Genomic DNA, 115,343 nt, shown 5'->3' with positions numbered 1-115,343 from the left:
GGCAGAAACAATTCCTCCAGCATAGCCTGCGCCTTCTCCGCAAGGGAATAATCCGCGAACGGTTGTATGTTGCAATGTCTCTTTATCGCGTACGATGCGAACGGGAGAAGAAGTACGTGTCTCTATGCCGATCATCACCGCCTCATTAGTGAGGAAGCCATGACTGTAACGTCCGAATTGCTGGAAACCGAGAGATAATCTTTTGCTGATAAACTCCGGCATCCAGAAATGAAGCGGAGAAGAAATCAATCCCGGACTGTAGGAAGATTCGGGTAAGTCGTAACTCAATTTCTTGCGGGTGAAGTCCTGCATACGCTGTGCCGGTGCTGTCTGCCTTCTGCCTCCTTGCAACCAGCATTGGCGTTCCTGTTCTTCCTGAAAGTGAAGAACGGACAGCAGTTGTGAATTGATTTCAGAAAGTTGAGCACTATTTAGATTAGGATTAAGAGCCAGCAGCTGTTCATTTCGTCGCGCAACCGATTCTCCGTTGTCCACTTTTACTTCTTCATTAATCAAGTCCTCCGGTTGCACTTCCACCACCATGCCCGAATTGCTCCATCGCGAGCCACGATTAGAAGGAGACATTCCGTTCACTACCACTTGCTCCGGTCCGCTGGCGGCAGGAACAATGAAACCGCCGGGGCACATACAGAAGCTATATACTCCTCTGCCTTCAACCTGCGTGACGAAGCTGTATTCTGCGGCAGGCAGATACTTGCCTCGCCCTTCCTTACTATGATATTGTATCTGATCGATCAACATTGCCGGATGCTCCAAACGGACACCGACTGCAATGCCTTTCGCTTCAATCGCCACATTATTCGCAGCCAACCAACGATATACATCTCTCGCCGAATGTCCGGTTGCCAGTATCACAGGTCCGAGAAAAGTCTTTCCTGTGTTTGTTTCGATACCTTTTACTTCATCATTCTCGATAATCAGTGCCTCCATTCGTGTCTGGAAATGTACTTCTCCGCCACATTCGATGATGGTATTCCGCATATTTTCAATGACACGTGGCAACTTATCTGTCCCGATATGCGGATGCGCGTCTACTAATATTGCCGTAGAAGCCCCATGCTGGCAGAATACATTCAATATCTTGTCTACATTCCCTCTCTTCTTGCTCCGGGTATAGAGTTTCCCGTCCGAATAAGCTCCTGCACCTCCTTCGCCAAAACTGTAATTCGATTCCGGGTCAACCGTGTGTTCCCTGCTGATCTGTGCTAAATCTTTTTTCCGCTCACGCACGTCTTTTCCGCGCTCGATAACAACGGGACGTAATCCCAGTTCGATGAGACGCAGGGCAGCAAATAGTCCGCCGGGGCCTGCGCCTACGACAATCACTTGCGGCTTTCCCTCTACCTTATTATATATAGTATGCTCGTATTCGTCATCCTTAGGCATCTCACGGATGTACGCCCGTACCTTCAGATTGACGAAGATGGTCCGTTGCCGTGCATCGATGCTTCGTTTCAAGATTCGGGTAGCAGTGATGTCACGCAGGTTCAACCCTTTTTCTTTAGAAAGATATTCCTTTAGTTTTTGTTCGTTTGCTGCGATTTCGGGAAGTATGCGGAGTTGGTATTCTTGTATCATTTAGTTATTGTTGATATTATTTTCTACTATAAAATTGATAAAGCAGATCATTTATTCATCAGTGATATGTATCAGTGCTTATCCAAATAAAGCCCTGAATGCCTCTTCTACCTTTCTCACCGGAACTAACTCGATCTTCAGTTTCTTAGTGTCAATGCCTTGCAGATTGTATTTGGGCAACAAGAATCGTTTGAAACCTAATTTTTCGGCTTCACCGATACGTTGTTCTATTCGATTCACAGGACGTATCTCTCCCGACAATCCGATTTCTCCCGCCATACAAACTTCCGGCTCAATGGCTGCGTCCATATTGGAAGAAAGGATGGCACTGATAACCGGCAAGTCGATAGCCGGGTCATTTACTTTCAGTCCTCCGGCAATATTCAAAAACACATCTTTCTGTGCCAGCTTAAATCCGACACGCTTTTCGAGAACAGCCAGCAACATATTCATTCTTCTTAAATCAAAACCGGTTGCCGAACGTTGAGGATTTCCATAAACGGCAGAACTGACCAAAGCCTGTGTCTCGATCAAGAACGGGCGTATCCCTTCGATAGCGGAAGCAATAGCTACTCCACTCATTCCCTCATGGTCCTGACTAAGCAAAAGTTCGGAAGGATTATTCACCTGGCGCAACCCATCCTGACGCATTTCATAAATACCTAACTCTGCCGTACTGCCGAAACGATTCTTGATACTGCGCAGAATACGATACATATAATGCTGGTCGCCTTCAAATTGAAGAACAGTATCTACGATGTGTTCCAACACTTTAGGTCCTGCAATACTTCCTTCCTTATTAATATGACCGATCAGCAACACAGGAGTATGCGTTTCTTTCGCAAAACGAAGAATAGAGGCCGAACACTCTCTGACTTGCGCAATACTTCCGGGAGATGATTCGATACTCTCGGTCGAAATGGTCTGTATAGAGTCGATAATCACTAGATCGGGATTCGTATTCTTGATATGCACATAAATTTGTTCGAGCGAAGTTTCACAAACGATCAGGCAATCGCTGGAAGTATCGGAGAGACGATCAGCACGGAGTTTCAGCTGCCGTGCACTTTCTTCACCGGACACATAAAGGATTTTCTTTTCCGGCATGTGCAGTACGGTCTGCATGACGAGCGTGGATTTACCGATTCCCGGCTCACCGCCTATCAGGACGAGAGAACCTTGTACAAGTCCGCCACCCAATACGCGATTCAATTCATCATCGTGCATATTGATGCGTGGCTCATCGTCCGCTTCAATATCGCTAAGTGCCAGTGGCTTGGGTTTCTGTGTCTCAATGCCCGACACCGGGCGGCGGTTGGTAGGTTCTTTCCGTACGATTTCTTCAACATACGTATTCCATTCTCCACACGACGGACATTTACCCACCCATTTCGGTGAATCTTGTCCGCAATTACTGCATACATATACGGTTTTCTCTTTTGCCATTTTATCTCTTATTCTAACTAAATAAGTCTCGTCAACTTGCTTTTGGAGCAAAAGTAACTATAAATAGCCCAAAGCACAAAACAAATCTCATTGATTTTAATTCAATTATGTAAGGCGAATCACAATAATAACTATCTTTGTTGTGATAATACACAAAATTCCGTTCAATATGAATAGTTTGTATATAAAGAATTATAAGAACCTGGAGAGTTTACAAATCGATAAATTGGGACGTGTGAATTTGATAGCAGGTGAAAATAACGTAGGTAAATCTTCGCTATTAGAGGCTGTTTCCATACTTCAATCCGGTGGAAGTCTTGAATGGCTGATGCAATTATTGGAATTCCGTGGTGAGTCAACTGACCGATATGTAGAAAACCACCAACGAAAGGAGTTGGATAGTTTTTTGTCCTTTGTTCCTAATTACGATAATGAGCATAAATTTGAGCTTCCTATTATGCTATCAGATATGGAGCGTAAGGTGGAAATACGATTTGTGTATTTTACGGAGATGCAGATAACGGAAGGTGGCTTTGATAGAACTGTTCGTACTGTTGTCGAGAATTATGACCCAAGTAGTTATTATGAAAATATAGGACTTGGTTTGGAGATTACTCCTTCTCTCGGTCAAAAGATTCTTTATACGTTTAATGGTTCGGTTCCTCGTTCCCAAATGGATTTGTTGAATAAAGTTCAATATGTAAGAATGGGGGATATAAATACAATAAATAATCCTTCTTTGTTTGATAAACTAGCTCTAACTCCATTACAGAAAGAGGTTGTGAAGGCTCTGCAAATAATAGAGCAAAGAATAGTGGATTTGAACTTCTTGAAAGATGATAGACGTAAAAATAGGTTTTCGCGTGAGAGAAATGAGGATGAGCGTGTACCGTATGTTGTGTTTGAGGGAGAATCAAAGCCACGTAGATTAAGTTCTATGGGAGATGGAATAAACCGTATTTTGACTATTATTCTTGCAATGTTGAATACTAAGGAGGGTGTTTTGCTTATTGATGAGTTTGAAAATGGGTTACACTATTCAGTTCAGCAGAAATTATGGAAAGTCATTTTTAGTTTGTCAAGGATGCTCAATATACAGGTTTTCGTAACAACCCATAGCCGTGATGCAATTCGCGCTTTTGTAGCAGAAAATATAGAAAATGACGGGACATTTATTCGTTTAGAGCGGCGTAAAAATAAAGTTGTAGCCGTTACTTACGATAATAAGGAAGACTTGGAGTTGGTATTGGAGCAGGATATTGAAATTAGATAAAACGATAAAATGGCTGACAAGCGGAGAGAAGAAGATTATGCATTCAAATTATTAGTAGAGGGACCGGATGATTTGTTTGTGATAGCGCATTTAAGGGAATTGAATCAATTAGAGGATAATATTTTTATTAAACCATGCGGTTCAGTAGAAAAAGCAATCGAATTATTTCGTATTCTGATAGATAAACAAACTGCCAATAATCGAATATTAGGGCTTGTGATTGATGCGGATTTGAATATGGCCGGGCGTTGGCAACGAATCTCTCAGATATTAGTTGAAAGCGGAAAGTATACAGTACCTGATGTTCTTCCAAATGAAGGGCTGATTCTTTTCCCAAATGATTCTGACGATGTGAAGATTGGAGTTTGGGTGATGCCTGATAATCAATTGAACGGAATGTTGGAGGATTTCCTGGCTAAGTTGGCTGTCAATGACAAAGACTTGTTAGATGAAGTAGATGCCGCTTTGGAAGTAATAGAAGATAAAAAAGTGAATAAGTATAAAGCAATTCATAAATCCAAGGCTCGCATTCATACATTTCTGGCTTGGCAAGAGGAGCCCGGAGTTTCTATGGGAAGTGCAATTGCAAAAAGCTATTTGAGAGCAGACTCTGAACAGGCCATTTTATTTGTGAACTGGCTTAAGAATTTGTTTAGTTAAAACCCTATTTGTTCAACGCGCAAAACAAATTCAGATAAAATCTGTTCAATGCGTAAAACAAACAGGGAATTTACAGAGTTATCTCTCCTGCCATCGAACGGTTCATCCGGTCGCGCACCTCGTCCGCTGTATATCCATGTCCGAGTAAGAACATTAATTTAGTCACAGCCGACTCCGTCGTACTGTCATATCCGGAGACAACACCTGCCTGCAACAACTGGTATCCCGTTTCATAACGTTCCATCTCTACCATTCCTGCGCTGCATTGTGTCACGTTGACAATCACAATTCCACGTTCGCTGGCCTGACAAAGCCGACGTATGAACCATTCCTTCCGGGGAGCATTCCCCGAACCGTATGTTTCGAGCACGACAGCTTTCAATCCGTCAATCCCTAGAATGGTGGCAATCACATTTTCCTGGATGCCCGGGAAGAGTTTCAGCACCACTACATTGGTATCCAACAGATAATGAGGCTTCAATTCCCGCTTCTCACCATTTACGTGAATCTGCACATTATTATATTTGATATGGATTCCGGCTTCCGCCAATACCGGATAATTGAAAGAACGGAATGCGTTGAAGTTTTCCGCATTCATCTTGGTCGTACGGTTTCCCCGCATCAGATGGTTTTCAAAGAAGATGCATACTTCCGGCACCAGCGCTCTCCCTTCCTTATTTTGCGCGACGGCAATCTCGATGCTGGTCATCAGATTTTCTTTTCCGTCCGTGCGGAGTACACCTATGGGAAGTTGTGAACCTGTGAGGATAACAGGTTTATCGAGTCCTTCGAGCATAAAACTCAATGCCGAAGCAGTGTAAGCCATCGTATCCGTCCCGTGCAGAATGACGAAGCCGTGGTAACGGTCGTAATTTTCATGAATGATGCGTACCAGCTTCCGCCATATATCCGGTTCCATGTCCGATGAATCCATTGGAGGGTCAAACTGATAGGTATCAATCGGGAAGTTGAACTTTTGCAGTTCGGGGATATACTTTTGCAGTTGCTCGAAGTTAAAGTTCTCCAGAGCACCTGTCGCGGCATTCTCGATCATACCAATTGTTCCACCGGTGTATATTAGCAATACGGAAGTATTTAATGGATTCATAAGCTGATTTTGTGCGATTGTTTTCGCAAATATAATAATATATTTGATATATAAGTAGCAAAATGTCATAAAAGTAAAGGCGAATGACAGGACGAATAGAAGGCGGAAGATTCTTTTTATCAGAAAAAAACCGAAAAAAGTGATAGATTGAACGTTTTTATTATTACTTTTGCGACACTTATCAAAAACAAGAGTAGAAACAAGGACTATGATGAAGTACTATCCACATACAGTCACATCCATGTGTACCATGACCCTTAGGGGTTGATGGATAGTTTTTGTGTATCTACGTGATTCACGCTTGTATAAACAGGCAAAATTCAAATTCAATTTTATTCGTAAACAACCAATCGTTCTGTAAAAAGCAAACTGCAGGACATTGCATTTAAATAAGTATCTTCATGAAAGTAATGAAATTCGGCGGGACGTCCGTAGGTTCCGTGAACAGCATTTTAAGCGTAAAGAGAATTGTAGAGTCGGCAGGTGAGCCGGTAATTGTAGTTGTTTCCGCATTGGGAGGCATCACTGACAAATTGATAAATACATCAAAGATGGCGGCAGTAGGAGATTCAGCCTATGAGGGTGAGTTCCGCGAAATCGTTTACCGTCATGTAGAGATGATTAAGGAGGTGATTCCTGCCGGAGAAAAGCAAGTATCGTTGCAACGTCAGATTGGCGAACTGCTGAACGAATTGAAGGACATCTTCCAGGGAATTTATCTGATTAGAGACCTTTCCGCTAAGACTTCGGATACAATCGTCAGCTATGGTGAACGCCTTTCATCCATTATCGTTACCGAACTGATTGATGGAGCAGAATGGTTCGATTCGCGCACTTTTATCAAGACCGAAAGAAAACATAGTAAACATACGCTGGATACCGACCTGACTAATAAGTTGGTGAAAGAGGCTTTCAGGTCTATCCCTAAAGTGTCACTGGTGCCGGGATTCATCTCTTCAGATAAAACGACAGGAGATGTGACGAACCTCGGGCGTGGTGGCTCGGACTATACGGCTGCCATTATTGCTGCGGCTTTGGATGCGGCAAGTCTGGAAATCTGGACGGATGTAGACGGATTTATGACGGCTGACCCGCGTGTCATTTCAACTGCTTATACCATTACGGAATTGAGTTATGTAGAAGCGACCGAACTTTGTAATTTCGGTGCAAAGGTGGTTTATCCGCCGACTATCTATCCCGTATGTCACAAGAATATTCCTATTATAATAAAGAATACCTTCAATCCGGACGGAGTGGGAACGATTATCAAACAAGAAGTTTCCAACCCGCAGAGCAAGGCTATCAAAGGTATTTCCTCCATCAACGACACCAGCCTGATCACTGTTCAGGGACTCGGTATGGTGGGTGTGATCGGTGTAAACTACCGTATCTTTAAAGCATTGGCTAAGAACGGAATCAGCGTATTCCTCGTGTCGCAGGCTTCATCGGAGAACAGTACTTCTATCGGTGTGCGTAATGCCGATGCCGACCTGGCTTGTGAAGTGCTGAATGAGGAATTCGCGAAAGAAATAGAAATGGGAGAGATTTCTCCGATTCTCGCGGAAAGAAACCTGGCAACGGTTGCTATCGTAGGCGAGAATATGAAACATACCCCGGGTATCGCCGGTAAACTTTTCGGTACGCTGGGACGCAACGGTATCAACGTAATTGCCTGTGCGCAAGGAGCTTCGGAAACAAATATCTCTTTTGTGGTCGATTCCAAATCTCTGCGTAAATCCCTGAACGTCATTCACGACTCTTTCTTCCTCTCCGAATATCAGGTACTGAACCTCTTTATCTGCGGTGTCGGTACGGTAGGCGGCAGCCTCGTAGAACAGATTCGTTGCCAACAGCAGAAACTCATGATGGAAAACGGATTGAAACTCCATGTGGTAGGTATCATTGATGCTGCCAAGGCAATGTTCAGCCGTGAAGGTTTCGACCTTGCCAACTTCCGTAAAGAACTGCTGGAAAAGGGGAAAGACAGTAGTCTGCAAACCATCCGCGACGAGATTATCGGAATGAACATCTTTAATTCTGTATTTGTAGACTGTACGGCCAGCGCCGACATTGCGTCACTTTATAAAGATTTCCTGCAACACAATATCTCTGTGGTAGCAGCCAACAAGATTGCCGCTTCTTCCGCTTACGAGAACTATCGTGAACTGAAAACGATTGCCCGCCAACGTGGTGTGAAATATCTGTTCGAAACAAACGTAGGTGCAGGCCTTCCAATTATTAACACGATCAATGACCTGATTCATAGTGGCGACAAGATTCTGAAGATTGAAGCAGTGCTTTCAGGTACGTTGAACTACATCTTTAACAAAATCAGTGCCGATATTCCTTTCAGCCGTACCATCAAAATGGCACAGGAAGAACGTTACTCCGAACCGGACCCGCGTATCGACTTGAGCGGAAAAGACGTAATCCGTAAACTGGTGATTCTGGCACGTGAAGCCGGATACCGTCTGGAACAGGAAGATGTTGAAAAGAACCTCTTTGTTCCGAATGACTTCTTCGAAGGTTCTTTGGAAGATTTTTGGAAACGTGTTCCAAGTCTCGACGCAGACTTTGAAGCCCGCCGCCAGGTATTGGAGAAAGAAAATAAACACTGGCGTTTCGTAGCCAAACTGGAGAACGGAAAAGCTTCTGTCGGCTTACAGGAAGTAGGTGCCAACCACCCGTTCTACGGTCTGGAAGGTAGCAACAACATTATCCTGCTTACTACGGAACGCTATAAAGAATATCCGATGATGATTCAGGGATACGGTGCCGGTGCCGGAGTTACGGCTGCCGGAGTATTCGCTGATATCATGAGCATCGCGAACGTTTAATTTTCAATTTATGAAGCATATCATTATATTGGGAGACGGAATGGCCGACTGGCCAGTGAAGTCACTAGGGGACAAGACGCTCCTGCAATATGCGAAAACGCCATATATGGATAAATTAGCCCGAATGGGACGTAATGGTCGCTTGATTACCGTGGCGGAAGGTTTCCATCCGGGTAGTGAAGTAGCCAACATGTCTGTGTTGGGATATAATCTTCCGAAAGTGTACGAAGGTCGTGGACCGCTGGAAGCTGCCAGTATCGGCGTGGATCTGAAGCCGGGCGAGATGGCAATGCGTTGTAACTTGATTTGTGTGGAAGGAGAAATTCTGAAGAATCACTCCTCCGGACATATATCTACGGAAGAAGCGGACGTATTGATTCAATACCTGCAAGAAAAACTAGGCAATGAACGCGTACGGTTTCACACAGGAGTCCAATACCGTCATCTGTTGGTTATCAAGGGAGGAAATAAAGAATTGGACTGCACTCCTCCGCACGATGTTCCTTTGAAACCTTTCCGCCCGCTGATGGTGAAACCATTGGTGCCGGAAGCACAAGAAACGGCAGATCTGATTAATGACCTGATTCTAAAATCACAGGAACTGTTGAAGAATCATCCATTGAACCTGAAACGCATGGCTGAAGGTAAAGACCCCGCCAATAGTATTTGGCCTTGGAGCCCCGGTTATCGTCCGCAGATGTCTACTTTCTCCGAAACTTTCCCGCAAGTGGAAAAAGGTGCGGTGATTTCGGCAGTCGATCTGATAAATGGAATCGGTTATTATGCTGGGTTGCGTCGTATTGCGGTAGAAGGAGCAACCGGTCTGTATAATACAAATTATGAAAATAAAGTGGCGGCTGCATTGGAAGCCTTGAAAACCGATGACTTTGTCTATCTTCATATCGAAGCCAGTGATGAGGCCGGACACGAAGGAGACATCGACTTGAAACTTCTCACTATCGAGAATCTGGATAAACGTGCCGTAGGACCTATCTACGAAGCTGTGAAAGATTGGGATGAACCGGTAGCAATAGCCGTATTGCCTGACCATCCTACTCCCTGCGAACTTCGCACGCACACTTCCGAACCTATCCCGTTCCTTATCTGGTATCCGGGAATTGAGCCGGACGAGGTGCAAACTTACGACGAAGTATCTGCCTGCAATGGTAGTTATGGTGTGTTGAAAGAAGACGAGTTCATTAAAGAATTTATGAAATAATGTTCATCACAGATTACCCTGATTCGCGCAGATTTAAAGTGATAAGAGACTTTTGCATTATGTAATAATAGAGAAAATATCTGTGTCAATCTGTGTAATCTGTGGTGAGCACTAAAAATATCATCCCATGAAATATTATAGTACGAATAAACAAGCGCCGGTGGCTTCTTTACAGGAAGCAGTTGTAAAGGGTCTTGCAGCCGATAAAGGGTTGTTTATGCCTATGTCTATCAAGCCTCTTCCACAAGAGTTTTACGATACAATTGATACGTTGTCTTTTCAGGAAATAGCTTATCGTGTAGCCGATGCTTTCTTCGGTGAGGACATTCCTGCCGACACCTTGAAACAGATTGTATATGATACATTAAGTTTTGATGTACCTTTGGTGAAAGTAGCGGATAACATCTACTCGCTCGAACTTTTCCACGGACCGACACTGGCCTTCAAAGATGTAGGCGGTCGTTTCATGGCGCGTCTGCTGGGATACTTCATTAAGAAAGAAGGACAGAAGAATGTAAATGTACTGGTAGCTACTTCCGGTGATACGGGAAGTGCCGTGGCTAACGGTTTTCTGGGTGTAGACGGTATTCATGTATATGTGCTCTATCCGAAAGGAAAAGTCAGCGAAATACAGGAAAAACAATTCACTACACTGGGGCAGAACATCACTGCCCTCGAAGTGGACGGAACGTTTGATGATTGCCAGGCATTGGTAAAAGCTGCTTTTATGGATAAGGAGCTGAATGAACATCTATCATTGACTTCTGCCAATTCCATCAATGTAGCCCGTTTCCTGCCACAAGCATTTTATTATTTCTATGCTTACGCTCAACTGAAGCGTGCCGGAAAAGCAGATAACGCCGTCATCTGCGTACCTAGCGGAAACTTCGGAAATATCACCGCAGGATTGTTCGGAAAGAAAATGGGATTGCCTGTGAAGCGTTTCATTGCTGCCAACAACCGCAACGATATTTTCTATCAATACCTGCAAACAGGTAAATACAATCCCCGTCCGTCTATTGCAACAATCGCTAACGCTATGGACGTGGGAGATCCTAGCAACTTTGCCCGTGTACTTGATTTGTATAATGGTTCGCATGCTGCTATCTCTGCCGAAATTTCAGGAACAACTTATACCGACGAGCAGATCCGTGAAACGGTGAAAGAAACTTGGAAAGAACATCATTATCTCCTCGATCCTCACGGAGCTTGCGGATACCGTGCATTGGTAGAAGGCTTGAAAGAAGGCGAAACGGGTGTATTCCTTGAAACGGCTCATCCGGCTAAATTCCTTGAAACAGTGGAAAGCATTATCGGTGAATCAGTAGAGATACCTGCCAAATTGCAGGAATTTATGAAAGGCGAGAAGAAGAGCTTGCAAATGACGAAAGAGTTTGCTGATTTCAAGAGCTATCTCCTTTCATTGTAGTATCCACTTTTTATCACTTCAGAAGAGGTCTTGGATTGAATTTTCGGTTTTATCTATTGTTCTAAGCGTAGTGAGAAGTCTCTTTTCACAGTGTATAGCTACATTATACAAGGGAGAGGAGAATCCTCATTTCGTTTAAAATGATAGATACCTCATTTTATTCTCATTTGCCTTCTTTCTGCACCGTTTTGAATAAATATTAGATGCATCGGAATTTTATTTACTCTAGTAACAAAGAAAAAACGCTTAGTAATAGAGTTCTATCTGACACCCGGGTCTCAATGGTACTGACACCCGGGTGTTGGCATACCTGAGACCCGGGTGTCATAGATGCTGAGACCCGGGTCTCAGATAGATTGTTTATACAGTGGAGAAAAATCTAAACTATATTATTTAATTTCTTTCCGTGCGGATCAGTTTATTTCCGTACCGTTATGAATAAAGGTATTTTCGATTCAATTGTATAAGCATCACCCTATTCAGAGTGAGAGTATATTGATGTGTTAAATAGGATCGAGTTTTGAACTTTTATTTTCATATTATGTATTTCTTATAAATGTTGTTCTTGATAGGTGAGAAAACGGGAATTATTGGAAATGAGATATGGAGAATTGCTAAAAAGTGTGTATCTTTGCAAGCATTGTTGAAGGGAAGTGTCCCTGAACATTTTTTATAGTGATATTGTAAGAAGCGTTGTGCTTCATTCTTGTTAACGAAAACCTGAGAAATTTTCAAAATAACACAAGAATGGCATGAGCGGTTCTCGCGCTATAGGCGTGGGGCTGCTGTCCATTTTGTGTTATTGGGTTTTCTCAGGACCTTCGTTAACGGAATGGCACGCAGTTCCACGCTTCCGTTTTGTAAATTCTGCCTTAAGGGACTGCGGACAGAACAAACACATTTTTTATGAAAGCAAGGAGTTTATTATTTTTTTCCCTGTGCTGTTTTTGTTTTTTAGTGATGGCTCAATCGGGTGATAAATCTGAAAGAGTAAGATTGGGAGTAAAAGGAGGAATGCATTTGTCCAATATGCATTATTCTAATCTTGACCAGTACAGTCCGGACTGGATTTCTAATGGAGTTGGTGGGATATTTGCCGAGTTTGATTTGGGTAGAAACCGAAAATTTTCTGTCCGACCGGAAATTCTCTTCTTGTCACGTGGAACTAAAATAGGAGATAGCAATATCTCTTATGAACTAAAGACGAAATACACAGATTTCCGTCTGCCCCTCATCTTTAATTTTACTAATCCATCTAAAGTGGGTCCTTATGTCTATGTAGCCCCTGTGTTAGGGATTGGCAGAGGAGGCGAAGTTAATTATACCGAATTCCATGATGGTGAAGCTTATGAATGGGAACCTCTGGATATAAACGACGCGAACTTTTCTAAAGTAAATTTTAGCGTGGCTGCAGGATTGGGAATACGGATTCCTATTAAAGTTGCAGCAGGAAAAAAGATTCATTTGGCTTTGGAAGCAAATTATCAGTATGGTGTCACTGACACTTACGGAAGTAAAGAAAAAGATGGGGAAGCTATCGCAGTCAATCGGGCAATATATGATATTACCGGTACACGGAAACATCAGGACATAGAAATAACGGCAGCTGTGTCCGTTCCTTTGAGTATATTTAAAAAGACGCCTAAAAAGGAAAAGCCCGTTCCCGTTGTTGAGAAACCTATTGTGGTAGAAGAAGAGGAAGTACCTGTAATCATTGAGGAGAAAAAGCCGTGTTATACGTTGGAAGAGATTCTTGATTTAGTGATAGCCCAGAAACCTATCGGTGGAAAGACAATCTGCGCAGTAGATGTTATCAATTTTGAATTTGGCAAGAGTGCAATAAACAAAAATTCATATGCTTACCTTGATAAGATAGCCATGTTGATGCAAAGAACAAATCTTAGTGTTGAAATTAAAGGACATACGGATAATGTGGGTAAAGAAGATTTCAATATGGAACTTTCCAGGAAAAGAGCGAAAGCGGTATACGATTATTTAATAAAGAAAGGGGTTGGTTCTTCCAAACTTTCCTATACTTATTATGGGATGACTAAACCGATAGCTTCTAATGACACGGAAGAAGGGAGATTGATAAACCGCAGAGTTGAATTTGAAATCAAATAAATGGAGGACAGAATATGAAAGTAACATATGTAATCGCACGAATGAAAATGTTTTTGGCAATAATGCTTTGTCTGTTTGCAATATCAAGTTGTATTTCTGACGGAGATGAGACAGTTGTTTTGGAAACCGGAAATGTGCAAGCACGTAAAATGCTTTTGGGGGAATGGAAGTTGTCATCTAAAACAGTGGTCGATGAGGATGGAATAGAACAGTCCAAAGGGGATATTTCGGAAGAACCGGATCTTGAATTTACGGAGGATGGAAACTGCAAGTTGACATATCCTAATGGAAACAGTGTGAATCAGAAATGGGACTTATCTGGAGATTTTTATTCCATCTTTATATCCGATATCCGTTATGAAATCTACACGCTGGGAAAGAATATCCTTGTTTTGGTGATAAACTATGAAGACTATTATTTGAAGTTTGTCTATTACAAGCTTTCCTCTCCGGAGCAAAATGATGGAGAAGAAGGTGAAATAGGTGGAACCGATGATAATAATCCTTATAAGCCTTATTCCGCTAGATTTAAAGTGACGAAAATAGTTGTTGACGATAAAGATACATATACCTTCGAATATGATGGCAGAGGACGTATCATGAGGTATAAGACTCCAAGCAAAACTTACACATTCACCTATGATGATACGACAGTTTATTTGCGACTTAATGGAAAGATTGTCAATACTGGATTTATTGGAACGAATGGGTATCTGACAAAGATGTGGAACGGGACGGATGCAAATGATGGATTGAGTACGTTCACTTATAATTCCAATAAGAAACTTTCTAAATTAGTATATCAGCGTGGATCGACGAATCAGAGTTGGACGCCAACATATGTAAGTGGTCATATAACCTCCTTATATGGTGATAATTCTCATACATTTAGTTATTTTAGCGATGATGATAATATCAGTTCAGTAGACTTGGATGGTTTTATATCCGGCATGTATCAATGGGAATGGTTCATGCATGATTCGGAAGTTATTTGGGGATTGTTTGACTTTTATGCTACAAGGGCTTTTGAGTTCTTATCTACTGAAACAACTGCTCAATGGAATAACAAATATACTTATTATTGGGGTGAACGGGAGAATGAACCTAATTTAACAATAACCCAAGTGAGAAAGGGGCTTAATTCTAATTTTACTAAGACTTATAAAATTTACTGGGAAGTAAAATAGCTGGTCTTATTTATATTTTTGAACAAGAGGGTGAAGTCTTGAATTTCACTCTCTTGTTTTTTCATCTTGTCAAGTTATCTTTTAAACGTTTTATATGGCTTATATGGAAGTCAGGAATACTAAATACTCTCCCGTGCAATGGATAGTAAACTTATCAGAGGTTGCTTCGTTAAGTGTTCCTTGCCACCAGTTAGTGAAGTCACTAAGCGGGTAAACCAGTCCTTCACCCTGCAATCCTTTAGCGCCGAAATTGATGATAGATATTTGCTGGCCGGGATGAGAGGCGAAAGTCTGTGTGTCGCTTGCGGGAATGAATACTCCGTAATCGGTGATCGTCCGTACCTTCATGCCGTTTTTCATATAGTCCAGTAACAGACTGATATTTCCGAGAGTATGATCTTCCCGTTTTCCGGTGGCTCCTACAATGGCTATTCTCCGGTAGCCTTTTTCTTGCAGGAAGTGGACAGCCTTGGTCTGGTCATTCGTTTCCTGGTCGGCAATTTGGTGAATGATAGAGGAGAATCGTTGTTTATATTCCGAAGAAAGAGAATCTCCGTCACCGATAATCACATCCGGGGTATGTCCGCGGGAAATATACTCGTTGGCTGCTCCATCGCAACAAATCACGAATTGAGCCTCTTCCAGCATTTTCAGGGGAAGCGCATGCGTAGGATATTCGCCGTTGGCAAGTATGACGGCTTCGGGAGTATAGTGTTCGCTTATCATTGTATATTCATTAATTTTTTCCATTTAAAGTAGCCAAAGATAGCTATAATGGAGTAAAGTCCGTATAAAGCAGAAGTAAAATAAAGGTCTTTGTAGATATAAAGTCCGCAGCAGACAATATCCACAAGAATCCAGGCAAACCATTGCTCGATATATTTGCGTGCCAGCATCCACATGCCGACAATGCTCAATGCCGTAGTAAAACTATCCAGCCAGGGCACGTTGCTGTCCGTATATTCGATCAGTATCCATGCAATGCCGATAAATGTGGCAATAAATACCAGCAAAAGAGGTAAGTAACATTTCCACGGAGTATGTACGATAGGAAGATTTTTGGGTTCCCTCCCTCCCCACATCCAAAAGAACCAACCGTAGATGGCAGCTATCAGATAGTAGATATTGATACCGAAATCGGCATACAGTCCTGCTTTATAATATACGAAGATATAGATGGCAGGCATCACGATACCTGCTATCCAAAGATAGATACTTGCCCGGTACTCCAACCAAAGGTAGACTAGCCCGACAATCGTACCGAATATTTCCAGAAAATTCAATTCCATAATTCTGTAGTATTAAAAGCGGAAAGAAACATGTCCCATGACGTTTGTTCCTGCCTGCGCTGCATATCCGGCATAGTTTCCCCGATTCTCCACCGTATCGGTGTAGTCGCTCGAGGCCCAACCGTTGTTTTCATATTTTTCATTAAACAGATTATATACAGTAAACCCTACCGTGACTTCTTTCAATACCTTCTTGGGGCGGAAAGAGTACGCCAGATTGAGGTTACTGACAAAATATTTATCAAGAGTCAATTCTTCTACTTCTGCATTTGTCATATACTGTTTGCTTACGAATTGCGATTGCAGAGCTGCCTCGAATCCCTTATAAATGAATGAGAAACGGTTATTAAATAGGAAGTCGGGTGAGAAAGCGATGTGAGTGTCTTTATGCTTGATCTGAACAGTCGGGAGGGAAGTAGAACTACCATCTGCATTATAATGGTAACCCGGCAGGCTTTCTACAAAATCCTGAATGCGGTTTTTGCTCCATGTAGCGTTTATGTCCCATTGAAACCATTTACACGGTTTGATTCCCAGCATTAGCTCGACTCCCATACGATAACTGTCCGGTACGTTTTCGGTCAGTGCTTCACCGATGTCATTTAAAGCTCCGGTCAGAACCAGTTGGTCGGTATAATCCATGTAGTAGAAGTTTGCGCCTGCCGTCAACCATTGATTGGCGAAAGTATATCCCGCTTCATAGTCGAGCAGTTTTTCTGCTTTTGGATACGAATCCGGATCGCCATCCGTATAATTGTTCCTTGTCGGTTCTTTTTGAGCTACCGAGAAAGAGGCATAAACGCGATGGTTGGACGTGATATTCCAGTTTAATCCGACTTTCGGGTTAAAGAAATCGAACTTCTTGTCTACTGCCAGTGGACGCAGAGCATTCTTGCTCCAGTCATATTTATCATTGTTGCCGTCGATGGTATAGTCGATGTGTCGATACTGAAGATCGGCATACGCGCTTAGTCCTCTGGTAAGATCGTAGTTTGCTTTCAGATAAATATTGCCATCGGTCTTTTTGGATTTATTGCGGTAATATTCATGATCGGGAGATAGAGTGCCCACATAATTCTTCACCCAGGGAACCCTTCCGAAGTTATTGCCCCGGTATTGATTCAAACCACCTCCCAGAGACGCATTCAGCCTGTTGGCCGTATAATTGAGAGAAAAAACGCCACCGCCGAATTTGTTGTCCATCTTCTTCTGACGGACTAAATCACTTTTGGCTATTTCGGTCCCATCTATTGTGAATGGCTTCAGACCATATTCTATGAGGGATCTGCCGTCTTTGTACTCTTCGTAATAGCCATCGCCTTTGGTATAATGCAAGGCAACGTTCAAGTTCCAGGCTGTTGAGAAAGTATGATTGAAGAGAAGCTGATAATTCTTTTGCAGATAATTGTCCGTTTGGTCGTCATAAAAATGCTTGTTGCCGTTGGCGTCGGTGTACATCTCGCCGCAGGGGTTGTAGCGTCTGCCGAAATCCTCCATTTCCTTTTTGGTTGCGTATCCCCAGGCGTGATATGTCTTTTCTTTTCCGGCGAATGCAATCAGCTTCACAGATGTATTTTCTGCAAAATAACCTCCTTGCAGGTAGTAAGAATTCAAGTCTACCGAAGCACGGTCTATGTATCCGTCCGTACCGATATTGGAAAGACGGGCGTCAAACGTCCAATGATTATTGAGCAGACCGGTTCCCACTTTCACCGTTTCTTTGTGCGTGTTGAATGAACCGTATGAACCGTTGAATTCGGCATACGGCTTCATGGATGCACCTTCAGTTTGCATATTAACGCTGGCTCCGAAGGCGCCTGCCCCGTTGGTAGACGTACCTGCGCCGCGTTGCACTTGCATATCTTTTACGGAAGAAGAAAAGTCGGGCATATTTACCCAGAACAGATTATGGCTTTCGGCATCGTTCATCGGTATGCCGTTCACTGTGATGTTGATGCGTGTGCCGTCGGTTCCGCGCACGCGAAGGGTCGTGTAGCCGATACCTGCTCCAGCATCCGATGTGGTCAACGTAGAAGGAGTCATGCTTAACAGATAAGGGATATCCTGTCCGAAGTTAACCTTCTTCAATTCCGCTTTGCCTATATTGGTGAATGCCACGGGAGTTTTGGAGGTGGCACGCGTGGATACTACCTGCACTTCTTGCAGGTTTACTACTCTCATACTATCCTTTGCACTCGTCTGTGCATGAACAGTGATGCCTACGCCCGATAAGGCGACGGCCATCCATACAATTTTTTTCATTTTGCTTACTAATTAGTTCTCTACGCCGGCATTACCCGGATCAGATTCTATGGGTATGTTCTCAGCCCGTCATGTTAAGGCACCCCTACCAGTGAATCGGTTACAAAAATACGGCTTTTGCAGGAGGAAAGCAAAAAAAAACTTTTAGATTCACTAAAAACAATATAACTTTGTAAATTGTTGAAATAACAAAACTGCATTTATTCATTTAATATATAATTTAATTATGCTACTATTATTGCAAGCAACACAAGCTGCGGATTCTGTGCAAGTGGCCGCAGATAATTTGATGGAACAAGCGATTGCCAATGCCGACGGCTTGGATAAACTTTCGCTGATTACTCAACAACTGATAGATTTCGGTATTCGTGCCGGAGAACGTATATTGATTGCGGTTCTTGTCTTTGTCGTCGGACGTTTCCTCATCTCGATGCTCAACAAGTTTATCAGACGCCTGATGGATAAACGAAAAGTGGATGTAAGTATCAAAACTTTCGTTAAAAGTCTGGTCAATATTCTGTTGACGATTCTGTTAATCATTTCTGTCGTTGGCGCTCTGGGGGTTGAAACCACTTCGTTCGCAGCTTTATTGGCTTCTGCCGGTGTAGCTGTCGGTATGGCTTTATCCGGCAATCTGCAGAACTTTGCCGGCGGACTGGTTATTCTTTTATTCAAACCTTATAAAGTTGGCGACTGGATAGAAACACAGCAGGGATCATCCGGTACGGTAAAAGAAATTCAGATATTCCATACCATCCTTACTACCGCGGACAACAAACTGATCTATATTCCCAATGGTTCATTGAGTAGTGGAGTAGTGACCAATTACAGCCATCAGGAAACCCGCCGTGTGGAATGGATTGTTGGTATAGATTATGGAGAAGATTATGAGAAAGTGCAGAAAATCGTTTATGAAATTCTTGCTGCTGATAAACGCATCCTGAATGAACCGGCTCCCTTTGTGGCTCTTCATGCGTTGGACGCCAGCAGTGTGAATGTAGTGGCACGTGTATGGGTAAATAGCGGAGATTACTGGGGTGTTTATTTCGATATAAATAAAGCGATTTACGAAACCTTCAATGAAAAAGGTATCAACTTCCCTTTCCCACAACTTACAGTACATCAGGGAAATTAATTATTATACGCTGATTATTCAAAAAAAACGTGGGAGTTTCACATTAAGTGGAACTCCCTCGTTTTTGGAAAACTTGTCTGGTGTGATTGAATAAATTTCTTTCTTTTATTTAATGCCGAAATCTTCGGCTAGTTCATATCTATCTTCTTTAATTCCCAGTACATGATTGATCTTTCTCCTTTTCTCTAGATCTTTAAAGTAGTTTTCCACAACCTGATAGAGATCGAAATTTGTGGTTGAGCCTGCGGCTAAATCGAGTGATTCCACCATCTTTTCTACGGCTTGATGGATTTTCTCTGCGTCTATCAGATGCAGTTCGTTGCTGTGTATTAAATATTTTTCCATGACTGCAATGTTTTTAATGTTATGTAGGTATAACATCTCGCAGTCATGGAAAGTTCAATGATTGAATGTTAGATTTTGGCAAGTGCCTGATCCAAATCCGCAATCAGGTCATCAATATGTTCTGTTCCGATGGATAGGCGTACGGTGCCCGGATAAATTTCCTGTTCGGCTAGCTCCTGGGCATTGAGTTGTGAATGGGTGGTGCTCGCCGGGTGGATCACCAATGATTTCACGTCAGCCACATTGGCAAGCAGGGAGAAAATCTCCAGACTGTCGATGAAACGGTGTGCCTCTTCTTGTCCGCCTTTTACCTCGAAAGTGAAGATAGAACCGGCACCGTTCGGAAAATAACGTTGATACAGTGCATGGTCAGGATGGTTGGATAATGACGGGTGATTCACTTTCTTTACTTTCGGGTGATTGTTTAAGAAATTCACTACCTTCAATGCATTTTCCACATGACGCTCTACACGCAAGGAAAGAGTTTCCAGACCTTGCAGCAGGATAAAAGCGTTGAATGGGCTGATGGTAGCTCCTGTATCGCGCAGCAAAATGGCACGGATACGGATTGCATAGGCAGCCGGACCGGCTGCGTTGACAAAGCGTACGCCATGATAGCATGGATCGGGTTCGGTCAGCTGTGGGAATTTGCCGGAAGCTACCCAGTCGAATTTGCCTGAATCCACAATGACTCCTCCCAATGAAGAACCGTGTCCGCCAATGAACTTTGTTGCGGAATGTACTACGATATCTGCTCCGTGTTCGATAGGGCGGATTAAATACGGAGTTCCGAATGTGTTGTCAATAATCAAAGGTATTTTGTGGCGGTGGGCTATTTCTGCCACTGCTTCTATATCAATGATATTAGAATTCGGATTTCCCAAGGTTTCGATAAATACGGCTTTCGTATTTTCCTGAATAGCTTTTTCAAAGTTCGACAAATCGCTTGGATCAACGAATGTTGTTGTGATACCATAGCTGGGCAAGGTATGTGCCAGTAGGTTGTAACTTCCTCCGTAAATGGTTTTGGCTGCCACAATATGATCGCCTGCGCGAGTGATATTCTCGAAAGCATAAGTGATAGCGGCAGCTCCTGAAGCCACTGCCAGTCCTGCTACTCCTCCTTCAAGGGCGGCTACACGTTGTTCAAAAACTCCTTGCGTGGAGTTGGTCAGACGGCCATAGATGTTTCCCGGGTCCTGCAGACCAAAACGTGCGGCTGCATGGGCGGAGTTGTGAAATACATAAGAAGTGGTCTGGTAAATGGGTACTGCGCGGGCATCTGTTGCCGGGTCTGCTTGTTCTTGTCCCACATGAACCTGTAAAGTCTCGAAGTGTAATTTCTTTGTTGCCATAATCGTATATTTTTTAAGTTTATATTCTTCCTTTATTTTCTTGCAAAGTTATGAGGTGCAGATATATCGAACAAGATATAGATGAAATATAGAAAATAATGCTATTTTTGTGGCGTCATATAGAATAATGCAACTGCGTTATTCCTGAAAATCACCTTTTAGAAGAATATTTTTCTTATGGATACTTTTGATAAGCTGGATAAAGTAGATTTGCAAATACTCCGTACTTTGCAAGAGAATGCCCGATTGACAACGAAAGAGTTGGCTGCGCGGGTGAGTCTTTCTTCAACTCCTGTTTTTGAACGTCTTAAACGGTTGGAGAGTGGAGGTTATATAAAGAAGTATATTGCCGTATTGGATGCGGAGAAACTGAATCAAGGATTCGTCGTGTTCTGCAGTGTGAAGCTTAGACGCTTGAACAGGGATATAGCGGCAGAGTTTACACGGATCATACAGGACATTCCTGAAGTCACCGAATGTTATAACATATCAGGAAGTTATGATTATCTGTTGAAGATTCACGCTCCCAACATGAAATACTATCAGGAGTTTATTCTGAATGTGTTGGGGACGATTGATAGCTTGGGATCACTGGAAAGTACATTTGTGATGGCGGAAGTGAAGCATCAATATGGGATACATATTTAGTCCTTTGTGTGATAGTCTGAAATTTATCTTGTATATTTGCTATGTAATATAAATCCTGTTTCCCCTAACACACAATGAATTCGAACATATATCCTCGTTCCAATGATTTTCAGACTATTTACCTGAATACGGTGATTAAGAATCCTGCTATTATCGTAGGTGATTATACAATATACAATGACTTTGTAAATGATCCGGTTCTTTTTGAGAAGAACAATGTCTTATATCATTATCCGATTAATAAAGACCGCTTGATAATAGGAAAATTCTGCTCCATAGCCTGTGGAGCTAAGTTTCTTTTCAATAGTGCAAACCACACATTGAATTCTTTATCCAATTATACGTTTCCTATCTTTTTTGAGGAATGGAATTTAGATAAGGGAGACGTTACTTCTGCCTGGGATAATAAAGGGGATATAGTAATAGGTAATGATGTATGGATTGGATATGAAGCTGTTATCATGGCAGGAGTACACATCGGGAATGGAGCAGTCATTGCGTCGCGGGCAGTGGTTACTAAAGATGTTCCTCCTTATACAATAGTAGGCGGAACGCCAGCCAGGGAGATTCGGAAACGTTTTGATGAGCAAACGATTGTCCGATTGCAAGAATTGCAATGGTGGGATTGGAGTGTCGAAAAGATCTCCGAATGTATACCTGATATTACAGGTGGAAAGATAGAAGAACTGATGAAAAGATAAACAATGCATATATGAAATTTATAATAGAACCCGGAACTTCTGCTGATATAAATGAATTGGAAAAGCTGTATGATGAACTGAATGATTATCTGGCAGGTACGATTAGTTATCCCGGGTGGATAAAAGGTATCTATTCTATTTATTTTATCCAACGGTTTTAAATCGGGAGCCTGTTTTTCTTATAACTTTGCAGCTGATTTTAGAAAAAGAAGTTTGGAATGATAAATAAGTATGAAGCACGGCTAGGTACAGAGCGTATGTTGCCGCTCGTTTTTAAAATGGCGCTTCCCGCAGTAATAGCCCAATTCGTCAATTTGCTGTATAGCATGGTCGACCGTATCTATATCGGACATATTCCGGGTATTGGTACTGATGCGTTGGCTGGGGTAGGAGTGACGACCTCTCTTGTTATACTGATTTCTTCTTTCTCGGCGATTGTAGGAGGAGGGGGCGCGCCATTGGCAGCCATGGCATTGGGACAGGGCGATCGTCTGCGTGCCGGAAAAATTTTGGGGAATGGTTTTGTCTTATTAATACTATTCACCTTGTTCACTTCGTTCATCGCATATACCTTTATGGAACCGATTTTGCTTTTTACGGGTGCTTCGGAAAATACGTTGGAATATGCGGTTGATTACCTTTCCATCTATTTATTAGGAACCGTTTTCGTTGAAATATCTACAGGACTGAATAGCTTCATTAATGCACAGGGACGGCCGGCCATTGCAATGTATTCCGTCTTGATCGGTGCCTTATTGAATATTATTCTTGATCCTATTTTTATTTTTGGGTTTGATATGGGAGTGAAAGGAGCAGCTTTGGCTACTGTATTGTCTCAAGCATGTAGTGCGGCATGGGTATTGAGTTTTCTCTTTTCCCATCGTGCTTCCTTACCTTTGGAAAAGCGCAATATGCGGTTGAACCGGAAGATTGTATTTGCCATGTTAGCTTTGGGAGTATCTCCATTTATAATGGCAAGTACGGAGAGCCTGGTTGGTTTTGTATTGAATAGCAGTCTGAAAAATTTTGGAGATATTTATGTCAGCGCATTGACTATCTTGCAAAGTGCGATGCAGTTTGCAAGTGTTCCGTTAACCGGTTTTGCGCTGGGATTTGTTCCGATTATCAGTTATAATTATGGTCATGGTGATAAACAACGTGTGAAAGACTGTTTTCGTATTGTGATGATAACTATGTTTTCATTTAATCTGGTATTGATGCTGCTTATGATCTTGTTTCCTACGATTGTTGCATCTGCTTTTACAAGTGATGAAAGACTGATAGAAACAGTCCGCTGGACAATGCCTGTTTTCTTGGGCGGTATGACTATTTTCGGATTACAGCGAGCCTGCCAAAATATGTTTGTAGCCTTGGGACAAGCAAAAATATCTATTTTTATTGCTTTGTTGCGTAAAGTGATTCTACTGATTCCATTGGCATTGGTACTACCACATTATATGGGAGTAACTGGTGTATATGCAGCCGAAGCAATATCTGATGCCACTGCGGCAATTTGCTGTACTTTGTTGTTCTTTTGGCAGTTTCCCAAAATATTGGGAAGGATTCGGGAAAATTCTCTGCCTGTGAACTGAATTTCTTGTTATTAAACCATAAATAGAACTAATTATGTAACTGATTACATATTTTGCGGAAAATATTTGTGCATATTATGAAAAACTGATATGATTGCGTAATCAATTACGTATTTAGTAACGCAATTAGTGAAAACATGGACTTTTTTAATCAGACAGGCAAGTTAGCCATCGGTAGCAGATTACGTATGTTGACCGATAAAATAACAGTGGATGCAGCCGCAATCTATAAAATGTTTGGAGTAGATCTCAAACCTAAGTGGTTTCCTGTGTTTTTTGTATTATCGCGTGGGGAGGCAAAAAACATTACGTCTATCGCTAAAGAGATTGGTCATTCTCATCCTTCAGTGAGCAATATTATTAAAGAAATGGTAGTTAAAGGATTGGTGAAGGAGATAAAGGACAAATCTGACGGGAGAAGAAATATGGTCATGTTGTCTGCCAAAGGAAAAAGAATGTCCGACTCTTTTGCGGAGCAGTGCATAGATGTTACCGCAGCTATTGAGCAAATCACACAGCAAACCCGGAATGACCTTTGGAAAGCTATCGAAGAATGGGAGAATCTTTTGCAGGCTAAGTCCTTGTTGGAACGGGTGAAGGAAGCAAAAAAAGAACGCGAGAGTAAAGATATAAAAATAGTCCCTTATGAACCTTGTTATCAATCTGCTTTCCGGACTCTTAACGAAGAGTGGATAACTGCTTATTTTCGGATGGAAGAGGCCGATTACAAAGCATTGGACCATCCGCAAGAATATATTTTGGATAAGGGAGGAGCTATTCTAGTGGCTCTTTATAAAGATGAGCCTGTCGGTGTATGCGCTTTGTGTAAGATGGATCATCCTCTTTATGATTATGAGTTGGCCAAACTGGCTGTCAGCCCTAAGGTTCAGGGCAAAGGTATCGGAGTACTACTTTGCGAAGCCGTTGTCAATAAGGCGAAGGAGCTTGGTGGTAAAAGAATCTTTATAGAGAGCAATACACGTTTGAAACCTGCTATTCACATCTATCATAAATTGGGCTTCAAGGAACTTCCCGAATATCATACGACTTATGAGCGGGGAGATATACAGATGGAACTAATGATTGAGGAATGACAATGGAAAAGATAAATCATGAATTTATTAAGGGGCGTATTGCTCCTTGTGGGCTGCACTGTGGAAAGTGCTTTGCTTTTGCCGATGGAGATATTTCTTACTACAGTGGTCAACTCAAGAAGTCGTTAGGTAATTTTGATGTGTATGCGCAACGTTTCGTAGAGATGCTTGATGAGCCTGTCTTTGCAAAGTATGGGGATTTTAAAGAGTTTTTGGACCATTTATCCGTGGCAACTTGCCAAGGATGCAGGAAAGAAAAATGCAAGTTGTTCAAAACCTGTAATGTTCGTGCATGCAGCGAGGAGAAGCAAGTGGATTATTGCTTCCAGTGTAGTTGCTTCCCTTGTGAGAATACAGGGTTTGATGAGCATTTATACAAGAGATTTGTAGCTATCAACAGACGGATGCAAGAGATTGGAGTGGAAAAATATTATGAAGAGGTAAAGGATTTACCTCGCTATTAGTTTATGGTTTTCTCTTTGCTTCATTCCAGTTCCTGTGCATAAATGTTGATGGCGCGTAATGCCTTTAATATTTCAGTCGGGGTGATCCCCTGACATTCTATTCTCAATACTTTTTCCCAATCCTCCATATCTACATTCCATTTGTAGATTTGGGGACATAGGGTGAAAAGCGCTGCGATATATTTGATATCCCGTACATTTTTTACCGAGGTGCGAAAAATTAGTATTTGCTCTTCCATAGTTACTATCGATTACTTTTGTTTTCTGTGCAAAGGTAAGTTTAAACAGGGTTCTGTATAGGATTATTCGACGAACGCCCTGATTTCTCATGACGAAATAAGTAATATGGGAGATTAACTTTATATAGCTATCCTTTGAAAACTCCCTTATCTGTATCTGTCAATATATAAAAAAGTGTATCTGTTCTCTTCTTTCTCCAATAGATATTGATAAGGCTAGAAGTATTCTGTATACGGGTAGCTTCTCGAAAATATTCTGTCCCGGTTTCTGGATTGGATGGATTGTGTGGGATAAAGATACTATCCGCAAATCTTTTACAGGGTAACCTGAAGAATGGAATATTTAAACTGTCGAGAGGGCAATAAATGTGATCCGCATTAGGAGAAGGTTAGAAAAACCATAGTATTTGCAAGTGTGAATTTTCTGGATATAATTGCATTTGTTTATGCAATTTATTTTCCAGTTTGTCATTTTTCTTACACAATAATATCTTAGTGTAATCTTACATATATTTCTCTACATCAAAGTGGAGAGGCATCCCGCAACTTTGACAATACCTCTTGTTTATTTCTGATTCAATCATCGATTGGGTTTTCGTTTGATGGATAGAAGCCGTTCCATGTCATTAAATAAGCTAGTGTCTTTTAGTTCGAACATAAGCCACTTCCCATCATGAAAAGTGATCGTTTCATCATATATCTTAAGTGTTTCATTGGAAAAAGCCTCTCGCTGTAATTCAAATTTTGTACGTTCGTCTTTGCCTAAAATGACCAAAAAACCGATGGCCTGTTCTTTGGCGCATAGGGCGCAAAGTGTTTTTCCACCTCTGCGATATTTATATTCATACTTCCATGCTTTTCCGCCATGATTCCATAATTGTTCCATATTGTACTTCTGTTCAATAAGTTGGCAAAGCGAAGACCATACATTATATAGTTCTTTACCTATCAGGGCTTCCAGTGTTTTGGGAATGGGAATTTGCAAAGTTTCTTTCATGGTATTTTTGATTAGTTATGCAGGTCGGCGGCGTTACCGCCACTTTTCCCATTAAGAACTGTACGTGCGAGTTTCACCGCATACAGTTCCGATAATTCAAAATTTAGTTCTCATAAAACTAAATCGGCTCATCCGTCCTTTTTCAGGCAACGACTTCTTGTCGCACTTCATATCACAAAGATAGGATAATTTTCTAATAGAACGTTGTCCAATATGGCTATCTTTCTAATCTGTTTAACTAATAAAGGTTAACAGGACTAGGCAGACGGAACATATGTCCGTTCTTCTCATATATTATTTATTATAATGCAGTTATTTATGAAACACATTCTCTTATTATTTATGCTTCCGACAATTATCTTTTTGAATAGTTGTACTTCAGGGAAGCCAATGGAAGGTAACATTGTTAAATTTGTTACGATTAGTGGACAAGATCTGGTTCGGCCAGATGGAAGTAAATTGTTTATCAAAGGAACAAATCTGGGCAACTGGCTAAATCCTGAAGGTTATATGTTTCGCTTTAATAAAACGAATTCAGGACGATTTATTAATGAGATGTTTTGTCAAATGGTGGGGGCAGACTTTACAGCCGAATTTTGGAAGGCTTTTAAAGATAATTATATTACACGTGATGATATACGTTTCATTAAGGAAAGTGGCGCTAACACTATTCGCTTGCCTTTTCATTACAAGCTTTTTACGGATGAAGATTATATGGGACTGACAGTGGCACAGGATGGGTTCGCACGTGTAGATTCTGTTGTAAACTGGTGTCGTGAAGAAGGCTTATACTTGATTTTGGATATGCACGATGCACCGGGGGGACAAACTGGTGATAATATTGATGATAGTTATGGTTATCCATGGCTGTTTGAGAGTGAAGACAGCCAAAAGCTATATTGTGATATTTGGCGACGTATTGCCGACTATTATAAGAACGAACCTGTAATTTTGGGGTATGAACTTTTTAATGAACCAATCGCCCCGTATTTTCCTAACATGGAGGAAATGAATAGTAAACTTGAAGGTATTTACAAGATAGGAACGGCTGCAATACGTGAGGTTGACAAGAATCATATTATTTTATTGGGAGGTTCGCAATGGAATGGCAATTTCAGGCCATTCAAAGATTCTACGTTTGATGACAAAATTATGTATACATGCCATCGCTATGGTGGAGAACCGACAAAAGAGGCTATTCAGAAAATTATAAATTTTAGAGATAGTGTGAATTTACCTATGTATATGGGTGAAATAGGTCATAACACTGATGAGTGGCAGGCTGCTTTCTGTCAGGTAATGAGAGAAAATAACATCGGTTATACTTTTTGGCCTTATAAAAAGATGGATGGTTCATCATTTGTCGGAATTACTCCACCGGAAAATTGGGATAAGATTGTTACGTTCTCCGAAGCTCCTCGTAGTAGTTATAAAGAGATCCGTAATGCACGTCCTGAACAAGAAATGGTCCGTAAGGCAATGATGGATTTTATTGATGCATGTAAATTCAGGAATTGTATAGTTCAGGAAGGATATATCTGTTCATTAGGTATGAATAATTGAAAACTGCAAAAAACAGTAATGTTATGAAAATAAAGGAATTGATATTAGCTTGCTTTTTCCTTACAGTTTTATCTGTATCAGCGCAAGTTCCAGTTTATCTTGATGTGAATAAACCTATTGAAGAACGGGTACAAGATGCGTTGGCCCGCATGACGCTTGAGGAAAAAATTGCAATGATACATGCGCAATCAAAGTTCAGTTCTCCGGGAGTTGCTCGTCTTGGCATTCCTGAAGTCTGGACTACCGACGGTCCTCACGGCATTCGGCCTGAAGTTTTGTGGGACGAGTGGAACCAGGCAGGGTGGACGAACGATTCTTGTATTGCTTATCCGGCTCTGACTTGTCTTGCGGCAACATGGAATCCTGAAATGTCGTATCTCTATGGGAAAAGTATTGGGGAAGAAGCCCGTTACCGGAAAAAAGATATTTTGCTGGGACCTGGTGTAAATATCTATCGGACACCATTAAACGGTCGTAATTTTGAGTACATGGGTGAAGATCCCTACTTGTCTGCTACTATGGTAGTTCCTTATATTAAAGGAGTCCAATTGAACGGAGTTGCAGCTTGTGTGAAACATTATGCGCTGAATAATCAGGAATTCAACCGACATACGACGAATGTACAATTGAGTGACCGCGCTCTTTATGAAATATACTTACCCGCTTTTAAAGCTGCTGTACGGGAAGGCCGGGCTTGGGCAATCATGGGCTCCTATAATCTTTATCTAGGTGAACATGCTTGTCAGAATAAACGGCTACTGAAAGACATTTTGCGTGATGAATGGGGATTTGATGGAGTTGTTGTATCTGATTGGGGTGGTGTGCACAACACTCGTCAGGCTATAATGAATGGTTTGGATATGGAATTCGGTTCCTGGACGAACGGACTTTCTAATGGTGCAAGTAATGCCTATGATAATTATTATTTGGCTTTTCCTTATCTGCGGATGATAAAGAACGGTGAAGTAGGTACCAAGGAACTGGATGAAAAAGTTGGCAATATCCTACGTTTGATATTCCGTACGTCAATGGATCCTAATAAGCCGTTTGGTTCATTGGGTTCTCCGGAGCACAGACAGGCAGGGCGTAAAATAGGAGAAGAAGGTATTGTCTTGTTGCAGAACAAGAACAATATATTGCCCATTGATTTGACAAAAGCAAAAAAGATTGTTGTTGTCGGAGAAAATGCTATAAAGATGATGACCGTAGGTGGTGGCAGTTCTTCTTTGAAAGTGAAATATGAGATATCTCCTTTGGATGGCTTAAAAAAGCGTGTAGGTTCTCATGCTGAAATTGTGTATGCTCGTGGCTATGTAGGTGATTCAACAGGAGAGTATAATGGAGTGAAAACAGGTCAGGACCTGAAAGAAGAACGTGCAGAAGATGAATTGCTGGTTGAGGCTTTACAGGTGGCAAAAGATGCTGATTATGTGGTCTTTTTCGGTGGCTTGAATAAGAGTGCTCATCAGGATTGTGAGGATTCAGATCGTGCTTCCTTTGATTTACCATACGCACAAAATCGGGTTATCTGCGAGTTAGCAAAGGTAAATCGTAATCTGGTAGTGGTTAATATTTCGGGAAATGCTGTTGCTATGCCATGGGCGGATGAAGTTCCTGCTATTGTGCAAGGTTGGTTTTTGGGGTCGGAAGCCGGAACGGCGCTTGCGTCCATATTAATTGGTGATGTAAATCCTTCCGGTAAACTACCATTTACTTTCCCTGTAAAGTTGGATGATGTTGGTGCTCATAAATTGGGTGAATATCCCGGAAATAAAGAAGAGCTGGCAAAGTCGGTTCAGAAAGGTGACACAATAAATGAAGTATATCGTGAAGATATTTTTGTGGGTTATCGCTGGGCGGATAAAGAGAAAATCAAACCGTTATTCCCGTTTGGGCACGGATTGAGTTATACTAGTTTCGATTACTCGGTACCTTCGGTTGATAAGAAAGTGATAACAATGAATGATACAATAACTTTCACAGTCACAGTGAAAAATACAGGGAATTATGTCGGTCAGGAGGTTATTCAATTGTATATCAGTGATAAAAAATCCTCTTTGCTTCGTCCGGTGAAGGAACTGAAAGCCTTCAAGAAAATCAGGCTTGCTCCGGGAGAAGAGAAGGTAGTAGCATTTACTATCGGCAAGGAAGCATTGAGTTTCTTCGATGATACTAAACATGAATGGGTGGCGGAACCTGGTAAATTTGAAGCATTGTTTGGAAGTTCGTCAAGAGATATAAGGGGAACTGTTAGGTTTGAGTTGAAATAAACACTGTTATTGGTGGTTGGGGAAAATTGTAGGTGAAGGCGGTTATTATAAACCGCCTTTATTTTTTCTCTTCACTCCTTTATATACTGCTTTTCGTAGTGTTCCTTGTGCATCGTCTCCGTCATAATCCCAATACATTGCGCCCAGCATACCTTTTTCACGGATAAACAGGCATTTCCTGTCAATGGATTCGGTATCTTCGTATGTGCATACCATCTTCCCGTCCGTATTCACAAGATAAGGAACTTTGGCCTGTGCGTCCCATTTTCTAATGTACATACCGTTATCAATCAGTTTAACAATATCCTTATAATTGATAAAATTGGTAATACTTTCTTTGCCATGACCATAGAAAGGGATACCGAGCACCAGGTGATGAATAGGTATGCCTGCCCTTACGTGCGCCTCTACAGCTTCCTCGCAAGATATCCCATGCGTAAAAACGGAACGAAACAGTGACGCATGGTGGTAGGGCGGATTGGCAATGTCGTAGGTCATGATATTGACAAAGTCTATGTATGGTTTGATTGCGGTAAAGTCAATGTACTGTCCGCTTGCTACTGAGGCTAGTGTCAGTAGTTTCTTCTTTCCAATGGCTTTGCGTATTTCTTTCATCATCTGAGTGTAGTTTGAGGTGTCTTCAGGAGAAGCAGAGATACCGGCAGCTTTGCTGGTAGGGTATTCCCAGTCGATGTCGATACCATCCAGATTGTATTCGTGAATTATCCGTTTGCAGTCTGCCGCAAATTCAGCCCGATGTTTGGCTGATGCGGCCATTTCGCTGAAACGTCCGCTGCCCCATCCACCGATGGAAAGAAGTATCTTCAGGGTTGGTTTCTTTTTTTTCAATTTGACAATCGTTCGTAATCGTTCTTCGTTGGCAATACCTATCTCGTTGAAGTTTTCATTGATATGCCCGAAGGCGTAGTTGATGTGCGTGACTACTTCCGGGTCGGGAAGGATATGACTCCATGAGGTGACGTATGCGACAACTACCGGAGCATTCTTTTTTGCGGCATTTGTATGGAGTGGAAGACAGTAAAGGATTACAGTAGTAATCCATGTGATAAATACATAATAATTTTTTTTCATTCTATTATTCAGTTTAAGAGGGTTGTTTTATAATTCTGCTATCAAGGATAACCATTTGCCTGCTGATGTCACCCATACTTCTTTATATGTGGCATTATTCCATTGTGGCCAATAGGGTTTGTCTTCATTATATTTTGTTTGAATGCCTACCGGTAGTTCACCGGTCATTTCACCCGGTAAGGCGGCATATTGCTGTGCATATCGGTCTCCTTCTCCATACATCAAAGATTGTCCGAACGGATTTTTTCCGACAGTCCATCTTAGTTGGTCTTCGGCTATCTCTTTTAGTTCACGGTCGTTCAAAAAATTACCGCAGAGAGCAGCAGCTTTTCCTGTTGCGAGATGGATAGCTGTATTTCCCCGGAAAGAAAACCAAACGGGGAAGATACGCAGATAATGTTCTTTATCCAGACGGATACCATTTTCCAACTGTCGAGTGTAGTCGTTCACAGCCTGCTCGCCCGGAAATAAATGTTGGGCATAGAAACTGGTATTATCCTTTGCTTCACCGATATGATATATACCGCTGGGTATCATTCGATAGGGATGTGAGTAACGAGTGATGCTTTTCAGGTAGCCGGCATACAGTTCAATGGCTTTTTTCCATTTATTATAGTAGATATGCTCTGGTTGTGTCTCGCAAAGTGCGATAAGCGATTGCATATAGATTTGGTCACGTGATTGATGATTGAAATGAGTGATTATTTTTTGCTCATGGTTGCGGTAGAAGAAGCCGGAAAGATGGTCTTTGTCTTGTATGGGGATTGTGCGTTGGCTGGCGAGAACATATTCTGCAAATTCAACGGCATGGCGGGAATAGTATTTTTCTTCGGTCAGTCGGTAAAGTTGGCTGGCAGCCCATGATGCTGTTGCCATATATTGGCTTTCAGAGGTGTTGTAGCTGTGTTCCCAGAATATTTTGAAATGTCCGTATCCTATTTCTTTATGTGTTGTCAGGGCAAATTCGAAATCTTCCTTGGCCGTGCTGATTAATGACTCTTTTAAAGCTGGGTCATCATCAATAGAGAGAGCGGCGTAGGCTTCCATTCCTGAAAACAGGAAATTGTCAAACGGATTATTGTGTACGCGGGCAGGAGTGTCGTCTTCGTTGCCTGTCATATTATCAGTCCATATAGCCATACCGGCACTGCTTGCACGGTATCCATCTCCAAAGCGGCATTTTAAGATAAAGTCTAGTCCCCATTTGGCTTCTTCCAGTAGGCGTTGATAGAGTAGGGTGTTCTTTTCTTTTGTTTTATTGGCCATTTCGAAGAGGGCGAACATAACATCCCCTGTTTGCATGGTTTGTTGTGACATATCCCCGGCATCATGCCATCCACCGTTGTAAGCAAGAGTTCGTCCGTTGTGCTTGGCATAGATATCGGCATGGCAGTAATCGTGCTTGCCGGGGACAGGGTATCCGCAACGTTCGCAGAAGATAAAGTTCAGAGCCTTCCAGACCGAGTTCTCCCATATATTTTCTCCGATACGGAAAGAAGGAGTTGTGAATGAGTCGGTTTGGAGATAGTAATTACCAGATTGGTTGAAGTCGGAGAAATCGAGAATACCAAAAAGGCCGATGGCTGTTTGCTCGTTTCTGATGGTTCCTGTATAGACAGGTATTTTGTTTGTGGCATTCAGTAGCTGGAACTGCTTGTTGGGAGAATCGGTTTGAGGGGTCGTGACAGCCATTTTATTCCCTTTGACTGTGTAACCGCTGGTAGAGTAGACAATACGTTCCTTTTCCGGCAACCATCCGCTTACGATCTCTGGATTATCGATTTGTTGAAGTTCGATTCCGTCAATATAGAATTCTTGCGTTTCTCCGGTGGTTCGGTCACGACCAAAGGCTGTGGAGCCGAAAGTCAATCGAGTAATTCTATCACGGGGCAGTTCACTGATTTCGAGATAACATTTGTTCCATTGACGATTTATAAGATTAATTTCATGAGCACCTTCCCGCCCGTATTCGTCGGGTATTTTTAATATTCCGTCATTGAACAGATATAGATTCAGGTGTGTGTTACGACTTCCTTCACAGTCGGGATAGATATAGAAGAAGATACGATTGTATTTCTCCCAATTGGCACCTTTCACATCGAAAGTAGCTTGGGAGTATCCATAGACAGCATGGTCAGAATTCTTCCACCCCTGACGAGTCGTTGGAACGGTCAACTTCAGACTTCCGTTTCCGGTGATGCTTTTTTCTGTACTTCGTTCTATCTTTCCGATACCGTGGTGGATCCATCCTTTAAGACTTTCCATGGTACATAGAGGAGTAGAAACGAGTACCTTCTTTTTCAGACCTGCTTCTTCCAGTGAACGGGAGACAGCCAACGGAAGTGGGCGGTGTATTACTCCACTTTTTATAATTATCTCTTTCATTTGTTGGGGTGATTCCTGTGCGGACGTACCCATTGTCGCCATGCAAAAACATCCGATAGCGCATGTGAATAATACGTGTTTTCTCATTATATTCTTTCCTTTACAATAAAGGACGTTTAAGGAAGCCTGTTTCCTAGCAGGATAAGTTGTTTTTCTGGAAAAAAACGAGAAGAATAACTCTTTTTCCACTACTTCATTACTACTACTGCAAGTATGTTTGAATACGTCAATACTTTCTCATTGTTTCTTTATGTTGTTGATTTATAATGAAATAATATCCTTTTTTCTTGCTTTCTTGTCTTTGTTCTATACTTCTTTTGTGAGGTGTATTTTTTTGTTTTTTCCTCTGCTTTTTTGCTTGTAATCAGTATGTTTGCATCATTCACTAATCGCCGAAAAACAATTAATACTCAAAGATAAATAAAACTATGTCATCTCGTTTTTTTAGCTACATTTATAATTTGTATTATAAGAAAGCTTGTTGCTTTGTCAAGTACTATGTGCGTGATGAAGGAGTCTCGGAAGATATTGCTACTGAAGCCTTATTGAAAGTATGGAGGGAAATAAAAGTGGAAGACGTTGAGAGTACCCGTCGGTTGCTTATTACAATTTTGCGCAATAAATCTTATGATTATTTGCGGCATGAGCAAGTAAAACAGGCTGCTTTTAATGAAATTTGTAATAGTCAGCGGCAAGAACTACGTATAAGTATCTGCAGTTGGAAAGAGGCAAGTCATTGTGAACTGTTTTCGGAAGAAGTGTGTCATATCCTGACACAGACACTTGCCATGCTTCCTGAACGGACGCAGAAGGTGTTTCAGATGATTCGTATTCATGAGATGACGTATCATGAAGCTGCCTGTCGAATTGGAATTTCTGCCAAAGGAATTGATTATCATGTGAGTAAAGCGCAACGTGCACTACGTATTGCCTTGAAAGATTATTTATAAACTGAGGAATAGATCAAATTATATAGTTGCAACGAATCCATGTTATTGATGGTTTTCGTGCATTGATAATGCTTTCGGGCTTTCAGTCCTTTTTACAAATTTTCCTTCATATTTTGCTGAATGGGTGGTTGTCCGATTGAAGATATGTAACTGTATTAACTTTAAAACAATGTGATTATGAAAACAGAATTATGGGTTGAGATGAAAGAACGAATTATGGTGATAATATTCCTCTTGGGCGTGTTTTTTATCAATACGCTGCAGGCAATGGAAAAGACGGATGTGACTCCACTGTTTAAAGTGTTAGTGCTCACTGAACGTGGTGGGCAACACAGTGGTTTCACCGATGCAGCACTTGCTTGGTTGAAAGATTTTGCCAGAGAGAACCGGTTTGAAGTAACTGAAATAAATAATACTTCAAAGATCAATGAGGCATTTCTGGCAGAATTTAAAGTGTTTATCCAACTGGATTTTCCGCCTTACACTTGGAGTGATGAGTCGAAAAAAGCTTTCGAACGTTATATTGAAGAAGGACGTGGAGGATGGGTAGGCTTTCATCACGCTACGCTGTTGGGAAATTTTGATGGCTATCCGATGTGGGATTGGTTTTCCGACTTCATGGGGGGGATTCGGTTTAAAAACTATATCGCTCCTACAGTGTCCGGTAAAGTGGAACTGGAGCAGCATTCGCATCCGGTGATGAAAGGAGTGAGTAAATCGTTTACTTTACCGCATGACGAATGGTATACTTTCGATCGTAGTCCCCGTCGTAATGTACGTGTATTGGCACATGTTGACGAATCCAGTTATGAACCGGCATCAAACATAAAGATGGGGGACCATCCTGTAGTGTGGGTGAATGAGAGAATGAAAGCACGTAATGTTTATTTTCTTATGGGACATCATGCGGATTTGCTGAAAAACAAGGACTTTACGACCATGTTTGGTAATGCTGTTCTTTGGGCTGCCGGGCCTGCTAAATGGTTCCCTCGTTTCAAGGTGCTGGCATTTTACAATCCACACGTTGAAACGGCGCATCGGGAGTTTGCCCGTGATGCAATGGATTTTCTTCATAAGGCTACTTATGGCGAAGGGTTCATTTGTGATACGACCAGTAACTGGAACAAGGTGAATGATGCGACTCTTCGTAACTATCAACTAGTTATCTCCCTGAATGATTTGCCTGCGCATACACGGGAACAGCGCATGGCTTTCCAGCGATATATGGAAAATGGGGGCGGATGGATGGGATTCCATTCTGCTAATTTTAACATGGAGGGTTTTGATTGGCAATGGTTTGTCGATTTTATTGGTGGTAGTGTGTTTCATCGCAATAACTGGCCGCCGCAACCTGCTAAATTGGTGGTAGACGATCCGGCACATCCAGTAGTCAAAGGTATGCCTTCTTCATATATTTCTCCGGCAAATGAATGGTATCAATGGAAACCAAGTCCCCGTGAACGTAAGAATGTGAAAGTACTTCTGACACTTTCACCGGAAAATTATCCGATTGGATTGAAAGATATTATACCTGACGGAGACTTGCCTGTGGTCTGGACTAACACAGATTATCGTATGATTTATCTGAATATGGGACATGGCGACCGCATCTTCTGTGATCCGACACAGAATTATCTTTTCTTTAATGCATTGAGATGGATTATTTCAACCAATAAGAAAGGAAATCCATTCCAATAGCTGTTTCCCTATGGGACACTGTCATTTTCCGATGTGGGAACTGGCGTGTCTCCATAGGGAACTGGCAACTTACTTTACTTCTCTAATTGATTTTTCCTCAAGAGTGCTTCCAAATAGTAATAATCAGCATAGGAGATCGGTACGTCGATCTCATCTTTAGCAGGATAGTTACCTGTGGAATGGAGTAATAGGAATCCTTGGGTACTATCTTCTGCAGCGCGATAGTGTTGGTTGAGGCTGCTAATGATTTTGTCTGCTGTTGCTTTATACTGTCTGCCTTTTTCTCCTGATACATAGGTTGATAACTCATACAGGCCCGAAGCCATGACAGCAGCGGCAGAAGCATCTCTCGGAGAGTTGGGAATTGCAGGATCCTTCATATCCCAATATGGAATGAAATCTTTAGGTAAATCGGGCAGATGGAAGAAATAGTCTGCAATCTTTTCTGCTTGTGCCAGATATGCCGGATTATGGGTGAAACGATAACACATAGTATATCCGTAGAGTCCCCAGGCTTGTCCACGACTCCATACCGATTCATCAAAGAGTCCTTGATGCGTACACTTCATGCGAACAGTTCCGGTCTGTGGATCATAATCTACCACATGATAGGAAGAGGCATCGGGACGAAAGTGATTGGCTAGTGTGGTATTGGCATGATTGACAGCTATCTGATAGTATAAGGAATCCCCAGTCAGTTGGGTGGTGCGGAACAAGAGTTCCAGATTGAGCATATTGTCGATGATGACCGGATATTGCCACTTTTCGCGGTTGAAGTCCCATGAACGGATTGCTTTAACGGTCGGGTTGTAACGGGTACTTAATGTTTGGGCTGCTTGAATGATTACATTTCGGAATGTGGTGTCTCCGGTCAGTTCATAACCTTGCCCAAAAGAGCAATAGACCATAAATCCCAGGTCGTGCGTCCCACGATGGTTCTTAATTTCTTCCAAAGGCCAAGTGTGGGTGGCTGCCTGTTCTTTCCAATAATTATCCTTTGTGTAAGCATAGAGTTGCCATAATGAGCCGGGGAAGAAGCCGGAACACCAGTCCCATGGACGGACAATGCGTAAACTACCATCTTTCTCGATACTTCGCGGACTGATCCTTTTTTTATCTTTTGTATTTTTTCGGGTATCTGCCGTGCATTGGATGGCAAATTTCAACTGATGGGCGGCAAAGGTAAACATACGGTCTGTTTCATTCGGTAATTGATTGGCATCGTCCGGATGTAAAAACAGTAAACTGAAACGGTCTTTCTTATTTTGGTTCCAATAACGGAAGAATGCTTTCTTATATTCCGTGCGAGTAGGATCTAGTAAATAAAGTCGATAGAGATCTTTGCATAGCTCCTGCTGCTTACCCTGCCAATCGCTGATTTGCTTGTAAGGCCAGGCGGAAACATCCTTGCCTAAAAAGTTTTTCAGATAATCGGCTGCTTTATAAATGTTTCTGCCATCTTCTGAGCTGGCTTGATGGATGGGAATATTTAGTTTTTGTGATATGGTGGCGATATCAATGAGATGCTGTAAATTGTATTCGGAATAGCCGAATGCTAGAGTGCGCCACAGCTCTTCTTTCTGCTTCCCATCCGGAGCTATTTGTTTGTAGATACGCTTTTCGGGAACCTGTTCCAGAATGGATTTAGCCAATCGGGTATTGCCGGTGTATAGGGCAAAAGCGATGGCTTGCGCATCATAGGCAGTGCTGTGGTTGTTCTTTTGTTTAGATTCTTCTTTTCCTTGTTTGCTATTCTGAATCCACTCCAATAATTTGCTGAACCATGCTTTAAGGGCTTTCTGATCCTTTTTGCTGAAAGCAGCGGACTTTTCCAGTAACTGAACGCCTTCCAGCATTTCTACAAAAGAATAAGTATCTATTATACCGAAAGAACGACCTTCATCGTTTCCGTGACCGGGAGCTACCTGCGCATATTTGAGATGAGGATTCATCAAGGTTTCTTTATTGAGGAACCACACCTGCAATTGTTCTACAGCTTTTTGTGCATAACGTTCATCGTTACTGAAGTACCATGCCAGCGAGAGTGCGGTGACATTGTTCGCCATGTTACCCAGGCGATTGCGATCCAGCTTATTTAATTCTGGGTTGGAGATACCGTCACGGTTTATATACGGTTTACCGTCAGGTTTAGTAGGATCAGGCCAGAAGTAGCGGGCTTGGCTGTAGTAGTCGTGCTTATTACCACTGATAGCTGTCTTTTCTTTCATCATAACAGAGAGGTTGGGCTGTTTCAAAGCCTGTTCCGCTCGCTCTAGCAATGCATTATAGGCGGTTTGGTAAGCTGGTTGATCAATTTGTTGCTTTACTTTTTCCAAATTTGTCTTATCCCAAATGGACTGGGCATGAGCCGGCATTAAGATGAGGAGGTATACAAAAAGTATGCAGATGCGTTTGGTTCGTATAAAGTTCTTCATGTATATACAGTTTTTTACAAAAATAAATATTTATAATTTCCTTAGTTTTATTCCATTCAAAAAATTTTTTCCGTTGATTGTTTTCAGTTGGATATTGACCTTGTTTTCTTTGGCAGAAACAATAAAACGTTTTTTTATAGCACGGAAGGTGCCACTCTCTGATGATGGACAACAGGCTTCTTCTACTTGTTGCCCATTGATTAAGATATGGAATGCGTTGCCGAGGCTGATTGTTCCGCCTTGTCCGCTACCCAGTAAATAGGGGATTTTTTCGCTGGTCTGGAAGATGTCTGCAAACAAAAGTTCGAGTTCATATATTCCATTGGGTACATCGAACTGATAACCTTCCAGTCTGCTGCGGGCTGTCTGGTAAAGTGGATTGTCACCAGTCAGGGTAATTTCTGTTTGTGTGGATTCTTCGCGATTGTTCTCTCTTTTGGCAGTGTCATGTGTGGTGTATCCCCAACTGCCAGGAGTATAAGGCTGGTCGGGCACCCATGTCAACTGACTTTCGTCGCTTGTGTAGAAACAATTGCTTCCCACATTCACTGCAAGTTCTATTCCATTTATATTATCTTTTGTCAATTGGGCGGGAACGGGAGAAAAGTATACCTCAATGGCATCTTCTATATTTCTGCTTTTTGCCAGAAGTAGTTGTTTGCCTTCTCTGAATGGAACATTGAAACTGGCGGTGCAATTTTCGCATTGTTTCTTTCCCAGTGACTGTCCATTAAGGAAAAGTTCCACTTCTGGGAGATTAGTATATACCTTTACAGGCTGTGTCACTGTTGTTGCTCCTTTCTGGAGAATACCTGCACGATGAGTCCAGTCGCGCGATGCGATGTGCAGTACAGGAATATCTTTACGAAACATTGCTTTGTAATAGTAGAACACATCTTTTGGGGTACGGTTGGAATAGACTAACCCTTTGTTATTGATTCGGGGTGTCGCTTCATCCCGTAAGGCTGCCGAAAAATCAATAAAGTTCCAATGTGTTCCACCACAGATATAAGGAGTGTCAGTTATAACCGGAAGATAATGTTCCAGATATTTTTGCTGATATTCTATGCTGAAATCAAAACATTTTGGTTCAAAAGAATGTAGGCGACGATCTGAACCGGCACCATATTCGCTTACAATTATGGGGTGGGAAGGATATTGGCGATGTTGTTCTTCAAGAAAGAGGTCGAAGCTTTTTAGTTCGCCTCCATACCATCCTTGATACAGATTCCAACCTATTATATCAGTAATGTTTCCCAGTCCTACGGTATTGTAATGGTTACTTCCGTGAAATGCCATAGTGCTGTTGCGGTATGGATCTTCTTCTTTCAATACTTTTTCGAGCCGGTGTGCCAGTGCCAATGTACGTTCCAATACCGGCTTTTGTTCTTCTTGAGTTTTGTAACGGCGTTGGGTAACTAATAGGATTTCATTCATATATCCCCAAGTGATGATTGCCGGGTGATTGTAATGTTGACGAATCATCTCACGCAGGTTTTGCTCGCAGGTATTGGCATATTCTTCTGATTCGGGGACAATGTCAATAATTGGAATCTCTTCCCATGCCAGTATTCCCTGCTTGTCACATTGTTCGAGGATAGCCGGATCTTGCGGGTAGTGGGAAATACGGATAAAGTTGGCTCCCATTTCTTTCATCAGCAATATATCTCGCCGGTGCATTTCGTCGCTAAGTGCCACTCCGAAAGGCTTTTGATCCTGATGACGACAGATGCCGTTCAATTTGTAAGGTTTTCCATTAAGTGAGAATCCGTTTTCTCCGTCAAAATGATACCAGCGGAAACCGATATGGTGACTTACACAGTCGAGTTGTTGCCGGTTTTTCCGGTTTAATAAGGTTGTTTCTACTCGATAGAGGTGGGGAGTTTCCGGTGACCAAAGTTGTGGATTACTTACAGGTTGGGGAGATTCTTTAAATGTATAGTCCTCGCCGGGAGCTATTTTAACTGTCCGGTGCAGGCGTTGGATAACGCTGCCATCCGGGGCATAGAGTGTATTAATGATTTCTAGCTCCGCTTTGGTAGTAGCATCGTTACGAAGGGTACCTTTGATAAAGAGTGTGCCTTCTGATTCACTAACGTGCGGAGTACTGATGAAGATACCGTCCGAGCCATTATTGTTGAGACAGAAATGTTGTTTGGGTACGGTTATAAGCCATACATCTCGATAGATACCGCCAAAAAAAGTAAAGTCGCCCGAAATGGGTGGTACACTGTCCTGTGCGTTATCTACCCGTATAGTCAATAAATTAGGACTGGAAAAAGAACAGAAAGGGGTAATGTCTATGGTGAATGCGGTATAACCGCCTTTGTGTTGTCCTGCCAATTGCCCGTTAATGTATATATCGGCAACTTGGCTGACTGCTTCGAATCGTAGAAAAATCTGTTTGTCCTTCCATTGCTCGGAAAGTGTGAGTGTTTTTTGATACCAAGCCGTCCCCCGATAATATTTTTTATCAGTATAAGCATCTGTATTCCATGTGTGAGGAATACAAACGGGGGTGAAAGCCGAACTGTCCGGTTGTACCCCTTTGGCAAATAGCCAGCCTGAGTTGATTGTTCTCATTTCGCGTTGGGCTGTGGCGTATTGAAAACATAAACTTAGGCAAGTTAGAAAGAGCAGTCGTGAAAAAAGTATTTTTCTTTTCATGATATTGTAATTGAATAGATGAAGAGAAGGCAGAATCAGGTCTTTATCGGGACTCTTTGATTCTGCCTTTTTCCTCTAGTTAAAACAATCTATAACCTTTTTGAGAACCTATGAAGAATTGTTCAAGAAAAAATTACCATCCCGGATTTTGTACAATTAATCCCTCGCTTAGATTGACTGTATTTTGTGGAACTGGGTAGAGATACATCTTGTCATCCCATAATCTTTTTTCCAATTGTGTGCGGCGATAGAATGAACCTTGTTGTTCGATTGCAACAGTGGGGTCTCCATACTGATCCATACCATGGAATTGGGTCTGATCAGCATCTTGGCCTTTGCCACAGATCATCCAACGGCGGATATCAAAGTAACGTTGTCCTTCACAGAACAATTCGACAAAACGTTCGTTTTGGATTGCTTTCTGTTGTTTGGTATAATCTCCAATGATGTCTTTCTTGCCTGCATCCTTCAGTGCCTGATAGCCCGGAATACCGGCACGTTCGCGTACCTTATCGATATAACTGATGATTTTCGGGTCACGAGGATTTATTTCATTTAAAGCTTCTGCATAGTAGAGGTAGAAGTCTGCCAACCGGAAAAGGATGGAAGGACGACCAATATTACTATTATTGCTCCCTTGGAATGTGATTGATACATTTTTGAATTTGCTGATCATGTAGCCACATTTAGAGTTGTTTCCTGCCGGGCCTGCACCACCATCTTTGGAGAAATCTAATCTGTAATTAGGGTTGATCGCCATGTAATTAGCAAACCAACTTCTTCCTTGGTAAAGGACATCACGATAGAACCGTGGCTCACGGTCGGCATACATACTGAATACACGGTCGGTTTTGTTGTTGTTATCAGGATTTGCAACGTCGGCGAAACCTGTTTCGTCATAGTTGGCTCCGGGGTCATTGATGTTCAGTCCTTCTTTGGTGAAGAACATATCGACAGATTCCTGACTAGGTCCGATGTTACCATAAGAAGAAGCAATGTCGCGTGGGGTTGTACGTTTTTCCATCTTGGTGTTATTACTCCAGTCGTTATTGGAAGTACACCATAATATTTCTTCCGTATAGTTTTGGAATAACAGATATAGGGTTTGGTTCACGTCCAGATTGCCGGCGTTATCATACTTTTCGTACAGTCTGTGTCCGGCAGCTTCTGCTGCAGTAATCAAATTCTCCAGATACGTTGCTGCTTTTTTCCATTTATTTTTGTCTTCGGTCGGGAACAGTCTCTTTCCGTCTTTATCTGCTAAATCTTGTCCGAAACCACCGTTAAACAATTTGGAAGAAGCGTAAACCCATAATTTGGCACGCAGTGCCATTGCTGTGATTTTAGTCGGGCGGACAATGTCATTCAGGTTATAGCCGTTGGCTCTGCCGTCAGCATCCACTGAAGTGACTACGGACTCGGGAAGATTACTTTCGGGACTGATGAGGTCATTCAGAATCTTATCTATATGTTCTACCATTTCGTCTACAGATGGACGCATATAGTCATTCACAGTAGGATAAGAAGCATCATCAATCACGGTGACAATGGGTACAGGGCCATATAGCTCGAATAAACTGAAGTAGCTATATGCTAAGAAAAAACGAGCTTCGTCTTTCATCTGGGCCATTTCGGCTTCTGTTATGATTTCTGTACCGGAGCCAATGGCTTTTCCTCTTTCGAGGAAGATCATTGCTTGGCGGATATATTGGTAGAGGGTAGCCCAACGATGATAACCGGCATTGGCTGCTGTATATCCTGCTGTCATTACGTTTTTGGAACTGGCGCCCTCGGAAGTCACTTCACCGCAAAGATTGGCCCAAGGGTTTCGGAATGCGTTCATTTCCGATCCCATTTCTGAATATTCGCTGATGCAGTTGAATATGTTAGCATGCCATTGGCGGGTATATTTGGGGGTTTCGAATATTTCTTCGATACTTAAATCAGCCGATAGTTCACTGGATATATCCAGGTAATCAGAACAAGAATTGGTTCCGATACACAATCCTGCTGCCAAAACAGCCGTATATATAATGTTTTTTAGTTTCATGATTCTTTCCTTTTTTTAAAATGTAACTTCCAGTCCGATTGTCCAAGTGCTGGATAATGGATATTTAGCTCCAGAATTGGCTTTGCTCAATTCCGGATCCCAGTATTTAACTTTATCCCATGTTGCGAGGTTGGTTGCCTGTACATAAAGACGTAAGTTTTGCATTTGTAACTTTCTCAACTGTTTCTTATTGAACTGATAACCGAACTCTATATTTTTCAGACGAAGGAAACTTGCATCTCTATACCACCATGTACTAGGTTTAAGATTATAGTCGAATGCAGTAGTATGCATACGGGGATAAAGTACATTTTGATTATATGGGTTGGATGCAGTCCAACGATCCATAGCTTCAGTACGTGCCGATGAAGCATCTTTACCGCCATTGAAAGGCATGAAGTTACTTGCTTTAGCCATTAGATTGACTGATGTACCGGCACTACCTTGGAAGAAGATGCCACCAAAGAAACCTTTGTATTCGAAATCTACAGCGAAACCGTAGACGCACTTAGGGTTTTGAGAGTTCATTCCAGATAGGTAAGTTTGGTCATTTCCATCAATTACATTATCGTTGTTTAAGTCACGGTATTTAATGTCACCCGGAGATACCTTTGCTCCCGGATTAGGTAAATGTGATTTCAGTTCATAACTTTCGGCACCAGTGACCGGATCACGGGTGATGTTGAAATCATCCGGAGTGTAAAGACCGTCAGCTATATAAATGAACGGTGTTCCAATAGTATTTCCAGTCAGATCCTGATAGGGAAAAACATGTTTGATTTCATCACATTCTATAATCTTATTTTTCGTGTAGGTGAAATTGCCGCGGAAGGTCATATTCAACTTGCCGAAATGTTCTTTGTAAGTGATATTACCGTCAATACCTTTGTTTGTTACGATACTGAAGTTTTGAAGTGGCCCTTGGCGTAGCCCTGTCATTGATGGTATTGAATTACGAGTTTCCAGAATGTCGTGACGACGATTGGAGAAATAGTCAACAGACATATCGATACGTCCTTCGAAAAGCCCTAAGTCGAATCCGGCATTGATTTTATCTTCAATTTCCCAATGCAAAAGCGGAGCGGCCGGTCTTTGTTCGCTGGCACCTGCTATCCAGTGAGTGCCTGTAACATTGGTTAGTGCATTAATACCAAGGTTGTATCCGCTGGCATTGGCATTTACCGTAGGACGATATGGGAAGCGTGCGACACCATTACCTAAATCGTCATTACCGGTACGTCCGTAAGAAGCTCTCAGCTTCAACTTATTTACCACCTTTTCCAATGGTTGCATGAACTTTTCATGGCTAAGGAACCAGGCACCACCAATAGCCGGGAAGATACCCCAGCGTTCTCCTTTCGCAAAGTTTTCACTACCTGTCATACCAAAACTTCCTTCGAGCATATAACGGTTGTCAAATCCATAAGTGAAACGTCCTACAACGCTTTGTTTACGATAAGGCAGCAAGTTTAATCCGGATTGATTTTGTCTTTGTGTCTCTTTTTGATTATATAGAAGCATGCCGGTTACATCGTGCTTTTGAGCAAATGTGTTTTTGTAGTTCAAAGAAGCTTCGATATATATTTTCTTACTACCACCGGTAGAACCGTTGCTGGGATTGCTCAAGGCGCTTCCGCTTTCTTTCAATGTATAAATGAGGTTTCCTTCCGAATCCCGTCCGCCGCCATTACTTTTGTTGACGTAGTAAGTGGTTGGAGTCATAGTACGGTTTACATACTGTTCAGATTCAGCGTCAAAGCTTAATACACCTTTTACCGATAATCCCTTAGTGATAAATTCAAGTTGTTGTTCCAGACTGATCTTAGACTGTATGGTGGCTTTCCATGATTTGCTGTAACCACTATAATAAAGATAGTTGAATGGATTACGACGATATCCGCCATTATCTGCCTGATAATGTTCTGCCGGTGTTCCATCCGAGAAAATCATTGGAATCAAGTGAGTCGGGAATAAAGTCATAGTGCTGAAAATCTCGTCAGATGTTTTGCTCGGTGCTACACGGTTGATGTACTGCCCGCTCATATCGACAGCCATTTTGGTTGTTTTTGTCAAATCAAAGTCTACATTAGAACGGAGATTATAACGTTTGAAGCTGACATTGGTGTCTACTCCCTCCACAACCTTGTTCTTTTTATAAATACCGTCTTCTGTATAGTAGGCACCGGAAACGAAGAAACGTACGCGCTCGCCACCACCACGGAAGTTGATGGTATAGCGTTGGTTCTGTGTATGTTTACGGAGCATGCTCATCCAATCTGTATTAGGATATAGATCGGGATCACTGCCATTACGGTATAATTCCAGTTCGTCATCGCTGGTAGTAGGTTGAAATCCAACTTGTGGGTTACCCGCGTCATTCCATTGTGCTTCGTTGTAAAGACTTAGGTAATCATAGGAATTAAGCAAAGATGGAACACGCATCGGAGTAGAAATACCATACTGTGCACTGACATTGACACGGGTTTTTTGTTGTTTACCACGTTTGGAAGTAACCAAAATAACACCATTGGCACCTTCAGCGCCATATACTGCTGTGGCGGACGCATCTTTCAATACGGTGAAAGATTCAATTTCGTCTACGTCAATATCACTCATGGAACGGGGTACACCGTCTACCAATACGAGTGGATCTGTACCACCTGCATAGGAACTTACACCACGAATCCAGAACTGTGCATCATCCCATCCCGGTTCACCGGAACGTTGTACGGCGATAACACCTGAAATTTTACCGGCAATGTTGTTATTCAGGCTTCGGCTTGAAACATGAAGCTCTGCTGGGCCGATAGTTGACATGGAAGCTACAACACTTTCCTTTTTCTGTTGTCCGTAACCGACTATAACAACGTCTTCCAGGTTGACTGCATCTGCTTCCATACGTATATTGATTGTACGTGTGTCTTTTTTTACTTTCTCGACGACAGTTATATAACCGACATAGCGGAATTCCAGTTCATCACCTTCGGCAGCATTGATGGTAAAACGACCGTCAATGTCGGTAGCTGTACCACGTGAAGTTCCTTTAACAAGTACAGTAGCTCCGATGATAGATTCTCCATTGGTATCCATTACTACACCCGTGATTGTTTTTTGTACATTCTTTTGTGTTATAACCTGTGCGTCGGCTACTTTATTGGCTATACCGGAGGGGCCTGCTAAAACTATGCCCGGTTGCATTGCTATAGATAGAGCAAACAAGGCTGCACAATATTTAATCTTTTTCATTGTATATTATTTATTAGTCAACTTCTTTGGGAAGCGTCTCATTAATTTCTTCAATATCAAGTTCTCCTTTACGGCTCTCGTTTGCTACGGTTATCGTCAGACGATAAAATTGTCCCGCTGCGAACTTTGTAGATGCGTGTTTGATATTACCATCAGTGCCACTGACAGTAAGATATGTTCCTGCGTTTCCTATGAGCTTTAATTTATTATGTTGGTTGAATGCTAAAGGAGCATCTGCGCTTCCGTCCGATTGTGTGTTGTCGTAAAAGAATTTAAAATTCAAAGAGCCTGTTCCTAATTGTTTTCCACCTTCAAATATGAATTCATATTTGTTTGTTTCTATTGGAGATAGGCAGAACATTTTGGCAGGAGACCAGTTGATATTATTACTCGTTAGATTCGGTTTTCCAATAGCATTATTACCACTTGTCCAGATTGTACCGGTTCCGTTTTCCAGTAAAGAAGCCATTGCATCACCATTCATCACTTCTACTTTGATGAATTTAAGCTTTTTATCCACAGTAAATTTATATTTTCCGGTGATTGCTCTAAATACAAGTTCTTTCTTTTCGGTATTTTTTTTGAAATTGAACCAGGAAGGGTCTATCCAATATTGCGACCATTCCTTTTTCATTCCACTGATGACAATCCGTTCGTTTTGATTTATTTCTCTCTCTACATAGAATTCGTTATCGTTCTTTTTGATAAACTCTTGTCCGTTTAATGCGAATTTTATGGCCGGACTAGCTTCAAATGTTTTTGTGTTGAAGCAGGCACGTGGAGTAGTCTGGTCTATCATATATTCAATATTTTGAGTAGAACCTTGTGTCACAATACCATCTTCAGCACCGAATGTGATTTTATTTCCATTTGTCTTGTAGGCAGGAATCTCGATATAGCCTTCCAGATCAGAGGGCATATCAGGACTGCTTGCTACATATTCGAATGCTACATTCGGATTTTCTGTCATTTCATAGGTCACACCTTTGGATGATTTCAGATACAACTTTTCAAAATGTGGTCTTTGAATCTGAATTTCTCTTTCTTTGCGGTCTTTTGCAAAACGCTCGTTTTGGGCATAAACCACTACTTTTGCAGTACCGTCCGGCACGTTTGCCAAAAAAGGAACAAAGAGCTTTGCGGAATAAGTATTATTTTCTCCCACACTCAGGAAACGTTCCGATACAATATTCTCATCAAATAAAAGCTGTACTTTAGCTTGATTAAGAGGAACACCCTGGCTGGCTACCTGAAAGCTGAAAGCGATACTATCGCCCATGTATGCGCTTTCTTGTCCCGTGAATGAAAGGATAGAGCAACTACCCTTGTCATCGAACTCGTCGTTCGCATCGTCACATGATGTAATGCTGAAAAGTCCTGCCGACATCATGCTGCATAGCAAGATTAATTTTCTCATATTATTAGAATTAAATTAGTGAATATATTAATGAATTTATTATTTCCACTGGAAGGAAGTGATAGACTTTGCTGGTATTTTATAGCTGATGTTATTTCCTTCAGCGTTGATACGAATGTCTTGATCGGTACTTCCATTATTTGAAATAACTACTGCGTAGCTGCCATCAGTATTTTGGAAGGTTGCATAGGTCAGATTCTCTCCTGGTTGGCCACTGTTTCCGATGCGGACGGCACCAGGCTTGACAACCGATGACATATGTGCGATAATATAGTAATGAGAATTGCGGGTAATTGTCGTGTAATCGCTGTTGCTGATGTCTACCGCTCCATAACAAGTCCGGCAACCGCCTGGACGGTTGGGAGCACGGTCACTGTCGAGCATCAGATTCCATACGATTACCCCTTTGCACCAGTTATTAACAGTGCCTAAAGCTACATTATTCATATCTCGAATGAGGGATTTAGTAAGATCTTGTCCATTATTCCACGTACCGATGGATGTTTCGGTGAAGAGCAAATCTTTATCCGGTGCTTGCGCATGTACAATGTTCAGTTCTTCTCGTGTACCGCCATAATCATGGTAAGCAGCTCCAGCCAAGTACTTGGAAGCCTCCTCGTCTTTGTAGATGTTTATCGGATAACCTTTTTGGTCAGCCATATTATCATAGTTATAATTATGATCGAATGCGTAGATTTTGACGTCAGAGAAGCCTTTGGAATGTAATGTCGGTCCTAAAGCTGTTTTTATAAAATTGCTGGCTTCTTTCCATCCCATGTAGAGGGAGGCCGAGTTTTTTCTGTTTAAAGGCTCGTTTTGGGGTGTTATGGCATAAATATTGATTCCATTATCTTTGAATGCCTGCAGCCATTTGGCAAAATAAATGGCATAGTCTTGATAATAAGCAGGGTTTAACTGACCGGAAGTCCATGAATCATAAGGTTTTTTTTCTGTTAGATTATTCACTTTCATCCATTTAGGACAGGTCCAGGGGGAGCCAATGATCTTAAGTGTCGGGTTTATTGCCAGAATCTCTTTTAATATAGGTATAATATATTTGTTTTCTTCCATGGTCAGGTTGAAGTTCTCGATACCTTTGGTATCACAGCAAGTATATTCGCTTAGTGAGAAATCGGAACAGCCGATAGAGATGCGGATGTAACTTAAGCCAAAGCCATCGGTGGGAGAAAAGGTCTCTTTTAAGAATTGAGAACGTTTCTGGGGAGGCATTAGTGACAAATTGAAGCAGGTAGAGCCTGTTACTGCCGCTCCGAAACCATCCATGTTTTGATATTTGATTTCAGGTTGTAAAGTAATAGTTGTCGGTGACATGCTGGAACCGCTTTTTAATGTGGTAGTCTTTTTAACCAGATCGAATGCACGGTTTGCAGTAGTAATATATACTGTCACATCAGTATTCTCCTTGTTCTTTTTTTCTTGATTGTCTGTCGGACCGGATTTTTCGTTGGGACTACAAGATGCATAGAGCGATAATTGTATTCCTAACAAAAGGAAAAGAAATAGGATTTTTTTGCTTTTCATAACTTTAGTTTTTTAAGATTTTGATGGGGCAAAAGTATCGTTTGTGAATGTATATGCCAAAAAAAAGACTACATCACAATTACTACAGAAAGTATTGGAAACTACATCTTTACTTTCTCTTATATTTTTTAATATGTTTATAATTAGCACTTTATGCTGTAGTATATACTCTCCATTAATGCTCTTTTTTAATGAAGAAGATGTAGTACTGTTATGTGTCAAAACTTTATAGGTTTTCCGATAATTTGTGAAGAAACAAAGAAATATTTATTAAGGTTTCTATTGGATATTTGGCGAAACATTTATCTTTGTGAAAAAATCATTCTATGAAGTTACGCATATATCTAATCTTGTTATTTATCTCTTTTTATGGGGATATTTCTGCAACATGGCAACGTTCGGTGACGAACTATTATCGAAATACATATAATTCCGGTAATCAAAATTGGATGATTTCACAACAGGAGAATGGCTGGATGTATTTCGCAAATAATAAAGGTTTGCTTGAGTTTGATGGCAGAAATTGGAATACTTATTCTATACATAACGCTAAGACCAGAGCCGTAAAGGTCGGAGCGGACGGGAGAATTTATATCGGTGGAATGGGACAATTCGGTTATTTTACCCCCAATCGGCTTGGTGGACTAGAGTACACTTGTCTTTCGGATAGTATCGGCGGGAATACTAATATTGGCATTATCTGGAATATACATATTGTAGACAATCGGATTTATTTCCAATCGGAATGGAATATCTATTGTTTTGACAAGGGGCGGATCAGAGTATTGAATGCTTCTTCGGAAATTTGGTGTTCTGCAGTGATTCATGGAAAGTTTTATGTAGCATTGGAGGAAGGGCTGGCTGTCTTGAAAGGAATGGAAATCGTACCTTTATCTAATATCGGACATACTGTGGCTTTGAATCGTTCAGCCAAAATCGTTGCATTGCTTCCATGGGAGAATAAAGTATTGATAGTGACAAGCAAAAATGGCTTATTTGTATATGATGGGAATTCAATACTACCTTATTCTTCTGCTGCCGATTCGTTTATTCATTCTAATCTGCTGTTCTGTGCAGAGGCTAAAGACGGACTGCTTGCTTTAGGTTCTGTACAAGGAGGAGTTTTACTGTTGGACTCGAAAACCGGTCAGTTAGAGCGGATTTCTATAGATAATGGATTACAGAATAAGACAGTTTTGGGATTGTATTTTGATCGTAGTAATAATCTTTGGCTGGGGTTGGATAATGGCATTGATTGCGTACATTTGGAATCTCCGATTTTTTCACTTTATGGCGGAAAGGCGGTTATTGGTTCAGGATACGCTTCTTGTTGTTATAACGGTCAACTCTATTTGGGGACGAATCAGGGATTATATCGCACTTCTTTGGGGCAGATCAATACACCGGTGGATATGCAATTTATGCCGGGAACAGACGGGCAGGTATGGTCTATTAAGACATATAATAATCAATTGTTCTGTTGTGCTGATAATGGAATTTTTATTATAGATGGTTTGAAACATTATTCTCCCGGTTCGCTCAAAGGAGTGTGGTCGGTAGCAATGTTTCCCTATAATGAGCATTTGTTGATAGCCGGAACTTATAGTGGAATGTTCTTGTTGGGAAAATCAGCAACCGGAAGATGGGAGGTGAAGCATAAGATTAAAGGATTTTCCCATTCATGCAAAACTTTTTTTGTAGAAGAGGCTAATACACTTTGGGTGGCGAACAAAGGCAAAGGTATTTTTAGAATCACTCTTACGGAAGGATTAGACAGCATTATGAGTCTTAAAAATTATAATAATGAGTCTTTGTCAAACAATAATAATTCATTTATAACACGTATCAACCGGAAAATTGTGGTAGCGGCTCACGAAGGACTATATTATTACGATCAGATAAATGATCAGTTGGTGCTGGATACATTATTGGAACAGTCGCTGGACGGGCATACTGCCTATACTTATTTGAAAGAAAGTGAGAAAGGAGATATTTGGTATGTTGTGAATGGAAAGCTAAAAATGCTTCGAAGTGACGGACATAAGGGATTTTATAAACTGAATAATGAGGCTTATTTTTGCGGGGCATTGATAGAAGATTTTGAAGATATTTATTTTTATGATAAAGAACGTGCCATTATAGGTACGGAAGATGGTTTTTCTTTGTTAAAGTATAACGAAAAGATTTCAGAACAACGGTTGGGGCTACAAATCAGGAGAGTATATTGTACAGGGAAAAAAGATTCTTTGGTATACGGGCGTAGTTATACGTATGATCAGGAGCCGTTACTACTTCCATACTCGAAAAATTCGATAAGGATCGAATATAGTGTGACAGATTATGACAAGTCATCTGCAGCTTTGTATTCCTGCCGTTTGTCAGGGGGGAGGGTCAATGATAACGAATGGAGCGAATATAGTGAAAATAATACGAAGGAGTATACTGACCTGCCTGAAGGAAGTTATGTTTTTAATGTGAAGATAATAACTGATAAGGCACAGGAGCCTATTGAAACATCCTTTTCTTTTGAAATATTACCGCCTTGGTATCGTATGTGGTGGGCATACTGTATTTATGGGGTGTTGGTTATTCTATTTTTGTATTATATTTATTATCGTATAGTACAAAGCAGGAAGAATCTGATTCGTCAGAAAGAATTGGAATTGATTTCACAAAAACAAGAATTCAGGAAAGAAAGTGAGTTGAAAGACCGCAAGATTGTTTCTTTAGAAGAAGAAAATCTGCAATCAGAGTTGCGGCATAAGTCGGAAGAGTTAATTAAAACGACATTAAACATTGTACATAAGAATGAGATTTTGCAGGATATACGAAAGGTTGCAGTCGGTATTTCCCGTTCTGTCAATGATGAGAACCTAGTTAATATTCGTCGGAAAACATTAATACTGATAGAACGTATCGATAAGGACCTTGATAATGAGGAACACTGGCAGACTTTTCAGAATACATTTGATTCGGTGCATCATAATTTCTTCCATCTGCTTGATGAACGTTATCCTGATTTGAGTTACAAGGATAAGATGCTGTGTGCTTATTTACGAATGAATCTTATGTCAAAGGAAATAGCTCCGTTATTGAATATAACATTGCGTGGGGTAGAAATCAGTCGTTATCGTCTACGAAAAAAACTAGGATTGGGCGAAGGAGATAACTTGGCTGAGTTTCTGCAACATTTGACATAATGGAAATAGAAACTATAAATTTATGTATTCGTAATATTTGTTGCGTAAAATAACTTAAAAAAAGCACTTAAAAAAACGATATCTGATAATATATTGTTTAATTGATGTTTATGAGAAAACAAATGCTGTGAAAGAAAGGAGAGGGAATTATGTATTTATCCAAGTTCTGAGATTAAAATATTGTTGTATTCCCTTTATCTTTGCATTAATTTAAAACAAAGCAAAATTTGAAGAAAATGAAAACAATGCTATTAGCGGTAGGCACTCTGTGTCTCATGGCAGGTTGCTCGTCGAAAGTGAGCAGTTCTAAGGGAATCGTAAGTGATGCAACCATGAATACGGTAACGATTGTCACGGATAAAAATGATACCCTTTCATTCAGTACGATGGATGCGAATAAAGAAGAAGTCGACGGTTTACTTCTGAATGATACGTTGGAAGTCTTTTATACAGGAAAATATACACCGGGGATGCCGGCTTCCAAACTAGTTCAGTATCCGCAATCTCCGCTTGTGGGAGGTAACCGGGATGAACATGGCTGTATCGGCTCTGCCGGATACGTATGGTGTGAAGTGCAAAAAGACTGTATCCGCTTATTTGAGAAAGGGATTCGTACAGAAGCGGTGGATGGCAGCGGCATTCCAGCTTTCATTGTCTTTGGTCCCGATTCTACACAGCTGGAACTTTTCTTTTCTAATAATCAGCCCAATGAAATATTGGAAAGGCGTGGACTGCTTTCAGGAGGTTATGCATGGAACGTGGAGGACGATGATACGAAAAATGTACGCTTGATAGATGGCTTGTGGACAATCAGCCAAAGAGATAAATTAATTTATAGCCAGAAGGCCGGAAGCTGATTTAAAAAGTTCCGGTATTCTGTAGGCTTGTTTATAGCGTCATATTCCTGGCCGTTAATGTGGCATAGACATTTTCTGCATTTTGTCTTCCTATGGGGATTACAATCCGGCGTCCGGTCAGGTTTATTTCCCGTTTAGAGAACCGTTCCACCTTATTAACCGGAATGATATAGGAGCGGTGCGTACGTAGAAAAGACTTTTCGGGTAACATCTCCTGAATACTTTTCAGACTTGTGCGCGATAATATATAGTTGCCGTTTATACGGAATATTTTCGTATAATTCTCCATTGCTTCGATATAAAGAATATCGGAGATAGGGATGGATATGTTATTGTATTCTTGTTTGATTATGATGTTTTCCGGTACTTTATGCTGACGTGCTTCAATAAAGACAATCGCTTTCTCAACAGCTTTTTCAAATCGTTCATAAGCAAAGGGTTTATGCAGGAAATCCACGGCATCGAGGTCGAAGCCATCCAGTGCATACTGTGCATGGGCTGTCGTAAAATAAGGCAACTTTCGGGAGGAAGCGCATGGGCAATATCCAGTCCGTTGGTACTGTTCATTTCAATATTCAGAAAGACCAGATCAGGTTTGCGCCGGGCTATTTCTCGCAGTCCGGTCAGCGGTTCGCTGAAAGTAGTAAGTTCCAGTTCGCCTTTTCGTTCGCAAAACTGGTGTACAATCCATTTGTCTACCGGCACTAGCATGATGATGGGCAGCATGATTACCGGAATTTAAAAATCCGATTATACAGCTACGTTACGAGGGTGGCAGTATGTTGAAATTCGTCCGCAGGTGAGTGGCATTATTACCGGGATATGTATCAATGAAGGGGATCCTGTTCATAAAGGGCAGACACTTTTCATTATTGACCAGGTTCCTTATAAAGCAGCGTTGGAAACAGCAGTTGTCAATGTAAAAAGCGCGGAAGCCAAGCTTGCCACTGCTAAATTGACAGCAGATAGTAAAGCTGAACTTTACAAAGAACAGATTGTGTCCGAATTCGATCTGCAAACAGCCCGTAATGAACAAGCGGCGGCAGAAGCGGCATTGGCACAGGCTAAGGCACAGGAAGTGAATGCGCGCAATGACCTTTCTTATACCGAAGTGAAAAGTCCGGTGAACGGAGTCGCCAGCATGATTCCTTATCGGGTAGGGGCGTTGGTGAGCAGCAGTATCACCGAGCCGTTAGTCACTGTTTCGGATGACAGCGAAGTATACGCCTATTTCTCCATGACGGAGAATCAGATACTCGACTTTGTACAACAATATGGCTCACTTAAAAAAGTGATAGAAAACATGGACGAAGTGGAACTGACTATGAGCAATGGAAAAACCTATTCCCATACCGGAAAGATAGACGCTATCAGCGGTACGGTGGATGAAGGAACTGGTGCTGTTGGACTGCGGGCTGTTTTTGCCAACCCCGACCAGTTCTTGCGTAACGGTGGAAGTGGTAAAGTAGTAGTTTCTACTATAAAGAAGGGATGTATCATTATTCCGCAAGCGGCTACTTACGAATTGCAGAATCGTATATTTGTATATAAAGTGGTCGATGGCAAAGCGAAATCAACCCCGGTAGAAGTGTTCCGGTTGAATAATGGTACTGAATATATCGTCGAAACAGGACTTGAGCCGGGTGATGTTATTATAGCCGAAGGTGCCGGACTGGTGCGTGAGGGAACAATAATCAAGAGTGATCCGACTAAAGAATAAGATGCCGTTATGAAAATCAGAACATTTATAGACCGGCCTATTCTCGCAGGAGTAATTTCGGTCGTTTTTCTTATTATCGGATTGATAGGACTTTCGCAGCTTCCTGTTGAACAGTTTCCTGAAATTGCACCTCCTACCGTCAGCGTTTCCGCTACCTATACCGGTGCTAATGCGGAAACTGTACAGAAGAGCGTAGTCGTGCCATTGGAAGAAGCGCTCAACGGGGTAGAGAACATGATGTACATGACCTCTTCCTCTACCAATAACGGTTCAGCGAGAATCACCATTTACTTCCGTCAAGGGACCGACCCCGATATGGCGGCAGTTAATGTGCAGAACCGTATTGCTACGGCACAAGGATTATTACCGGCAGAAGTCACCCGCAGCGGTATCACCGTCCGTAAGTGCCAGACAAGTAATATCAAAGCATTGGCATTGTATAGCCCCGACAACACGTTCGATGAAATCTTTTTGAATAACTATCTGAAAATCAATATCAAACCCCGTCTTTCACGTATTGCCGGCGTGGGTGAGGTGAATGTGATGGGAGCGGACTATTCGTTACGTATCTGGCTCGATCCTGCCAAGATGGCTAAATATGGATTGGTTCCGTCCGACATCACGACGGTACTTGACGAACAGAATCTGGAAGCCCCTACGGGAACGCTTGGTGCCGAATCGAAGAATATTTTTCAGTATGTATTGAAATATCGCGGACGTTATGAAGAAGAAAAGGCTTATGGCAATCTGGTAATCCGTTCGCAGGCAGGAGGCGAGGTGCTACGGCTGAAAGATGTGGCACGTATCGAATTGGGTGCCAACTATTGTTGTTAGTCGCTTGTGCGGGATTGTTCCTTCTGATGAAAACCACCAAGACCGGGTTGGTTCCTCAAGAGGATATGGGAACTATCTTTGTAGATGTGCGTACTTCACCCGGAAACAGTCTGGAAGAAACCAAAAGTGTAATGGACGAAATAGATAAGCGTATTCATGACATACCGCAAGTCAGAATGTTTTCTAAAGTGACGGGTAACGGTATGATAAGCGGTCAGGGAGCATCGAACGGTATGTTTATCGTCCGTCTGAAACCGTGGGATGAACGTACGGAAAAGGAAGACGGTATCAATGCTGTTATTAACGAGATTTACCGGCGTACGGATGACATTTCTTCTGCGCAAATTATGGCCTTTGCACAACCGATGATTCCCGGGTATGGGGTAAGTAGTGGTTTTGAAATTTATATCCAGGACCAGAAAGGCGGTTCGGTAGAAGATTTGCTGAAATACACCCGTCAGATGATTGATGCATTGAATGCCCGGCCTGAAATCGGACGTGCTTCGACTTCGTTCGATACAAAATGTCCTCAATTCTTGGTAGAAGTGGATGCCGCCCTTTGTAAGCGGAATGGAGTGTCACCTTCGGATGTCTTGAGTACTTTGTCCGGCTATATCGGTGGTAACTATGCATCCAATATGAACCGTTTCTCCAAACTTTACCGTGTAATGGTGCAGGCTTCACCGGAATTCCGTCTGGATACCGAAGCTTTGAATAATATGTTTGTCCGCAATTCCAACGGAGAGATGTCTCCTGTTAGTCAATATCTCACTTTGACACGAGTCTACGGTGCAGAGTCGCTGACGCGTTTCAATCTGTTCTCTGCCATCTCCGTCAATGGTGCTCCGCAGCTGATAACACGTTCTACGCTTGACAACCAGCGTTTCCCGGAATCCCTTTCAACCGGAGTGCCGTTGCAACTATTGCACCGTCGTCCGGATATTCGTCAAAAGGAAGCTGAACTGGCTGAGGCTTTTTATGCAACGAATCAGGCACGTTCTGCTTTTTATCCCTCTATCACGTTGGGTGGTTCCGCAGGATGGACAAACTCGGCAGGTGGCGCTATAACCAATCCTGGACAGTGGTTGCTTTCCACTGTCGGCTCATTGGTTCAGCCACTTTTCAATCGCGGGCAGAATATTGCTAATTTGAAAGTAGCGAAAGCACAACAGGAAGAGGCGTTACTCACCTTCCGCCAAAGTTTGCTTGATGTGGGCACGGAAGTAAACGATGCATTGGTGCAATGGCAGAAGGCGCAAGGCCGTTTGGCACTCTCCAAACAGCAGGTCATTTCGCTTCAGTCCGCAGTGCGTAGTTCTGAACTATTGATGCGGCACAGTTCGCAAAACTACCTGGAAGTACTTACTGCCCGTCAGACTCTTTTGCAGGCGGAATTATCCGTCGCTTCCAATCGTTTTGATGAAATACAGGGAGTTATTAATCTTTATCATGCATTGGGAGGAGGATACTGATTGATAATAGATGGATTAAAACAAAATTGTTAATAAGTTGATATCAAAGATGCTGAATATATAAACTCCCATCATAATCTTTGTATTTAGCATCTTTGTATATATCAACCAGTTGATTACTGTAATCAAGGATAATATCTTTGGAAGCTTGTGATACGTTTGTCGCCAGAATACCACTTCCCAAAATGCCGGGATTACATACTACACTGTCTTTCCTTATTGAATTCATGGTAAGCTCTACACCTGTGTAATCTTTGATGCCGGCCTTTTCCAGACTGGATGTAATATAGTTGTCCAAGGATGTTTTATCATCTCCGGTCATGAATCCATACCATAATAAACACTTCATTCTTAATAAAGTAGCCTGTATCAGGACATCGAGATAGGTTACTCCAGAATTTCCTTTCTTGTCTATTTCGTAAGGATCGATATGGATGAAAGAGGATGCGGGGAGTGAGGGCAATAACTCTATGGTACCTCTCGAAGAGTCGGTATGATGTATCTCTACAGAGGCACTTAATCCGATTTGTTTGACATAGGTACCCACATTCTCCAGTGCACTCTTTTCTAAATCAAAGAATACAAACCTTTTTGCTTGCTTCCCTAATACATTCATAGCCAAGGCAGGTGAACCTAAATAATTTCCTTTTGCCATCTCTCCGCTTTCCAGTTGGTAATATACAGAATCCTTTAGAGATAGGACCTCATCTGCTTTCGCCAGGAAATGATAGATGCCATATTGTTGCTCCGGGGTTTGTGTCATCGGATAGATGGCACATGCCGAATTGGTCTCTACATATACTTGCGGAGTTTCATTCTTGAGTACTTCACAGAGTATCAGATGTTTCAAGACATCGGGTTGTTTTGCGAAATGAGTGTAAGTTGCCATATCGGTGTATTTAGGAATTGACCAATTCATGAATCGAAGTCGCACCAATAACTTCGGAATTTGGCATGGTGCTTCCTTTCTTTAAATGTTCTTTGTGAATTACATAATTCTACAAATATAAACAGATAGATAATACGGGAAAATAAAAGGGTGCTTTTTTTCTGAAATCATCGTGGACGAATCATATTTTTAGTTAGTTTTGTAGAAATAAAACAAAGAATTATGAAAATGAAGGTCTTGCTATCTGTCATTGTATTTACGCTCTATACTGTTTCTTATGCTCAGAATATGAAAATGATTGATACTAGTATGCCGAAAAAAGATAAAAAGGATGCTGTGGTAGTTGAATATGATTCGTTAACTAATATACGCCCTTATAAAGATGCTTCATATTATAAACAATTTGTTGGGCAAAGTATTTTGTTCTATCCCCGGAATCCAAATTCTTCGGAATCACTACCTAAGTATTATGCTAATTTTCTGACTTCTAATAAGCAGGTTGTTGCCATTGACACTATTTGGCGAAAAAAAAGATCCAACCCTAAACCTAAAGATTATAAATTAAATCAAATAACCTCCAAGAGATATAAACCTCAGTTGGTGAAGGATGATTATGTTACTTTATGTGCTTCTTTTCACGATATACTTGAACAAGGATATAGGATTTTTCCATTTGAAATATATAGAGCAACAAATCATTCTATGGAAAAACATGATGGCATTTTCACACCTTATAATGAGATAGAAGGCAAGAGTTTTAAAATTTTAGATATAGAGCTGTCTGATGCCGAAGTTGAAAAAAATACAATTTTTGCACTACAGTCTGAAGAAGGTGATACTCTTTATTGGTATGCTAAACGTGGTGAGTATGACGGATTCAATTATACTAGGCAACACTATCCTGTCATTGTATTAGGATTTATGGATAAAATGAAACAGTTGTTTTTGGATAAAGACATATACATTAAAAATATTCATCCGATTAATAAATATAAATGTATGGAAATAGCCTATTCAGGCAGTGAAGATACTTATATGGTTCCTTCATTTGTTCTGAAGAATGATAGTGCCGATTTGATAATGCCATTATGTGAGAGTCCATCTCTATTTTCATACGAAGTAAGCATATTTGATAATCAGAAAAGAATGACTCAGATGTATTTCTATAATTTGGATGTTGTCGAAGCAGAAGTTTATGAGGAAACAATGGAAAGAGAAAGACTTGCTAAAGAAGAATTATTGATGAAGGAAAAGTTAGCACAAGAAGAGGCAAAGAAGTTAGCCAGTATAAAAAGACAACAGAGAACTAAAGAATTATATAAGAAATACGGAAAAGCTACGGCGGACTTGATATTAAAAGGCCAAGTGTGCATTGGGATGACTAAGGCTATGGTTTTGGAGTCATGGGGGCATCCTTCGGGTGGCATTAATAGAACTACCGGTGCATGGGGGACACATGAACAATGGGTATATGGAGTGGGACAATACTTGTATTTTGAGAATGGAAAATTGACAACTATACAAAATTAGTCTGTTCTTGTTTTGTATGAGCAGTCTGTAATTTTAACAAGGGAGACACAATGAAATATCAGTCTTTCTTAAACCACCTGTAAACCCATTTACCCACCTTCTCGTAATGCCGGGTTTCGGTATCAGTATATAGTTTAGAGAAGAACGACGTATCTAATGGTTCTCCCGATTGGTTCGGATATAATACGATTAAGCTATTGTTGGAGAAGTATTTCCCAAGCTGTCTCGGTAGTTTCTCAAAAGAACTGTCGTAAGAGAGAGTTCCCGGTCGTGCACTGATAATAACTAATAAATGGTCGTAGCTTACTTGTCCTGTTAATACCAGCAAGTCATTCCAGTCTTCTAAAAGGGAGAAATCGGTAAGTGTCTGTTTATGCCGTTTCTTTATCCACGTTTGCAGGCGTATGGTCGTTTTTTCATTGGCAAAGAAATGTACCCGGCATCCGAGGGTACTTCCCATTCGACAGAAATGTTCCATCCAATGAGGAAAACCGGATTCGTATTCGGCTTTAGGAGGGACGGCAATGACAATTCGTTTGATTGTATGGACTGGTATTAGAAACTTAGAGATAATTATCTCACAGTTTAATCCATTCAATAAGTGCTCGGCAAGTATTCCAAAGTATGAGTCTGTGATATTTTTCTTACGATGCAGACCGGTGATAATACTTGTAATCTCATTTTCTTTGACTGAATGTATAATGCCGGAAGCTATATTCAAATCATACCGTGTGACTTTCTTTAGTGGTACATTTGCTTCTGTTGCTGTCGTTTCCGCTTTTTCCAGGTAATATTTGCTTCGAAGTCGTAGATTATTGGAATTATTATTGTCGTTGATTACATTGAGGGCCAGTAAATTATCTTTCAATTTAGAATCACGTATGATTAGAGACAGATTCACCATGTCCTCGATAGTGTCCGGGTTGGCTATGGATACTAAAATCTTCTCTGTTTCTTTTGAAGATTCATTTTCCGATAGTGAGTCATCCATTGCCACTTTTCTGGCTGCCCGTTCGGTAATCAGTGAACTCACTACGCAAGTAACCAGAATAAGCAAGACTGTTCCGTTCAGTATATCATCATTCAATAAACGTTCACCGGTGGGCAGAATAATGTTATAGCCAACTAACACAGCCGCCAATGTGGCCGCCGCCTGTGCATTACTCAAACCATACATCAGATTTCGTTCAAGAACAGACATCTTGTATATTTTTTGTGTGAGCCAGCAAGCAATCCATTTACCAGTCAGCGCCATGGTTATCATCACGGCGGCAACTTTTAAAGCATCCCCTTCTCCGAAAATAACACGTAAGTTGATTAACATTCCCACTCCGATAAGGAAATAAGGAATAAAAAGTGCATTACCAACGAACTCTAAATGATCCATCAATGGAGAGACGTGTGGTATGAGCCGGTTAAGTACCAGCCCTGCGAGAAAGGCTCCCAAGATACCTTCCATACCCACAAGCTCCATCAGCCCTGCCCCTAAAAAGACCATTGCAAGCACGAAAATAAATTGCATCACGTTGTCATTGTATCGGTGAAAGAACCAACGACCGATGCGCGGAAAGAAATAAATGATAAGTGCCCCTAGAAAGATTACTTTTACTACCAGCCAAATCCAAAACAATCCTCCGGTTTCTCCTTTGAACAATCCGCCGATAACAGCTAGGACCAGTAGTGTGAGTGTATCCGTCACGGCCGTTCCTCCTACGGCAATACTTACACTACGATGGCGTGATATGCCGAAACGGGTAACAATAGGATAGGCCACGAGCGTATGGGAGGCATACATGCTGGCTAATAATACAGAGGTGATTACACCATATTTCAGATAAGATACATTTGCCAAGAATCCAATCCCGATGGGAACGATAAAAGCCAGTAATCCGAGCACTAATGCTTTGTTTCGCGTCTCTTTGAAATCTCCCATATTCATTTCCAGTCCGGCCAGGAACATGATGTAATAGAGTCCGACTTTCCCGAATAACTGAAAACTGTTGTCTCGTGCCAGAATATTAAATCCATGTTCGCCAATAGCCAGTCCTGCCAAGATCATACCGATAATATGAGGGATGCGTAGTTTATTCAATAATATCGGAGCAAACAATATAATCAAGAGTACAAGGAGAAATATCCATGTAGGGTCGGTGATAGGGAATGTTAAATCAAGGCCAATCCAATCCATAATTTGATGAGTTCGTGATATTTGTTCCGCAAAATAACTTAAAAAAATGCTTCTAAAAAAGTATTAGTTAATAAAATTAGTCATTTATTTTTTCTCCAGATTCATGATCGACGGAATGAAGAATGCAAGTGTTCCCGTTATCACAATGGCAATACCGCATATGACAAAGATATTGGCTATGCCGATAGCGTCTGCTATAAATCCGGTTGCCAGTAATCCTAAAATAGAGGGCAATAAACTGATACTGTCGAACAAAGAGAATACGCGTCCCAAGAAAGATACTTCAATTTGTGTTTGCAGCAAAGCTGTAAACGGACCGGAATAAAACGGCATGGAAATACCCTGTACAATCGCAAATATGGCATAGATAATAAAGGCTGAAGGAGGAAGTATTCCGGAAACGAAAATAGAGACTCCTATGATGATATAGGATATATTTATCATAACTACCTTTCGGATACGTGGATTCCATATTCCCAGTAGAATACCGCCTACTAATGCTCCTGAACCAAAAAGTAGTTCTATCAAACTAACCTGATAAGCTGTTCCCGAGAAGTTTTTCAGGGTCATCAGCGGTATCAAGGCAACAACAGGCATGATGAAGAAAGTGATGAGTACTTCAGTGATCATCACCCATTTCAAACCGCAGTTACTACAGATTGCCTGAAAACCTTCCTTCATATCCCGGAGTACATTATTGGTCGTTTCCGTTTCTGTTTTTTCCGGGTTAGGGATGAATACAAACATTAGTGTCGTACAGGCTATAGCTGCTCCGGCAACATCGAGCAACATGACTACACTCATATTTGTACTGACAATCAATGCAGCACCTAACACAGGACCGCAAATATTACATAAGGCCTGTATCGTCTGATTAATACTGGCAATTTGCGTCAGTTCTTTTTCTGGAGCAAGTAGCGGTATGGATGATTTCATGGCAGGCGCATGGAAGGCACTTCCGATGGAACGGAGCATCAGCAGCAGATAAATCTGCCAGATCTCGATAACGTCCAGATAGAATAGTAACGCAATAATACCCGAACAGAGTGCTACGAAACTGTCAGCCAATATCATAGTCCATTTCCGGCTCCACCGGTCGACAAAAACACCGGCAAAGGGGCCTAATACAACTTGAGGCAAAAGTGCGGCGATGGTGGCCAATGAGAGCACTTCTGCCGAACCGGTCTCTAGACTGATCCACAGAACGATGGCAAACTGGGCAATGGAACTGCTAAGAATAGAAAATAATTGTCCGGACCATATAATGATAAACTTCTTTTTCCAATTATTCATAATACTTTATTGATTATGGATGATGATAAGGGTATTGCCGGTCTGTATCTAAAAATGGCAGAGGGAAGATACCGTTATGATTAAATAATAAACAATTGATTGAGAGAAATGACTGTTGAATTTCTCTATTTTCCTGTAATGGAGGAAAGATATAAAGGAACGGAAGCCCAGCTAAGAGAGCTCCAAATGAGATACGGATAGGATGAATTGACAGATAACTCTCATATTCTCTGGTTCAGTTTTCGATTCGGCAAATGTAGACAAAAAATGTCGTTCCTCTGCAAACCGGGTTCATAAAAAAAGAAAATTAGTCTTGAAATAATTTTTATAAGGCTCTAATAAAATTCTAATAGCGTTCTAACAAATCTCTAACAGGCTTCCGGAGCATCCCTATTTACCTTTGCGTCCGAAAAAAGATTCCAACTATATTTTTATGAATAATGATGAAGAAGAAAAATTTGCAAATGCTTTTAATTTGCGGTGTATTGCTAGTTACCGCATGCAAGAGTAAATCAAAGGAAGAACCACAAAGTGGTTATCGTATGGAGGGGGACACCGTGCATGTTACAGATTGTTTTTTATCTGAAAAGATAAAAATAACCGATGTCAGGCTTGAGCCTTATTCCAAGGAGGTAATCACTTCCGGGGTGGTACGTCCTATTCCTACCCGCTATGCCTGTATTGCTTCACCTTTTGCGGGAAGAGTTATAAAGTCGTATATACAAATCGGGCAACTGGTGGACCGGGGAACCCCTTTGTTTGAAATCAGTTCACCGGATTTTACTACGGCGCAAAAAGAATATTTCCAGGCACTTTCGTCACGCGAGCTGGCAAAGAAGGATTTACAGCGCAAAGAAGACCTGATCAAGAATGGGGTTAGCTCGCAGAAAGAACTGGAAGAGGCACAGAATGCGTTGCTTATTGCCGACAAAGAGTTTGAAAATGCTTCTGCTGCGTTGATAGTATATCAGGTAGAGCATCCGGAGAATATGACATTGGGGCAACCTCTTGTGGTTCGTTCACCTATTTCGGGAGAAATTATAGAGAATAATATTGTGACCGGACAATACCTGAAAGATGATACTGATCCTGTTGCGATAGTGGCGGATTTGTCGGAGGTATGGATTACCGCTCAAGTGAAGGAAAAAGACATTCGATTTATCAATGCAGGCAGTAGTTTGGATATAGAAGTGTCGGCATTGCCAGGCATGGTGATTAAAGGAAATGTTTATCATGTAGAAGAGGCGGTTGACGAAGATACAAGGTCTATAAAAGTACTTTCGGTTTGTGATAATTCGAAAAAACAGTTGAAATTGGGTATGTATACTACTGTCCATTTTCGTAGTACTCCTATTGAACAGGTTCAGGTTCCGGAGAGCGCATTATTGCAGGGAGAGAAAGACAGTTACGTGTATGTGCGGATTGCTCCGGGTGTCTTTGTCAGGACATCGGTAGAAGTAGAAGCAACCAAAAACGGATTTGCCATGATAAGTAATGGATTGCACGCGGGAGACAAAGTCATCAGTGAAGGGGGATATTATTTAAAATAAGAGATTATGAAGAAGGATTTGATGCTTTCAATTATACAGAAAAGATGGGTGATGCTTTGCTTGTTCGTGATGATGTGCATTTTCGGATATTACTCATGGATGCAGCTTTCGATAGAAGCCTATCCGGACATTGCAGATGTTACATCGCAGGTAGTTACCCAAGTGCCGGGATTGGCTGCCGAAGAAGTGGAACAACAGATCACTATTCCTTTGGAACGCGCCATCAACGGTCTGCCCGGCATGCATGTCATGCGTAGTAAAAGTACGTTTGGACTTTCTATGATTACGATTGTATTTAAGGATGGGACGGAAGACTACTGGAGCCGTCAGCGGGTACAGGAAAGACTGAATGAAGTGGAGCTACCTTATGGTGCAGTTCCGGGACTCGATCCGTTGACGTCACCTGTGGGAGAGGTCTACCGTTATATTATAGAAAGTGACCAACATTCACTTCGTGAACTGACTGACCTTCAGAATTGGGTGATTATTCCCCGCATTAAAGAAGTTTCGGGAGTGGCGGATGTGACAAACTTCGGAGGTATTACCACCCAGTTCCAGGTAGAAATAGATCCGTATAAACTGGAACAATATCACTTGTCTCTTAGCCAGGTTATTGAGGCTATTGAAAATAATAATGCCAATGTGGGCGGAAGCATATTGAACAGGGGAGACTTGGGGTATGTGGTACGTGGTATCGGTTTGATTGAGAACTTGGACGATTTAGGCCACATTGTAGTTAGTACGACTTCCGGAGTTCCTGTTTTTTTGAATGATATCGGTTCTTTAAAATATGGAAATTTGGAGAGGAAAGGCATATTGGGATATACCGATCGCACTCGTGATTATTCGGAAAGTCTGGAGGGAATCGTGCTTCTTTTGAAACACGAGAATCCGTCTAAGGTACTGGACGGCATTCATGCGGCAGTAGATGAATTGAATAATGAAACTTTGCCGGAAGGGGTGCGGATACATACTTTTCTGGATCGTACCAGTCTGGTAGACACCACCTTGAATACAGTTTCTCATACCTTGCTGATGGGAATGGCATTGGTGATTATTGTGCTCATTCTGTTTTTGGGCAACTGGCGTGGAGCATTGCTGGTTTCAATCACTATTCCGGTATCTTTGCTTATCGCCTTTATCCTGATGCATCTCACAGATATTCCCGCCAACCTTCTATCGCTTGGAGCTATTGATTTTGGGATCATTGTGGATGGTGCTATCGTTATGCTGGAAACGATTCTCAAGAAACGTGAGGATCATCCCGGACAATATATCGAAGAAAAAAGTATCGCGCAACGTGTCAAAGAAGTAGGGCGCCCGATCCTTTTTTCTACCATCGTCATAATTACAGCCTATTTACCGTTATTTGTTTTTGAACGTGTGGAACGTAAACTTTTCACTCCCATGGCATTTACAATGAGTTATGCTATGATTGGAGCTCTTTTAGTCGCCCTTCTGCTGATCCCGGGACTTGCTTATGCTATTTATCGTAAGCCGCGCAGGATTTATAAGAATAAATGGCTGGAAAAATTGAAGGATAAATATACCGGTGCGATAGTGAAACTCATAGAAAAGCCAGTGAATATAATCATCCTTTCGTGCCTGATTCTGATAACAGGTATCGTGTTGAGCGGTGTTGTCGGGAAAGATTTTCTTCCTGAACTGGACGAGGGCTCTATCTGGTTGCAGGTGAATCTTCCTCCCGGTATTTCTGTTGAGAAGTCGAGAGAGATGTCCGACACACTTCGTGCCCGTACGATGAAATATCCCGAAGTTACTTATATCATGGTTCAGGCAGGAAGAAATGATGATGGCACAGATCCGTTCACCCCTTCGCATTTTGAGGTGTCTATTGGTATGAAACCATATGATGAATGGCCGAAAGGAAAAACCAAGCAGGATTTGATTCATGAATTGGAAGAAGAATATAAGACGCTGCCCGGTTTTAGAGTCGGATTCAGTCAACCGATGATAGACGGGGTGATGGATAAAATAGCCGGAGCACATAGCGAATTGGTTGTAAAAGTATATGGTGAGAATTTCCGGGAAACACGTCGTATCGCGGAAGAAATAACCCGGGTGTTGGGAACGGTGAAGGGGGCCGTTGATTTGGATATTGATCAGGAACCGCCCTTACCTCAACTGCAGATCATTATGAACCGGGATGCGATTGCCCGATACGGGTTGAATGTGTCTGATGTAGCTGATTTGATAGAGGTGGCAATCGGAGGTAAAGCTATTGCGCAACTTTATCAGGGAGACCGGCAGTATGATATCACCTGTAAATATAAAGAAGCAGTGCGGGATACACCCGAAAAGATAGCCGGACTGATGCTAACCTCTTCTACCGGAGCTGAAATACCTCTTTCACAGGTAGCCGATGTGAAATTGAGTGTCGGAGAAAGTACGATCACTCGCGAAATGAACAGACGTCATCTGACGGTAAAGTTGAATTTGCGTGGGCGCGATTTGGCCTCTTTTCTAAAAGAGGCTCAGGAAGTTATCAATCAGAAAGTACAGTATGATAGCAGCAAATACACAGTCAAGTGGGGAGGTGCCTTTGAAAATCAGGACAGAGCCTATACCCGTCTTTCTGTCATCCTTCCGTTGACACTGATGTGTATGTTTATTTTGCTTTATGCTACGTTCGGGAAGTTCCGGCAAGCCGGACTGGTATTGTCCATCGTTCCGTTGGCACTTTTCGGCGGGATGCTCGCGCTCAATATACGTGGTATGACCTTGAATGTATCGTCTGCTGTGGGTTTCATTGCTATGTTCGGGCTTTCCATCCAGAACGGAATTATTATGATATCCCAGATAAATAGTTTGCGCAAAGGAGGAATGGAACTTCGGAAGTCTGTTGTCGAAGGGGCACGCCAACGGTTCCGCCCCATCCTGATGACTTCCGTCACAACAGTGCTCGGACTATTTCCCGCTTCTCTGGCAACAGGGATTGGCAGTGATGTGCAACGTCCTTTGGCAACGGTCATTGTCTATGGATTGATGTTCTCATCACTCATCTCCATGTTTGTGCTTCCGGTTTTTTACTATCTGATTGAGAATAACGTTTTAAATAAAAAGAAGAATGATGAAAAAGAATATACACTTTAATAGCTTGCTTCTTTTGCTGCTTGTGGAAGCGATGACTGTTCATATTTTTGCGCAGATTTCCGTCGGACACCCACAACAGAATATTTCTTTCGAAGAATATCTGAACAGGGTAGGAAAGAACAATCTGGATTATCTGGCAGAAAAGTTGAATGTGAGTATAGCTGATGCGGAAGCTATTGCCGCAAAGGTGTTTCCTGATCCGGAACTCGGATTTGAAGCTGGTAATGAAACTTTTTCGTTGGGACTTTCCTATTCATTGGAATTAGGAAAAAAACGAGAGGCGCGAATTAAACTGGCACGAAGTCAGGCAGCGTTTGAGAAGTTGATGATAGAACAGGGATTTCAGGATTTGCGAGCCGAGGCAGCCAATCTTTTTCTGGAAGCTATTTTGCAGAAAGAGCTACTTGGAGTGCAGCGAAGTTCTTATGAATATATGCTGCAATTGAGCCGATCGGATAGTTTGCGTTATGCGGCAGGAGAAATTACGGAGAATGATGCCCGTCAGTCGAAACTGGAAGCCGTTACTTTACTCAATACAGTTTACGGACAGGAAGCAGCATATCAGTCTGCATTGGTTATGCTTAACAAACAGATGGGCGTGACAGCGGATACTCTTCATATCCCGTTTGGTAATTGGGAGGAACTGAACCGTGAGTTTATACTGTCAGAACTAATCAAAGTTGGTTTAGACAATCGTATAGACTTACTTGCAGCTCAAAAAAGTACCGAAGTTACTGCCCGTGCGTACAAGTTGACGAAGGCAGAGCGTCGTCCGGACATTGGTCTGTCAGTCTCTTATGAAAGAGACTGGAACGGTTTTCTTCCTCCGGCGCGTTCTGCTACCGCAGGGATATCTATTCCGTTGTCCTTCTCAAATATGAATAAAGGAGCAGTCAAAGCAGCTAAATTCCGTATTGCTCAATCTGAAATATTGGAAAGAGAGATGGAATTACAAATACAGGTGGAGATTACTCAAGCATGGTTCTGCCATGAAGCGGAAAAAAAGAAGGTAGCCCAGTTTAGGTCGGGGATGCTCGAAGATTCACGAAAGGTGCTTGATGGGATGGTTTATAGATACAAACGTGGTGAAACCAATATTTTGGATGTATTAGTAGCTCAACGTACCTATAATGAAGTACAGCAGGAATATCTTGAAACCATGAAAGGATATGTAGCTTCTTTGGTGGAATTAGAGAAGTCTTGCGGTATTTGGGACATACGTTTTTAAATATACGATGATTTTATCCGGCTCTACTTTTACTAATAATAGCAGTGCCGGATATGTCTACTCTTCGAATCCTAACTTATGTTCCTGTGTTTCTGTCTCAAAATACCCGTTTCAATTTCGCTCTTATCCGGCTTAAACTTACCGGAGTTATTCCCAGATAAGAGGCAAGACATTCCAGTGGTACTCTTTGTAATAGTTCCGGATTATTTTGTATCAGTTTCATATACCGTTCGGATGCAGTGGTGAATAAGAGAGAAATAAGTCTTTCCTCTGTTTGCAGGAACTCTGATTCGGCAAACTTGCGTCCCCAGTTGGCAACATGGATATCTTCCTTGAATAATTTGTGTAAATCTTTGCGCTTTAATAGATATAACATCGAGTTTTCCATTAGTTCCATTGACTCATATCCCTGTTGATTATTTACATAACTTTTCAATGAGACAATGGTAGACCCTTCTTTCCCAATCCAGAACGTTACCTCTTTTCCGTCTACGGGAATATAAGCTCTGGCAATCCCTTTTTCGATGAAAAAGATATTCGTTTCGGTCTTACCAGCCTCCAATATATGATGGCCTTTGGGGTATGTGACCTTTGACAGACGCTTAACCACCTTATCCACCGAAGCCTCCGGCATCCGATATATCCTGTTTATAATCTCGTGTATATCCATATCGCATTGAATCATTAGTCTGCAAAAATACAAAAAGTTACATTAGGAAAAGAAGAATTGACGATACTCTTATACCGTCATTTCTTATCAAATGTAAAGTGAAAGCTCCGGGCATCCTGTTAATTTTGCAGTCTGATATTAAAATAGAATGATATGAATTGGATTATATTGATTATTGCCGGACTGTTTGAGGTTGGTTTTACTTTTTGTCTAGGCAAGATTAAAGGAGCAACGGACACTGACTTTTATTTGTGGGGGGCGGGATTTGTAATCTCTGTAACCTTGAGTATGTTCCTGCTGGCAAAGGCTGCGCAAACATTGCCTATCGGCACTGCATATCCTGTTTGGACAGGGATAGGAGCAGTGGGGACTGTATTGGTCGGTATCCTGTTCTTTCACGAACCGGCAACTTTGGGTCGTTTGTTTTTTATGACGACTTTGATTATTTCAATTGTAGGGTTGAAGCTGATATAATCAGACGAATAGGATTTTGTGTTTTCGCTTAATTTTTTGAGGATATTGCTGTAAGCCTCTATTGTTTCCTGATAAGTCATGTTCTGCCGTACTGCTATGCGTGAGATCGGTTCACCGGTAGAGATGGCCAAGAATATTTCTCGTTTTTGTTTTGTTCGATGAGCATAAAATATGTTTGTCCGGCTTTTCCTTGTTTTATAGGATAACCTCTAAAGATATATCTGCAAACTAAAATAACCCCTATTTTGTTGTCTTTATACAGTATTGAGTTTTTAGAGAATAAATATATAAATAATGATGAAGATGACAAAGAACTTATTGTTAGGGGTTGCTGCCGTATGTGGCAGCACTTTTCAGGCTGTAGCTTGTACGGGAATCTCGCTGACATCCCGTGACGGCAGTTATGTGCAAGCCCGTACGATTGAATGGGCGCGTGGTGTGTTGCAAAGCGAGTATGTGATTATTCCACGTGGCCAACAGCTCACGTCATTCACCCCTACGGGTGTCAATGGACTAACGTTCACGGCAAAATATGGAGTGGTCGGTCTAACTGTTGTACAAAAAGAATTTATTGCCGAAGGAATCAATGAGGCAGGACTTTCGGCCGGACTATTTTTCTTTCCCCATTATGGTGGTTATGAGACGTATGATGCTGCACAGAACCAGCGGACATTGGCAGACCTTCAAGTGACGGAGTGGCTGTTGTCACAGTTTTCCACTATTGACGAGGTGAAGGCAGCCCTTTCTTCTGTACGTGTCGTAGGACTGGAAGAGACAGCGGTAGTACATTGGCGTATCGGTGAACCGTCGGGGCGTCAGGTGGTATTGGAGATTGTAGGTGGCGTGCCGCATTTTTATGAGAATGAAGTAGGAGTATTGACGAATGCCCCCGGTTTTGAATGGCAACTTACAAATTTGAACAATTACGTCAATCTTCATCCGGGTGACGCTTCCGTGCAAAAAATGGGCGGTATTACGTTGCAACCGACTGGCGGCAACTCCGGTTTTCTCGGTATTCCGGGTGATGCCACGCCTCCTTCGCGGTTTGTACGTGCTGCCTTTTATCGGGGGACAGCTCCGCAACGTGCTACGGGTTTTGATACTGTGCAGCAATGTTTCCACTTGCTTAATAATTTTGATATTCCTATCGGTATAGAACATTCGCAAGGTGATATTCCCGATATTCCCAGTGCTACGCAATGGACCTCGGCTATCGACCTCACGAACCGGAAAGTTTATTATAAGACGGCTTATAACAATTCAATACGTTGCATTGACTTGAAAACTATTGATTTCTCAAAGGTAAGATATCAATCACAACCGTTGGATAAGATACAGGAGCAGCCGGTTGAAATGGTTAAGATTCCCCTGTAAAATGTTGATTGGTATGGAGGTATTCTTGTATAATAGTTGCTCGCATTGAAAATATTCTCAAATAAATGTTGGTGACGTTTTACCCTCACACCCTCACCCTCTATGCTCAATCCATTTATTCATCGGGGTTACAGGTGTGAGGGTAAAGGTGAGAGTAGGTGAGGGTAACTTTTTACTCTCACCTACTCTCGTCCTGATTTGAGTTGACTAATCTTATTCCGTTTTTTTACTAACTTCTTCATTATTACCATAATATCCACTTCCAGGCACATAAATCGGCTGCATGGCTCCACCCATATTTTTCAATCTGCCCTCGTCGCGCAGACGTCGGATATGTCGCATGGCTGTGCTTCTTGCCATTCCGCAAAGATATTGGAAGTCATGTCTCCGCATAAATTGGTGAGTCCGGAAGTATTTCGTCAGTTGCAAGTCAATTTCTTCGTTTGTCAGTTGGGTGAAATCCAGTCCTCCTTTGAGGCTTTTCGCTTTAAGCACACCGAACTCGTTTTTCAATGTTTGGTCAGCGCGAAACTGAATTGCTTTCAGTTTCACTTTAGTTGCTTTCCGTTTGGTACTTATCGTTACGGGTTCCGTAGTGGTCAGGCACGGATGGAAATAACCGATGCCGTTCAGATGAACTTGGCGTCCTTCTGCCAATTCCTGTCCCATGATGTGCGAAAGCGCATCAAGTACGGCTGTGACGTCTGTTTCTGTCAGCGAGCAACGCTCCTGAATACGGCGGCGTAGTACGTCGGTCCCAATCGAACCGTTGTATTTGATGCGCGGATGCAGGGTATTTTCATTTTCTCCCTGCTGTTTGTTTGAAGGCTTCGGGTCTTCATACCAATCGAATAATATTGCCATAGCTTTATATTTGTTTTAAATGAACTGTTCTTGTTATGTATTCTCTTAGATAGTAGTACATTAGTGCTTAATGTTTCTTTTGTTAAGCTCTAATGCTTTGCAAGGGCTCACCTATGTGAACAAAGCTGTTTACGTCTGTGGACGTTTTTGTTTACAATTGATAGCCTGTTTGTTCACACGGGTGAGCCCTTGACAACTACTAAGCAAAGATACATAAATAATAAGGCAAATGCAAATGAACTACGGACATTTATCGGATGAAATGCTTGCTTTCCGGAAGATAAAAGCGTATCTTTACAGGAATTAAATATGCAGATGTAATTGTAGAAAAAATAGACAAAAATTGGATGAAAATTACTTTAATCAGACAAGACAACGGGAGCGGAAAAGAAACTCTTAGCATTTGTGAGGCAGGCACACTATTCGACAAAATGAAGACGGAAACAAAGGCGGGACATATCACGGCTTTGCGGGAGATTATACCGTTGCTGGAAGGTACGTATGCCCGATACGAACATATTGATAAATTGCCATACATCTATTCGGCTGTGGAATATACCCGTACCAAAGAGGGCGAACGGAAGATGAAGCAGTATAATGGTTTGGTACAGTTGGAAGTGAGCCGGTTGGCCGGTGGGTCCGAAGCGGAATTTGTGAAACGGCAGGCGGCGCTTCTGCCACAGACTTTTGCCGCTTTTTGTGGCTCCAGCGGTCGTAGTGTAAAAATATGGGTGCGTTTTGCTTTGCCGGATGACGGAGGGTTGCCGACTAAGGAAGCGGAGGCGGAATTATTTCATGTTCATGCTTATTGGCTGGCTGTGAAATGTTATCAGCCGATGTTGCCTTTTGATATTGACTTGAAAGAACCGGTATTGGCGCAGAAATGCCGTATGACGTTGGACGAATCTCCTTATTATAATCCGGATGCGGTGCCGTTTTGCCTGGAACAACCGCTTACAATGCCGGGAGAAGAGACTTTCCGCCAGCGGAAACAGGGAGAGAAAAATCCGTTATTGCGGTTGCAGCCGGGATATGAGTCGGCGCAAACATTCACGAAGATTTATGAAGCGGCCTTGAACAGGGCACTTCAGGAAATGGAGAATTGGAAACGTGGGGACAACTTGCAGCCTTTACTGGTCCACCTTGCCGAGCATTGTTTTAAAGCGGGTATTCCCGAAGAGGAAGCGATACGGCAGACGATGATTCATTATTATCGCGAGGAAGAAGAGCAGGTGATCCGTTCGATACTGCATAATCTTTATCAGGAATGTAAGGGGTTTGGTAAGAAAAGCAGTATCAGCAAAGAGCAGGAGACGGCTTTTCTGTTGGAAGAATTTATGAAACGTCGGTATGAATTCCGTTACAATACGGTGCAGGACGATTTGGAATATCGGCAGCGCGATTCTATTCACTTTTGTTTTAAGCCGGTGGATAAACGGGTGCGCAACAGTATTGCGATCAATGCTTTGAAAGAAGGGATCAGTGCGTGGGACCGTGATGTGGATCGTTTTCTGAATTCGGAATGTGTTCCTTTGTATAATCCTGTGGAGGAATATCTTTATGAGACAGGACGTTGGGATGGGAAGGAACGTATTCGTGCATTGGCCGGTTTGGTGCCATGTGACAATCCGCACTGGCAGGAATTGTTTTACCGTTGGTTTCTTAGTATGGTGGCGCATTGGAGGGGAGTCGATCGGCAGCATGGTAATAATACTTCGCCTTTGCTGGTTGGTTCGCAGGGGTATCGTAAGTCTACATTCTGTCGCGTTATTCTGCCGCCGGAGTTGCGTTTCGGTTATACGGACAGCATTGATTTCAAAAGTAAACAGGAGGCGGAACGCTATTTGGGACGTTTTTTTCTGATAAACATTGATGAGTTCGATCAGATTAATGTCAGTCAGCAGGGATTCTTGAAGCATTTGTTGCAGAAGCCTGTGGCGAATTTGCGTAAACCATACGGTAATACGATTCGGGAGATGAGGCGCTATGCTTCTTTTATCGGCACCAGCAATCAGAAAGATTTGCTGACTGATCCTAGCGGTAGCCGCCGTTTCATTTGCATTGAGGTGACGGCTCCTATCAATACGAACGTTACCATCAATTACAAACAGCTTTATGCTCAAGCGATGGAAGCTATTTATAAAGGTGAACGTTATTGGCTGAATGATGAAGATGAAAACATATTGAAACAGACTAACCGTGAGTTTGAACAGGCTAGTCCGCTGGAGCAGTTGTTCCACTGCTATCTTAATCCGATAGAAGAGGAAATGGAAGGTGAATGGCTGACTGCCATGCAGATTTTGAGTTATTTACAGACGAAAACACGGGATAAGTTGGCTATTAATAAAGTCGGACAGTTTGGGCGTGCGCTTCAAAAACTGAATATTCCCTGCCGTAAGTCCCGCAAGGGGACGCTTTATCATTTGATGAAAGTGGAGTAATTGATAAAGGGGGGAGAAAGGACGATGAATAGGGGAATACAAGTCGGGTGTTAGGGTAAATCGTGTACAAAAAATAATTGGGGATTAAAATAATTGGGGATTAAAATAATCGAGGATTAAATTGAAGAGTAATTATAATAAATGTATCTTTGGAAGTATGGAAGATAAAACTAATATAATTCAGATACAGCGTTATCATTCCCCTTGTGGTGATTTGATGCTTGGCTCGGTTGGAGATAAGCTTTGCCTTTGTGACTGGGCGGCTGAAAGTCACAGGGATATTGTAGACAGGAGATTGCGGAAACTGTTGAAAGCAGGTTATGAGGAGAGGACATCAGATGTGATACAGGAAGCGATCAGGCAGTTGGATGAATATTTCAATGGCAAGCGGACTGTGTTTGAGGTGCCTTTGCTTTTTGTAGGTACCGAGTTTCAGAAGAGTGTATGGCATAAGTTGTTGGAGATTCCATACGGTTCGACTGTGTCATACGGTGAGTTGGCCGGACAACTGAATGTGCCGAAGGCTGTCCGTGCGGTTGCTGCTGCTAACGGGGCGAACGCTATTTCTATTTTTGCTCCGTGCCATCGTGTGGTTGGAAGTAACCAAGCGCTTGTAGGGTATGCTGGCGGACTTTCTGCTAAAAAGAGGTTGCTGGATTTGGAATTAAATGGTAAGCCTCTGTTATGAATGAGTGTTTTTTGTATATATATTCTAAATATTTGATTTTGCCGATAGATAAAAAGTAGTATTTTTGTCGCCGCTTTTAAAAAACGTACCGGTAATGTTTTCAATTATTTCGAAATTATATATTAAAAACATGAATTATTCTAGCAGAAAAGCCATTGTTTCTATTTTAATGGGAGCGTTATTTTTAGGCTCCTGTTCGAACAATGAGCAAACAGAGGAAAAAGTTATTCAACAAACTTATTCAGTAACATTAAAAGGTATTACAGTTTCAGGTGAGGAATCTTCTGAAGAACTTAAGGATGTGTCTGTTTTTCAGTTTAGTGATGGAGGTCTTTACAAGGCGGAACAATTGAATCCGGGAAAAGACGGGCAGTCCGAGATTTCAGCGGTGAGTGGATCGCGGCTTTATTTCCTGACAGGATTGGAGGGAGCGATGGAAGAAAATGTTACCAGTGAAGAAGAATTTCGCAATATGGTCATTGGTGAAGGACTGCATGATAATTCCGCACCGAGCTTTATGGCAGCAGTTGTTGAGTTGGAGAGTGGAGTGGTAACCCGTGGAGGTACAGAGATTAATGTAGCTATGAAACGTGGTGTGGCACGTATCGACCTGAATACGACTGCTGATAGCAAGACGAAAATCAAGGAAATCATTGTAGAAGACGCTCCGGCGGAAACTTTCCCGTTCATTGAAAATAAACAGGCTTCAGATAAAACGGTAAACTATCGGAAAGAGTTTAGTTCCGATTTCAACGGTGAACAGAAAGAAGTGTTCCGTATTTTTGAGAGTATGCGTCCTGTTCACATCGTTTTACGCGGAACGTATGGCGAAGTGCCCATTAGGCTGAAAGTAGAGTTGCCTGTCGTCGAACGTAATAAAGTATATGAATTGACTGTGCTGAATGTAGGTGCTAAGATAGAGGGAAACTTTACTATCAAACCGTGGGAAGAAGGGGAGACGATTATCGGTAAGCCTGATACGAACCACCGCATTCTGCTCAGTGCATCCAAATCGAAGATTCCGGCAGAAGTGAAGGCGGATTATGAAAACAATATTTTGGAAGTGCCTGCTACGGGTGTTGGTGAAATGACGCTGGCGTTTGTGTCCGACACTCCTATTGGCATATCTTCTACGGAAGGTGCCGGTGACGACGTAAACGTGGGAAGTATATCCATGTCGGAAGAAGCGGAAGGCATTGTGTCGGTATTCAACGTATCGGTGAATGCGCAAGGCAACGGACGTCTGGGATATGCAGTACGGGTACATTTGAAAAATGTATTACTGGATGGGACGTATGATTATGTGGAGATTCGTGTGGCTCCCAGTGACAAGCAAATTGAGACTGTAGAAATAGGCGGAAACGTATGGATGGCATTCAATGCGCGCAGCCGCGATCTTGATGACCAGATTTATCCGTTGGACGGGATTACAATCGAAGATATGTATCGCACAAGCTGGATAAATACTGTGGGTGGGCTGTTCCAGTCCGGACGTTTATATATGTATGTGCCATGGCAAGGATACAATCCTTCCAACAATCTGGGAAATCAGGCAGCCGATACCCCATGGAAAAATGATAGCCACATGCCTTGTCCGGAAGGGTATCGGATACCGACTGTTGCAGAATTACAGTCTCTTCTTCCTGCCGGACAGGAGATACCGGGCACATATAAAGCAGGAAATGGAGAAACAATTATCGCTACACTTCATGTAGGGGAAGGCAAACTGATCACACCGACTGGTGTGACGGGCACGCAGCACTATGTGAAATTTACTTCAGAAGAAACCAAGCGTTGCCTTATCATTCCTTTGGTTGGCGGAAAAGGTGATAAAACGACGTCCAACAATCCTGGCTTTGGAAGAAGGGCAGTGTTGTGGGCAAGCGAACGCAACGGCTGTTCGGGCGGATATGCATGGGCCTATTGGTTACCATTTGAAGGAGCAGAGAAAACTACTATTAAGAAGCAACAATTGCAGATGGAAGCATTTGCCTCTGTACGTTGTGTAAAAAAATAGGAGAGGATGAGAATGAAGATGATGAAAATCACAATACTGTTACTTTGGATATTGGTGCTTGCCTCTTGTTCGGGGGATTTCGAACAGGAAACGGACAACATATCCTCCAGTATGGGACAAGTGACGTTTCTGTTTGGTTTGCAGGAAGATGACGTTTTTATCGTACAGACACGCAGCGGTAGCCAGGAACAGATTACTCGTATGTGGTATGCCGTTGCCGATAAAGAAGGTAGGATAATCAAACCTTTGTACCAGAAGCTGGAAAATGACTTTTCCAAACTGACGATCGAAGGATTGGAACAGGGGGATTATACATTGGCATTTCTTGCTACCACTAGTGTGGAAGAAGAGGCAGGAGAAACGATCAAAGATCCTGCGTATTTGTCTGATGATTGGTTGATGAACTTTACAGAAAAAGCGCCGCTCGATGTAGTTTATTTTTATAAAAAGATAGAATTGCACATTGGAAGAGAGCAGGCTCCGGTATCACAGCTTGTAACATTGGAACGTTGTGTGGGAAGAGTGGACGTAGACTTGAAGCTGTCATCCGACTATATGTGGAGATTCATCCGAAAGATTGATATTACATTTGATGATTCTGAGGGAATATATGCCACTCTTGGTGTGGATGGGCAATATTCAGGAGCGAAAGGAGTAGAGGCGTATGACATTACCGGGAAATGCTCCTTCTACTCGTTACCGGGAAACAAACCACTTTCCGGTTTTGTGTCTATCGAGTCGGAATGTAGCGACGGTAGGCGGTTTGAACGCAAATACCGTTTCATTGGTTGTAATATTGAGCCCGGGCGAGTGTCGCATATCAGTATTGATTACCTTCATCCGGAAAATCAGGACGGTTTCTTTCGTGTGCGTGAGGAAGATTTTGTTCGTTTCCGGACTGATACGATGTTTCTTGCCGATGAGCCGCGTGATGTCTTTTATAACAGTGGGCGTCGGTCTTTTTATGCAAATGCTCCATTGCAGATGTCCATTTCAAACGAACATGAACTGCTCGTTAAGTTCTTCTCTCCTGTCGGCATTCAGGATGTAACGGTTTTGTGCCGCTTTAACAAAGTCAGTACCGAGTTTTTCGAACTGGCGCACTTCGACCAGATTTATCCTTTTATGGAAGCTTCGTTTCCTTTGCCTGTCGTAGATTCGGAACGGACGTTCACCACTAGTAACGGTCGGAAAGTGGTGGTGCCTGCACAACATGAACTTGCGAATGATGATGTGACGCTTGTCTTCCGGACGGATGATCCGTTCATGAAGAAAATGGAACAGATAGACAGCCATTGGTTCATACGTTTTTCTGCCTATTCGGCTGACGCTGGTCATGCATATTGGCGGCACATGAACCCGTTGTTGTGTCGGCACGGAGTGGCGTTGGCTCTCAATATGGCTTTTATGTTCTCTTCCGAAGAGTTTAATGCGGAAATGAACAATTATGAAGGAAGACTGAAAGACAATGGAGGAAATCCGATCAATTTAGATAATTTGCGTCAAAGAATTCGCAGTCATGGAGGACTTGTGCTGGGATGTGTCTCGGGTGTCGGCGGACTTGGTGGGGGCAGTACGTATGGACTGGCTAGTTATTGTTATACCGGTGTCTATTTTGATGCTACTCCCCCCGATGCTCATCCGCACAATTATCCCCGTCAAGCCATGTTCCATGAATACGGACATTGTCTGGGATATAACCACAGCAGTACGATGACATACGGTGACCAATGGACCGTATTATGTGCCACTGTTTTTGTAAATATGGGAAAAGAAGGTAAATTGCCTGTATGTTCGAAAGACATAGTCGGAAAATTACCGATGTAATTTGCACGATGCGTTTATAGTACTTTCGAAATTTATAGTAAAGAGGCTTGTCTGATAGGGTGACAAGCCTCTTTATTTCAATTTATTGGTGATTGGATATCCACCCTTTCCCGTGTTTTTCTGCCGCCATACGTACCAGCTGCACAATTTTCCATTCTTGCTTTTTTGATGTGCTGTTGTTTCAAAGAAGATAATGCTGTGCCTGCATAACCGTGCATATTTACGAAGCCGGCCAATTCCTGCCTCGGGAGATCATGGATTTACTTTCAGTATGATTGGAGCACAGATTATATGTAAAAAGCTGCAAGGGCTGGAAGATGAGCGTGGTAAAGTATTTCCCGTTGGCTTGATGTACGAATAAAATGCAATACATAGATTGATTTTAGTGATCTTTTTTTATTTTTGCACTCGCAAAACTACTAAGAATACACCAAATGTTTTTTTCATTTCTTAAAAAAAAGATCTCGGGAAAGAAGCAAAAGCCGGAGGAGGTTGTAGCATTTGAACTACCTATGCAATTTGTGTTGAACTATTCGGAAGGTTATGAACGGACATCACTTGTTTCCGAAGAGGAGATAAAGCGGGCAATAAATAATATTGATGAATATGGAGATATATGGCTCAGTAACTGTCGTCCTGTAATCACTCCTTATGGTAATTGTTCCGGGATATCGTGTATGAGTGTGCCGGACGGCAATCTGCAAGTTGCAGTATGTTTCGCCATGTCTGACGGGTTGACAAGGTATTCTAGCTGTGATTATAGTCCGAGTGATATTGTCCGGATGTTCTGTAACTACTTCGAACAGCTTGAAATTCCGGAAATTAAGAATTGGGAGAAAGGACATTTCACTCCGGTATCTCCTGCTGACGAGCCGTATTATTTATACGTAGACAATGAAGAATTCAAATTTATCGATTATGAAGACGTGTTGGCGGCTCTCGAGAATCTCGAAGCCGGCAAATGTTCTTCGCTGCTGTTGAAGACTCCCGGCTGTCAGAACGGTTATCTGGAAGTGAGGAGGACGAAAGATAATTATATCGTCGAAATAGGAGGAAATAATGAAGAGGGAGATTGGGTGGTGCTCATGACTCGAGCTTCTTATATCGGCCGTATCAGATTTTGGCTTTTCAATTATTACCATAAACGTGAGTTTCCCCGGATTACGGATGAATGGGAGGATATAACGGAAGAAGTGGCTAATGATGAATAAAGAATAAAAGACATATCGAAAGAAAACGGATATATAATAATTTGTAACAATGAAACACAGTGAAACAGTAGCTGTTGCCATTGACAAAATATGGAAAAGCTACGACAAAGAACAAATGTGGGAAGGATATGAGCTTCTGCGTCAGGCAGCGGAAGAGGGGGATGCGGATGCTTACTGTTACCTTGGACGATGCCATTTAGGGGAAGATTTTGTCTGGTGCGGAGCAGAATTTCCCGTAGATGAGGAGCAGGCATCCCAGTTGATTAAGGAGAGTGCGCGCCGGGGCAGTGCCGATGGGGTATTATGTGCTTTGCGGACCGGTAACTTGTCTCCAGCTGTTCAGAAAACGATGCCTTTCGCATCTCTTGAGGAAGCTTTTACGACAGTGATACAGCAAGCGCAGGCGGGAGATGCCTTTAGCCAATATGTGGTGGGAAATGTTATGTTCTATGGTGATTATCTCGTCATTCGTGGTGAGGAAGAAAACCGCAAATACAATTCTGAAGATGAGTATTACGCTTTTGCTTATCCTATAGCGGCAAAATACTATGAAAACTCGTTCGATAACGGTCTGCCTGCCGCATTCGGCAACTATCGTACCATTTATGAGTCGGGACTGGCGGATATTGATGACGAGGTGTACGAGAACTACCTGAAACTTCTTGCTGATACGGGTGATCCGCTCACTTGTAATGACTACGGCAAATTGCTGGAAGATGAGTATGATGATGCGGAGGGGGCTTTCCATTATTACTCAATGGCTGTGGAGCGCGGAGATGTCCAGTCCGCCTACAATGTGGCTGTGTGTTACGGAACAGGGTACGGCGTTGATGAAGATTTGGACAAGGCATTTGAGAATTATATGATAGCAGCGAAGGCAGGTAACGCAAAGGCGCAATTTCAGGTAGGCAACTTCTACTTTGAAGGGCGTGGCAATATAATACAGGATTATGCCAAGGCAGTGTTATGGTTAGATAAGGCATATCATAATATGGATGATGAGGATTCTTGGCAACCGGCAGCCGAACTTGCTATTTGTTATCAGAACGGTCTAGGCACTTTTCAGGATGATGATGCGGCATTCGAATTCCTTTCCGAGATAGAAGAGAATGGTAGACTCGATGAGGTATGGGAACCTCTTGATGCTATGGTACTGAATGCTTTTGGTGTTGCTTATGGCTTCGGACGAGGTACGGAACAGAATATACCGCAGGCAATAGAGTACTTTGATCTTGCTATAGAGTATGATTCGGAAGAGGCGAAACGAAACAAGGCCTGCTTTAAGAAAACACTTTTTGGTGGTTGGAAGATGAGATAGCCATTTTCTCGTCTCTGTTTGTCGTTCATTCTCTTTTCTATCAATCCTCCAGCAGTAACGATGTTTCCATCTCTTGTGCCTTGCAGATCTATATAGTTTGCGTCTCCGGTATAATTAACTCCGGCATATTGTTTGAGATACTCCAAACCGTTACTGCTACCTTTTTCAACTATATTTGCTCCGATAATCGTCTCTCTTTGAGAGTTTTTCAGTATACCTGAGATCGTTCTGTTAGCAATAAGCCCGTGCATGCTTTTTGTTTAATTGTATGTTTACTAATTTGTTTTTGGATAGCTAAATTTCCGGACAATTTAAAGCTATGTCTCGATTGTAACGACTTTACTTACCCCATAGGCTATTAGATTTTATTAGGGCAAAATTATGCATATAGAACTGGAGATTGAAAAAAAAATAAAGTTGACTTTGGTTTGATTTGGGTTGATTTTTACTACCTTTGTCTCAAAGTACTAGTTAAAAAGATAGTGATATGGATATCGAAGTAAAAGATAAAGCAAACCGGAGACATGTAGGACATAATCTGCAAAAGATCCGTGTTTACTTTGGTATGAAGCAGGAAGCTCTAGCGGCTGATCTTGGTGTAAACCAGCAGGTCGTCTCAAAAATTGAGAAACAGGAAGAAATAGAAGAAGGTCTTTTAAATCAAATTGCTTCTGTGTTAGGAATATCTGCAGAAGTGATTGAAGACTTTGATGTAGAGAAGGCTATTTATAATATTAATAATATCAGAGATAATACTTTTGAGCAAGGTGCTATATCAATCGCACAACATTCTTAAAAATAAATTTATTATTATGGAAACTGAATCTTATACGAACAATTCGCATTTAGGACGGAAAATAGAACGAATACGGCGTCTTCGCGGTATGACACAGACTGATTTGGGGGAGCTATTGGGAGTGACTAAACAAGCTATCTCCAAAATGGAGCAATCGGAAAAAATAGATGACGACAAATTAAAACAAGTAGCTGACGCATTAGGTGTCACGGAAGATGGCTTAAAGAAGTTCACAGAAGAAACAGTCCTATATAGTACAAACAATTTTTATGAAAATTGCCATGTGAGTGCATCTAATATAGGTCCTATAACTCATGTGGAAAATCTCAATCACTTTTCAATGGAGCAAGCTGTGAAATTGTTTGAGGAATTGTTGAAAATAGAAAGAGAAAAATATAGTAAGGGAAAAGAGGATAGTAAGTAAAAGAAGGTCAAATAGCAATACTAGATGTACATTCTGAAAAGGAATACAACTTCTCAGATCGCTTATAATGAAGCCTTTAAAAACATATGGCGATGTTAGAATCAAAAGCTCGCAAAGAAGTCCAATATCGGAAGAAATTTGAGTTGCATCAGTAAATACTTAAGCTCAAAAAAGAATTAAGAGGTTGATGTAGTAATTTTTATTTGATAAAAACTAAAATATATATATGAATAGACTAAGAATGCAAACCAAAAATCGAGCAGATGAGAATTTTGCAAAACTTGCTGCACTGTTTCCAAATGCTGTGACGGAAACCGTTGATATCGATGGTAACCTGGTTAGAGCTATTGATAAAGACGTACTTATGCAAGAGATCTCTACATATGTTGTAGAAGGCAAAGATGAACGTTACCAGTTCACCTGGCCCGACAAAAGAAAAGCTATTCTTGCAGCAAATGCTCCAAGTATGAACACACTTCGCCCTTGTATAGGAGAAAGTTATGGAGACTTCAATACAACCGAAAATCTTTATATAGAAGGTGATAATCTTGAAGTTCTAAAGCTCTTGCAAGAAAATTACTTGGATACAGTTAAACTGATTTATATAGACCCACCTTATAATACAGGTAAGGAATTTGTATATCCAGACAAATTTTCTCAGACGACATCAGAATATATGTTGCGCTCAGGCCAATATAATGAAGATGGAAATCGGCTATCCGCTAATATGGAGTCTAATGGCCGCTTTCATACTGACTGGCTTAACATGATGTATCCTCGTTTAAAGATTGCTAGAAATTTGCTTGCAAAAGACGGCGTGATATTTATTAGTATTGACCAGAATGAAGTTGAGAATTTGAAAAAGATTTGTTGTGAACTATTTGGCTCAATAAATTTTGTTGGTGAAATTATTTGGCAATCAGCTACAGATAACAATCCTCGTCAAATATCAACAGAGCATGAGTACATTCTTTGTTTTGCAAAGGATGTGAATTTCCTTACTCCATGGTTTGTTGAGTCTGATAAAGCTCAAAAGATCAATGCACAATATAAATTGATAAAGCATAAAACTACAGACATTGCTGAACAGCAGAAACTATTGCGCCAATGGATAAAAGCAAATGAGACAGATTTAAAGGGAGTATCTCATTATAATAATGTGGATGAACGTGGTGTGTACAGTAACTCCACAAATTCATCTAATACAAAACCTGGTGGCTATACATTTGATATCATTCATCCTGTTACTGGTAAACCGTGTGTAAAGCCTGAATTCGGTTGGCGTTGGACTGAAACAACTTTTTGGAATTATGATAAGGTTGGAGATATTGAGTGGGGAAAAGATGAAACGACACAACCTCACGTTAAAAAACGTATAGAGACTGTCAAAGAACAGTTTAAAAGTATATATTATGAAGATGGCAGAGCTTCAACAAAGCAACTGGAACAATTACTTGGCGGTAAAAAAATATTTGATAATCCTAAATCAGTTTCCTTATTAAGTCGTATTATTGGTTTTGCGGCTCCAGATGATGATTGTATTATTTTAGACTTCTTCTCTGGCTCTGCAACAACTGCGCATGCTGTTATGGAGATGAACGCCAAAGAGGGTACTCGTAAAAAGTTTATCATGGTACAGTTGCAGGAACCTACTGAACCTAAAAGTGAAGCGAATAAGGCAGGTTTTAAAAACATTTGTGAAATAGGAAAAGAACGTATACGGCAGGCATCTAAGATGCTAAAAGAAACGTATCCTGATGCTTCGTTTGACACAGGTTTTCGTGTGTTAAAACTGGATTCAAGTAATATGCAACAGGTATGGTATACCCCTAACGATTATGTTACAAAGGATTTGTTTGCATCTACTGTTGATAATATAAAGTTAGACAGAACAGCTGATGATTTGTTGTTTCAGGCTATGTTGGAATTAGATTGCCTTCTCTCAAGTAAAATAGAGACAACCATTATACATGGTAAAACTGTATATTCAGTTGCAGATGGTTATATGATGGCTTGTTTTGAACCAGGAGTTACTGATAAAGTTATTTCAGAAATAGCTCAGAGCAAACCACATTATTTTGTAATGCGAGATAGTTCTATGGCAAACGATAGTGTTGCTGTTAACTTTGAACAGTTGTTTAAGTCATATAGCCCGGATACCCATCTTAAGGTATATTAAACAATGAAAGAAATGAAATTTGATTTCAAAATACAACCATATCAAACAGATGCTGTTGAAAGCATCGTTAGTGTTTTTGCAGGCCAACCAAAGTTTGATGAGACTAGTGATAACACTATCTATGCAAGAGATTCTGGAAAAAAAGCAAAGGCAGCTTCTAAAGAAGAAGTTCAAGCTCTCCGGTTGCATTTTAATGATTTGGGAGATAGTATTGATGTCTCAGATGCTAAGGAACAGCTGGATGCAGCTGGATATCGTAATGCAGATATTGTTTTGTCGGATCAGCAACTACTTGAAAACATTAATGCAATTCAAGCGCAGCAGAATATACATAAGTCATCAAAACTATTTTCAGCCATAGGGCGTGTATCTTTGGATGTCGAAATGGAAACCGGTACAGGTAAGACTTATGTGTATGTGAAGACCATGTTTGAGCTGAATAAGCAGTACGGATGGAGTAAATTTATCGTAGTCGTACCTAGTATTGCCATACGTGAAGGCGTAAAAAAGTCTATGGAAATGACAGTTGAGCATTTCATGAGACATTATGGCAAAAAAGCAAGATTTTTCATTTACAACAGTGGTAATTTAAATGCGTTAGATAAATTCTCAAGTGATGCTGGAATAAATGTGATGATTATAAATACTCAAGCATTTGCAACGTCAATGAGAGAGGGGGCAAAGAATAAAGAAAGTCGTATTATATACTCAAAACGTGATGAGTTTAACAGTCGTCGTCCTATAGATATTATTAAAGCAAATCGTCCAATTGTCATCCTGGATGAACCACAAAAAATGGAAGGTGCTGCTACTCAAACAGGAATCAAGAACTTTAATCCTCTTTTTTTGATCAACTACTCGGCTACTCATAAGAATCATCACAATGAGGTGTATGTTCTTGACGCTCTTGATGCATACAATAAAAAACTTGTAAAGAAAATCCAAGTAAAAGGTTTTGAAATACACAATCTTCGAGGTACTGACCGATATATTTTCTTCGAAAAGATCGTTGTTTCAAGTAATAAGCCTCCGATGGCAAGATTAGAAATCGAAGTGCGCCAAGCAAATGGTGTTGTTCGAAAAACTAAAGTTTTGGGTGTAGGAGATAACTTATATTTAGCATCCAATGAATTACAACAGTATAAAAGTGGATATACAATAAATAATATCGATCCAGATAATAGTACGATTGAATTTGTCAATGGAGAAATAATGAAAACAGGAAATGTCGTTGGTGACATCTCTGAAAAGGATATGCGTCGTATTCAAATTCGTGAGACAATTCAATCTCATTTTGAAAAGGAAGAGGCGTTATTCCGTAGGGGTATAAAGACACTTTCGCTTTTTTTTATAGATCATGTTTCAATGTATCGTCAATATGGTGAAGATGGAGAAGAACTTCTTGGAGAATATGGGAAAATTTTTGAGGAGGAATATAACAATATACTTAATGATAAACTGAGATTATTTGGTTTAAGTGGTGATGAAGCTGAAAAGGATGATTATCAGGTATATCTTCGTCGCTTTGATACTCATGATATTCATCGTGGATACTTTAGTATTGATAAGAAAGGGCATAGTGTTAACAGCGAATTGAAAAAAGGATCAGATATTTCAGATGACATTTCTGCGTATGATCTGATCTTAAAAAATAAGGAGCGTTTGTTAAGTTTTGATGAGCCAACACGTTTTATATTCTCTCATTCAGCACTACGTGAGGGGTGGGATAATCCAAATGTTTTCCAGATTTGTACTCTTAAACATTCCGAAAGTGCAACAGTTAAGCGTCAAGAGGTTGGACGAGGGTTACGCCTTGCAGTGAACAGCTTGGGAACCCGCATGGATGCACAGACTATAGGTGAAGACCTGGTTCACGAGATTAATAAACTCACTGTAATTGCAAGCGAAAGCTATGCTACTTTTGTGACCGATTTACAGAAAGAGACAAGAGATGTTCTTTATGATCGTCCGACTAAAGCGACTACAGAATATTTTAAGGGTAAGATACTAAAGGTTGGCGAAAACATTATCACAATTGATGATCAACAGGCGGCAAGTATTGTTTCTTACCTCGTGGACAACGACTATATTGATTCTAAAGGTGGTATTACGAAAGAATATCACAAGGCGGTTATAAGTGAAACATTGGAACAGCTACCCAAAAAACTCCGTGGCATGGAAGAACCAGTTCATAAACTCATTCAATCTATTTTTGATGAGCATGCTTTGGATGGTATGTTTGAAAATGGTCACGATACTACAATTGAAGATAACCCGCTTAACGAGAACTTTTATAAGAAAGAATTCCAGGATTTATGGAAAAAAATTAATCATAAGTATGCATATACTGTAAGTCTTGACAGTGAAGAATTGATTAAGAATGCTTCTGAGGTGATTAATAAAGAATTGCATGTTGCACAAGTAAGATATAGCATAACAACTGGACAACAAAATGAAAAAATATCTCAATTGCAAATTAAGAGTGGAACGACATTTGGTGGAGTTTCTTCGCGCTCACAAAACTTGCGAAATACATATGCATGTACAACACCCTATGATTTGATTGGTGATATTGCCAAAGGAGCTACTCTAACACGAATAACTGTTAGTCGTATTTTGGAGAAATTAACTCCAGAGAAAAAAATGATGTTTGCGGTTAATCCAGAGGAGTTTATAACGAAGGTTATTAACCTAATTAAAGCTCAAAAAGCGACTATGGTTATTGAGCATATCTCGTATAATCGCATTGAGGGTAAGTATGATAATTCTATTTTTACAGCAGAAAAACATAGTACAGGCTATGATAAAGCTATTCGTGCAAAACGTCATATCACAGATTATGTTTTCACTGATGGAACAGCAGAAAATAGTATAGAAAAGACTTTTTGCCAAAGCCTTGAAAGCGCAGAGGAAGTTGAGGTATACGCAAAACTACCAAAGAGTTTTCATATTCCTACGCCAGTAGGCAACTATTCTCCAGATTGGGCAATAGCTTTCAAAAAAGGTACAGTGAAGCATATTTTCTTCATCGCAGAAACTAAAGGAACAATGGATTCAATGGAACTTCGTGCAATTGAGAAAGCAAAGATTAGTTGTGCAAAGAAGCTTTTCAATGAAATGTCTACCGAAAATGTTAAGTATCATGATGTAGATAGTTATGAGCATCTATTAGATGTGATGCAAACAATTAATTAATCAAATTTATTATGGCATTTATAAATTATCGTAAGGAAACTTCTGAGCGAAGTGATGCTATTAATTGGGCAAAGAAAATACTAGTTGAAAAGACAGGTCTCTTCTTTGATGCCATTGAAGGATGTAATGAAAACAATAACAATATTGTTACACATTTATTTGAACGTGCGAGAGTGGATTTTGTTCCAGGTATATCTTCTGAAAGAGATGTTCTTTCTGCAATAATATCATTAGAGACACCTGAAGTTCTACAACGAAAAATAAATTTCGCAAATGCTTTCAATTGTCCATTGACATATGTATTGTATTGTGATGAAGAGGAGTCCGTATGGGTGTATACTATTTTGAATCTTGCTACATGCAAATTCTCTGTCTCATATGATACATATCATGGCTTCTCTAACTGGATCTCCACAATTAAGGGTTGGAAGTCGACAAAACCATATCGTGAGCGTAAAGACTTGCCTTATTTTGACAGAGCTCTTAGAAATGCTGGATGTGCTTGGCCTACAAATATAGATTGTTTTGTTTCAAATCAAGATTCTCAGCCAATTGCAATACTAGAATTTCAGAATGCAAATAATACTGAAGTCGCTAAGCATTGCAACAATGAATTTTTCTTGGGAAAATATGCAAGAACTAACCAGTATGGTTATATTCAATATGATAATGATGTAAGACGTTGGCAGTCGCAAGAAATATTAAGAGTTCAATCTGGATTACGTTTGTTTATTATAACTTGGTCACAGAACTCTACAGATTTTATACTCAAAGAAGTTGATGTCATCTCTTTTCCGGATCTTCCATTTGGCAAAGATTGGACGAGACATGCAGAATATCAGCGTTTAATGCATGAATTTGTTAATGCGCAAGAGATGAACAAATTGAGCAAAGCTCGTCTAATTGCAAGTCAGTTTAGTTCTTACAAATTAAGCTATGTTGCTCCTATAATGAATCAAGTGTATAAAGAAGCGCCATTAAGTACAAAAGATAAATCATTTCCTTATATCTATTATAAGTATAAGAATTTTGTTCAAGATTCAACTGACACTCTTCCGAATTTATTTTTGGAATTGATAGGAAGATGAGAAAGAGAAACTGCTGATTCTTGTTGCAATCGAGAAGACTGACGGCGTATAGTTTGGTATCGGTATCAGTCAGACTGGCTTACGCTTATCATGATCCTCTATTTCTGTTAGCTGCCCAAAAAGAGAAATCCGCCTGGTTCATGAACCTTGCGGTATATTCTCCTATAAATCAATATCTTTGGAGCTATAAGCTTTGTACCTGTCACGTTTTAGTCCTAAAAAACTGTCCACTTCTGTCCAGTGCCTGTCTGCTTATATCTTGGGTTCAAAAGTATACATTCTTTTTAAACTACACAAGTCTTTGATTATTAATATTTCAACTTAGGTGCAAGCTATATATACATATATATGCTTGCACCTTGCACCTAAAATTCACTTGTCTTTTATTGTAAATTTAGGAGTCTGTGAATTGGGCTTATTATTGGGAGCATCAACTTTCAATAATAAGGGCATTGGAAAATCGACTCCAACTAATAAAGCTTCCCCTTCTCCCAAAATAGGCAAAAATGATAATATATTCTTGTTTGCGGATGATGCAGCACTTTCTATAGCTTTTTTGTCTTGGTCATTTATTAGACGATGAACGATGAAAGTTCCCATTTGGCTCAATGTTCCCAATGGGATATCTCGTGGCATCTGAGTTGCAATACATAAAAAAAGTCCATATTTGCGAGCCTCTTTTGAAATAAGTTCAAATGAATCCAAAGGTTTAGCATCAAAATATTCATCTTTTATTGATTTATTTAAAAATTGATGGGCTTCATCTATGAATATCACAACCGGATCGTTCTTGAATTTTCCTTCTCTTGCATTGTTTAGTAGGTACTTCCCAATCGCATTGACCAATATTTCTCTAACTTGATAGTCGAAACTTACATTAGAAAAGTCAAATCGTAAAAGTCCTTTTTTATTTCTAATGTAATCATCAATAACATGAATCAAATCCTTAGGAGCATTTAAAGCACTTTTTCTAAATCCAAATATTTTGTTATATTCCTCTGTACATAATAAGTTATTAACCCTTGAAATCAAACTAATACAATTTGACACATCAGTTTCATTTGATTTGGTAAAATCCCCGTCTCATCGTCATCCTTTTTGTTATAGTTAATGATAACTAAATGAAAATTGGGATTCTGAAAAACAGCTTCTTTAATAACATTTTGAATATGTTTATCTTGAAACCCGAAACCAATAACAATTAAGAGAGTGCTTTCTTGCCGTAAGGTCTGCTGAAATCGAGCCATCATCTCAAAATAAGGTTGTTCATATGAACTTTCATATTTCTCACTTGCTGGATAAATGATACAAGGTTTCAGAGGCTTTTCTGTTTGTTGTATAATTCCATTCTCGTCTTTTTCCCAATCAATACTTCCATGTAATTTATATAAATGGAAAATATTTGGGACAAAACTTTCTTCCTGCTTTAATCTTGTTTTCTCTCGATAAACAATATCGTAATCAAAGTTCTTTCCCGAAAAGTATCTAGGAAATGAGAAAGAAAAGCCATCAATTATTGTAAATCCTCTTTTTTTTGCTGCTTGTTCAAAAAGAGTGTCATAATTAGTAGTGAAAAGCTGTACTCAAGGATCACTTGGTTTTCGAGCAACAAGTCTGTTCAGGAGTTCTCCATGATGTTTGTTGCTTTTATCAAGTTGCAGATTACATGCATTTGCTATTTTCTTTTCAATGTTTTCTTTTAGGCTATTTCCTGCACTATCTTTTATTTCATCATTTATTTTTTCAAATAAAATAAGATAAGAGAGAAAATCTTCGATATTTTTCTCTCTTACAATAGCTTTCATTTTGTGAGAGCAAGCTTGTTTTTTGTGTAATTCTCGTATTATTGTTTTGATATCGTCACGACATTCTTTCCATAACCCTTCTCTTGTTTTTCCTCTGTGTGTCCCATTGTCCATAGAAGTTCCTGCTGCTGTTAATATCGCTATATGCTTAAAGTGAGAAAATAGATTGGTCAATAGACTTCTCATATATTGTTTTGTACCATTCTTAGCTAATTCCTCAGTTGTCCTTATCTCTTCGATAGGTCTTTTTTGCTCAATGCCATTAATGTACCAATAGTCTTCATTAAAACTAATGCTTTGATTTCTTGATATATACAAGTATTTCATATCGGATAACCTTTATTATTCTACAAATTTGTTAAGTTCTTCTTCAACTTCCTCAATTGTTGGCAATTTACTTTTCAGATTATCAGGAAGTAACTCCTTTACATTAAACTCGCTAACCCCAATTGGAGAGGATATATTTTGCAATGCATATTCTACTTCAATCCTATCTTTATCTCGACAGAGTAGCATCCCTATGGTCGGATTATCATATTCTCCTCTTAGCGTGTTGTTGATAAGGTTTTGATAGAAGTTTAGCTGTCCCAAGTGTTCAGGTTTAAAGTTTCCATTTTTAAGCTCTATAACTACGTAAGCTCTCAAAGGTATATGATAGAACAAGAGGTCGCAGAAATACTCCTTGTTGTTCAAGTTCAAACAATATTGTTCCCCTACAAATGCAAACCCTTTACCTAATTCAAGAAGAAACTGAGTAATGTGAGTTACAAGTTGTTTTTCTATATCTCGTTCTCGTGCTTTTTGAGATACAGACACAAAATCAAACCAATACGGGTCTTTTACTACTTCCTGTGCCATATCCGCTGTTAGGGCTGGTAAGGTCTGCGAGAAGTTTGTTTGTCCTTGTCCGTAATGTTCGTAGAATTGTTGCTTGAACTGATTTTCTAAAATGCTTCTGCTCCAACTATTAGATAGAGTTTGATGTGCATAGAATAATGCTTCTTCTATATTTTGAGCTTTACTAATTATCACCTTTTGATGTCCCCAAGGAATATCAAAGATAATCTTATAATTATCAGCTGTTTGTAATTGTCCCTCAACTTGGGGGACAATTGAGTTATTGGGCGAAATATGCATTTGCCCTGCATAAAACTCATAGAAATTCTTACTGTAGTATAGGTTCTGACGGGAAAAGCCTTGCATATCAGGAAACTCATTGCGCAAGTCTACTGAAAGCTTGTTTATTACCTTATCACCCCAATTTTGCTCTTTCAGTTTTAGAGAGATCATTTGTCCTAACCGCCAATAAAAGTGTATCAACTCTGTATTAGCTGTTTTTATCATTCGTATTTTAGTAGAACGAATTTGCTGTTTGATGGCTTTCAGCCACTCTATATATTCACTATCTATTGTACTAATAGGATTATCTTTCATGTACCTTTGTTTTTTGCAAAGGTAAACAATTAAATATAATGATAGTATGTTTTTGAAATACATTCTTTTAGCTTAGTAGTGGTGAAAGTTCATAGAACACTCCTAAAGTATTCCTTTGAATTGAATAGTGTTATGCTAATACTTGGTTCCGAAAATCTGTACCTACTAATAGAAGGAAAGCGGCTCATCAAAGCTGTTAAATTTATGTTTATTGGGCTATTTGTAACAAAGGACAATTGGAATATAGCAACTTGTTACCAAATGAATCAAAAAAACGCGGCATAGAAAAAAGAGAATATACCAGGACTATAAAATATGAAAAAGAGGTTGTGTCAGAATGCTGACACAACCTCTTTGCTTGATTTTTCTTTTGTTTTCAGTGATCCGCCTGGGGCTCGAACCCAGGACCCCAACATTAAAAGTGTTGTGCTCTACCTGCTGAGCTAGCGAATCAATCCTTATTTGCGGATCAGTTATTTCCTGATTGCGGGTGCAAAGGTAGTTACTTTTATTTAATTTGCAAGCATTCCGTAGAAAAAAGTTTCAATTATTTTTTCTCGTTATGGCTTGTTTCTTGATTATCAGAGGTTTCTACTTCATCATATTTTATCTTTTCTTTGTTGATAATAAAGCGTTGGTAGTAGGAGAGCATTAAAGTTGTTAGTGGTAAGGCGATGATCATGCCGAGCATTCCCATTAATGAACCCCAGATGGAAAGAGATAAAAGGATGATGGCAGGATTCAGTCCGGTAATCTTCCCCATGATTTTAGGGACAAGAAAGGTATCCTGTATGATTTGTACGATTGCGAAGACGGCTGATGCGCATGCAATGATAATCCAGAAGTTCTGTCCGGTGTCGGCGGCTTTGAGGATCGCCAATAAGATAGTGGGAAGGAAACCGATGATTTGCAAGTAGGGAACCATATTTAATGCTCCGATGAAAAGTCCCAGAGCAATAGCCATTGGGAAGTCGATAATCAGGAAACCAATGCTAAAGAGAATACCTACGCAGAAAGCAACTAAAGCCTGTCCACGGAAATATCTGTTCATACCATCCTGTACGTCGTGAACTAGGTTGGAGGCAAACGTGCGGTATTTATTGGGTAGTAGATGCAGCCATCCTTCAGCTATCGCTTCATAATCCAGTAATATAAAGATTACATATAATAATATAATAAAGGAGGCAAGGATGCTGAATAGAATGTTGAGAGATTCTGCAAGCAAAGTCCACACTCTGGGGACAGTGTCTTTGATTGCCGCCAGGATATTCTCTTCACTTAATATACGGTTCAGTGCCTGAAGATCAATATTCTCGTGGATAAATTCAGAAAGATTCTTAGGTACATTGTTACCGGCTCCATTGGTGAGGTAAGTCACCAGCAAGTCGTTCATTCTGCCTATTTCCGAAATCATCGGCGGTACTAACAGATAGAATAAAGTGATTCCGATAACCGTAATAAGGAATAAGGAACAGAAGATGGAAATAATGCGGCTTTTCAATCGTAGCTTATACTGGAAGAACTTGACTAACGGATAGACCATATAAGCTATCAGCCAGGCAATAAAGAAAGGTAATAACACTCCGCTAAGGCGTTCCACAAGCATTAATATTCCCACGACTAACACACATCCGATGGAACCGCGTATAAAACTGTCGAATGTTATCTTTTTCCTTTCCATAATCTGCTTTTTTTATAGAGTTTATATTTTCTGCTCATCTTCCCCTCGTGCACGGAGGTAACATTCTCTACACAAAGGCTCGTATTCGGCTGTTTCACCTAAAAGAACCTGTTTCTCATTCTTGACTGTACGATGTGAGAAAGAAGCCAGCTGGCCACATTTTACACAGATTGCATGAACTTTGGAGACTTCATCGGCAATGGCGCACAATTGTGGCATAGGCCCGAACGGATTTCCTTTAAAGTCCATATCCAAGCCTGCGATAATGACACGGATACCATTGTTGGCGAGCTGGTTGCATACGTCAATCAAACCATTATCGAAAAACTGTGCTTCATCAATACCTACTACGTCTATCTCTGAAGTAAACAGTAGAATACTGGCTGACGAATCGATGGGGGTAGAAGCGATAGAATGGCTGTCATGAGAGACTACGTCTTCTTCTGAATAACGGGTATCAATAGCCGGTTTGAATATTTCTACACGTTGTTTTGCGAATTTTGCTCTCTTCATTCTGCGAATTAATTCCTCTGTTTTTCCGGAGAACATGGAACCGCAGATAACTTCGATCCGACCTCTTCTCCTGGTCTCCTGTATGTGGTCTTCTGAAAATAATACCATGAGATTTTGTGTTTTCTTGATTAAATAAATATGTGGACAAAGGTAAGCAATTCAATGTGCAAGAACTGTTAAATTATCCATTATTTTAAGTTATTGCATAAATTATTCCTACATTCGCACCGTATAAACAATGGACTGACATGAAACAGAAGCTATTAACAGATATTGAGTTGGATGTTCATGAGTTGAACTACCTCATGGATTCGTTTACCAAGGAGCCGACTCTGACTTTGTCTGAACTGTTGAAGCGGAGCATTACACGGATGCAGGGACGTTTGGATGAACTGCAGCAGGAAGTGGATGCTGTTCAGTTGACTTCTACGTCAGCTGTAGAAGAAACAGTGGAAGATACTAACGAAGTTGCCGAATCTGAAGTAGATTCCCCTGTTATTATACAATCTCTTGAATCTGTTGTTGTGAAAGAAGAAGGGGAAAAAGAGGAACCGGCAATTGTTGAGGAGCCTGTAGTTGAAACTGTTGTGAAAGAGGAAGAACTTAAATCGGCAGTGTTGGGAGAAAGTCTCAAATTATCTGCTGGCTTGCGACATGCTATCAGCCTGAATGATTCTTTCCGTTTTTCTCGTGAGTTGTTCGGAGGGGACACTGATTTGATGAATCGTGTTATCGAACAGATATCAGTAATGAGTTCCTACAAGACTGCGGTCGCATTTTTGTCCTCGAAAGTCGAAATAAATGAAGAAAAAGAGGCGGTGAATGATTTTTTGGAACTGCTAAAGAAATATTTTAATCAATCAGCATAAAACAAATGGGAAAGCTATATGTAGTGCCTACGCCGGTAGGGAATCTGGAGGACATGACTTTTCGTGCTATCAAAGTTCTGAAAGAGGTTGATCTGATTTTGGCGGAGGATACACGTACTTCCGGTATTTTGCTGAAACACTTTGAAATAAAGAATGCAATGCAATCCCACCACAAATTTAATGAACATAAAACGGTGGAAAGTGTTGTTAATAGAATAAAGGCTGGTGAAACGGTAGCACTTATTTCGGATGCCGGAACGCCTGGAATTTCCGATCCCGGATTTCTGGTTGTTCGTGAATGTGTGCGCAACGGTATCGAAGTGCAGTGCTTGCCGGGAGCAACAGCTTTTGTTCCGGCACTCGTTGCATCGGGATTGCCGAATGAGAAGTTCTGCTTCGAGGGATTTCTTCCCCAGAAGAAAGGACGGCAGACACGACTGAAGACATTGGCGGAAGAACACCGCACGATGGTGTTTTATGAATCACCCCACCGTCTGTTGAAGACGTTAACGCAGTTTGCCGAATATTTCGGTGTTGAACGTCAGGCAACCGTGTCGCGTGAAATATCCAAACTCCACGAAGAAACTGTTCGAGGCAGTTTGGCTGAATTGATAGAACACTTTACCGTTACCGAACCCCGGGGCGAGATTGTGATAGTATTAGCAGGAATAGATGATTAAATAATTTCATTAAAAAACGTAAAACGTAAACGTATGAAAAAGTTAGCTGTTTTATTTGTATGCGTAGCCATGTTGGCTTCGTGTGATGGCTTTAAAGGTGGAAATAAAGACCTGAAAGCTGAAAATGATTCTCTTTTGATGGAACTGAATCAGCGCAATGCTGAACTGGATGATATGATGGGTACTTTCAATGAAGTTCAGGAAGGTTTTCGTAAGATCAATGCTGCCGAAAGCCGTGTTGACTTGCAGCGTGGGACCATCACTGAAAACTCTGCCAGTGCCAAGCAACAGATTGCTTCTGATATCGAATTTATCTCCAAGCAAATGGAAGAAAACAAAGCGCAGATTGCAAAATTACAGGCACAGTTGAAGAATAGCAATTACAATTCTGCACAGATGAAAAAAGCTGTTGCCGCTTTGACTGCTGAATTGAATGCTAAACAACAGCGTATCGAAGAACTTCAAACAGAACTGGCTTCCAAGAATATCCGTATCCAGGAACTGGATGCTGCTGTCAGCGACTTGTCTGCCGCTAAAGAAACGTTGGCTGCAGAAAACGAAGCAAAAGCTAAAACTGTTGCTGAACAGGAAAAGAGCCTGAATGCTGCTTGGTTTGTATTCGGTACTAAATCTGAATTGAAAGCTCAAAAGATTCTTCAGAGTGGAGATGTATTGAAGAGCGCTGATTTCAATAAGGATTATTTCACTCAAATCGATATCCGTACAACAAAAGAAATCAAGTTGTACTCTAAACGTGCTGAGTTACTGACTACTCATCCGTCCGGTTCTTATGAATTGGTAAAAGATGACAAAGGCCAGTTGACACTGAAGATTACTAATCCTACTGAATTCTGGAGTGTATCCAGATACTTGGTTATCCAGGTAAAATAAGGTAGATATCCCTTTTTGAATTGCCAATGTGCTGATTCCTGGATTCAAGAAATTAGCACATTGGCTTTTTTATTTCTTATTACGCATAACTACTGATGAAATATAAAAATCTCTTTTTTGATCTTGATGACACCATTTGGGCTTTCTCTCAAAATGCCCGTGATACTTTTGAAGAAGTATATCAGAAATATTCGTTCGACCGCTATTTTGATTCGTTCGATCATTATTACACCCTTTATCAACAAAGAAATACCGAACTTTGGATTGAGTACGGTGAAGGAAAGATAACAAAGGATGAATTGAATCGCCAGCGTTTCTTTTATCCTTTACAGGCTGTGGGAGTAAAAGATGAATCGCTCGCCGAACGCTTCTCGAAAGATTTTTTCGCGATTATTCCTACCAAAAGTACTTTGATGCCTCATGCGAAGGAGGTGTTGGAATTTCTTGCTCCTAAATATAATCTCTATATCCTTTCTAATGGGTTTCGTGAATTGCAATCACGCAAGATGCGTTCGGCTGGAGTGGACGGATATTTCAGAAAGGTGATTCTCTCGGAAGATCTCGGAGTGCTGAAACCTTGGCCGGAGATATTCTATTTTGCCTTGTCGGCTACTCAATCCGAATTGAGCGAATCCTTGATGATTGGTGACAGTTGGGAGGCAGATATAACCGGGGCACATGGAGTAGGAATGCATCAGGCTTTCTACAATGTGACGGAACGGACTACTTTCCCTTTCCTCCCTACTTATCACATTCATTCCTTGAAAGAATTAATGAATTTATTATAGGTTTTCTGGATTAAGTCGTATTTTTGTTGCGTTTTAGTTTTGTATAAAATACGATATAATCATGGATAGTACGCTTCTGCCTTTTGCCTTACTTTGTTTCACTTCATTCTTTACGTTGACCAACCCATTGGGAACGATGCCTGTCTTCCTTACCATGACCCATGGTATGACGGATAAGGAGCGTCAGTCTATCGTACGTCGCGCCACCATTGTGTCGTTTATTACATTAATGGTATTTGTCTTTGCCGGCCAGTTCCTTTTCAAGTTCTTCGGTATCTCTACCAATGGTTTCCGTATTGCCGGCGGGGTGATTATTTTCAAGATAGGCTTTGATATGCTTCAAGCCCGTTATACACCGATGAAACTGAAAGATGAAGAAATCAAAACATATGCGGATGATATCTCTATCACTCCTCTCGGCATTCCTATGTTGTGCGGTCCCGGAGCGATTGCCAATGCAATTGTCTTGATGCAGGATGCTCATTCTTATGAAATGAAAGGAATATTAATCGGTACTATTGCTTTGATTTATCTGCTGACTTTTTTTATTCTTCGTGCTTCCACGAAATTAGTAAATGTATTGGGAGAGACGGGGAATAATGTGATGATGCGTCTGATGGGATTGATTCTGATGGTGATTGCAGTGGAATGTTTCGTCAGTGGATTGAAACCGATTTTGGTGGATATTGTGAGAGAGGGAATGCTTCCTTGATGATAAAGGATAGAAGGAAGGGCTAAAGAGTCCTAAATTTAAATTTATCCCTGCTGTAAAAAATGAACTGCCCTCCAAAAGTTAGATGCAAAAACTTTTAGAGGGCAGTTCTGTTGTAGCAGAGCAAGCTTTTTAGACATTTATCATGTCTTTATGCTGTTTTAAGTGGCTATTTACCTTTGGGGTATACATAATGTGTATTTGCCCATTTGTTCCATTCATTCACTAGTTGTTTCAGAATTTTAGGATTATCTCTGGATAAATCGACACGTTCTGTACGGTCTTTCTCTAAGTTGAAAAGTTCCCATACTTTAGAATTCTGATCTTTAACAGCTTTCCAATTTTTCCACCATACTACACAGTTGTCAAAGTGTTCACCGAAAATGTATTCATGCAATTCTGTATCCGTATCGGTCAATATCGGTAGCATACTTGCACCTTCCAAAGGAATGATTTCATTTCCTCCATGATAAGTCTTCGGGTAGCTGGTTTTCGCTGCATCGATGAAAGTTGCCATGATGTCAGGCAGGAAAGCTCTGTTGTGCCTTATCTCACCATTGTATTTCGCATACTTGTCAGGCCAGGAAATAATCAACGGAGTAGAAGTTCCACCTTCGTATGCTCTTACTTTATACTTACGGTACGGTGTATTACTAACCTGTGCCCATGGCAGACCGTAGGACGGATTCACCCATTCTTTCGGGTTATTAATCATATCGATAGTTCCGAAACCTTTCTCACGATGAGGTTCGGCACATGCACCGTTATCCGACAAGAAAATAAGTAAAGTGTTGTTTAACTCTCCTTTTTCTTCCAGATAACTGATTAAGCGTCCTACATTATAATCCATGCAATGAACTTGAGCTGCATATACTGACATTCTTTTATCCAGTTCTATTTGTTCAGCTTCTGTCAATTCCGACCATTGGCGACCTTCCCATTGTGCCAATCCCCAGTTTTTGTCTACTAATCCCATTTTAACCATACGTTTGAAACGAGCCTCACGTACTTTCTGCCAGCCTTTCCGATATTTGCCAACAAACTTATCTATATCTTCTTGTTTAGCATGTAGAGGCCAGTGGGGCGCGTTGTATGCCAGATAAAGGAAGAAAGGCTTGTCGTCCTTGGGGCGTTCGTCAACAAATTTAATGGCATAGTCGGTGAATGCGTCGGTGGTGTAATAGGGTTGTTCCGGTGGAGGCAACTGTTGGTTGTCTAAGGTCAGATTACGTTCACCATGAGGTTGCAGATAACTGCAAGCTCCCGACAGAATACCGTAAAAATGATCGAAACCGCGTTGTAACGGCCATTTCTCTTGTCCGTGCATACCTACATGCCATTTCCCCGACATATAAGTATGATATCCCGCTTCTTTTAGGACCTCTGCCATAGTGACAGAATTACGGTTTAGATATCCCATATATCCGTGTACTCCGTGATCTTCGGCAGAGTGAGGATCTTCGGACATCATTCCGATACCTGCTTGTTGAGGATAGAGTCCGGTCAGCAGACTGGCACGGGAAGGACAGGAGCGCCCTGTGTTACAAAAATGGGTAAAGCGTACTCCTTTTTTTGCCAGATTATCCAGATTGGGAGTAGGTATTTCTCCTCCGTAACATCCCAAATCGGAATATCCCATGTCGTCTACCATTATTAAAACAATGTTGGGCTTTTGATCGTTTTGGGCTGCTGCGTGTAATGATAGTAGAGAGGCAGTTCCCATTAATAACATGTTCTTATTCATCATGTGATTTCGTTTTGAATTTCTATTAGATATTTATTTGACAAAGATGCTTCTAATTTATTTCTCGGAGTCATTATTTCAGCCTAAAAATTTCTGAATAAACAGCCTGATCAGCCCCAGTCGCTTTTACACCGATACGAGCGAATAACGCTTTGGCCGACTGTACGTTCTGATTGCTGCTAATATCTAATGAGATTGTTGTTGTTCCCGGATTTATATTGGATAAATTTTGCCGGCCTATATTTGTGTTTTCATCTACAAAAGAAGTTTTACTAACTAATAACATTACCTGGTTTATTTTTGCATCCTGTACTATTTGTTGGATATTGCATGTACCAGATACGATATTATTATCCAATGTAATATTTTCGTCTGATATTGTAAAATAAGGGGTGACTTTTACTTCACATTGTGTTTTTCCTTTTACTTCCACGTATATGGTATCGCGTTTATTCACCCAAGGACCATTTTTGTCTTTGGTTACCAGTTTATATGGACCATCAAAAAGTACTGCGGAGAAAGTTCCGTCCTGTGTAGCATACACGGTGATAGGATCATGGTTGGCATAACCATCTTGATATAATTGTAGCTGAATCCCCCCATTGGTTCCTTTCAAACCGAGTTGTTTTCCCTCATACGTGATTTTCCCTTCCAGAAATGATTCCGGTTCGTCGTAATTGTCTAAACCACAGCTTACAGCAAGTAGGGAAAGCGAAAGCAAAGAAAATATAGTTCCTATTTTTTTCATTGTCTTACAGTTTTATGTTTTACTGATACGGATTTTTCACTAATAACGGGTTTTTATTGAGCCAGCTGTTATCGAAGAAGTTATAATAATTCTTCATCTGGAAATAACGGGGATAAGGAACCATGTAGGCTTTCTTTTTGTCGAATACCCACATTTTGTCATTGGCACTGCCCGGATTATTGACTTGATAAGGGAACAATTCGTAGAGCTGTGCATCCGGATTTTCCGAATTACCATCCCAAATTTCGTGAGCCAGGCGCCAACGTTTCAAATCCCAGTAACGATGATCTTCCAAAGCAAATTCTACCCGGTATTCGCGAACGATATCTTTAAATGTGATTGACTCAAGTTCACTGATTCCGGCACGTATACGAACAGGATTAATGTAGTTTAACGGATCATCTTCTCCGGTCTTATTGAGTTCGTATGCTGCTTCACAAGCTATCATATATGCTTCGGAAATGCGGAAACGTGGATACCACATCGTACTCATCTTTGAATTGGTGGAAGCGCCAATTGTCTCATCCAGGAACTTGCGGAAAAAGAAGCCGGTTTTGTTGATACGGATTTCGTTTGATTCCATTGGTCCGTTAATAGAAGTAATCAAGCGATTGTTTTCATCGTAAGAATCGGCTTTACCAATGATTTCTTTCCAGTTCCCATTTCCATCGGGAATTTTCTGTCCGGCTTGTAATACCACTTCACTACCTCTGAATTTTGCTCCCGGATAAAGTACAGTTCCCCATAACCGGGCATCTTTACTGGCAAAGGCATCCTCCGGACGGCTGTACATGATGTAATTTCCGGATTCATCCTTTACTTTGATTGTGCCATCGCGGTTGTCCTTGTATTCAAATGCTTCTACCAGATTTAATACAGCGCCGGAATAACAGCGTTCTTGGTCTTCTGCTAAAGAAGCGGGAATGTTCTTTTGTGTGAATCCATGGGTAGCTCCCGGATATGCATAATCTTTAGCCCAGATGACCTCATGGTTATTCTCCTTGACGCAGACTGCATTGTAAAAATTCTGTCCTAAATCATTGGGAACCGTTACGTTCAGATTATAATATGCAGAAGCTTGGCTTATTACCTCCTTAGCTGTTTCCAATGCTGTTTCGTAATATGAGGTAGCCATTTCCGCCGGAATGCCGACTTCGTTTCCTTCTGTTCGTATCGGTGAAGCCATTTTGTTATTGTAATTGGCTAGCGAACCCGCATAAACGGCAGCGCGAGCTTTCAACATCAGAGCGGCCCAACGGGTTGCACGAGCTGCATTAGTGGTGGGCGTCGTAGGCAGATAATCTGCGATAGTTGCACATTCACTGATTATATAATCGTATACTTCCGATTCTTTAGAACGAGGAACTGCCAAACCTGAAACATCCATTCCTGCTTCATATTCGTATACATTGTCATTCACGATAGGTACGCCGCCTAAACCTCTACACATACTAAAATAAGCCCAAGCCCGTAAGAAACGGATTTCGCCTTCATATTGTAATTTCTCCGTAGATTCAAGTATGGTAGTTGCTCTTAGTCCGGCCAGAAATTGATTTAAATTACGAATGTATTTGTATGGATAAATTCGCCATTGGTTATCACTATATTCCTGCATGTTATCACGGCCACCATCGGTCACGCAGCCGTCGTCCACTTTGGTAAAGCTGGCGGGAGTGGCAAAACTTTGCCCCCAATTCTCTGTATTTCCATAAAAACCGGCTAATACGGAGTTGATCATCTTAGCATCGCTGAAGATCTGGTCATTCGTCAATATCTGATCAGGATTACGATCTAAAAAATCAGAACAAGATCCTAATATTAAAGTTAAACCCAATAACAGGTATCCTTTTATATATTTCATTGCTTTTAGAATTTAAGTGTTAAACCCAGATTAATAATTCGCATACTCGGATAAGCTGTTCCGTTACCGGCTGAAACTTCCGGATCGATAGGTACATTGGTGAGTGTGAACAGGTTTTGTCCGGCAAGATATAATCTTAAGCTGTTAATTCTGCATTTTTGCAGCCATTCCTTGGGGAATGTATATCCGAATTCCAGATTACGCAGTTTTAGATAGCGAACATTATACTTCCAGAAGGAACTTTCCCAATAATTACTATGGTTATTAGCATTGTTTCCAATTAATAATGTCGGGTATTTGCCAGGAATCAATTCACTGTTTGCATCAAAAATATCAGATAGCTTCCATGTATCTTCCATGTAGTAAGCCGGGTTGTTCCCATTATTGTTAAATGGTATTTTCTGGATTAATGTTGGATTCCAGGTAGACATTCCCGCACCGGAGAAATCCAATGCTAAATCGAAGCCTTTCCATGCGAATGCAAGATTAAAACCAAAATTCAGAACAGGAGTGGAGTCTTCTTTATAGCCGATAGGGCGTTTATCCATATCATTGATTATGCCATCACCATTTTGGTCGACATATTTGATATCGCCCGGACGTAATGTCGTATTACCCTTTTTGTCATTGTCAATTGGCCATGATGCGATTTCTTCCCAATTTTGGAACTGACCGTCCGACTCGTATGCCCAATTGATATTTCCGAAACGGTGCCATGTGGAGTTACGATATTCGTCCCATGAGTTACTGAATTTGGGATTATATTGTTCCCAGTTGTAAAAACGGGAATAGGTGAAGTTGGCACTGATAGAATAATGAAAGTCATTAACTTTGTCACTCCAGCGTGCAAGCAAATCATACCCGGTATGGACATTGGAGTTGAGATTTTCTTTGGGACGCTCAAAACCTACTTCTTCCGGTAATAATACGTCATCACGGGAAGCCGGGATGCCAGTCTTGATACGTCTGAAGAAATCGACACTTCCTGACAAACGGTTGTTTAGGAAAGCAACATCGAGACCGATATCCAGAATCTTGGCTTTAGCCCATGAGAGTGTAGTAACAGGCAGGTTACGTGGGGTAGTACCTATGATATATGAGCCGTCGATGACTCCTCCTCCCTGTTTATAATCGTAGCCTGTCATATAGTCAAAAGCATTGTAGCCGTCAACATTGTCATCTCCTACCAGTCCATAAGATCCCCGAATCTTTAAATCGCTGAAAATGGAAGCTATTTTTGATTCTTTCCAGAAATTTTCTTCTGATATTCTCCAGCCTAATGAAGCGGAAGGGAAGAAGCCCCAACGATGGTTTGGTGGGAATTTCCATGAACCGTCATAGCGTGCGGAGAAGTCTATCAAATATTTGTTGGCATAGTTATAATTGAAACGTCCCAGCCAGCCTAAACGTGCTTGTGTATTATTGCCGGTATCTTCGAATTTGTCAATTGTATCATAATAGATCAGGTGCAATGAGTTGGAGGCGGGTATCGAATGTAACCAAGATTTTGGAGCATCTCTTTTTATCGCTTCAAAACCGATGATCGCATTGATTGAATGTGCTCCGAATGCTTTTTCATAGGCTAGTTGAATATTTGAAGTCAACTCTTCAACATAGGCATTCGTTCTTTCTCTCCAGGCACTGGCTCGTCCACCTACATCTACATATTCATCTGTTGCTTCATTATACCTATAGACACGATAGGTGTATTCTTGATTGTTGAGCAATTCGCTTGCAAAATAATATCCGAACAAGGCTTTTGCTTTGAGTCCTTTAATAATTTCATACTCTGCGTTCAGGTTTAATTGGGCCATTCGCCAAGTGTCTTCAAAGGTTCCACTTTTCTCAAAATTTAATAACCCGAAATTTAATCCGTTGTCTGAACCTACTGATGCCGGGTAATTGGGATTGTCATTAGCAAACGGACGGACAGTCGGCAGATTACGGTAGGTGGCTGCTGTCGGGTTGGAGTAGTCATCAGTTCCCGGTACGCCCGGATTCCTCAACTGTTTGATACGTCCGTTCATATTCATGCCGATTTTGAATTTATCAGTAATTTGTGCTTCGACATTCATTTGTACGTTGTATCGTTTCATACCGCCATAATTTCGAATGGCGGATTCTTGATTCATGTGTCCGACACTGAAATAATAATTGATTTTGTCTGAACCTCCGGAAACATTGGCATTGACGTAATATTGCGGAGAAGTCACCCAGATGTAATCATACCAGTTAAATGGCACATAGCCTTTTTCTGTACCTTGACGCCATTTCTCCAGATCTTCTTTGCTATATAAACGGGATGTTTTTCCCTGAATAGTTTCAGACTGAATGTAATTTTCTACATACGTTACGGCATCTGCCGGTTCCGGTAAGCGTGATACATGTTGCCATCCATAATAGGTATTTAACGTCACAGTGCTCTTGGTGTTTTTCTTTCCTTTCTTGGTGGTTACAACAATGACTCCGTTTGCAGCTCGTACACCATAAATGGAAGCGGAGGCATCTTTCAGAATAGAAATGGATTCGATATCATTAAAGTCAATATTGTTAAATTGTCCTTCATCAGATTGAACGCCGTCAATTACAAATAAGGGTGTTCCCATATTACGGATTTGCAAGGTTGTGGCATTTCCCGGCCGGCTATCTGAAGATCTGTAATTCAATCCGGCAATTTTTCCAACTAATGCCCCGGAAGTGTTTACTGCTGAAGATCTGCTGATGTCATCCGCTCCCACGGAAGCAATAGCTCCTGTCAGGGTTGCTTTCTTTTGAGCAAGTCCGAAGCCTGTAACCACGACTTCATTTAATAGTTTAGCGTTTTCCGCCATTACAATTTTGATATTTGTTTTTCCGGAGACTACAGCCAGTTCTTTGGTTTCATAACCGATGTAGGAGATTTGCAGTTGTGATTGTACCGGAACTTTTTCTAAAGAGAAATTACCGTTGATATCAGTTATTACTCCGTTTGTGGTTCCTTTGACTAAAACATTCGCACCGATTATGGGATTGTCTGTCGTATCTACCACACGTCCTGTTATGTTTTGTAATTTGACCTGTTGTGAAGGCAGATTGTCAGATAATACAATCTGATAATTAGGCTTAATCAGATAACTGAATGGAGCCTGCGAAGAAAGGTCTTTCAAGACCTTGTCTATACTGCTATTCTGTGCTTCGAGAGAGACTGACTTATTGAGATTAGTCAAGTCTTCATTGTAGAAGAAACGATATTCACTTACTTTTTCTATCTGTTTTATCACTTTCTTCAGAGGTTTGTCTTTCATGGTGAGAGTGATCTGTCCCATCACACTTAGACTACTTGACAAAAATATAATAATATATAATATTCGAGAAAAGAGATGCTTGATGTTACTCATTTTATAGAAAATTAATCATTAAAACAATAAAAAAGATGTAACTTTACAAGCTGAAAATCGGGTATATATACCCTCTGACACTGCCTTCCGCCAGTTGTCAGTATCAGAGTGAGTTTTCAAAGTCCGATTTAAGCTTAAAGGAGATAGTCCTGACCCGTCAGGCTATCTTTTTTTGTATTCTATTTTTTCTATTTCATACGCATTGAATTTTAAAGGTTAATAATTAGAAAGATATTGGGTTACCTATTGTCTAGTATTATTGTATCTCCGCGAGTCTCGTAAGTGATGGGAGAAGTAAGGCTAATCAGTTCGATCACATTATCAAGACTGTTGTTGCAGATTACTCCGGAGAAACGGTGTTTTTTGATACGTTCGGATTTAAATACTATTTGGACATTATACATTCTGTTAAGTAGTATGGCAATTTCTTCCAGCGTTTCTCCATTAAAGACAAGATCATTGTTTCGCCACATTTTTGCATACGATGAATTATCCAGTTTATGCATTATTAGCTTGCCTGAACTCCGTTCAAATGTAGCGTTTTCGTCAGGGGAAAGAATAATGTTATCTTTATCGGAAGAAACACGGACTGAACCGGAAAAAAGTGTCGCGACGATTCGTGAGTCTTCTTTATAAGCTTTTACATTAAAAGTAGTTCCCAAAGCTTCTACGTTCATTCCTTCTGTTTCTACAATAAACGGTTTTTCTTTATCTTTAGCTACCTCGAAATATGCTTCACCTGTCAATGATACAATTCGTCGGGTTGTTCCATAATTTGCATTATAATGAAGTTGGGTATATGAATTCAGCCAGACGACTGTCCCATCCGGCAAAGTAATATTTGCCCGTTGTCCTTTTCCTGTTTGAACAAGATAGTTTTTGTCTGTTGTAGAGGGTACTGTGAGAGAAACTGTATATAAATGTCCTCCTATTCCTGCTCCTATAATCAAAAGAATGATTGCTGCATATTGGAATAAACGCTTGATTCGCATCATTCGTTTCTGCTTTCGTCTATTCAATTCTAGTGTAGCATTGCGCATTTGACTTTTTACCTGTTCGAACATTCGTCCCTGTACTTCAGCAACAAGTTCGTTATCGGAGTTTTGCCAAGTTTTCTGGTAATAAATGGAGAGTTGCTCTTCAGCTTCCGGACTGTGAAGCCAATCAGACAGTATTTGTTCTTCATCCGGAGATGTTTCTCCCCGCATAAAACATTCTAATAGCGATATGTTAGTTTTCTTATCCATGGGCTTTTATTATGTATATCTCCATGGAACCAAGAACCCTTACAGGGATACAAAGATTTTATCTTATATTTAACACTATTTAAAACTAGAAGAAAGGAAGAATAGAGCCAAGGTTATCATTTCATTGGTTAATTTGGAACGTAAGAAATGAAGAGCACGATATAATTGTGTTTCAACTGTCTTTTCAGACAAAGATAGTTGGGCGGCTATTTCTTTATTTGTCAGATGTTGTTTCCTGCTCATGAGGTAGATTTTCTTCCGGGAGGAAGGCAATAGTTCCACCAGTTCGTCTATATATTCTTTAAGTGACTCGGTATCAACGTCTATTTCAAAATGCTTGTCGGCGTCAGTTTGTTTGATTGAATCTAGAAAGCGCTCCGAGAGTAGGCGTTTCTCTGTTTCTTTATATACCATGTTGCGCGCTATTGTGAAAAGATACGCTTCGAAACCTTCTTCCGGTTTGATATCCTGATGTCTTTCCCAAATCTTCAGAAATACATTTTGAGTTAAATCTTCCGCTAATGTTTTATCGTATATAAGTGAATGAATAAAATGGAATACACGTGAATTGTATTTCCAGAAAATAGCATCGAAGGCTTTTTCATCACCTTTTTGTAAAAGTGATAAAGTATGTGTGTCTATTTTCTCTAAAAAATAATCCATATATTTTCGTACTTTCAGTCCTTCTCTGAGGAAGTTTAAAGAGTTGCAATTCAATAACCGTACTGTTTATAGACGGAAACAAATACTCTTTTATATTATTAGGGTATTTAAATAAAGTTGTAAATAAATGACAAATATAAGGAACATTTTTTATTCTAAATTACTTTTATAAAAAAAATATATTGGTCGGTGGGATGAACAAAAACGTATACTTTATGAAATTGCATGAAATAAGGAAGAAAAGGATGGGGGATTAGAAGGGCAAAGGTCTTTGTGGCTATTTTGACAGAAATGAAATGAGACTAAATTTCAAGGCTTGCCCTTAAAGAATTTAGTCTCATTTTTACCTTTATAAATCTGTATTATATCCTAGAATTAGGATGTATCGCATCTACTCTTTTTGTTTTATTAAAAAGTAAATTATTTATGGATTCTGGTCAGTGGCAATATTTAAGCTTTCATTACCGTCGAACTCTGTCATTGGAATCATCATTGTCATTTCCCAGTCTTCCGGATCAATATAACGCCTGTAGTCCAATAGACGTGCTCCTTCTCCCCATAATTCGATACGACGTTGAAGTAAAATTTCATCAAGTAAAGTTGTTGATGTCATATTTTCTTCTGTCAATGTGATGTCATTGCTTTCTTGCAGGCCATCTACTTTGTTTTCATATTCGGAAGGATCTTCATATTTATAGCTAATTACTTCTTTAAGCAGAGATTTAGCTTTAGAAAAATGTCCGGTTCCCTGTCTGCATTCAGCTTCGGCTGCAATCAAATACATTTCTGCCATTCTCATGTAAATATAATCGCTATTCCATGTCCCTATAGATTTTACTCTGAATTTTAGTTGGTTATAGCTAACTTCTTCTGGAGTCAGACTTGTATTCTCGTCTTCTTCGTCAGGTGTCATTCCAGTAGGTGCAGTAAACCACTTTTTACGGGTGTCGTTGTCATCTATAGCATCATACAACACTGATGAGGTTATTTTGCGGCATGTCGCTGCGTGACCTCCTGCGGCTGCATCCATGTGATTGAAGAATGAATACCAACCGGTAGCTTGAGATTCAAAAATTTCTGACCCCCACATCCATTCTTTATTGGTAATGCTGTTAAAGCCATTTAATAAATCATCATTTCCCATAAGTCCTAGTCCGTCCTTCTTCATTGCTTCTTGTGCAGCTGATGAAGCGGCAGCCCAATCTTCTTGAATAAGAGCTACACGAGCTTTTATTCCGTAAGCTACATATTTATCAATATGTGATTTGTGACTTTGAGTTAATCCGGCTTCTTCAAACAACTGAATTGCGTCTTTCAAATCGTCGTTTATTCTTTTATACACTTGCTCTACAGTGCCACGACCATTGCCTTTAGTCTCAATACTTGTTGGCTCTGTATAGATAGGGACTCCTGGTGATGATTCATGCCCTTTATAAGTTAATTGGTATAAAGAAACTAAATTAAAATATGCATAAGCTCGTAAGGATAATGCCTGTGCTTTTAAATTCTTCTGTTTTTTAACTTCTGAGGTTTCTATCTGGTCAAGACTGGCTATCATCACATTTGCATTATTTACAAACTGATAGAACATGTTCCACCATACATAAGGACGGTCTGATTTGTTGTTGATTTCCGTGCGTGTCCATCTTAAGAAATCGTAAGCAAACCAATAATTACCGAATTCACGGAGTTGCATATCATCACCTACCATTAGCTCTCCTGCGAGAGCAACAGAAGAAGGTCCGAAATTTTCGGTTGGATATCCTTCCGACCAGTCTGTTTTGTAGAAACTACGGTATACACCATTTAAAATAGCTTCCACACCTCCAATATCACTTAGTAGTTGTTCTTGGGGGAGTTTATCTGTGGGTTCTGTGTCGAGGTTGCATGAGGTAAATCCCATTGCTAATATTCCTGCGCACAAAAATTTATATATATGTTTTTTCATTTTCAGCTAATTTTTATTCGTGATTAAAATTTCAAATCGAATCCAAAAGTAATGTTACGTACTGGAGTGTAAGTATAGTCTTGTGAACCGGTGAAGTTATACTGCGGATCCATTCCCTTCAATGCGGATACCAAGAATAAATTGTCTCCTGTTGCGAAAATACGGATATTGCTTATACCTGCTTTTTGCAACCATTTCTTCGGTAAGTTATAGCCTAATGTTATGTTTTTGAGTGATAAATAAGATGCATCTATAAGGAAACGATCGCTTATCTGATCATTAGCAAGTAATACCATTCGAGGTACGTCGGTGATATCCCCTGGTGCTTTCCAGGCATTGAGCATATCTTTATGGAAATTTTGTCCGACATTACGAGTACTCATTAGATTAGCATATTTGCTATCGTAGACTTTTCCACCAACGGAGAACGTAAACAAGAATGAAAGATCGAAATTCTTGTAAGTGAAATTATTGTTCCAGCTGCCATAAAAATCAGGAATACGGCTTCCGCATAATTGACGATCTGTTGAATTCGCTTTATTATAATTACTGTCTTTTACCCAATTTCCCTGATCATCTTTTATCCAATATAGCATACTGCCGGTTTCTGGATCAACTCCGGCTGATTTGGCCATATAGAAAGAACGGATTGGTTCACCTACTTTCAGAATAGTTGCGCCTAACACAATTTGTTCTGTACCTGATGTTAATTCGGTTATTTTATTCTTAAATGAACTGAGCATAATACCCATTGTCCATGAAAAGTCTCTTTTATTAAATATATCTCCGGAGATACTAAGGTCAATACCTTTGTTTTCCATCGCTCCTACATTGTCATAATAACCGTTTACTCCTGTAGACGTGGCCTTCGGTTTCATTAAAAGCAAATCTGATGTCTTCTTTATATAATATTCCAAAGAAACGCGTAAACGGGAGTCTAATAATGTACCTTCTATGCCAATATTCAAGTTTTTATTTTTTTCCCATTTCAATGATTTATTTTCAAGAGAATAGAGCAACGCACCGGACATACTGGCATTTGCATAGTCCATATCATACAAGCTTTGCCAGCCATAATAAGTTTCATATCCGTCTTTGTCTATAATTGCGTCATTTCCTTGTACACCATAGCTTGCTTTTAACGTTAAACTATTTAACCATGATTTAGCCCCGGACATAAATGCTTCTTCTGAAATGCGCCAAGCACCGCCTAATGACCAGAATGATCCCCATCTGTTATCTTTATGAAAACGTGAAGAACCATCTGTACGGTAGCTTCCTGATAAATAGTAACGGTCGGAGAATGAGTAATTTATACGTCCGAATACTGACTCTATTTTATATATATCTTTATATGAGGTACCACCTATGATTTGAGCACCGTTGGCCAGTTCCTGTAAGCCATTGAATGGAAAACCTTGTCGTTCAGCACTCAATAATAGGTTCTCATAGGAATAAAATTCATGTCCTACCAAAACGTCAAGCGAGTGCTTGTCGAATGTTTTGTTATAATTTAATAGTTGATTAAACGTATAACTAAGCATTCTCGTCGCGGATCTGTAGGAGTCACCACCCACACCGGCAGCATCTCCCTCATCCGGATTATAATAATTTAATGTATTTCGGTTACGGTAATCAATACCTATATTACTAGTCAAGGTGAAATCTTTAAAGAAACCCAGTTCATCGTAATCCTTGCCTGACAATGTAACATAAGCTCTTGAGCTTAAGTTATCAGATTTACGCTCGCGTTTGTCTTGATAAAGGGCGGCAATCCAGTTCATGTTACTGAATGAAGGACGATTTACGCCATAATCATATTCTTTTTCTCCATCAACAAGCAGATTGCTGCCATCCGCATTTTTCTTATATACAGGATAAATGGGAGCAATCATTTCTGAAGAATACCAGATATTATAAAAAGCAGATCCGCCATCTTCATAAGTGTAATCTTGTGTTGTGGTTGAGAAAGAAGCGGAGAGGCCGGATTTCAACCATTTCTTTATTTGTGAATCAATATTCATTCTACCGGAGAAACGTTCGAATCCTGTATTTACAGCTAATCCGTCTTCATTCAAATAGCCCAAAGAAAAGTTATAATTTGTATTGCTATTACCTCCTGATACTGAAAATTGATACTCTTGTCTCAAAGGGCTGTCTTTGGTTGCTTCATCCATCCAATCATCTTGATAAAGCAATTGAGCATTTGAATTAAGCCTTCCTGTTGCCGGGTCGATCAGCTGGTCATTTGATACATTAAATGGATTATATCCTCCTAATGTAGGAATCAAGTCTCCTGCTGCTATTTCTCTAGCATCACTATCGGTTTCTCCGTCATCTAAAAGGTAGTTCTTATATCCTTCGAAAGTAGCTTCCATAAATTCTTTAGCGTTGACTGTATTGTAACGCGGGAATGCTCTGGAAGTAACTCCCCATGATGCTTTTAAATTTACAGACGGTTTGCCTTCTTTTCCTTTTTTGGTAGTAATCATGATAACTCCATTTGCGCCACGTGCACCATAGAGAGCAGCGGATGAGGCATCTTTTAGTACAGACATCGATTCTATGTCTGCAGGGTTGATGGAACTTAAATCACCATCAAAAGGAATACCATCAAGAACGTACAACGGGTTATTACTTGCATTTATCGAACCGAATCCGCGGATGACAACTTTTGACGCCTCACCGGGCTGTCCGCCTCCGGAAGTCATTTGGATACCGGGAGCTGTACCTTCTAGTGCTTTGCTTAAGTTGGCCACAGTACGTTTTTCTATTTGATCAGATTTTACCATGTCGGCAGAACCGGTAAAGGATTGCTTTTTAGCTGTACCATAAGCTACTACCATAACTTCTTCAAGCTGTTGTGCATCGGCTTTTAGTATTACTTTCAATTTGGGTTTGATAGCTACTTCTTGAGTTTGCATTCCAATATATGAAATTTGCAAAGTCTTTGCAGAACTAAATACAACTATAATATCTTGATTACTAATAATATACACGATGTTTATTTTCCTTCGGCAATAAATCTTTCGTTGTCGTTATTATGCAGATTATCAATATGTTAAATACCTACCAAACGTATTAATTTGCAGATTTATGATACCAGATTTCTATCAAAAATAGGACATAACCATCTATTAATTAATTATTTAAATTCTTATCTTATGTGATATAAGCTAAAACTTATTTCCATCTTAACTGTTGAAGATGGGTTTCTTGTTCTAAATTATATCCAATAATTATTGACTATAATAATATATTCATTAGCAAATGATAATCTAAGAAAAAGAAAAACTCCAGATGAAAAAATGCATATTTTATTACTGTATATTTTAAAATATGCAGGGGTGGATTCAAATATTCTCCAAAATCGCAGAGGATATGATTGATGAATATTCATATTGGATGGTTATATGCTCTTTCTGTATCAAAGAGATTGTGTAATTACATCTAATTATGTAAAAAGAAGTATTTATCATTTATTTGACGCTAAAATGAAAGAACCCAAAATGCCGGATTCTAATAGCTATTAGAGGCTATCAGGGTTATAAATTAGCTTTTAATCCTTTCCTTTTAAAGAAAGCAAGGGCTTCTCTACGACCAATGACCCGTTCCTTTTAAAG

Annotated in this window: 78 protein-coding genes, 1 tRNA gene, 7 pseudogenes and 1 riboswitch (1 of these 87 only partly in view); of the genes and pseudogenes, 46 read left to right on the top strand and 40 right to left on the bottom strand. The window is 40.8% G+C overall.

Translation table 11 applies throughout. The features are described from left to right. Positions 1 to 1,599, bottom strand: partial view of an NAD(P)/FAD-dependent oxidoreductase gene (locus I2I04_RS06955; RefSeq protein ID WP_143260004.1) — the 5' portion only. The gene continues 54 nt to the left of window position 1, outside the view; only the first 1,599 of its 1,653 coding nucleotides appear in the window; its start codon is at positions 1,597 to 1,599; its stop codon lies beyond the left edge, outside the window. A gap of 78 nt (positions 1,600 to 1,677) precedes the next feature. Further along, the gene (radA, locus tag I2I04_RS06950) at positions 1,678 to 3,045 is read right to left on the bottom strand and encodes a DNA repair protein RadA (RefSeq protein ID WP_143260003.1); all 1,368 of its coding nucleotides are present in this window, start codon (positions 3,043 to 3,045) and stop codon (positions 1,678 to 1,680) included. Between the two features lie 169 nt (positions 3,046 to 3,214). Here radA and I2I04_RS06945 point away from each other — a divergent pair, with 169 nt between their 5' ends. Continuing rightward, positions 3,215 to 4,318 (top strand): AAA family ATPase, encoded by a 1,104-nt coding sequence (locus tag I2I04_RS06945; protein WP_143260002.1) that lies wholly within the window; start codon positions 3,215 to 3,217, stop codon positions 4,316 to 4,318. A gap of 9 nt (positions 4,319 to 4,327) precedes the next feature. Further along, positions 4,328 to 4,978, top strand: coding sequence for a DUF3226 domain-containing protein (locus I2I04_RS06940; RefSeq protein WP_143260001.1), 651 nt, complete (start codon positions 4,328 to 4,330; stop codon positions 4,976 to 4,978). Between the two features lie 70 nt (positions 4,979 to 5,048). Here the strand turns inward: I2I04_RS06940 and I2I04_RS06935 are convergent, their stop codons facing one another. Next, positions 5,049 to 6,086: an asparaginase gene (locus tag I2I04_RS06935; protein WP_195654651.1), complete on the bottom strand. Its 1,038-nt coding sequence runs from the start codon at positions 6,084 to 6,086 to the stop codon at positions 5,049 to 5,051. Between the two features lie 401 nt (positions 6,087 to 6,487). On the opposite strand from I2I04_RS06935, the gene thrA reads away from it, so the two are divergent. The 5 genes from thrA to I2I04_RS06910 all read left to right on the top strand — a co-directional run bounded on the left by thrA (position 6,488) and on the right by I2I04_RS06910 (position 14,882). Continuing rightward, positions 6,488 to 8,923, top strand: a complete 2,436-nt coding sequence (thrA, locus tag I2I04_RS06930) for a bifunctional aspartate kinase/homoserine dehydrogenase I (protein ID WP_143259999.1) — start codon at positions 6,488 to 6,490, stop codon at positions 8,921 to 8,923. A gap of 10 nt (positions 8,924 to 8,933) precedes the next feature. Next, positions 8,934 to 10,142 carry a cofactor-independent phosphoglycerate mutase gene (locus I2I04_RS06925; protein WP_143259998.1) on the top strand — a complete coding sequence of 403 codons (1,209 nt, stop codon included), beginning with the start codon at positions 8,934 to 8,936 and terminating at the stop codon, positions 10,140 to 10,142. 127 nt (positions 10,143 to 10,269) lie between these two features. Then, positions 10,270 to 11,571, top strand: coding sequence for a threonine synthase (gene thrC / locus I2I04_RS06920; protein ID WP_008640729.1), 1,302 nt, complete (start codon positions 10,270 to 10,272; stop codon positions 11,569 to 11,571). 906 nt (positions 11,572 to 12,477) lie between these two features. Then, positions 12,478 to 13,695, top strand: coding sequence for an OmpA family protein (locus tag I2I04_RS06915; protein WP_229126941.1), 1,218 nt, complete (start codon positions 12,478 to 12,480; stop codon positions 13,693 to 13,695). 14 nt (positions 13,696 to 13,709) lie between these two features. After that, a complete protein-coding gene (locus I2I04_RS06910) occupies positions 13,710 to 14,882 on the top strand; it encodes a hypothetical protein (RefSeq protein ID WP_195654650.1) in 1,173 nt (390 codons plus the stop codon). Between the two features lie 99 nt (positions 14,883 to 14,981). Here I2I04_RS06910 and I2I04_RS06905 read toward each other — a convergent pair whose 3' ends face one another. From I2I04_RS06905 to I2I04_RS06895, 3 genes are read right to left on the bottom strand one after another with little or no spacing between them, the layout of a single operon-like run. Further along, positions 14,982 to 15,608, bottom strand: a complete 627-nt coding sequence (locus I2I04_RS06905; RefSeq protein ID WP_195654683.1) for a thiamine diphosphokinase — start codon at positions 15,606 to 15,608, stop codon at positions 14,982 to 14,984. Further along, entirely contained in the window at positions 15,605 to 16,171 is a 567-nt protein-coding gene (gene pnuC, locus I2I04_RS06900) for a nicotinamide riboside transporter PnuC (protein WP_195472598.1), read from the bottom strand. The genes I2I04_RS06905 and pnuC overlap by 4 nt, the downstream gene beginning before the upstream one ends. A 12-nt stretch (positions 16,172 to 16,183) precedes the next feature. Beyond that, a complete protein-coding gene (locus I2I04_RS06895) occupies positions 16,184 to 18,433 on the bottom strand; it encodes a TonB-dependent receptor (RefSeq protein WP_143259996.1) in 2,250 nt (749 codons plus the stop codon). Continuing rightward, positions 18,434 to 18,530: riboswitch (TPP riboswitch) on the bottom strand. It abuts the gene before it with no gap. Between the two features lie 129 nt (positions 18,531 to 18,659). On the opposite strand from I2I04_RS06895, the gene I2I04_RS06890 reads away from it, so the two are divergent. Beyond that, positions 18,660 to 19,568, top strand: coding sequence for a mechanosensitive ion channel family protein (locus I2I04_RS06890; RefSeq protein ID WP_143259995.1), 909 nt, complete (start codon positions 18,660 to 18,662; stop codon positions 19,566 to 19,568). 105 nt (positions 19,569 to 19,673) lie between these two features. Here I2I04_RS06890 and I2I04_RS06885 read toward each other — a convergent pair whose 3' ends face one another. Both I2I04_RS06885 and I2I04_RS06880 read right to left on the bottom strand, forming a co-directional pair. After that, entirely contained in the window at positions 19,674 to 19,913 is a 240-nt protein-coding gene (locus tag I2I04_RS06885) for a hypothetical protein (protein ID WP_004306417.1), read from the bottom strand. A gap of 68 nt (positions 19,914 to 19,981) precedes the next feature. Continuing rightward, positions 19,982 to 21,268: an O-acetylhomoserine aminocarboxypropyltransferase/cysteine synthase family protein gene (locus I2I04_RS06880; protein WP_195654649.1), complete on the bottom strand. Its 1,287-nt coding sequence runs from the start codon at positions 21,266 to 21,268 to the stop codon at positions 19,982 to 19,984. Between the two features lie 177 nt (positions 21,269 to 21,445). Between I2I04_RS06880 and I2I04_RS06875 the strand changes: the two genes are divergently transcribed. From I2I04_RS06875 to I2I04_RS06850, 6 genes and pseudogenes are all read left to right on the top strand, one after another. Beyond that, a complete protein-coding gene (locus I2I04_RS06875) occupies positions 21,446 to 21,916 on the top strand; it encodes an Lrp/AsnC family transcriptional regulator (RefSeq protein WP_118220020.1) in 471 nt (156 codons plus the stop codon). Positions 21,917 to 21,990: 74 nt separating this feature from the next. Beyond that, positions 21,991 to 22,617, top strand: coding sequence for a CatB-related O-acetyltransferase (locus I2I04_RS06870; RefSeq protein ID WP_195654648.1), 627 nt, complete (start codon positions 21,991 to 21,993; stop codon positions 22,615 to 22,617). 11 nt (positions 22,618 to 22,628) lie between these two features. Next, positions 22,629 to 22,757 (top strand): annotated as a pseudogene (locus tag I2I04_RS06865) (GNAT family N-acetyltransferase); the annotation flags it as partial. 78 nt (positions 22,758 to 22,835) lie between these two features. Beyond that, complete coding sequence (locus I2I04_RS06860) at positions 22,836 to 24,209, top strand: MATE family efflux transporter (RefSeq protein ID WP_143259992.1); 1,374 nt, start codon at positions 22,836 to 22,838, stop codon at positions 24,207 to 24,209. A gap of 137 nt (positions 24,210 to 24,346) precedes the next feature. Further along, positions 24,347 to 25,303, top strand: coding sequence for a GNAT family N-acetyltransferase (locus I2I04_RS06855; protein ID WP_143259991.1), 957 nt, complete (start codon positions 24,347 to 24,349; stop codon positions 25,301 to 25,303). Between the two features lie 2 nt (positions 25,304 to 25,305). After that, the gene (locus tag I2I04_RS06850) at positions 25,306 to 25,767 is read left to right on the top strand and encodes a DUF3795 domain-containing protein (protein ID WP_195654647.1); all 462 of its coding nucleotides are present in this window, start codon (positions 25,306 to 25,308) and stop codon (positions 25,765 to 25,767) included. A gap of 20 nt (positions 25,768 to 25,787) precedes the next feature. Here I2I04_RS06850 and I2I04_RS06845 read toward each other — a convergent pair whose 3' ends face one another. The 3 genes and pseudogenes from I2I04_RS06845 to I2I04_RS06840 all read right to left on the bottom strand — a co-directional run bounded on the left by I2I04_RS06845 (position 25,788) and on the right by I2I04_RS06840 (position 27,003). After that, complete coding sequence (locus I2I04_RS06845) at positions 25,788 to 26,006, bottom strand: hypothetical protein (RefSeq protein WP_143259989.1); 219 nt, start codon at positions 26,004 to 26,006, stop codon at positions 25,788 to 25,790. Between the two features lie 506 nt (positions 26,007 to 26,512). Continuing rightward, positions 26,513 to 26,590, bottom strand: a pseudogene (locus I2I04_RS23640) (4-Cys prefix domain-containing protein); the annotation flags it as partial. Beyond that, positions 26,587 to 27,003 (bottom strand): DUF3788 domain-containing protein, encoded by a 417-nt coding sequence (locus I2I04_RS06840; protein ID WP_143259988.1) that lies wholly within the window; start codon positions 27,001 to 27,003, stop codon positions 26,587 to 26,589. The pseudogene I2I04_RS23640 and the gene I2I04_RS06840, both read right to left, overlap by 4 nt. Before the next feature lie 318 nt (positions 27,004 to 27,321). Between I2I04_RS06840 and I2I04_RS06835 the strand changes: the two genes are divergently transcribed. Next, entirely contained in the window at positions 27,322 to 28,566 is a 1,245-nt protein-coding gene (locus I2I04_RS06835) for a glycoside hydrolase family 5 protein (protein ID WP_143259987.1), read from the top strand. 23 nt (positions 28,567 to 28,589) lie between these two features. Continuing rightward, the gene (locus I2I04_RS06830; RefSeq protein ID WP_143259986.1) at positions 28,590 to 30,836 is read left to right on the top strand and encodes a glycoside hydrolase family 3 C-terminal domain-containing protein; all 2,247 of its coding nucleotides are present in this window, start codon (positions 28,590 to 28,592) and stop codon (positions 30,834 to 30,836) included. A gap of 45 nt (positions 30,837 to 30,881) precedes the next feature. Here the strand turns inward: I2I04_RS06830 and I2I04_RS06825 are convergent, their stop codons facing one another. Then, a complete protein-coding gene (locus tag I2I04_RS06825) occupies positions 30,882 to 31,928 on the bottom strand; it encodes a glycoside hydrolase family 18 protein (protein WP_143259985.1) in 1,047 nt (348 codons plus the stop codon). Between the two features lie 27 nt (positions 31,929 to 31,955). Then, positions 31,956 to 34,400: a glycoside hydrolase family 9 protein gene (locus I2I04_RS06820; RefSeq protein ID WP_143259984.1), complete on the bottom strand. Its 2,445-nt coding sequence runs from the start codon at positions 34,398 to 34,400 to the stop codon at positions 31,956 to 31,958. Positions 34,401 to 34,741: 341 nt separating this feature from the next. Here I2I04_RS06820 and I2I04_RS06815 point away from each other — a divergent pair, with 341 nt between their 5' ends. The 3 genes and pseudogenes from I2I04_RS06815 to I2I04_RS23200 all read left to right on the top strand — a co-directional run bounded on the left by I2I04_RS06815 (position 34,742) and on the right by I2I04_RS23200 (position 36,961). Then, entirely contained in the window at positions 34,742 to 35,263 is a 522-nt protein-coding gene (locus I2I04_RS06815) for a sigma-70 family RNA polymerase sigma factor (protein WP_195654646.1), read from the top strand. A gap of 297 nt (positions 35,264 to 35,560) precedes the next feature. Next, a pseudogene (locus I2I04_RS23205) lies at positions 35,561 to 36,226 on the top strand (ThuA domain-containing protein); the annotation flags it as partial. After that, positions 36,203 to 36,961, top strand: coding sequence for a ThuA domain-containing protein (locus I2I04_RS23200; RefSeq protein ID WP_223225920.1), 759 nt, complete (start codon positions 36,203 to 36,205; stop codon positions 36,959 to 36,961). The pseudogene I2I04_RS23205 and the gene I2I04_RS23200, both read left to right, overlap by 24 nt. A gap of 74 nt (positions 36,962 to 37,035) precedes the next feature. On the opposite strand, the gene I2I04_RS06805 is transcribed toward I2I04_RS23200, so the two are convergent. From I2I04_RS06805 to I2I04_RS06780, 6 genes are all read right to left on the bottom strand, one after another. Continuing rightward, a complete protein-coding gene (locus I2I04_RS06805) occupies positions 37,036 to 39,396 on the bottom strand; it encodes an alginate lyase family protein (protein WP_195654644.1) in 2,361 nt (786 codons plus the stop codon). A 30-nt stretch (positions 39,397 to 39,426) separates the two neighbouring features. After that, the gene (locus tag I2I04_RS06800) at positions 39,427 to 41,979 is read right to left on the bottom strand and encodes a glycoside hydrolase family 2 TIM barrel-domain containing protein (RefSeq protein WP_229126940.1); all 2,553 of its coding nucleotides are present in this window, start codon (positions 41,977 to 41,979) and stop codon (positions 39,427 to 39,429) included. Positions 41,980 to 42,196: 217 nt separating this feature from the next. After that, a complete protein-coding gene (locus I2I04_RS06795; RefSeq protein ID WP_195654642.1) occupies positions 42,197 to 44,113 on the bottom strand; it encodes a RagB/SusD family nutrient uptake outer membrane protein in 1,917 nt (638 codons plus the stop codon). A gap of 15 nt (positions 44,114 to 44,128) precedes the next feature. Then, positions 44,129 to 47,359, bottom strand: coding sequence for a SusC/RagA family TonB-linked outer membrane protein (locus I2I04_RS06790; RefSeq protein WP_195654641.1), 3,231 nt, complete (start codon positions 47,357 to 47,359; stop codon positions 44,129 to 44,131). A gap of 13 nt (positions 47,360 to 47,372) precedes the next feature. Beyond that, positions 47,373 to 48,776 (bottom strand): DUF5125 domain-containing protein, encoded by a 1,404-nt coding sequence (locus I2I04_RS06785; RefSeq protein ID WP_195654640.1) that lies wholly within the window; start codon positions 48,774 to 48,776, stop codon positions 47,373 to 47,375. Between the two features lie 39 nt (positions 48,777 to 48,815). After that, positions 48,816 to 50,318: a glycoside hydrolase family 30 protein gene (locus I2I04_RS06780; RefSeq protein WP_195654639.1), complete on the bottom strand. Its 1,503-nt coding sequence runs from the start codon at positions 50,316 to 50,318 to the stop codon at positions 48,816 to 48,818. Between the two features lie 326 nt (positions 50,319 to 50,644). Here I2I04_RS06780 and I2I04_RS06775 point away from each other — a divergent pair, with 326 nt between their 5' ends. Both I2I04_RS06775 and I2I04_RS06770 read left to right on the top strand, forming a co-directional pair. Continuing rightward, positions 50,645 to 53,518, top strand: a complete 2,874-nt coding sequence (locus I2I04_RS06775; RefSeq protein ID WP_195654638.1) for a triple tyrosine motif-containing protein — start codon at positions 50,645 to 50,647, stop codon at positions 53,516 to 53,518. Between the two features lie 236 nt (positions 53,519 to 53,754). Beyond that, positions 53,755 to 54,375 carry a hypothetical protein gene (locus I2I04_RS06770; RefSeq protein ID WP_195654637.1) on the top strand — a complete coding sequence of 207 codons (621 nt, stop codon included), beginning with the start codon at positions 53,755 to 53,757 and terminating at the stop codon, positions 54,373 to 54,375. A gap of 31 nt (positions 54,376 to 54,406) precedes the next feature. On the opposite strand, the pseudogene I2I04_RS06765 reads toward I2I04_RS06770, so the two are convergent. Beyond that, positions 54,407 to 55,101 (bottom strand): annotated as a pseudogene (locus tag I2I04_RS06765) (LytR/AlgR family response regulator transcription factor). 16 nt (positions 55,102 to 55,117) lie between these two features. On the opposite strand from I2I04_RS06765, the pseudogene I2I04_RS06760 reads away from it, so the two are divergent. The 3 genes and pseudogenes from I2I04_RS06760 to I2I04_RS23190 all read left to right on the top strand — a co-directional run. Further along, positions 55,118 to 56,095, top strand: a pseudogene (locus I2I04_RS06760) (efflux RND transporter periplasmic adaptor subunit); the annotation flags it as partial. Positions 56,096 to 56,104: 9 nt separating this feature from the next. Further along, complete coding sequence (locus tag I2I04_RS23195) at positions 56,105 to 56,929, top strand: efflux RND transporter permease subunit (RefSeq protein ID WP_229126939.1); 825 nt, start codon at positions 56,105 to 56,107, stop codon at positions 56,927 to 56,929. A 26-nt stretch (positions 56,930 to 56,955) separates the two neighbouring features. Beyond that, the gene (locus tag I2I04_RS23190) at positions 56,956 to 58,401 is read left to right on the top strand and encodes an efflux RND transporter permease subunit (protein WP_229126938.1); all 1,446 of its coding nucleotides are present in this window, start codon (positions 56,956 to 56,958) and stop codon (positions 58,399 to 58,401) included. Between the two features lie 43 nt (positions 58,402 to 58,444). On the opposite strand, the gene I2I04_RS06745 is transcribed toward I2I04_RS23190, so the two are convergent. Then, positions 58,445 to 59,290 carry a hypothetical protein gene (locus I2I04_RS06745; protein WP_195654636.1) on the bottom strand — a complete coding sequence of 282 codons (846 nt, stop codon included), beginning with the start codon at positions 59,288 to 59,290 and terminating at the stop codon, positions 58,445 to 58,447. 222 nt (positions 59,291 to 59,512) lie between these two features. Here I2I04_RS06745 and I2I04_RS06740 point away from each other — a divergent pair, with 222 nt between their 5' ends. Further along, the gene (locus I2I04_RS06740; RefSeq protein WP_195654635.1) at positions 59,513 to 60,820 is read left to right on the top strand and encodes a hypothetical protein; all 1,308 of its coding nucleotides are present in this window, start codon (positions 59,513 to 59,515) and stop codon (positions 60,818 to 60,820) included. Positions 60,821 to 60,878: 58 nt separating this feature from the next. Here I2I04_RS06740 and I2I04_RS06735 read toward each other — a convergent pair whose 3' ends face one another. Both I2I04_RS06735 and I2I04_RS06730 read right to left on the bottom strand, forming a co-directional pair. Next, a complete protein-coding gene (locus I2I04_RS06735) occupies positions 60,879 to 63,008 on the bottom strand; it encodes a cation:proton antiporter (protein ID WP_195654634.1) in 2,130 nt (709 codons plus the stop codon). Between the two features lie 84 nt (positions 63,009 to 63,092). Continuing rightward, a complete protein-coding gene (locus I2I04_RS06730; RefSeq protein ID WP_195654633.1) occupies positions 63,093 to 64,301 on the bottom strand; it encodes an MFS transporter in 1,209 nt (402 codons plus the stop codon). A 440-nt stretch (positions 64,302 to 64,741) separates the two neighbouring features. Here I2I04_RS06730 and I2I04_RS06725 point away from each other — a divergent pair, with 440 nt between their 5' ends. From I2I04_RS06725 to I2I04_RS06715, 3 genes are read left to right on the top strand one after another with little or no spacing between them, the layout of a single operon-like run. Continuing rightward, positions 64,742 to 65,851 carry an efflux RND transporter periplasmic adaptor subunit gene (locus I2I04_RS06725; RefSeq protein WP_195654632.1) on the top strand — a complete coding sequence of 370 codons (1,110 nt, stop codon included), beginning with the start codon at positions 64,742 to 64,744 and terminating at the stop codon, positions 65,849 to 65,851. A 6-nt stretch (positions 65,852 to 65,857) separates the two neighbouring features. Continuing rightward, complete coding sequence (locus I2I04_RS06720) at positions 65,858 to 68,965, top strand: efflux RND transporter permease subunit (protein WP_195654631.1); 3,108 nt, start codon at positions 65,858 to 65,860, stop codon at positions 68,963 to 68,965. Continuing rightward, on the top strand, positions 68,943 to 70,193 hold the full coding sequence (locus I2I04_RS06715; RefSeq protein ID WP_195654682.1) for a TolC family protein: 1,251 nt from the start codon (positions 68,943 to 68,945) through the stop codon (positions 70,191 to 70,193). The genes I2I04_RS06720 and I2I04_RS06715 overlap by 23 nt, the downstream gene beginning before the upstream one ends. Before the next feature lie 97 nt (positions 70,194 to 70,290). Here the strand turns inward: I2I04_RS06715 and I2I04_RS06710 are convergent, their stop codons facing one another. Next, the gene (locus I2I04_RS06710; RefSeq protein ID WP_195654630.1) at positions 70,291 to 70,863 is read right to left on the bottom strand and encodes a Crp/Fnr family transcriptional regulator; all 573 of its coding nucleotides are present in this window, start codon (positions 70,861 to 70,863) and stop codon (positions 70,291 to 70,293) included. A gap of 153 nt (positions 70,864 to 71,016) precedes the next feature. On the opposite strand from I2I04_RS06710, the gene I2I04_RS06705 reads away from it, so the two are divergent. After that, entirely contained in the window at positions 71,017 to 71,337 is a 321-nt protein-coding gene (locus I2I04_RS06705; protein ID WP_143259950.1) for a DMT family transporter, read from the top strand. 294 nt (positions 71,338 to 71,631) lie between these two features. After that, positions 71,632 to 72,711, top strand: a complete 1,080-nt coding sequence (locus tag I2I04_RS06700; protein ID WP_195654629.1) for a choloylglycine hydrolase family protein — start codon at positions 71,632 to 71,634, stop codon at positions 72,709 to 72,711. 213 nt (positions 72,712 to 72,924) lie between these two features. On the opposite strand, the gene I2I04_RS06695 is transcribed toward I2I04_RS06700, so the two are convergent. Then, positions 72,925 to 73,575: an HU family DNA-binding protein gene (locus tag I2I04_RS06695; RefSeq protein ID WP_195654628.1), complete on the bottom strand. Its 651-nt coding sequence runs from the start codon at positions 73,573 to 73,575 to the stop codon at positions 72,925 to 72,927. 347 nt (positions 73,576 to 73,922) lie between these two features. Between I2I04_RS06695 and I2I04_RS06690 the strand changes: the two genes are divergently transcribed. From I2I04_RS06690 to I2I04_RS06640, 11 genes and pseudogenes are all read left to right on the top strand, one after another. Beyond that, positions 73,923 to 76,016 (top strand): BT4734/BF3469 family protein, encoded by a 2,094-nt coding sequence (locus tag I2I04_RS06690; protein WP_195654627.1) that lies wholly within the window; start codon positions 73,923 to 73,925, stop codon positions 76,014 to 76,016. A 157-nt stretch (positions 76,017 to 76,173) separates the two neighbouring features. Next, a complete protein-coding gene (locus I2I04_RS06685; RefSeq protein WP_143259946.1) occupies positions 76,174 to 76,704 on the top strand; it encodes a methylated-DNA--[protein]-cysteine S-methyltransferase in 531 nt (176 codons plus the stop codon). Positions 76,705 to 76,834: 130 nt separating this feature from the next. Continuing rightward, complete coding sequence (locus tag I2I04_RS06680) at positions 76,835 to 78,721, top strand: FISUMP domain-containing protein (RefSeq protein WP_195472861.1); 1,887 nt, start codon at positions 76,835 to 76,837, stop codon at positions 78,719 to 78,721. A 12-nt stretch (positions 78,722 to 78,733) separates the two neighbouring features. Beyond that, complete coding sequence (locus tag I2I04_RS06675) at positions 78,734 to 80,548, top strand: hypothetical protein (protein ID WP_195654681.1); 1,815 nt, start codon at positions 78,734 to 78,736, stop codon at positions 80,546 to 80,548. Between the two features lie 434 nt (positions 80,549 to 80,982). Continuing rightward, positions 80,983 to 81,759, top strand: coding sequence for a hypothetical protein (locus I2I04_RS06670; protein ID WP_195654626.1), 777 nt, complete (start codon positions 80,983 to 80,985; stop codon positions 81,757 to 81,759). Positions 81,760 to 81,808: 49 nt separating this feature from the next. Further along, entirely contained in the window at positions 81,809 to 83,077 is a 1,269-nt protein-coding gene (locus tag I2I04_RS06665) for a tetratricopeptide repeat protein (RefSeq protein WP_195654625.1), read from the top strand. A 487-nt stretch (positions 83,078 to 83,564) separates the two neighbouring features. Further along, positions 83,565 to 83,861 (top strand): annotated as a pseudogene (locus I2I04_RS06660) (helix-turn-helix domain-containing protein); the annotation flags it as partial. A gap of 28 nt (positions 83,862 to 83,889) precedes the next feature. Further along, complete coding sequence (locus tag I2I04_RS06655) at positions 83,890 to 84,297, top strand: helix-turn-helix domain-containing protein (RefSeq protein ID WP_004323518.1); 408 nt, start codon at positions 83,890 to 83,892, stop codon at positions 84,295 to 84,297. 226 nt (positions 84,298 to 84,523) lie between these two features. Continuing rightward, the gene (locus tag I2I04_RS06650; RefSeq protein ID WP_195654624.1) at positions 84,524 to 86,476 is read left to right on the top strand and encodes a site-specific DNA-methyltransferase; all 1,953 of its coding nucleotides are present in this window, start codon (positions 84,524 to 84,526) and stop codon (positions 86,474 to 86,476) included. 3 nt (positions 86,477 to 86,479) lie between these two features. Next, positions 86,480 to 89,671, top strand: coding sequence for a type III restriction-modification system endonuclease (locus tag I2I04_RS06645; RefSeq protein ID WP_229067711.1), 3,192 nt, complete (start codon positions 86,480 to 86,482; stop codon positions 89,669 to 89,671). Between the two features lie 11 nt (positions 89,672 to 89,682). Then, the gene (locus I2I04_RS06640; RefSeq protein ID WP_195472864.1) at positions 89,683 to 90,759 is read left to right on the top strand and encodes a hypothetical protein; all 1,077 of its coding nucleotides are present in this window, start codon (positions 89,683 to 89,685) and stop codon (positions 90,757 to 90,759) included. Between the two features lie 372 nt (positions 90,760 to 91,131). Here the strand turns inward: I2I04_RS06640 and I2I04_RS06635 are convergent, their stop codons facing one another. The 7 genes and pseudogenes from I2I04_RS06635 to I2I04_RS06610 form a co-directional block, all read right to left on the bottom strand. Beyond that, positions 91,132 to 91,809, bottom strand: a complete 678-nt coding sequence (locus tag I2I04_RS06635) for an ATP-binding protein (RefSeq protein WP_317192943.1) — start codon at positions 91,807 to 91,809, stop codon at positions 91,132 to 91,134. Further along, positions 91,788 to 92,324: pseudogene (locus tag I2I04_RS23185) on the bottom strand (SIR2 family protein); the annotation flags it as partial. The pseudogene I2I04_RS23185 and the gene I2I04_RS06635, both read right to left, overlap by 22 nt. A gap of 18 nt (positions 92,325 to 92,342) precedes the next feature. Beyond that, the gene (locus I2I04_RS23180; protein WP_229126937.1) at positions 92,343 to 92,891 is read right to left on the bottom strand and encodes a hypothetical protein; all 549 of its coding nucleotides are present in this window, start codon (positions 92,889 to 92,891) and stop codon (positions 92,343 to 92,345) included. Positions 92,892 to 92,906: 15 nt separating this feature from the next. Continuing rightward, positions 92,907 to 93,998 carry a YhcG family protein gene (locus I2I04_RS06625; protein ID WP_195472867.1) on the bottom strand — a complete coding sequence of 364 codons (1,092 nt, stop codon included), beginning with the start codon at positions 93,996 to 93,998 and terminating at the stop codon, positions 92,907 to 92,909. A gap of 380 nt (positions 93,999 to 94,378) precedes the next feature. Continuing rightward, positions 94,379 to 94,451, bottom strand: a tRNA-Lys gene (locus I2I04_RS06620). Positions 94,452 to 94,545: 94 nt separating this feature from the next. Further along, on the bottom strand, positions 94,546 to 95,679 hold the full coding sequence (locus I2I04_RS06615) for an AI-2E family transporter (RefSeq protein ID WP_143257642.1): 1,134 nt from the start codon (positions 95,677 to 95,679) through the stop codon (positions 94,546 to 94,548). 21 nt (positions 95,680 to 95,700) lie between these two features. Continuing rightward, positions 95,701 to 96,300, bottom strand: a complete 600-nt coding sequence (locus I2I04_RS06610) for a thymidine kinase (RefSeq protein ID WP_143257643.1) — start codon at positions 96,298 to 96,300, stop codon at positions 95,701 to 95,703. 140 nt (positions 96,301 to 96,440) lie between these two features. Here I2I04_RS06610 and I2I04_RS06605 point away from each other — a divergent pair, with 140 nt between their 5' ends. The 5 genes from I2I04_RS06605 to I2I04_RS06585 all read left to right on the top strand — a co-directional run bounded on the left by I2I04_RS06605 (position 96,441) and on the right by I2I04_RS06585 (position 100,132). Further along, entirely contained in the window at positions 96,441 to 97,061 is a 621-nt protein-coding gene (locus I2I04_RS06605) for a hypothetical protein (protein ID WP_143257644.1), read from the top strand. Between the two features lie 5 nt (positions 97,062 to 97,066). Continuing rightward, positions 97,067 to 97,741 carry a 16S rRNA (cytidine(1402)-2'-O)-methyltransferase gene (gene rsmI, locus I2I04_RS06600; protein ID WP_143257645.1) on the top strand — a complete coding sequence of 225 codons (675 nt, stop codon included), beginning with the start codon at positions 97,067 to 97,069 and terminating at the stop codon, positions 97,739 to 97,741. Positions 97,742 to 97,774: 33 nt separating this feature from the next. Next, positions 97,775 to 98,632: a hypothetical protein gene (locus tag I2I04_RS06595; RefSeq protein WP_143257646.1), complete on the top strand. Its 858-nt coding sequence runs from the start codon at positions 97,775 to 97,777 to the stop codon at positions 98,630 to 98,632. 95 nt (positions 98,633 to 98,727) lie between these two features. Continuing rightward, positions 98,728 to 99,420 carry a YjjG family noncanonical pyrimidine nucleotidase gene (locus I2I04_RS06590; protein WP_143257647.1) on the top strand — a complete coding sequence of 231 codons (693 nt, stop codon included), beginning with the start codon at positions 98,728 to 98,730 and terminating at the stop codon, positions 99,418 to 99,420. Positions 99,421 to 99,481: 61 nt separating this feature from the next. Next, on the top strand, positions 99,482 to 100,132 hold the full coding sequence (locus tag I2I04_RS06585) for a MarC family protein (RefSeq protein ID WP_004309116.1): 651 nt from the start codon (positions 99,482 to 99,484) through the stop codon (positions 100,130 to 100,132). A gap of 169 nt (positions 100,133 to 100,301) precedes the next feature. On the opposite strand, the gene I2I04_RS06580 is transcribed toward I2I04_RS06585, so the two are convergent. The 8 genes from I2I04_RS06580 to I2I04_RS06545 form a co-directional block, all read right to left on the bottom strand. Continuing rightward, complete coding sequence (locus tag I2I04_RS06580; RefSeq protein WP_410489765.1) at positions 100,302 to 101,876, bottom strand: arylsulfatase; 1,575 nt, start codon at positions 101,874 to 101,876, stop codon at positions 100,302 to 100,304. Between the two features lie 73 nt (positions 101,877 to 101,949). Further along, positions 101,950 to 102,624: a DUF3823 domain-containing protein gene (locus tag I2I04_RS06575; protein ID WP_195654622.1), complete on the bottom strand. Its 675-nt coding sequence runs from the start codon at positions 102,622 to 102,624 to the stop codon at positions 101,950 to 101,952. A gap of 19 nt (positions 102,625 to 102,643) precedes the next feature. After that, on the bottom strand, positions 102,644 to 104,485 hold the full coding sequence (locus I2I04_RS06570) for a RagB/SusD family nutrient uptake outer membrane protein (protein ID WP_195654621.1): 1,842 nt from the start codon (positions 104,483 to 104,485) through the stop codon (positions 102,644 to 102,646). A gap of 5 nt (positions 104,486 to 104,490) precedes the next feature. After that, on the bottom strand, positions 104,491 to 107,862 hold the full coding sequence (locus I2I04_RS06565; protein ID WP_195654620.1) for a TonB-dependent receptor: 3,372 nt from the start codon (positions 107,860 to 107,862) through the stop codon (positions 104,491 to 104,493). A 239-nt stretch (positions 107,863 to 108,101) separates the two neighbouring features. Then, positions 108,102 to 109,109, bottom strand: a complete 1,008-nt coding sequence (locus tag I2I04_RS06560; RefSeq protein WP_195472338.1) for a FecR family protein — start codon at positions 109,107 to 109,109, stop codon at positions 108,102 to 108,104. A 75-nt stretch (positions 109,110 to 109,184) separates the two neighbouring features. After that, positions 109,185 to 109,772, bottom strand: coding sequence for an RNA polymerase sigma-70 factor (locus tag I2I04_RS06555; protein ID WP_195654619.1), 588 nt, complete (start codon positions 109,770 to 109,772; stop codon positions 109,185 to 109,187). A 424-nt stretch (positions 109,773 to 110,196) separates the two neighbouring features. Further along, the gene (locus I2I04_RS06550) at positions 110,197 to 111,675 is read right to left on the bottom strand and encodes a RagB/SusD family nutrient uptake outer membrane protein (protein ID WP_195654618.1); all 1,479 of its coding nucleotides are present in this window, start codon (positions 111,673 to 111,675) and stop codon (positions 110,197 to 110,199) included. Positions 111,676 to 111,743: 68 nt separating this feature from the next. Continuing rightward, positions 111,744 to 114,644: a SusC/RagA family TonB-linked outer membrane protein gene (locus tag I2I04_RS06545; protein ID WP_229126936.1), complete on the bottom strand. Its 2,901-nt coding sequence runs from the start codon at positions 114,642 to 114,644 to the stop codon at positions 111,744 to 111,746. Positions 114,645 to 115,343 lie beyond the last annotated feature (699 nt).

This window comes from Bacteroides sp. 1001136B_160425_E2 (genome assembly GCF_015559655.1).
Taxonomy (GTDB): Bacteria; Bacteroidota; Bacteroidia; order Bacteroidales; family Bacteroidaceae; genus Bacteroides; species Bacteroides luhongzhouii.
This window is presented reverse-complemented; position numbering and strand designations above follow the sequence as displayed.

Coding starts and splice junctions, on each gene's coding strand:
- I2I04_RS23190 (WP_229126938.1), top strand. CDS start 56,956: ATGAAAACCACCAAGACCGGGTTGGTTCCTCAAGAGGATATGGGAACT.
- I2I04_RS06650 (WP_195654624.1), top strand. CDS start 84,524: ATGAATAGACTAAGAATGCAAACCAAAAATCGAGCAGATGAGAATTTT.
- I2I04_RS06715 (WP_195654682.1), top strand. CDS start 68,943: ATGAAAAAGAATATACACTTTAATAGCTTGCTTCTTTTGCTGCTTGTG.
- I2I04_RS06890 (WP_143259995.1), top strand. CDS start 18,660: ATGCTACTATTATTGCAAGCAACACAAGCTGCGGATTCTGTGCAAGTG.
- I2I04_RS06830 (WP_143259986.1), top strand. CDS start 28,590: ATGAAAATAAAGGAATTGATATTAGCTTGCTTTTTCCTTACAGTTTTA.
- I2I04_RS06885 (WP_004306417.1), bottom strand. CDS start 19,913: ATGGAAAAATATTTAATACACAGCAACGAACTGCATCTGATAGACGCA.
- I2I04_RS06860 (WP_143259992.1), top strand. CDS start 22,836: ATGATAAATAAGTATGAAGCACGGCTAGGTACAGAGCGTATGTTGCCG.
- I2I04_RS06640 (WP_195472864.1), top strand. CDS start 89,683: ATGGCATTTATAAATTATCGTAAGGAAACTTCTGAGCGAAGTGATGCT.
- I2I04_RS23180 (WP_229126937.1), bottom strand. CDS start 92,891: ATGAAATACTTGTATATATCAAGAAATCAAAGCATTAGTTTTAATGAA.
- I2I04_RS06725 (WP_195654632.1), top strand. CDS start 64,742: ATGATGAAGAAGAAAAATTTGCAAATGCTTTTAATTTGCGGTGTATTG.
- I2I04_RS06625 (WP_195472867.1), bottom strand. CDS start 93,998: ATGAAAGATAATCCTATTAGTACAATAGATAGTGAATATATAGAGTGG.
- rsmI (WP_143257645.1), top strand. CDS start 97,067: ATGGGAAAGCTATATGTAGTGCCTACGCCGGTAGGGAATCTGGAGGAC.
- I2I04_RS06550 (WP_195654618.1), bottom strand. CDS start 111,675: ATGGGATTTACCTCATGCAACCTCGACACAGAACCCACAGATAAACTC.
- I2I04_RS06690 (WP_195654627.1), top strand. CDS start 73,923: ATGAAAATTACTTTAATCAGACAAGACAACGGGAGCGGAAAAGAAACT.
- I2I04_RS06785 (WP_195654640.1), bottom strand. CDS start 48,776: ATGAGAAAATTAATCTTGCTATGCAGCATGATGTCGGCAGGACTTTTC.
- I2I04_RS06645 (WP_229067711.1), top strand. CDS start 86,480: ATGAAAGAAATGAAATTTGATTTCAAAATACAACCATATCAAACAGAT.
- pnuC (WP_195472598.1), bottom strand. CDS start 16,171: ATGGAATTGAATTTTCTGGAAATATTCGGTACGATTGTCGGGCTAGTC.
- I2I04_RS06875 (WP_118220020.1), top strand. CDS start 21,446: ATGGATACTTTTGATAAGCTGGATAAAGTAGATTTGCAAATACTCCGT.
- I2I04_RS23195 (WP_229126939.1), top strand. CDS start 56,105: ATGAAAATCAGAACATTTATAGACCGGCCTATTCTCGCAGGAGTAATT.
- radA (WP_143260003.1), bottom strand. CDS start 3,045: ATGGCAAAAGAGAAAACCGTATATGTATGCAGTAATTGCGGACAAGAT.
- I2I04_RS06870 (WP_195654648.1), top strand. CDS start 21,991: ATGAATTCGAACATATATCCTCGTTCCAATGATTTTCAGACTATTTAC.
- thrC (WP_008640729.1), top strand. CDS start 10,270: ATGAAATATTATAGTACGAATAAACAAGCGCCGGTGGCTTCTTTACAG.
- I2I04_RS06615 (WP_143257642.1), bottom strand. CDS start 95,679: ATGGAAAGGAAAAAGATAACATTCGACAGTTTTATACGCGGTTCCATC.
- I2I04_RS06565 (WP_195654620.1), bottom strand. CDS start 107,862: ATGAGTAACATCAAGCATCTCTTTTCTCGAATATTATATATTATTATA.
- I2I04_RS06670 (WP_195654626.1), top strand. CDS start 80,983: ATGTTTTTTTCATTTCTTAAAAAAAAGATCTCGGGAAAGAAGCAAAAG.
- I2I04_RS06945 (WP_143260002.1), top strand. CDS start 3,215: ATGAATAGTTTGTATATAAAGAATTATAAGAACCTGGAGAGTTTACAA.
- I2I04_RS06790 (WP_195654641.1), bottom strand. CDS start 47,359: ATGAAAAAGATTAAATATTGTGCAGCCTTGTTTGCTCTATCTATAGCA.
- I2I04_RS06695 (WP_195654628.1), bottom strand. CDS start 73,575: ATGGCAATATTATTCGATTGGTATGAAGACCCGAAGCCTTCAAACAAA.
- I2I04_RS06770 (WP_195654637.1), top strand. CDS start 53,755: ATGAAAACAATGCTATTAGCGGTAGGCACTCTGTGTCTCATGGCAGGT.
- I2I04_RS06675 (WP_195654681.1), top strand. CDS start 78,734: ATGAAGATGATGAAAATCACAATACTGTTACTTTGGATATTGGTGCTT.
- I2I04_RS06575 (WP_195654622.1), bottom strand. CDS start 102,624: ATGAAAAAAATAGGAACTATATTTTCTTTGCTTTCGCTTTCCCTACTT.
- I2I04_RS06935 (WP_195654651.1), bottom strand. CDS start 6,086: ATGAATCCATTAAATACTTCCGTATTGCTAATATACACCGGTGGAACA.
- I2I04_RS06610 (WP_143257643.1), bottom strand. CDS start 96,300: ATGGTATTATTTTCAGAAGACCACATACAGGAGACCAGGAGAAGAGGT.
- I2I04_RS06685 (WP_143259946.1), top strand. CDS start 76,174: ATGGAAGATAAAACTAATATAATTCAGATACAGCGTTATCATTCCCCT.
- I2I04_RS06815 (WP_195654646.1), top strand. CDS start 34,742: ATGTCATCTCGTTTTTTTAGCTACATTTATAATTTGTATTATAAGAAA.
- I2I04_RS06905 (WP_195654683.1), bottom strand. CDS start 15,608: ATGATAAGCGAACACTATACTCCCGAAGCCGTCATACTTGCCAACGGC.
- I2I04_RS06915 (WP_229126941.1), top strand. CDS start 12,478: ATGAAAGCAAGGAGTTTATTATTTTTTTCCCTGTGCTGTTTTTGTTTT.
- I2I04_RS06850 (WP_195654647.1), top strand. CDS start 25,306: ATGGAAAAGATAAATCATGAATTTATTAAGGGGCGTATTGCTCCTTGT.
- I2I04_RS06570 (WP_195654621.1), bottom strand. CDS start 104,485: ATGAAATATATAAAAGGATACCTGTTATTGGGTTTAACTTTAATATTA.
- I2I04_RS06700 (WP_195654629.1), top strand. CDS start 71,632: ATGATGAAGATGACAAAGAACTTATTGTTAGGGGTTGCTGCCGTATGT.
- I2I04_RS06925 (WP_143259998.1), top strand. CDS start 8,934: ATGAAGCATATCATTATATTGGGAGACGGAATGGCCGACTGGCCAGTG.
- I2I04_RS06780 (WP_195654639.1), bottom strand. CDS start 50,318: ATGAAAAGCAAAAAAATCCTATTTCTTTTCCTTTTGTTAGGAATACAA.
- I2I04_RS06745 (WP_195654636.1), bottom strand. CDS start 59,290: ATGGCAACTTACACTCATTTCGCAAAACAACCCGATGTCTTGAAACAT.
- I2I04_RS06740 (WP_195654635.1), top strand. CDS start 59,513: ATGAAAATGAAGGTCTTGCTATCTGTCATTGTATTTACGCTCTATACT.
- thrA (WP_143259999.1), top strand. CDS start 6,488: ATGAAAGTAATGAAATTCGGCGGGACGTCCGTAGGTTCCGTGAACAGC.
- I2I04_RS06730 (WP_195654633.1), bottom strand. CDS start 64,301: ATGAATAATTGGAAAAAGAAGTTTATCATTATATGGTCCGGACAATTA.
- I2I04_RS06595 (WP_143257646.1), top strand. CDS start 97,775: ATGAAAAAGTTAGCTGTTTTATTTGTATGCGTAGCCATGTTGGCTTCG.
- I2I04_RS06895 (WP_143259996.1), bottom strand. CDS start 18,433: ATGAAAAAAATTGTATGGATGGCCGTCGCCTTATCGGGCGTAGGCATC.
- I2I04_RS06845 (WP_143259989.1), bottom strand. CDS start 26,006: ATGGAAGAGCAAATACTAATTTTTCGCACCTCGGTAAAAAATGTACGG.
- I2I04_RS06555 (WP_195654619.1), bottom strand. CDS start 109,772: ATGGATTATTTTTTAGAGAAAATAGACACACATACTTTATCACTTTTA.
- I2I04_RS06605 (WP_143257644.1), top strand. CDS start 96,441: ATGAAACAGAAGCTATTAACAGATATTGAGTTGGATGTTCATGAGTTG.
- I2I04_RS06680 (WP_195472861.1), top strand. CDS start 76,835: ATGAATTATTCTAGCAGAAAAGCCATTGTTTCTATTTTAATGGGAGCG.
- I2I04_RS06820 (WP_143259984.1), bottom strand. CDS start 34,400: ATGAGAAAACACGTATTATTCACATGCGCTATCGGATGTTTTTGCATG.
- I2I04_RS06710 (WP_195654630.1), bottom strand. CDS start 70,863: ATGGATATACACGAGATTATAAACAGGATATATCGGATGCCGGAGGCT.
- I2I04_RS06805 (WP_195654644.1), bottom strand. CDS start 39,396: ATGAAGAACTTTATACGAACCAAACGCATCTGCATACTTTTTGTATAC.
- I2I04_RS06665 (WP_195654625.1), top strand. CDS start 81,809: ATGAAACACAGTGAAACAGTAGCTGTTGCCATTGACAAAATATGGAAA.
- I2I04_RS06825 (WP_143259985.1), bottom strand. CDS start 31,928: ATGAAAAAAAATTATTATGTATTTATCACATGGATTACTACTGTAATC.
- I2I04_RS06840 (WP_143259988.1), bottom strand. CDS start 27,003: ATGAAAGAAACTTTGCAAATTCCCATTCCCAAAACACTGGAAGCCCTG.
- I2I04_RS06800 (WP_229126940.1), bottom strand. CDS start 41,979: ATGAGAACAATCAACTCAGGCTGGCTATTTGCCAAAGGGGTACAACCG.
- I2I04_RS06880 (WP_195654649.1), bottom strand. CDS start 21,268: ATGGCAACAAAGAAATTACACTTCGAGACTTTACAGGTTCATGTGGGA.
- I2I04_RS06910 (WP_195654650.1), top strand. CDS start 13,710: ATGAAAGTAACATATGTAATCGCACGAATGAAAATGTTTTTGGCAATA.
- I2I04_RS06545 (WP_229126936.1), bottom strand. CDS start 114,644: ATGCAAACTCAAGAAGTAGCTATCAAACCCAAATTGAAAGTAATACTA.
- I2I04_RS06720 (WP_195654631.1), top strand. CDS start 65,858: ATGAAGAAGGATTTGATGCTTTCAATTATACAGAAAAGATGGGTGATG.
- I2I04_RS06705 (WP_143259950.1), top strand. CDS start 71,017: ATGAATTGGATTATATTGATTATTGCCGGACTGTTTGAGGTTGGTTTT.
- I2I04_RS06580 (WP_410489765.1), bottom strand. CDS start 101,876: ATGAATAAGAACATGTTATTAATGGGAACTGCCTCTCTACTATCATTA.
- I2I04_RS06735 (WP_195654634.1), bottom strand. CDS start 63,008: ATGGATTGGATTGGCCTTGATTTAACATTCCCTATCACCGACCCTACA.
- I2I04_RS06655 (WP_004323518.1), top strand. CDS start 83,890: ATGGAAACTGAATCTTATACGAACAATTCGCATTTAGGACGGAAAATA.
- I2I04_RS06775 (WP_195654638.1), top strand. CDS start 50,645: ATGAAGTTACGCATATATCTAATCTTGTTATTTATCTCTTTTTATGGG.
- I2I04_RS06585 (WP_004309116.1), top strand. CDS start 99,482: ATGGATAGTACGCTTCTGCCTTTTGCCTTACTTTGTTTCACTTCATTC.
- I2I04_RS06560 (WP_195472338.1), bottom strand. CDS start 109,109: ATGGATAAGAAAACTAACATATCGCTATTAGAATGTTTTATGCGGGGA.
- I2I04_RS06835 (WP_143259987.1), top strand. CDS start 27,322: ATGAAACACATTCTCTTATTATTTATGCTTCCGACAATTATCTTTTTG.
- I2I04_RS06590 (WP_143257647.1), top strand. CDS start 98,728: ATGAAATATAAAAATCTCTTTTTTGATCTTGATGACACCATTTGGGCT.
- I2I04_RS23200 (WP_223225920.1), top strand. CDS start 36,203: ATGTTTGGTAATGCTGTTCTTTGGGCTGCCGGGCCTGCTAAATGGTTC.
- I2I04_RS06795 (WP_195654642.1), bottom strand. CDS start 44,113: ATGAAACTAAAAAACATTATATATACGGCTGTTTTGGCAGCAGGATTG.
- I2I04_RS06940 (WP_143260001.1), top strand. CDS start 4,328: ATGGCTGACAAGCGGAGAGAAGAAGATTATGCATTCAAATTATTAGTA.
- I2I04_RS06855 (WP_143259991.1), top strand. CDS start 24,347: ATGGACTTTTTTAATCAGACAGGCAAGTTAGCCATCGGTAGCAGATTA.